Here is a 115,343-nt window from a genome sequence, read left to right as displayed (position 1 = left end):
CAGGCATGACATCTACAAATTTTTCATTTGCATAGAAGTTTTCATACAAAGCTTGTATATCTGTTTGTTTCCCCGCCTCTGTCAAGTCCACGTAAATTGTACTCAACATACCTCGAATCATCGGTACTAAGTGTGGAACAAATAAAAGACCTTCAAAAACATCTTTCTCGCCTGCAATATTTTCCAAAGCTTCTACAATCTCAGGATGATGGCGATGTCCCGCAACACCGTAAGCTTTAAAGTTATCGGCATTTTCGCTATAAATCATACCTAAACTTGCTTTACGGCCAGCACCTGAAACGCCTGATTTTGCATCAATAATAATATTTTTGGTTTCAATGAGTGCTTGCGCTGATTTTAAAAGTGGAGCCAAGCCCAGTTGGACAGTTGTTGGATAACAACCTGGGTTACCAATGACTTGAGCTTGCTTGATTTTTTCACGATTTAACTCAGTTAAACCATAAACAGAATCTTTTAGTACGTCTGGGCACGCATGTTCCATACCATACCATTTTTCAAACTGTTCAAGATTTTGTAAACGAAAGTCTGCTGCCAAATCAATAACTTTAGTTCCAGCTTCGATCAAATCTTTTGCGTGCTGCATTGCAACACCATGTGGAGTTGCAAAAAATACAACATCACATTCTTTTAATGCATCAATATTTAAATCTGAAAATTGAAGATCTGTATGTCCACGTAAGTTTGGGAACATATCAGCAACTGGTTTGCCTGCTTCTGTACGTGAAGTAAGAACTCGAACCTGCGCTTTTGGATGTCGTAATAAAATACGTAATAGTTCAACGCCTGTATAACCAGTTCCACCAACAATTCCGACAGAAATCACGTGCATTACCTCAAATATTGAATCTATACTTGCGGTAGTATGACAGGATGTCCAGGCTTACAAAACCATTTCATGCTTGGTAATTTTAATTTTTTTATTTTTTAGCGTTAATTACATAGCACTTGCTGGTCTGTCAGAACCAAACAAATATCAGTAAATAAATACCAGATTCATTTGTGGAGAGCTAGGATGCTTAATCAATCAAAACAAACAAAGTTGTGCACTTATCTCGGCCTTAGTACTTTAATTTTAAGCGCAGCCCTTGTTGGATGTGGTGGTGGCAGTAGTAGCGGAGGTTCATCTAGCACTCCGACACCGACTGTGCCAACTCCTGAAGTCACAACAGATTTTACACTTAAAACCCCCGTCGAAATGCGCAATGTGCAACTCAAAGTCTATGACAATACCGACAATAGTATTTTGATTGATACCCAAGTTGCCAGTTTAACAAGTTATAATATTAAACTTCCAAGTACCAAGTTGAATCGGCTTTATCGAGTAGAAGTCACAACTCAAGCCTCATCTCAGGTATTTGATCCAATTAATTCTAAATATGAGAACATTTCTGGCGTCTATCACGCTTTTATTACTCCAAGTTCAATAAGCAATAAAACGCAGCCGATTAGCCCAAGTTCAGAAGCAATTTATCAGCGTGCCGTAATTCGTTCAGGCCAACTTCCACAAGAAACGATAGACCCGACCCGTATTGAACAATCACATGTTGATTTGGCTTCTCAAGATGTTTATACCGCTCTTATTAGTGCGTTTAAAGATGCCGCCATACCAAGCTTAAGCCCTGCTAGCCCGCTGACTGTACTAAATTTATTACAGTATTCAACTAAACAGCCTAGTACTTATGTAGATAGCTATCTGAGTTTTGGATATTTACAATATTGGAATACGATTCATGGTAGTACCAATGCATATCAAGAACTTACAAATAGTGTTGCCACCGATTTAAAAGATGGATATTTAGACGGCAAAAAGCTTAATGGTGACAATACAACCATGACACCTATTTTTAGTCCATCGCCAGATAATATTGACCCTGTAAAAAATACGCTTTTGGACATAGCAGCCAATCAAAAAGCGACTCGCGATTATTTTGCTACCAATTTAAAAGCTGCCACATTGCAACTAGCAGATGCACAAAGTCAGTCCAGTTTAGATCAAACAGGATATGTTCTTTTGCAGAAAAAACTCTATTCTGGAGTTGTGCCTTCTGGAAATACAACTGACTTTTTCCGTATAGATGGTGCTGGTGACTACCGACGTGCCGTAGGATTTAGTGGTATTACCACAAGTTGTAATGGTTCGGCTTATCCATGTAAACAAGGCTTAACTAGCATCAATATATCTGACCCTAAACTGCCTTCTACGGACTATTTAGTTGGTCACTATGAAAACAGCGCATCGGGTTGCCAACTTAATTTCCGTGCTAATGGCCAAATTGAGTTAATTCAAGGTTCACTAAGTTATCGCTCAGCCTTAAGCGCAGATAGTACAGATAACTTACTGCAAACCGACGCTGCAAGTTATAGCTACTTACTTAACTCAAGTTCATCCGAACCCAACAATTCAACACAGCAATATAATTTTATACAGCTACATATTAAAGCGAATAAGATTGTTAGTGCTCAAGCAGGCCTTGATAGCCGCAAAGCACCAGATGTCTTACAAACAACACAATTAGAATGTAGCTTTAGCTAAGCTGTCACATACCACCACGCAGGCAATGGGTTACCTTTTAATTGTCTGCGATGCTGCATATAGTTTGGGTCGAACTTTGCAACTTCGGCCCAAAAAGCAGGACTATGGTCGAAGTGTTTGGTGTGAGCTAATTCATGAATGCAAACATAACGAGTAATTTGAGCAGGCATAAGAACCAGACCTGCATGCAGCATAATATTATGTTGACTACTGCAACTTCCCCAACGAGTTTTAGGACGTCGTATAGCACACTCTGCATAACTCAACCGAGTTTTTTGGCTAAGCTCTGACAAAAATGCTGGTAACTCTTGTTTGGCATAAGCAATAACAGCGCTTTGTAAGGCTTGATAGGTTTGCTGGTCTTTAATAAATAAACGATTATTTTCCCAATCAAATTGAAAAATGCGATGTTGCTTCTGTACAACAATTTGAAAAGGCTGCTTTCTATTAAAAAAAGAAATTTCTGAAGGAATCTCAAACGAGGTAGATTGAGCGTGGTGCTGTTTATTCCATGTCTCGATCAACCATTGTTCAGACTGAGCCAAAAACTGCTGAATTTGTTTCTTACTACAAAATAGCGGGACAGTGAGACGTATAGACGCAGGCTCAACACGTAAGCGCAATTTTCTTGCCCTTACGTGACGAACAATTTTAATTTCTGGCATTTCCACAGACATTACTGTGCAGTACGCTCTTCAATACCATTATTTGTTGCAACAATTGCAATCGTTGCTGGATTTAACGCAAAAATACCGTTAGTCACAACACCCGGAATATTGTTGATTGTCTTTTCCAAATCAATTGCATTTAAAATGTTCAAATTAAATACATCTAAAATAACGTTTCCGTTATCAGTTACCACACCTTCACGATAAACCGGATCACCACCTAAGCTAACCAATTTACGAGCTACAGCAGAGCGCGCCATTGGAATTACTTCTACTGGTAATGGGAAATCACGACCAAGTTGATCAACCCATTTTGAATCATCAACGATACATACAAACTTTTTAGCAATTGAAGCTACAATTTTTTCACGAGTTAATGCTGCGCCGCCGCCTTTGATCATATGCATGTGACGATCAATCTCATCTGCACCATCAACATAAGCATCAAGGCTGCCTACATGGTTCATATCAACCACTTCGATACCTAATTTTTTAAGACGGTCTGCTGTTGCTTGAGAACTTGCTACTGCTGCTTCTAATTGTAGTTCAGGCAATAAGTCAATTAGAAAATTTACAGTACTACCGGTTCCTACTCCCAAAATGCCACCTTTGGGTAAGTGTTTTAAAGCAGCTTTCGCAGCAGCTTGTTTCTTTTCATCTTGGGTTGCATATAGGCTCATTACATCACTCAACTATTTTTTGACATTTATGCGCCAATAAACGGCGCAAATGCACAAGGGTTTGCTACAATAATTTCCTATTTTAAACTGTTATAGGGAAGATGAACATGCTGTCTCGTGTGGTACGACAAATTTTACAAGCAACGGTTTATGATGTTGCAATTGAAACACCTCTCGAAGCAGCTCCACGAATTAGTCAAAAATTAAATAATACAATTCGTTTTAAGCGTGAAGATTTACAACCGGTTTTTTCTTTTAAATTACGCGGTGCTTATAACCGTATTAGCCAATTACCGAAAGAACAGCTTGAACGCGGTGTAATTTGCGCCTCTGCTGGCAACCATGCACAAGGCGTAGCATTGTCTGGTCAACGTTTAGGAATTCCTGCAATTATTGTTATGCCAAGCACTACTCCTGATATTAAGGTTCAGGCAGTTAAGCGTTTAGGTGGCCAAGTTGTATTACATGGTGATAGCTTTGATATTGCAAATAAATACGCTCAGCAGCGTGCCGAAGCAGAAGGATTAGTTTTTATTCCTCCTTATGACGATGAATTGGTTATTGCTGGTCAAGGTACCATTGCAAATGAAATATTGCGTCAATGGCGCGATGTGGAATACGTGTTCGTTGCTGTAGGTGGTGGCGGTTTAATTGCGGGTGTAGCAGCTTACTTAGGTGAAGTTGCACCACATGTAAAAGTCATTGGTGTTGAATATGAAGAGTCTGCATGTTTAAAAGCAGCACTTGAAGCCAATGAACGTGTAATCTTGCCACATGTAGGTTTATTTGCAGATGGTACTGCTGTTGCACAAATTGGTGCTTTACCGTTTGATATTGTTCGTCTTCGTAAATCAGATAACTCTGGTCCAATTGTTGATCCAGACATTGTTACTGTTAATACAGATGAAATCTGTGCCGCAATTAAAGATACTTTTGATGAAAACCGTAGCATTGTTGAACCATCAGGTGCAATGGCCCTAGCTGGTATCAAAAAATATGTAGCGGAGCATAAAATTAGCGGTAAAAACATGGTATCGATTGTTTGCGGTGCCAACATGAACTTTGACCGCTTACGTTACATTGCAGAGCGTACTGAGCTCGGTGAACAACGTGAAGCAATTTACGCGGTGACACTTTCTGAAGAAAAAGGCGCATTTTTAGGTTTCTGCCGTGCTCTACAGGGCCGTAATATTACCGAGTTTAACTACCGTGCAAATAACACAGAAGAAGCACAAGTTTTTGTGGGTATTAGCTTAAAAGGTGGTGACGCTGAACGTCATGAAATTTTAGAACAACTTAAACAGCAAAATTATGTTGTAGATGATTTATCTGATGATGAAGTTGCTAAATTGCATATTCGTTATTTAATTGGCGGTCATGCTAATCTAGATGATGAAAGATTGTTCCGTGTTGAATTCCCTGAACGTCCGGGTGCATTACTCACCTTCTTAACTCGTTTAGGTCCAACTCACAATATTACGCTGTTCCATTACCGTAACCATGGTGCTGCAGAAGGCCGTGTATTGGTTGGCTTACAAGCAACAGATGCCAAACAAAATCCAGATGGTTTAATTGAAACCCTAGAACAAATTAGCTATCCATACGCAGAAATTACTGACAATGTGGGCTATAAACGTTTCTTGAAATAATCTTTGTTTTATAAAAAAGCTGACAAATTTGTCGGCTTTTTTATTATTTGAGCCCAATATTTTCTATATTTACATTGCTTCTCTTTATCTCAAAGAAAATATCATTAAAAATAAAGCCCTAATTAAGTATAAAAGGTTATTTATGGCACAGTTCGCGGTCATCGGCTTGGGGAGTTTTGGAGCAACAGTTGCTCAAGAACTCACAAAATTAAATCATGATGTTATTGGCATTGATACAGTCAAAAAGAATGTTGAAAATCTTGCCGATGTTTTAACTCATGCTGTCATTGCTGATGCTACTGATGAACATGTACTGGATGAATTAAACATTCAAAATTGTGATGCAGTTGTTGTTGCAATTGGTGAAGATATTGAGGCTAGTATTTTATGTGTGCTGAATTTAAAAAATCTTGGTATTGATAAAATTTGGGTAAAAGCAAAGACAAAGGCTCATCACACAATTTTGTCTCACCTCAATATCAATAAAATCATTCATCCTGAAGAAGACATGGGTGTACGTGTTGCGCAAGCACTTAATTATCCAATGGTAAGTCGTTACATGTCTTTAGATGATGATCACTATATTGTGAAAATCGATATTCCCGAGAAATTAAATGGCATTAATTTGTATGGGATTATGCAACAAGCACCGCAAGTTAAAACTCTACTTGTAAAACGACAGCAGCAAATTTTATTTGAAAATGAAGAGACTTTTACCCTACAAACGCATGATATTCTTATTTTAGAAGGTCATTTACAGCAACTTAAAAAGCTCTCTAATTGTTTCCTATAAGAACGAACCCAAAAATATGTCTCTTAAGCCTAAACCACATAAGACATTAAACCTAAGCCCACCTTCTCTTTTAGCGCTGGGTTTTCTAGGCTTTATTGTCTTTGGCACATTATTACTCAAACTTCCAATTGCCAATAACGGACATGTCAGCTGGATGGATGCACTATTTACAGCAACTTCGGCAGTCACGATTACAGGTTTATCCGTTCTAAATATTCATGAATCTTTTACACTCTTTGGGCAAGTCATTATTTTATTGTTGATTCAGTCAGGTGGTTTAGGCTTCATGACTTTTGCTATTTTGGCCGCACTAAGCCTTTCGCCTAAAATTGGCCTTAAGCAGCAAATGATGGCTCAGGACAGCCTGGGTCAAACGAGCCTATCAAAAGTGACCTTCGTAGCGAAAGGAGTAGTGACTTATACTCTCCTATTTGAACTGATCGGCATAGTCATTCTCACCTGTGCATTTACACCCGCTTTTGGCTTCGCTCGTGGTTTGTATTATGCAATTTTTTATAGTATCTCTTCGTTTAATAATGCCGGTTTTTCATTATTTAACAATAGTTTAATGGGTTTTCAAAACAACTATGTGATCTGCCTTACGGTAAGTTTGCTTTATACAATAGGTGGACTTGGCTTTTTAGTTCTCATGGATATTAAACAAAATAAAAAATGGAAAAAACTTAGCCCAAATAGCAAACTGATCTTAACGACTATTGCCATTATTAATTTAGTCGCCTTTATTTTAATTTGGGCAATGGAAGCACAAAACCCTCATACGCTAGGAATGCTAAGCGTAGGTGATCAAGCTTTACATGCTTGGTTCCAAGCGACTGTTCCACGATCTTCAGGGTTTAACACCATTGACACAGGTGCAATGACTAATAGTAGTTCTTTGCTTATGATGCTACTTATGTTTATTGGCGGTGGTTCATTAAGTACTGCTGGCGGTATAAAAGTGGGTACTTTTGTTATATTAGTTTTAAGTGTCCTGTCCTTTTTAAGACGTACTGATGAAATCAGGGTTTTTAATCATTCTGTTTCTCACGAAACTACTTATAAGGCCTTGGCTGTTACTGCGATTACCAGCATACTCATATTTATTGGGTTCTTTATACTTTTGCTTTTAGAACCAAAAGCCGACTTTATGAACTTACTATTTGAAGTCGTTTCAGCCGCTTGTACGGTAGGCCTTTCCCGCGGTATCACGCCAGATTTACATAACGGTAGCCTGTTTATATTAAGTTTACTTATGTTTGCTGGGAGACTTGGACCTTTAACACTGGCATATTTAATTGCTACTCCTAAAAAGAGCCGTCTCAAGCATCCTCAGGCCAACATTCAAATTGGTTAATAAAAAAGCCGCTGTTAAAGCGGCATTTTTATGGGTTCGAACTTAGTACCAGTTCATGAGTGAAACACCCAAACCTGCATAAGTTGCACGGTGGTTATAGTCAATTAAGCTTTCACCATATCCATTAAATAGCTGGAAGTGACCACGTAACTTACCACTAATTGGGAATGCCCAGTCAAACTGAACAGCTCCATGAGAGTCATCTCCACCTTTTAAAGAGTGACGTAACATTAGGGAGAAGTCGTTATCTTTCCACTTATAAAAAGCGGTCAAATCGCCTCGTCCAATATAATCCTCAATATCGGGGTTGTTATCATCTTTGGCAGCTTCATTAATACGTATCCAAGGACGAAGCATTACAGCAAAATTGCCACGCTCTAAGCCGACATTAAAGATAACACGGTTCCAACTACGAGATAACGGATCTGAACGACCATTCGATTGGTGATTTAAAGTGACACCAAGCAAGCGACCATCTAAACCGAGTAACTCATAGTTTGTTCTAAACATTAAGCTAGCTTCAGGCTCATAGTTTGTTTCACGGAAAGGCCGAGATTCTTTAGAGTTAAAAGTCTGCCAACGTGAAGATTGAGTATAACCTACCCACAAATCACCATTGTTACCAAAAATATTTTCCCAAGCTTTAGTTTTTAAAGAAATTTGAAATTTAGTTTCGGTAGATTTCAAATCTTGAGCTTCTTTAACTGTGTTATTGGGATTTGGGCTAGTTGGAAATTCATTTTTATCGCTCGTCCAAAATACAGGTAGCAAATAGACAGGCTGATAAGCACGAATGTTCCAATCACCAAGTTTACTCTTTTCAGATAACTCCCAACGTTGGTCTAATAAAGAAGTAGTAGGTTCAATTTTCGGAGCCTTCCCTATTACTTTAATATTACTAACCGTATCTACAACCTTCTCTTTAAAAGTTTCAGGCTGAACAGCAGGATTATCAATTTTTTTAACAGGCTCTGGTACTGCGGCAGCTTGAACAGCGGGTAAAGCTGAGGGCTTAAATACAGAGTCATAACAAGCTAGGCGATCAGCATTTGAAGCTAGGGCAACACATGCATCTACGGTCGCAGGTTTTACAGGGGCTAAGGTGTCAGCATATACCACCGACGCACATAAACAGCTAAGCAGGGTCCCCATACTTAGCTGTAAAGATGTGCGTTCAAATTGTCTGAACGCCATGTTCATCTCCAATTTTTATTTTAATTAACTTGTTTAATCGTAAAGCCCAGTTGTTGCAATTCATCACGTTTTGCAAAAGGTGCAACCACAGCTTTTACAGGTGTTTGTTCAATTAAATATTGACGTGCAACACGTTGTAAATCATCTAAAGTTACATGCAATAATCTTTCACGTAAGGTACGACGGAAAGTTGGAGTTCTTGCATGTAACAGTGCATAACACGCTGTAATTGCCTCACCAGCTGGTGAACCAGGTTTATCCATACTCGCCACCAAACCAAGAATTGCTTCTTCAAGCTGATGAGGTTGTTGCTCTGTATTTAACAACCATTGCACACTCGCTTCAAAGTCTTTAAAAGTGTCAGCTAAACGAGGATCACGGTAACTAAAGAAACGGAATGAACATGCATTTCCATCATAGCTAGCACCACCACCATAAGCACCACCTTTTTCACGGATAGCGCTGTGCAAGAAACCATTACGCAAGTATGCTGCTAACACCATTAAAGGTGCCGCATCCGGATGAGACACTTCAACTGCTTGATATGCCGAAGCACAGAACTGAACATTGGTTTGAATTAACCAAGCTTCATGTTCATTATCATTTTCTTGCTCGACTTGGGTTAACTCAGCCGCTGCTGTATCAACGTTTAATTTATCCCAAACGTTTTGAATTTCTTCAACTAAACGCTCTGACTGATGCTCTTCACATACAAGCAAGAACTGTTTAGGCGCTTGCAATAGTTTGGTATGGATATGCTTCAATTCAGCAATCAGGGCATTATAAGCAGCATCGTCTTGAGTAATGTTAGTAACAAGCTCGCCTAACCAGTTCAACGCACCTAAACCTGTGTTTTGATAGTCACGTTGAGCCAATGCACTCATGTTACGAGAAGCGATCTGCATCGCGTAGCTATGACCAGCACCAGATAAACGAGACTGCCAGCGTGTCTTACGTTGTTGCAACAACTCAATAATTCGCTCTTTTTCATCAAAGCGGAGTTGTTCAAATGCTAATTTTAATAGATGAATTGCATCAAACTTCTGCGTTAGAGATTTAGTCGTTAATGTTAACCAAGCGCTAATTTTGTCTTTATCATCAACTTTACTGCGTAATGAAGCGCCCATTCCTAAACCACCACTTACAGCTGTTTGTAAGTTTTGTAATTCAAGATAGTCATACTCACCTGCACCAACTTCACCCATTAAGATAGAGAGCAAATTAAAGTATGGCGATTTAACAACATCATCAGGAATCTGAATGAGAACTTGTTGATAGTAAATACCATTCGTTCCTGCATGATACAAATTCAACGGCGTATCCATTCGATTACAGATAATTTCGCGCAATTGACCTTGTACAATATGCAAGTCAGCTGGAACGTCTTCTAGGCCTACTTTTGGTAATAGCTCAAGATTATCTGGCGTATCTTGACGCTCTTGTAACGCTTTGGTTTTAGCAACGATCTCTGCTTTATCTTCTTCAGTTAGCTTTTCACCAATCGCAGCTAAACGTGCTTTTTCAGCTTCTTGCTCTTTTACTGACTTGGTTGCATCAGGTACTAAAGTCATTTGTACGCGGTGCGGATTATCTAACAAATGTGTTTGAATTAAATTAGATAACCACATTGGGTCTTGAAGTTCTTCTTTGACCTGAGCAATAGCACTGTCAACATCCCAAATTTGAATCGGGTCGTTATGGTGAATAGCCCCACTTAAACCATTTAAGATCAGGCTTAAGCCATATGGTGTGCCGTCACCATTAATTTCACGTTGATGCAATTCGATTTGATGCAAAATTGCATCAACTAACGATGAGTCAATTGGTTTTGCAGCCACTTCACGTAAAACATTTAAGACACCATCTCTAAAGCTTTGTGCATGCTCTGGATTTGAACCTTGAACGCCGCAATAGAATGTCATTTCAAAATTACTGTCGTCTACTCCCATTAAAGGACCAGTCGACTGAGCATAACCACAAGTTTCTAAATAATGACGTAGTGGTGAAGCAGAGTTTTCTAGTAAAACACCTTCGACCAAACGCATACCTAGACGTAGTTTGATATCACTCGCTTGTGGTAACAACCAAGACAACACATGGTAAGTTTTGTCTTTTAACTCATCACCATCAACAGCATAGGTTTCAGTGACTTCAACAGGAGCTGTTAAACGTTTTTCTGGTTTTGAATATAAAGTTGTACCCGCAGTAAATTTATGTAGAGCTAGTTTTTCAAATTGCTCTTGTAACTCATACGCCGTTTGGTTACCGAAAGTCATAAATACCGCATTACTTGGATGATAATGGGTTTTATAAAATTCGACTAACTGTTCATAGGTTAAGTCAGGAATGTCTTTTGGATCACCACCTGAGTTGTAGTGATATGTAGTTTCAGGGAATAGATGATGAGCTAACTGATGATAAAGCTGGTCAGACGGCGCACTCATCGCACCTTTCATTTCATTGAACACTACGCCTTTATATACAGGCTGACCGTTTTCAAGTTCAATACGGATTCCTTCTTGAGCAAAATCAAGAGGATTCAAATTTGCCGAGAAAGCTGCATCAAGATAAACAGAGAGTAAGTTTTGGAAATCTTTCTTATTTTGAGTCGCAAATGGATAGGCTGTCCAATCTGCTGCTGTAAACGCGTTCATAAATGTATTTAATGAACGGCGAATCATTAAAAAGAATGGGTCACGAACAGGAAACTTTTCAGAACCACATAAAGCGGTATGCTCTAAAATATGTGCAGTTCCTTTAGAGTCCATAGGTTGTGTTCTGAACGCAACAAGAAATACATTTTCATCATAATCAGTTGCCAAGTGATAATGCACCGCACCTGTGACTTTATGCTTATATTCAGACACTAAAATATCTAATGCTTCAACATGGTGCTGACGTAGCAACTGAAACGCAGGGTGAACAGTTTGAGAAATGGTTTCAGTGACATCTACAGTCATGTGATCTCCTAACATATCGGATAAGTGAATAAGTCTCATTATAGCCTGAGTCGGCTTGAGATTGGCGAACAAAAGCCAAGTAAAATACTATGTTTTTGTTGAGTATTAGTTTTCATGGGCATAGCTTTGATATCAAGCACATAGCCAACTTAGTTGTATCCTACCAGAACAAAACCTTTTAATACTATCTATATGCTACACGACAAATAAAAAAGCTCACCAAAATGATGAGCTTTTTAGACTTTTTCAATTAAAAACGATAGCGAAGTGCAACTTGAGCATTTAAAGGATCACCCATCATATTTGAATCATTTGCTCCACTATGGCCTGAAACAAAATAATCGCGATCAAACAAGTTATTTAGGTTTAAGTTCACATCATAACGTTCACTTTGATAACCTAAAGCTGCATTTACAACCGCATATCCAGGTAAAACGTTTTTGTTATCTGGTGCACTAAAGCGCGATGATTCACCACGACCACCTACAGCTGCATACCAATGATCATTAATTTGATATTTTAACCACAGGTTAGCTGTGTTGTTTGGCGTAAGCGCTGAGTGATTACCCGTAAATCCAACAGTCGACTTTTCAATCTTACCATCCATATAAGAATAGCCAGCTAGCACTGACAACTGATCAGTCAACTGACCTGTTAATGAAAGTTCAACACCTTTTGTTTTTTGCTCGCCTGCCAATAGTGCTTGATTTGGATTAGCTGGATCTTGGTTTTGAATATTGGTTTGGCTCATTTCAAATAAAGCCAATGTCACGTTCAATTGATCATTCACATCCCATTTTGCACCGACTTCAACATTTTCAGATTTTGTAGGACTTAAATCAGCACTATTTGTATATAAAACAAATGAATCAGCTAAAGGCTGGAAAGAACGGTTATAGGAAGTGTAAAGTGAAAGATTGCTCAATGGCTGATAAACCAACCCGATTCGTGGAGAGTAAGTGTTATCCGTTCTATTTAATATTTGAGACTTCACTTTATTATTACGATCTTGTGATAGATTGTCGTAACGTAAACCAACTAAAACTTTCAGCTGATCTGTAACTGTCATTAAATCTTGTAAATAGATACCATAGGTTTCAAAGGTATTACTATTATTAGTTTCCGCAGCAATACTTGTATCTAATGGAGCCCAATTTTCAAGCTCTGGGTTAAATATATTGGTAATTTGGCGAGCTTTGCTCCACACAAGTTCATCTTTGTGCTGCTTACTATATTCAGCACCAATTAATGTATTGTGCTTTAAAAAACCTGTATTAAATAAAGTACTCAGTTCTTGCTGAATATACACGCCATCTTCATTACGTATCCGCTTACTTTGACTTAATTGAATTTGATCAGCTGGCAATTTATTTTTTTTAGAATCTTGATGAGAAACCACACTATATTGACGGTCTAACGAGTAGTTATAGTGGCGAACTGCACCATGATATTTGAGTTGATCATTGAACTCATGATCTAAGCTGATAGTCTGGCTTGAGATTTCAGTATCGACATCCCCAACTTCTTTACCGTTTAATGCACCATAAAAAGTTTTAGGATTTGTCTTAACTGGTTTACCTGTAATTGGATCTGTCGGGAAACCTTGATCAGCTAGACGATCATCGTGCAAGTAGTCGGCCTGAAGTAAAAGTTTGGTTTTATCAGTAATATCCCACTGTACAGATGGAGCCACCGCCTGTCGTTTTAAAAATGCCTGATCGCGATAACCATCTGAGTCTTCAACTGCACCAGTTAAACGAACTTTAACATTCTCGGCTACTTTTTCATTTACATCGACTTCTGCACGACGTTGCCCTGTAGTACTGCCAATCAGGCTCACTTCACGCAAGGATTGATCCATTGGCTTTTTATTAATTTTATTGACTAACCCTCCCGCCGAACCACGTCCATATAATACAGAAGCAGGTCCTTTTAGTACCTCAACTCGTTCAACATTCGACATATCACGAAAATACAAAGCATCATCGCGAATACCATCTACATAATTATCTGTGATTGCAGAGAAACCGCGAATCATGACCTGATCACGTTGCCCATCCCCCACACTAAAGCTCAAACCAGCAACGTTTTGCAAAGCACCTTGCATAGAAGTCACTGTCTGCTCTCTTAGAATTTGTTTCGGTACAACATTTACAATTTGAGGAACATCTTTTAATTGCATAAGTCCTTTAGTGGCACTTGATGCTTGTCCTACCTCTTGTTTTAAACTGTTTTCCTTGTCAGCTTTTACTGAAATCGTTGGAAGGTTGGTTACAGCCTGTGAGTCTGTCTCTGCGGCATATACATGGCCTGTTATAACCCCAACTGATGAAATAAATAAAATAGAACGTTTCATGTAAGTTCGCTATGAATAATTTCAGGCGAAGTTTCAATGAAATACTATACATTTGTAAATATTATCAAGAATCATTATTAATTGATAATATTTATTAAAAAGAATATTTCGATTGCTTAGGCAAACAATAAAACTCTACTAACTGCTGAATTACCTGAATTTTATTCAATAAACTACAGCAAATGTGAGCAATGGTGTAAAATTATCAGTCTGATTTTTTTATTCTGTGACAACACATATGGCAACTGTAGATCTTTTTGCAATTGGTAATGCATTAATCGACCAAGAATTTAAAGTGTCTGATGATTTTCTTAGTCAGCAAGGCTTACAAAAAGGCACCATGCAGTTGTCTGACGGTGAAACACAATCTGCCCTTTATGAAAAATTAAAGCAAACTCAAGACTACAAAGGCCAAGCAAGTGGTGGTTCTGCTGCAAATACAACTGTAGCTTTTAGTGCATTAGGTGGAACTGCTTTTTATGGTTGCCGCGTTGGCAACGATGATTTGGGTTCAATTTATCTGCAAGGTCTAAATGATGCAGGCATCCAGACTACGCCAAAGTCAATCAGTGAAGGTGTAACAGGCACCTGTATGGTACTTATTAGTCCAGATTCTGAGCGTACCATGCATACCTATTTAGGTATTACAGCTGAACTCTCTCAAGACCAAATCGATTTTGAGCCATTAAAAACAGCAAAATGGCTTTATATTGAAGGCTACCTTTCTACGAGTGAAACGGCACGTAAAGCGGTAAAACAAGCTCGAGAAATTGCCAAAGCTCACGGCGTTAAAATTGCGTTATCTTTATCAGACCCTGCAATGGTTCAATACGCACGTGAAGGCTTAGAAGAGCTTATGGATGATGGTGTAGATTTATTGTTCTGTAATGAACAAGAAGCTTTAATGTATACCAATACTTCTACTATTGAGGATGCACTCACTCAGTTGCGTTTTAAAAACCATACTGTTGTGATTACACAAAGTGCCAAAGGTGCTTTAGTTGCAAATTCAACCCAACATTTTCATGTACCTGGCCGTCACGTAGAAGCTGTAGATACCAATGGTGCTGGTGATGCTTTTGCTGGTGCCTTCCTCTATGCATTAAATCATCATGAAGATTTAACTGCTGCGGCGCAGTTAGCCATCTTAATTTCTAGTGAAGTTGTGTCTCAATTTGGTCCTCGTTTAGCCATTAATGACTATGCTAAACTTCTCGAAAATTTTCAGAAGGAATGTGCTTGAAATGGAAAGGATCTGTATGACGGAAGAAGTTCCTGAGCGTGAAGCTAGAGCTTTTGACACTTTACAAGGAACGACTATTTTCATTACACAGCGTGATGGCTCATTCTATGCCTATCAGAATTTATGCCCGCATTTGCAAACCGAACTTGAGTATTTAGAAAATCAATTTCTAGACCAAGACAAAGAATATATTCAATGCTCTACTCACGGTGCTTTATTTAACGTGGAAACTGGCGAATGTATTTCAGGTCCTTGTTTAGGTGATTTTTTAAATAAAGTTGAGATTAAAGTACATTCAGATGGCGGTATTTATATCGTAGACTGAGATCATCAACATTAGAGTTTCTACCATGGCTGATTTCTTTTTTAATTATTATCTTATGCCATTTCATTTAAGTGTTGTGGCTTTGATATTGCTCAGTGTGGTAGAAACTATTGGTATGTATATCGGGTTACGGCCGAGTCAACTCCTAAAAAAAATTGCACCAGACTGGCTTACTAACTCACCTATACTTAATGTTAAGTTTTCTAAAGCTCTAATTTTTGTTTTTTTACTCATTAATTTCAGTTTTGCTGGTTACTTCTTACAGCTGTCTTTCTTTGCTATACAGCATTACTTTATCACTCCATTTTACTTAATCATCCCTGCACTGGTCATTGCAATCTTTTTTACCGTATTTATGATTCATTGTCTTGATCAAGTGATTAAACCAAAGCATACACATACCAATTACAATCTTTTAGGGCGACTAGCAACTATCTCTAGTGGTAGTGCCAGACCCGGTTTTTCAGCTCAAGCACGTGTACGTGATGAGTTCGGCCAACTACACTACGTGCAAGTTGAACCAGAATATGGCGAGCTAGAATTATATTCACAAGTCATTCTTATTAAAGTGCATAAAAGCCATTATGTTGCCAAAAAAATCTCCTTATCAAACGATCTTTTTGCACCCGATTAATTTTCCATAATTTTTGTCTTTTATCAGTTTAATAACTTTATTATTCCCTTCTATCTTTTTATTTTTTAATTAAATTAATCCAACTATTTTAGTTAGAAATAAAAATAATGTTATTATATCCAACCATTTTAATCAGAATTAAATTTAACTATACCATTTTAATCAACTTAAAATATTTATTTACAAGTGTTTTAGTTGGATTTAATAATCAATCCAAACTATTTTAGTAAGATATTTTATTTAAAATTATTTAAATACATAAGATATTGTTTTATATAAAAAAGATAATTAAGTTTTTATTTAAAATATATTTATTGTTTATTTTTAATATATTTTGATTAATAATGAAATTAATATGTATCGAGGTTTATTTTATGAGCCTTAAAAATCTAGATATTAATGCCAAATTAGTTAGAGAAATTACGATTATTCTAATAATTAAAGTCGTGCTTCTCTTAACAATCAAACATATTTGGTTTGACGCTCCCACTATCCCCAAAAATTTCGACAATCAAGTCGCTGAGCATATTGCAGGCGATAACACTTCCCACATTAAGGAGACACGTTGATGATTTCTGAAAGCGTGGTTGATCTTTCGCGGTTCCAATTTGCCATGACCGCAATGTATCACTTTCTTTTCGTACCTTTGACCCTAGGCCTTGCATTTATTCTGGCTATTATGGAAACAACTTATGTGATATCTGGTAAAGAAATTTACAAAGATATGACTAAGTTTTGGGGAAAATTATTTGGTATTAACTTTGCCTTAGGTGTAACTACAGGCTTAACCATGGAGTTCCAATTCGGGACAAACTGGGCATATTACTCACATTATGTAGGTGATATTTTCGGTGCACCATTAGCAATTGAAGGCTTAATGGCATTCTTCCTTGAGTCAACATTTATTGGTTTATTCTTTTTCGGATGGGATCGCCTGAGCAAAGTACAACATTTAGGTGTAACTTGGTTAGTTGCTCTTGGCTCTAATATGTCAGCGCTCTGGATTTTAGTTGCGAATGGCTGGATGCAAAACCCGGTAGGTGCAGCATTTAACTTCGAAACCATGCGTATGGAGCTTTTCGATTTCAGTGCACTTATTTTCAACCCAGTTGCACAGGTTAAATTTGTACATACTGTTTCTGCCGGATATGTAACAGGTGCGATTTTCGTACTTGCCATTTCAAGCTACTATCTACTCAAAAAACGTGATCTTCCTTTCGCCCGCCGTTCATTTGCAATTGCCGCAATTTTCGGACTCGCTTCTACACTTTCAGTGATTTTGCTTGGTGATGAATCTGGTTATGAGCTAGGTGATGTGCAAAAAACTAAACTCGCTGCAATTGAAGCCGAATGGGATACTCACCCTGCTCCAGCCCCATTTACGTTATTTGGTGTACCCAACCATGAAGAAATGCGAACAGACTATGCAGTTAAAATTCCATATGCATTAGGTCTAATTGCAACTCGTTCAACAACTAAAGAAGTCACTGGTTTAAAAGACTTAATGCAACAGCATGAAGTACGTATTCGTAACGGTATGCTTGCTTATGCTGAACTTGAAAAACTACGTGCTGGTGATCGCTCACCTGAGTTGTTAGCTTCATTTGAAAAAAATCAAAAAGATTTAGGTTATGGCCTACTTCTTAAAAAATATGCACCAAATGTTGTAGATGCAAGCGAACAAAACATACAAGCAGCTGTGAAAGATACTGTTCCAAATGTTACAGCGTTATTCTTCTCGTTCCGTGCAATGGTTGCATCTGGTTTCTTAATGTTGCTTCTTTTCATTTTAGCGACTTGGGCTGTTGCGAAAAGAAATGCTGAGAATAAACCTTGGCTACTTAAATATGCATTATTTGCCTTACCACTTCCATGGATTGCTGCACAAACTGGTTGGTATGTAGCTGAGGGCGGCCGTCAGCCGTGGTCTATTGGTGAGATTTTACCAACACACTTATCAGCTTCAAGTTTAAGTACAGGCGATGTGTGGGGTTCCATCCTCGCGTTAGCAGCGTTCTATACCGTCCTTTTAATTATTGAAATGTACTTAATGATTAAATTTGCTCGCTTAGGACCAAGCTCACTTCACACTGGTAAATACCATTTTGAAAAACAAGAGCCAAAAGCAGCTGTTAATGGGGAGGCTTTATCATGATTGAATACGAACTCCTGAAAATCATATGGTGGGTGTTAGTTGGGGTGTTGCTTATTGGGTTTGCTTTAACCGATGGCTTCGATATGGGCTCAATGGCACTCATGCCTTTTGTTGGCAAGACTGATAACGAACGACGTGCTGCTATTAATACCATAGCACCACACTGGGATGGTAATCAGGTCTGGTTTATTACAGCAGGTGGCGCCTTATTTGCTGCGTGGCCAATGGTTTACGCGGTTGCATTCTCCGGAATGTATTGGGCCTTATTACTTGTGCTTTTTGCCCTGTTCTTACGCCCTGTAGGTTTTGACTATCGTTCTAAACTCGAAAATAAAAAATGGCGCAACTCTTGGGACTGGGGCCTTTGTATTGGTGGTGCCGTGCCTGCTCTAGTTTTCGGTGTAGCATTCGGTAATTTATTCTTAGGTATTCCTTTTAGTTTAGATAGCACATTGCGCTCTGAATATTCGGGTAGCTTCTTTGCTCTTCTTAACCCGTTTGCTTTAGTTTGCGGCATTGTCAGTTTATCTATGTTGTGTGCGCACGGCGGTGCTTGGCTTATGCTTCGCACAGACGGCGCTTTAAAACAGCGTTCTGCTAAGGCCACTCAAATTATGGCAGCAGTATTCTTGGTTTGCTTTCTTGTTATTGGAGCTTGGTTATACTTCGGTCAAGTTCCTGGTTATAGCTATGCTGCAGCAATTGATACAAATGCTGCACTTAACCCTTTAGCTAAACAGGTAGTCACAAATAACAACTCAGGTTGGATGAACAATTACACTAATTATCCAATTACCAAGATCGCTCCAGTTCTCGCAATTTTAGGGGCAATTATTGCATTCTTTACAGCATCAAAAGCAAAAGCAGGCTTAAGCTTTGCTGGCACAAGCTTAATGATTGTAGGTGCGATCTTAACTGCTGGTTTTGCACTCTTCCCATTTTTATTACCATCAAGTGTCAATCCAAACTCTAGCTTAACAATGTGGGATGCGGTATCAAGCCATCGTACTTTAGGGGTTATGACTGTTGCTGCATGCATATTCGTTCCGATCATTTTGCTCTACACCAGTTGGTCGTATTACAAAATGTGGGGCGTGATTACCAACAAACATATCGAGTCAAACTCGCACAGCTTGTACTAATAAGGAGAAGCATATGTGGTATTTCGCATGGATTCTTGGAATTTTGATGGCATGTTTTGCGGGTGTACTCAGTGCGCTTTATATCGAACATCATCAAAATTTAGATGAGGAATAAATCATGGCAAACGCAATGACAGCACCAAATCAACGAAAAGCTCAAGCATTCGCAATGGCCATTTCATTTCTGTTGGCATTGCCGCTTGCTGTAATTTTACTGGTGCATCCTTCCCTCATGTTAGATGCAAACGGACACTACAATCATAGCCAGCTTATGCTGGTGATGGTGGGTATTTCTGGAGGCTTCATTTACGGGGTTGGTTTTGTACCACACTTCTGGTTATGGAAATGGTTATTTAGCCCATGGGTAGCTTGGCCTCTCATGCTTTTAGGCTATTACATCTGGTTTTTAACCTAAAAAAAGGACCTCATTTGAGGTCCTTTTTCATTTCAATTAGTTTAATTGGTATAAGTGGTATTCCAACGTCTGCTTCAATCGGATATGGTTCTACATGACCTGTTTTTGCATAACCACGTCTCTCATAATAAGCAATTAGCTCCGAACGTACATTTAAAACATACATGAGTGCACTGTCCAATTCTGGTGTTTTTTGCAAAGCGAACTGTTCAGCATACTCCAAAACCGAACGACCTACTTTCATATTCTGTATTTGAGGATCTGTACAGAATGTTCCTATCTCAACAGTATTGTTCTGAAATGTAAGACCAATACATGCAACAATTTGTGAAGAATCTATTTCTGCAACTAATAATACCGAGTTAGACAATTTCAATTGCTGTGTCAATTGTTCTTGACTAATACGTTGGCCTTTCACGAATTCAACTTCAGTTGTCCAGCTTCTACCTTGTTGTGTTCTATAAGAATGATTAATCAAGTCTAAAAGTGATGGAATGTCACTTAGTTCAGCTAAACGGAAATTTAAATTCATCATAAATATGCTTAGGCTATTTTAAATATTTAAAGAATAAAGCCGATATTAAATCGGCTTTATCTTGAATAGCATTTGTTTATTTTGTTTGTTCAGCTAACAAAGCCATAAATTTTTGACGCTCAGCCTTAGAAGATTTTTGCCAAAGCTCGACTAGACGCTGATCATTTGTTTGTGCAACACCTGCCGAAGGTATTGTTGCGGCAATAGATGTTGTAACTTGAGAAGTAGATGGCTTAGCAGCAGCATAAACAGGTTCAGGCTGTGGTTTAGAAGGCTTTGTCGTAAAGTCAGCCACCTTACCCAACAAACCCGTTGCAAACCAAGGTTTTGCTTCGTTGTTTGCACCAGTTTGCTGAACAACCAGTTCGTTATTTGAGTTATATAAAGCGACTGTTGGTTGCTCAGCATATTTCTTTGCTTGCTCATATTTTTTTGGTACACCCACCATAGCAAGCTTATAAGTTTGACCATCTTTTAAAGTTGGAGTTTGAATTGTAACAACACCAGACTTAACAATATCGTGTTCACCATTTAGATGTTCAAAGTATTCTTGATAACGCACACTTAGGTTTGTTTCACCCGCATCAACTTTGTAGTTATTTTTAGAGGAACGGAATAATCCTGAATTGACTTCTTGACCGTTCACCGCAAGGATTACAATTTCCTCAGGTGCCGTAATTGTAACTGCTGAAAATACCGAACCGCTTAGTAATAAACCAATTGCAGCAACACTTAATCTTAAAGTCATCTGTTCACGTCTCTATAATATTTAATAGTTTGTAAAAACATGAGCAATATGCAATATGATTATGACGATTTTATGACACTATCTGTTTTAGCATAGCTACACTTAAAACTTTTAAAATATATTATTGAATTATAATAAATAACTATTTTTCATGTTAATTTTGAACACAAAAAAAAAGAGTACCATTGAGGTACTCTTTTGATTAACTAAAATTAGTTAAATGTTTTGAAACGATCTTCATCGTTAATGAATGCTTTTTCACCAGCTGGTGCTTCAACAGAACCAAATACTAATTGAGCACGTAATTTCCAAGTTGATGGGATATCAAATGCTTCAGCAGCGTCAGCATCAACAATTGGGTTATAGTGTTGTAAAGAAGCACCTAAACCAAGTTCTGAAAGCGCAGTCCAAGTTGCAAATTGTGCAATTGCGGTTGAATGTTCAGACCAAACTGGAAAGTTGTCTGCATATAGTTCAAATTGCTCTTGCAAGTTTTTAATAACAGCTTGATCTTCGTAAAATAGTACTGTACCAACACCGGCAACGAAACTATCAATTTTTGCATTAGTACCAGCAAAAGCATCTGCAGGAACAATTTTACGTAATGCCTCACGAACCAAATTCCAAAATTTAGTATGTGATTCACCATATAGAGTAACTACACGTGAAGATTGCGAATTAAACGATGAAGGACTATGTTTAACGGCTTCACGAATTGTTTCTTCAATTTTTGTGCGATCTAATGCAACATTTTTACCAATTGCATAAATAGTACGACGGTTTTTAATTTTATCTAAGAAAGTAGACATTTTTATTTCCTACCTATTTGTTTGACCATTGGCCGTTGTTTGGGAATGAATATAGTCTATGAAACTCATTTCTTATAATCAGCATTAAAAATATGACAGTTCGTTTTATTTTCGCAACAATAAAAAAAGATATGGATATAAAAAAACCTCACTATTTCATGAGGTTTTTTAGAGTTTAGCTGCAAATTACTTTTCTGTTTCAAATAATGCCGCTACAAATGATTTTGCCGAGAACGGTCTTAAATCATCAATTTTTTCACCCACACCAATAAAACGAATTGGTACATGAGTACGACTAGCAATATTAAACAGTACACCACCTTTTGCAGTGCCGTCCAACTTAGTAATAGTAATACCAGTTAAACCTACTGCTTGATCAAATTCTTGTACTTGGTTAATTGCATTTTGCCCCGTACCTGCATCTACTACTAACATAATTTCATGAGGTGCCGTAGCATCAATTTTTTGCATAACACGCTTAACTTTCTTAAGCTCTTCCATTAAGTTACTTTTGTTATGTAAACGACCTGCGGTATCTGCAATTAACACATCAATACCTTTAGCACGCGCACTTTCAAAAGCATCGAAGATAACCGAAGCACTATCTGCACCATGGCCTTGAGCGACAACAGCAATGTCGTTACGCTCACCCCAAATTTGCAATTGTTCAGTAGCAGCTGCACGGAATGTGTCACCTGCTGCTAACATAACTTTCTTGCCTTCGCCTTGTAAACGCTTAGCCAGTTTACCAATAGTGGTTGTTTTTCCAACACCATTCACGCCCACCATTAAAATCACATAAGGTGATTTATTAGGGTCAATATGCAAAGGCTTCACACGTGGAGCCAGTAAAGCAACCAACTCTTCTTGTAAGGCTTTATAAAGCGAATGTGAATAAATCAAATCGCCACGTGCAGTACGTTCAGTCAAATTGGTAATAATCGTTTTTGTTGCATCTACACCAATATCTGCAACTAATAATTGCTCTTCAACTTCTTCAAGCAGCTCATCATCAATTTCTTTACCACCAATTAAGATATTTACCATACCATCGGTGAAATTACGGCGAGTTTTGCTTAAACCTTCTTTCATTCGCCCAAAGAAACCAGATTTTGGTTGCTCTGGTTCAGTTGAAGGTGCTGTCTCGACAACTTCTGGTGCTTTTACTTCTTGCTTAACAGGTGACTCAACGATAGGAACATCGATAGCAGGTAAATTAGGCAATGTGACATCGTCATCCCCGATCTCAGCATCTATCAAGAATTTATTTTGCATATTCGATTGTTGTTGCATGCCGATTCCTTGAAAAGCAGCGTGTTAAAAAATAGAAAGTTTAGCATAAATTCAAGTTTTTGCCTGCTCCAATAGCGAGCAAAACCTTTCTAAAATAAAGACCATGTTTATTGAGTATCTTCTTGTGCTAACGCAGGATATTCCTTGATGTGATCATGTTCAAACTGATAAGCGTACATTAACTTTAGATACTCTGCCCTATGAATTTTTGATTGAGTCATTATCAACTCTGCCATATCTTGAGTTCTAGGATATGTAGCCTGTCGAGAAAGTTGTACAATTCGTTGATACTGTTCCGAGTTCACAGGACGAAGCAATGCTAAATAAGACAGCATAAAAATACAGCCAATTATAATAATCACAACCAGATTAAAACATTGGTCTGCCTTTAACTCAGACTTTAATTTAAGAAAATTTTCTTTGAATGTGAGCATGACCTACCTCTAATTGATGTAGTGTAGGGTTCAATGCACTTCAGCACAAGGTCAAAATCCAGTAAGGCTAATATTCTTTAGCCTTACTGGATGATAAACTTTAGCTTATTAAAGAACGTATTACAGAGAAGTATAAGATTGCTGCAATAATTACTAGCACAAGTAACATGGCAAAAATACTTAATCCTTCTTCAGCATCAGCTGGATGCAATTCATCTTCATCTGCAATTTTTCTAAGTTCACCATCATAAACCTGATAGAACCAAGCTTTTTGATTAGGATCCAATTGGCGAGCATAGTCAAAAACCCGTTTACGTTGCGCCAAACAATAATCACCTAAATGTATTTCTTGATGGAAAATTGCTTCGTCTAATAATTTACGATGGTAATGAGCAAGCTCTATGATTTGCTCCTCTTTAGGAGGAGTATCAAAAACAAAGCCATCGATAGTATTTGTCATAGCTATTCTCCTTGTCTTTTATTCTCATATTGATTTTACTCAAAATTATTTGTGAATAATGTTTAATCATGTATCCTAATAGTGAACCAACTAATGCTGAACAATAGTTGACAAATCCATTAATTTGTAATATTAGTTTAACAATTCTAAGTTACATTAGTTCAAAGGCAGTGGCCTTTAGAAAAAGTAATCATAATTAAAATAAGGAGTTTTATATGATTCAACGTATCTCTCATCATGATTTAGAACATGTATACGCAACTGCAGTTAACACAATTCACTCTCAAATGAATTTCCAAGATGCTGTTGCGCAGTTAGAAGAAGTTGCGCGTGCTGGTCACGGCAAAGCTGCCCTATTCTTAGCAGAGCTATATTATCAAGGTTTCCGTGTAGAACGTGATTCCATGAAAGCACAATATTGGCAGAAACTAGCCACCATGCAAGCATAAAGAGACGTCACTTAGGTGGCGTTTTTTTTATACCTGTAAAAAGTTCAATATAAATTAACCATAACTATGTTCATCTTGCGCTTCGCCAAAGCTTTAGTCGCTTTGTCTTGCTCAGGTGGCGTTTTTTTATACCTGTAAAAAGTTCAATATAAATTAACCATAACTATGTTCATCTTGCGCTTCGCCAAAGCTTTAGTCGCTTTGTCTTGCTCAGGTGGCGTTTTTTTATACCTGTAAAAAGTTCAATATAAATTAACCATAACTATGTTCATCTTGCGCTTCGCCAAAGCTTTAGTCGCTTTGTCTTGCTCAGGTGGCGTTTTTTTATACCTGTAAAAAGTTCAATATAAATTAACCATAACTATGTTCATCTTGCGCTTCGCCAAAGCTTTAGTCGCTTTGTCTTGCTCAGGTGGCGTTTTTTTATATCTGAAAAAACTAAAGTTATTATTTTTTTCTGCAACCCTACTTCACTATTCTTAGTCATAACACAGCATTATTTTTTAGTATTGATTTATATAGATATTTCAAGTCATCAATATTTGTTTACGATTTGACACCTGTTTAAACTGAAATGTCATGTGGTTTTCTTATAATAAGCAAGACAAGTTGAAAACCTTTAAATTTAAAATGAACAGTTTAAGTAATCTACAACCGGTTTCTAAAGACTTGATGATCAAGATTTATATTTTAAGAACCATGATGTATTGTGGAGTTCTTTGGGGACTATTTGATGAAGGCTGGGCCATTAAATCAGATCAGGAAGATTTTATTTTTCCTTTTTGGTTAAATGGAGTGCAAGCACATCGATATGCCAAAACTCATTGGCCTAATTACAAGCCAAGAAAAATTACCCCAAAAGACTTTCATGAATCTTTATTACCTACTTTAACACGGTTAAAAGTTACCCCTGCATTATTTAACTCATCTCATCGTAAGTTGAAGTTATCTACTCAACAAATGCATCATTTCTTTTTTAATCATCCAAAATGGCAGGTAGCTTAAAGTTTTTAAGCTACCAAATTTAGAGTGCTTAAGCGTAAAACTAATATTTGAATGACTCGTAAGTCTTTGCTTTTTTCAAAAATCGAGCTAATTTAAATCAAAATGATAAAACAACAGGACAGAAGAAATGACTATCGTTGCACAAGTAATAAAAAACAAATCTGAAAAAGCCATTTTTACAATTTCACCCGAAGCGACTGTCCTCGAAGCAATTACGATTATGGCGGAAAAAGGTATTGGTGCTTTAGTCGTAGCAGAAGGTGAAAAAGTTGTTGGAATATTATCTGAACGCGATTACACACGAAAAGTAACGCTTATGGAGCGTTCGTCTTATAGCACCACAGTTGCTGAAATTATGACGGCAAAAGTAATTACCGTAGGTTTAAACAATACAGTTGAAGAATGTTTACAACTCATGACTGATCGTCATTTACGACACTTACCTGTATTAGATAATGAAAAATTAGTTGGTTTTATTTCAATTGGTGACTTAGTTAAAGCAGCTATGGAAGATCAGAAAGTTTTAATTGAACAATTAAAGCAATATATTTCAGGCTAAATACAAAAATAAAAATGGGCGATTAACGCCCATTTTTATTGTCTTTAAAACTTAAAGATAATTCGTAATTAAAGCAACTAAACGCTCTAGCAAAATATCAGCTTGAGCTTGTGTCAAGTTAATTGGAGGTAATAAACGAACCACCGAACCTGCCGTAACGTTAATAATAAGTTTGTATTCATCACGAGCAATCGCAACAAGTTCAGCACAATCTTTAGGTAGTTGAATACCGATCATCATACCGAAACCACGTACTTGCACATTCTTATCCGACAATTGGGCACGTAATTGATCAACAATATAATTACCTACTACTGCTGCATTCTCTACCGCATTTTCCTTCTGGATTGTGTCAATTACCGTGTAAACCACACGAGAACCCAATACTGTACCGCCATAAGTAGAACCATGACTGCCTGGCCCTAACAAACCTACAGCCTTACCTTGAGTCATTACAGCACCTACAGGGAAACCATTACCCAATCCTTTTGCTGTAGTTAAAACATCCGGAATAATATTTGTATGTTGATACGCAAAGTATTTACCGGTACGGCCATTACCAGTTTGGATTTCATCTAGCATCATCAACCAGTTATGCTGATTACAAATTTGGCGAACTTCTTCTAAATAGCTAAATCCTTGAGGCGCAGTATTAATACCACCTTCACCTTGTATTGGTTCAATTAAAATAGCGACGATATCTGGATGCTGTAAGGCTGCCTCTTGAATGGCTTCAATGTCACCAAATGGGACTCGAATAAAGCCTTCCACCAAAGGTGCAAAACCGTCTTGTACTTTCTTGTTACCAGTTGCAGAAAGTGTCGCCAAAGTACGACCATGAAATGATTGTTCAGCCACAATAATCTTTGGCAAGCTTATACCTTGTTGAGTACCAAATTTACGAGCAATTTTAATCGCTCCTTCGTTTGACTCGGCACCACTGTTTGAAAAGAAAATTTCTTCCATACCTGAAACCTCAGCAAGCTTTTGCGCCGCAGCAGTTTGCCAAGGAATTTCAAATAAATTGCTCGTATGCACGAGAGTAGCTGCTTGTTCTGCAATTGCCTCGGCAATAGCTGGGTGAGCATGTCCTAGTCCACATACAGCAATACCAGTAAGCGCATCTAAATATTCTGTACCATCTTGTGTATAAAGATATGCCCCTCGACCTCGGACAAAACTGATCGCTTGGCGACCATAAGTAGCCATTAAGTGTGTTGGTTGATCAGGTTGTACTGGAGCTAGGGTAATATCAGTCATCACGAACTCTGTCTGTATGAGGTTTTAAGAAGGGTTTATATAAACAAAAACTTGCACTGATGAAAAGTCTCATCCTTCATTTATCTAAAATTTCGTCTGCTTTTTACTATCACTTCGGTTTATACAATAAAATATTGAATATTCTGTGCAACTTTAAGCAACAAGGCGGTTTGCAAAGCGATGTGAACACCCCCTATAATGCTGCAAGATTAGTTGAGGATCTATTTATGACTGAACAAGCACGTGATACTGAAGCGTTAATTCGCGATCAAATTGCGAAGCATCCCGTTTTACTTTACATGAAAGGCACTCCACAGTTTCCACAATGTGGTTTCTCTGCACGTGCAGTAGAGGCGCTCAGTCAAATTGGTCGTCCATTTGCATATGTGAACATCTTAGAAAACCCTGATATTCGTGCAACTTTACCAAAAATTGCAAACTGGCCTACTTTCCCACAATTATGGGTAAACGGCGAGCTTATTGGTGGTAGCGATATCATGCTTGAAATGTTCCAAAATGGCGAATTAAAACCATTAATCGAACAATACAGCGCAGCTCCAGAAGCTTAATAATAAAAAAGCCAATCGAAAGATTGGCTTTTTTATACTTATAAATTTAACAATCACTTATACCGATATAACGAAATAGTCCATCAACACCAAGATCTGCTTTTAAAATAGTTAAATTTTTATACGGTGTGGTAGTTATCGCTTCAAAAATATTCATGTTCGGATCTTCATGCAACTCATCTACATTTTGATTCATAACTTCTTCAAAACGATCAGCTACAAATTCAAAGCCTAAATCCATTGCAATAAACAATGTATGTTCACAAGGTTGGACGTACTGCTCTTGTGTCCAATCAATAACTGAAAGCTTACAGATTGGGCAAAGGATATTAGCCGATGCATTTTCTAATTCAACTAACTGGTAAGACATACTTTTAAAAAACCGAGAAAAATCTATTTTATGAAAAATAATATGTAAACGCTATATTTGTTTTAAGCTTCATCAAATAAATTACAAAAGCATTTCAATGTAATTACATTAAAATTTCAAATTATTTAATTCCCTTTGCTCACTCGTATTTATCGGCTTTTTACAAAAAATTAAAATCAAACTTTATCGTTGCAAAACTAATAATGTAAAATCTTTAGTGTTGCATAAATAGGATATTTTAATGCTCACAGATCTTGATGATTTTTATTGTTTTGCCCTTGTTGTTGAGCATGGTGGATTTAGTGCTGCCGAACGTGTTACGGACATTCCAAAATCAAAATTAAGTCGTCGTGTTTATAATTTAGAGGAAAATTTAGGGGTTCGCTTAATTCAGCGCAGTTCTCGTCATTTTGCTGTTACCGATATCGGGATGGATATCTATAGACACGCACAAGTTATGATGAATGCTGCTCAAGCAGCCCATGATTTAGTTGATCACTTAAGTATTCAACCAAGAGGCGTAGTCAAAGTAAGCGTTCCTGTAGACATTGCACAAAACCAGCTACCTAAAATTTTACCGGCATTCTTAAAAAAATATCCCGAAATTCGTTTACAACTTATTGTAAGCAACCGTCGCGTTGATGTGATTAATGAAGGTATTGATGTAGCTCTACGTGTCAGATCTAAATTAGATGATGACCCTAGCCTAGTACTTAGACAGTTTGCGCTCATAGAACAAAGTTTATTCGCAAGCCAAGCTTACTTAAATGAGTTTGGTAATATTAAGTCACCTGATGAGTTAAGCGATCATCGTATTTTAAGCTTGTCCGAAGAGCATTTAGATCAACAATTTATTTTACATGGTCCAGATAGCCAACTGAAAAAAGTGAAAGTTAGCCCCACTGTAATGGGAACAAATCTTTATATGCTTGCCCAACTTGCAAGTCAGAATTGTGGTATTGCCTTATTGCCAGAAACAGCAGCTGAAGATTTTGTAAAATCGGGTCAGCTTGTACAAATCTTACCGGACTGGAAAGCAGCTCACGGTATATTCCACGCTGTTTATCCATCTCGTAGAGGACTACTTCCAGCAGTGCGTGTATTTATTGATTATCTTGTGGAACATCTCTCAGAGCATTAATAAATTAAGCTCCATAAAAAAGTTCGATGATATATCGAACTTTTTATTTTATAACGATTAAATTTTTGGATAATTTCCTACCCCTTCTGGCCAAGGTGTAAGTAGCTCAAAACCTGTATCTGTAACTGCAACCATATGTTCCCATTGAGCAGATAAAGAAAGATCTTGAGTAATGACGGTCCAACCATCATTTAATTCTTTAACTTGAGGTTTACCTGCATTCACCATAGGTTCAATTGTAAAGACCATACCTTTCTTTAGAACCAAACCTTGTCCACGTTGTCCATAATGCAGAATATTAGGCTGCTCATGGTAAACTTTACCAATGCCATGCCCACAATACTCTCGAACAATGCTATAACCCTCGCGATGAGCAACTGATTGAATAGCGTAACCAATATCACCTAAAGTAGCGCCAGGTTTAACTGCATGAATACCAGCAACCATTGCCTCATAAGTTGTTTCAACCAACTTTTTCGCATGTGGATTTACGTTTCCAACGTAGTACATACGGCTCGTATCGCCAAAGTAGCCATCTTTGATAATCGCTACATCAATATTAATAATATCGCCATCTTTTAAAACTTTATTTGGAGATGGAATACCATGACACACTACTTCATTGACTGAAGTACATATTGTTTTTGTGAAACCGTGATAACCAACATTGGCTGGTATGACCTTTAAAGTATTTACGATGTAATCATTGCAAATATTGTCTAAATACTCAGTTGTTACGCCTGGCTTAACGTACTTCCCTATCATTTCTAAAACTTGTGCAGCCAAACGCCCAGAAATTCTTAATTTTTCCAGATCTTGTTCTGTTTTAATTGTAACAGTAGAAGCTCTCATTCAATTTTATCCTCGTAGGCACTGTTTTGATCACACCTACAAAAATGTTAGTTAATTTATAGTATTTTAGAATGGATATATGATAGGCGCAAAGCTTTAAATGCCCAAATATTCAACATTCATAATAGTATTTTATATTTTTATTTTTACATAATTTTTTTAAAAAATCAGAGTTAAAAACTATTTTCTCTATTTCTTTCAAAGGTTTTTCAAATAGATAACTTAACCAGTTGATATTTTTCATATCTCTGACTGATTAAGAAAACTTGAAAAATCTCTTTTTCACATAAAATAGCGCTTGATCATGCTCTCTTTTACTCTAAAATTCTTTCTTTTTTGTTAAATTTAATTTATGCAACAACTTCGTACTGGAGATATTATTGCCTTAGGTTTTATGACCTTTGCCCTCTTTATTGGGGCAGGTAATATTATCTTTCCTCCCATTGTCGCACAGCAAGCTGGTGATCATGTATGGTTAGCGGCCATAGGCTTTTTGATTACTGCTGTTGGCTTACCCGTAATTACGATTATGGCACTCTCTCGCATGCAGGGTTCCATTGAAATCATTAGTTCACCTTTAGGCCGTATCGCAAGTCTGATTTTAACAGTAGTCTGTTATTTATCAGTTGGTCCTTTATTTGCTACACCACGAACTGCAACAGTTTCTTATGAAATTGGTTTTTCCTCTTATTTTGGAACATCAAGCAGTAGTCTTTTAATTTATAGCGCAATCTATTTTACATTTGTTACTTTAGTTTCGTTATACCCAAACAAGCTTTTAGATACAGTTGGACATGTTCTAGCACCTCTAAAAATTATCGCTTTAGCAATTTTAGGTATTGCAGCGGTTATGATTCCTGCGGGCTACGTTCCTGCTCCAATTAATCATTACGTTAACTCTCCTGTTTCGGAAGGTTTCGTAAATGGTTATCTTACTATGGACACTTTAGGTGCCTTAGTATTTGGTATCGTTATTATTCAAGCAATTTATTCGCGTGGTGTTACAGATAAAAAGCTAGTCACCAAATATGCAATTATTGCTAGCCTTATTTCAGGTGTTGGTCTTACTTTAGTGTACTTAAGCTTATTTAAATTAGGTTTAGGTAGTCACGAAGTTGCTCCAAATGCCGCAAATGGTGCTGTAATTCTGCATGCCTATGTTCAACATGCTTTTGGAAATATGGGTTCATTATTCCTAACTGGACTTATTTTCTTAGCGTGTATGGTAACTGCAATTGGTTTAACTTGTGCGTGTGGTGAATATTTTGCTCAACTCACCAAGTTACCTTATAAGCTTTTAGTATTTATCTTAGTTGGTTTCTCTTTCATTATTTCTAATCTTGGATTGACCAAACTCATTGCTGTATCAGTACCGGTTTTAAGTGCAATTTATCCACCAGCTATTGTGGTTATTATGCTCAGTTTCTTCTGGAAATTTTGGCATAAACCATCTTTTATTGTTGGTTCAGTAACAAGTATTGCTTTAATTTTCGGAATTATCGATGGGCTTAAGGTTGCTGGTTTTGGAGATAATCTTCCTACGTTCCTTCAACATTTACCATTAAATGAACAAAATTTAGCATGGTTGATCCCATCTCTAGTTGTTCTTGCGGTAACTACCCTTATCGACAAAGTTAAACATAAAAGCATTTAATCTGGTGTTTTTTTGAAATCGAGTTTTACCCAAACATGATTTTATATATTGAATAAAATGCTGCGTTTACCCAACCAGCATTTTATTTCCAACACTAGTATTTAATGACAATTCAACTATAGATATAATTAATTTTTGCTGTAATATTACATTAAAATAATTTTTAGCTTACTCAGGAAAGAAGAGCATAAATGAAAAGTAAATATTATCTAACATTAGCTGATGCAGAGTTTTTAATGGAAGAAGCTCAAAAATATGCAATCGAACACAACTTCAAAGTCAGTATAGCTATTGTTGATGAAACAAGCTCTTTATTACTCATGAAACGCCTAGATGGCGCCTCTCCTCTCAGTACACATATATGCCTAGAAAAGGCTAAATGCTCATCAATGAGTGGCCGTCCTTCAAAATTTTACGAAGAGCTTCTTCAAAATGGCCGTCTTGGTTTCTTAAGTCTACCAAGTGCTAAAGGTATGCTAGAAGGCGGAAAAGCGATTATTTATGAAGGCCAGATTTTAGGCGCAATTGGTGTTTCTGGTGTCCAATCTTTTGAAGATGCTGAAATTGCACAACACGCAATTGATGTCTTCTTAAAGAAACAAAGCAACTAAAGTAAATTGAGAGAAAAGAGAAATTATTACACTTTTCACCTAAAAATTTCTCTTTTCTAAAATATTAATTATTTTATACAAAAATATTTAATATTTACCTTTTTTATACCTTAACTATTTATAAATATAGAAGTTTTCATAAAACTGTTCAAAAATTTTTCAATTGACTATTGAATTAAGCTAAAAATACAAGTACAACATTAAACTTATTCTTGACTAAAACATTCGGTTTTAGCGCAACCACAAGGAGGGATGGAGATGTTATCATTACATTTCAACAAACAAGTCTTCATTAACACTCTGAACAGTAAAGATTCAGTTGTTTATGGAGTAACAACACTTGCTCTTATGCTGACTCTACTGTTTCAAGGTATGATTAAAGGGAATCTGAAACCCGAATACTTTATGTATGCCATGGTTGTTTCTTTTGTATTTTGTGTATGGGCCTTTGTCGACCACAAAATGCGAAAATTAGCTAAAAGACGACTTAGTCAACAGAAATAAGAATTCAAAAATGGATGAGCAATCATCCATTTTTTATTTATTTAAAAATAGAAAAATCGTTCCCATTACCAAAATAGCAGTTGCCAGCAGCTCAGTAATAATTAAAGCAATCATCATAAATGTCATCAGCCATGTCGGCAAATTAACCTGCCCTAACCTATGCGGTTGTTTAAACTGATTGGTCGTATCCTGCAAAAACCCATGAATGATATAAACTAAAATTGAGAAACTAAAAAACAGTATATTTGCCAATACACACCATACAGCAATATCCTCATTTAAAACCGTGAAATAGCTCAATACAGCTAGAATGAGCGTAGCTGCTGCATAAAGCAAACTGCTTCTATGTGCAATATCTACATAATAATGTGCACGGCTTAATTCAGAACGGCGAATTTGCCAATATTTCCATACCCCGGTTAACATTCCTATCCATAAAAAGACACCACTAAAAACAATAGCCAACTGTACTGCTTTCGATAAATCCATCATTTCCTTTATTCGTTTTATTAAAATTTGATGAGTTATATAACATAAATCTTGACTTTGTAGTCACAATTTAATCAAGTACCTTTTCAGAACTCATGTACATTAAGATAAATGATTAGCCAATTAACTTTAAATCTATGGATAAGACTTTTGAATCTTTTTGGATTACCTGTAAAGATGGTTATCAGCTTGCAGCTCAATTTTATCCTGCTCAAAAAAAGAAAACTGAATATTCTATTCTCATTTGTCCAGCAACAGGTATAACTAAAAACTTTTATCACTCTTTCGCCGCATGGTTAAGCCAACAAGGCTACGATGTATTGAGTTTTGACTTTCGTGGTATTGGCGAGTCCCTACATGGCGCTTTAAAACAAAGTACCGCAAGTATTACCGACTGGGGAACACTTGATATTCCTGCTGCAATTGATGCTTTATTAATAAAAACGAAAGCAGATCAAGTTATTCTTATTGGACACAGTGCTGGCGGACAACTACTAGGAGTCGTACCTAACTATAATAAAGTCGCAAAAGTGATAACGGTTGCAGGTTCAACAGGACATATTAAAGGCCTTAAAGGAAAAACCAAGGTTTTAGCGCCAGTTATGTTTAATCTTATTTTCCCTATTTCTAGTCTTGTTAAAGGTTATGGAGCTACTCAATTCATTGGTATGGGAGAAAACCTACCTAAAAAAGTTGCTCAACAATGGCGAGAGTTTTGTAGCCGTCCCGGATATGTGAAAAATGCCATAGGCAAGACGATTTTTCATGATTTTCATTCAGATATTCAATGTCCCATTACGGCTATTTGGGCCGATGATGATGAAATTGCAACTAAACGTAATGTACAAGAATTATTAAGTTTATATCCAAATGCAAATAAAAAAATGATTGAACTTAGCCCAAAAGATTTAGGCTATAAAGCAATTGGCCATATGCTGCTATTTAAAAAATCACATCAAAAACTTTGGTCTATTTTAGAACAAGAAATTAATCATTAAACCCTGCTTTTATTTTCACCTCTAAGTCAGTAATCCGGCTTAGAGGTTTTTTTGTATTAAAAACGAGCAGCTTTTTACTTAAATGCGTCGATATACATTTAAAGTTCTGCTAAGGTAATTCATCTGAAGCTGTTGTCAAAAAACAGGTATTATTTACTTGTTTAATGCAAACAGCTTCTTTTTTTCTGTTTTAGCTAAAGCCAAAGAAATTGTTCAAGGATAATTATGCTAGCACTAGAGCCTCAACATATTCATATGAATCAACATGCTGTTGATAAAACACATGCATTAAAGTGTCTAGTAGATATATTAGAAAAAGATGGGTTAGTTACGCCTGAATATATAACAGGACTCATCAATCGTGAACAACAAAGCGCGACTTATTTAGGCCAAGGCATTGCTATTCCCCACGGTACTCCTCAATCACGCGAATATATTTTAAAAACAGGTATTCGCTTAGCCCATTTCCCCGAAGGTGTGATCTGGGATGGAGAAAATAAAATTTATTTAGCTGTCGTTATTGCAGCAAAATCTGATGAACATTTGCAAGTTTTGCAAATTCTTACTCGTGCATTAATGCATGACGTCAGCGAACAAGTAAAAAATGCTTCTAAACCTGAGCAGATTATTGAATTACTACAAGCTCAGCCATTATCTTTAGCACTTCATGAAAATCTTATTCAAACCGAAATCGATGCACAAGATATCGAAGATTTACTTTGGGCCGCCTCTCAAACACTAAAAAAACATAATTTTGTAAAATGTGGTTTTCTAAGTTCACTTGATCCAGAACAAGCCATTCAACTGCAAGATCAAATCTGGTCCATTTCTAGCAATCATTTTGTTCAGCAACCAGCTATTAGCATTACTAAACCATCACAGGCTTTAGAACTAAATGGTAAAAAGCTGAACACCCTCGTTTGTATAGCAGCCAATGACCAACTCGATAACGAAAGATTTAATCGTTTAATTGATATTTTATTTAACCCTGAGCAAGTTGCCGAGCTAGATAAAACTCAAACTCCAAATGAAATTGCAAAAATTATTGGGGCTGAAGTTGTTCCGGACTGGCCTCAACGCTCAGTTGTACTGGCAAATGCTCACGGCTTACATGCCCGACCAGCTACACACCTTGTTAATCTTACAAAAACTTTCCAAGGTGATATTCAAGTTGCTGTAGACGATGGTAGTTTTGTTTCTGCTAAAAGTTTAACTCGTCTTTTAGCCTTAGGTTGTAAACGTGGTCAAACTCTACGTTTTATCGCTGAGCCAGAAACCGATGCCGTAGAGGCTTTAGATCAAGTTATTTTGGCAGTGCAGCAAGGCTTAGGTGAAGAAGTTGAAGCGCTACCTGTAACCAGTGAAACACCTGACCAGCTCCCTGCTCAAACGGCAATATCCAATGCTACAACATTGGGTAACAATACGGGCATTGCAGCATCAAGTGGCTTAGCCTTTGGACCTGTCCATGTGATTAAACCAAAGATTTATCAATATGAACGTATGGGTTCAGGCGTAAAAGTCGAGAAAGAAAATTTAGATATTGCCCTACATGCAGTAAAAAACAATATTCACCAAGTTATAGCCAAAGCTGATGCTTCTGAAATTAAACAAATCTTTCGAGCTCACCTAGAAATGCTTGATGATCCTGATTTAATTAATGGTGTATATCAAAAAATTTATCAAAATTTATCAGCACCGGCTGCGTGGCATGAGCATATTGAAGCTGCTGCTAAAGCACAGGAAGCACTACCAGATCGTTTACTCGCTGAACGCGCAACAGACCTACGTGACATTGGTGATAGAGTTTTAACCCAATTATGTGGTGAAATGGTTATTGAAGAGCCTAAAGAGCCTTATATTCTAATCATGCATGATGTGGGGCCAAGTGATGTCGCTCGTCTCAACAAAGATCGAGTCGCAGGTATTCTCACTGCTATAGGTGGTGCAAGTGCGCATAGTGCAATTGTGGCACGTGCCTTAGGCATCCCCGCTATTGTTGGTGCTGGTGAACAAGTCCTAGAAATTGATCCGAAAAGTACTTTACTTATTAATGGTGATACGGGAACTTTTGTTTTAAATCCAGATGCTGCGCAAATCGAACAAGCCAAGCAAGAGCGTGAGCAACAGCGTCAAATTCGTGAAGAAGCTGAACGTCATAGCCACGAGCCAGCAATTACCTTAGATCAACACCAAATCGAAATTGCAGCCAATTTGGGTAAAGTTCAGGCGACAGCACAAGCAGTAGAATGTGGTGCAGAAGCGATTGGTCTGCTTAGAACCGAACTTGTTTTCATGTCTCATAGCAGTGCACCTAATGAAATTGTCCAAGAAGCTGACTACCGAGTGGTATTAGATGCACTTGCTGGCCGCCCACTTGTTGTACGAACATTAGACGTAGGTGGTGACAAACCCTTACCTTATCTACCAATTGCTGAGGAAGAAAATCCATTCCTAGGGTTAAGAGGAATTCGTTTAACCTTAAGACGTCCTGAGCTTTTAAGGCAGCAATTAACTGCTTTATTGAAAGCATCAGATAATCGCCCACTACGAATTATGTTCCCAATGATTGGACGTGTTGAAGAATGGCGCGCTGCAAAAGCGATTCTTGATGAAGTAAGAGCTCAACATCCATGTGATAATTTACAAGTTGGCATTATGATTGAAGTTCCGTCTGCTGCTCTACTTGCGCCAATTCTTGCACAAGAAGTCGACTTTTTCAGTATCGGAACAAATGACCTAACTCAATATACTTTAGCGATTGACCGAGGCCATCCAATACTCTCAGCTGAAGCAGATGGGTTACACCCAAGTATTCTGAACTTGATTGATCAAACTGTTAAAGCTGCCCACAAACACGGCAAATGGGTAGGAATCTGTGGTGAGCTTGCAGCAGACCCGAAAGCTGTACCTATTCTCATGGGATTAGGCGTAGATGAACTGAGTATGTCTCCAAATAGCATTCCTTTAGTAAAAGCTCAAATCCGTACGCTGAGCTATAGTCATGCTCAAAAACTTGCGCAACAAGCTTTACTATGCGATAGCGCCCCTGCTGTACGCCAGCTCTCTGAACAAGACTTATAAGATTGGGAATAGTAATGGCTAAAATTTTAACAGTTACTTTAAACCCTGCAATTGATGTAACCATCCAACTAAATGAGTTACTAGTAGGAGAAGTGAACCGACAAGAGTCGGTAGAAATTCATGCGGCTGGTAAAGGCCTTAATGTGGCTCAAGTATTGAAAGACTTAGGTCACGATGTAATCGTAAGTGGTTTTTTAGGCGAGCATAATCGACAAATTTTCGATACACATTTTACCCAAGCTCAATTTCAATCCGAATTTATTTATATTGATGGAGAAACACGCCAAAATATAAAAATTGCTGAGCACTCTGGGCGGATGACCGATTTAAACGGCAAAGGTTTCTTTGTTTCTGAAACAGACAAACAAAGCCTATTTAATAAGATTGAAGCTCTGTTACCACAAGTTGAAGTGGTTGCAATAGCTGGTAGCCTACCCCAAGGTTTTAGTATTGATGAGTTACAACAACTTATTCAACTAATCAAAAAGCAGAATAAAAAAGTTGCATTAGATACCAGCGGTAAAGCTTTGGTTGCCGCAATTGCATGTCAACCTTGGATGATCAAACCTAATACTGATGAGCTCTTAGAAAGTTATCAACGCCCTGCAACAAGCTACGCTGAACAAAGAAACCTTTTTGACAGCTTAACCGATATTGAGCATGTGGTTATCTCAATGGGTGAAGATGGCGTAAATTGGTTACACGCCACTCACCCCTTACATGCTCAAGCACCAAAAGTTATTGTAACAAGTACAGTAGGCGCTGGTGATTCACTCTTAGCCGGCATGATCCATGGACTTGTTAACCAACTGCCTCCTGAAGAAACCTTAAAAACTGCGACAGCCATTGCAAGCCATGCTGTAACACAAATTGGTTTTCGAATCCCTACTCCTGAGATTCTAGACCAACTAAAAGCACAAACTATTATCAATTCATTGAGTGAATCTGATGCAAACTGCTAAACATTTATTATTTGTCACTAATAGTCCGCAACAGCAAGTCAATGCTTTAATCTTGGCTCGTAAACTTGCTTTAGTCGCAACTCAACACGGCTATAAACACAGTGTCATTTCACTCGATGAGTTTGAATCAAGCGATCATTTTGATCATGTCATTATTATTGGACAACAACCTAAAAATCTAAATATTTTTGGGCAAAACGCTTTAACTTTAGTTTCTATTGAAGATATTAAAGATGATGCAGACAAAGCGCTTTTAACGGCACTTGAACACTCAAAACCAGCCAATGAGTGGGATCAAAAACCTAAGCAAGCTTCAAATACAGCAACTCATTTTGTTGCGATTACTGCTTGCCCAACTGGTGTTGCCCATACATTTATGGCAGCTGAAGCTTTACAGCAAGGCGCAGAGAGACTTGGATACCAAATTGATGTAGAAACTCAGGGTTCTGTGGGTGCAAAGAATATTTTATCTGCTGAATCGATTGCAGACGCCGATATTGTTATTCTTGCCACTGACATTGAAGTCAACACAGACCGTTTTGTAGGTAAACGTGTTTATCGATGCAGTACTGGCTTTGCCTTAAAACAAACTGATAAGGCCTTTGCCGAAGCAATTGCGAATGCACAAGTTTTAGAACAAGGTAAACAACAAGCTACAACGGAAAATAAAGATAAAACTGAAAAAGTTGGTGTGTATAAACACCTATTAACTGGTGTTTCTTATATGCTGCCTATGGTTGTTGCAGGTGGTTTATTAATTGCTCTTTCTTTATGTTTTGGCCTGAATGCAGCTGAACAAGCTGGCAGCCTACCAGCCATATTAAAACAGATTGGTGCAGCAGCATTTACACTGATGGTACCCATGCTATCGGGTTATATCGCATATTCCATTGCAGACCGCCCTGGACTGGCGCCCGGTTTAATCGGGGGTTTATTAGCAGCACAACTACAAGCGGGCTTTTTAGGCGGTATTGTTTCTGGTTTCCTTGCAGGTTATATCGCGTTATTTATTGCTAAAAAAGTTAAGCTTCCAACTAGCTTAGAGTCTCTTAAACCTATTTTAATTATTCCATTATTAGGAACGTTATTTGTTGGACTCATTATGTTCTATGTGGTTGGTCAACCTGTAGCGCATATTTTTGAGTTAATGAAAGATTTCCTCAACAACATGGGCACGACAAATGCCGTATTAATGGGAATTATTCTGGCAAGTATGATGTGTATTGATTTAGGGGGACCAATCAACAAAGCAGCTTATGCTTTTACAGTTGGTTTACTTACAACCAATACCTATATGCCAATGGCTGCAACGATGGCAGGTGGAATGGTACCTGCAATTGGGATGGCAATTGCGACCTTCCTTGCTAGAAATAAATTTAGTACAGGTGAGAAAGATGCTGGTAAAGCTGCTTTCGTGCTTGGTTTATGTTTTATTTCAGAAGGAGCAATTCCATTCGCGGCAAAAGATCCAATGCGTGTTATTCCAACCTGTATTCTAGGTGGTGCAGTAACTGGTGCATTAGTTGCCTTATTTCACTGCGAACTTGTTACTCCACACGGCGGCGTATTTGTACTCCTGATTCCAAATGCAATCAATCATGCGTGGCTATACCTAGCAGCAATTGCAGCAGGAAGCATCGTAACAGGTGTAAGCTATGCCATCCTTAAAAAGAATCAAGAAGAAAAGCTAATAACAAATACATAATCTTAAAAAAAGGGAGAATGCTGATTCTCCCTTTTTTTTATTAAATAATTTTATTGATTAATTTGAACCGCACGCGCCATAACTTGTTCAGGAAGATCTTGGGCTAATACCACTGCAAGAGTTGGTTTTTGGTTAGTCTCATCTTTTAAGTTTTGAGCTTCGAGAACTCTATTTACATATTTAAGTTATAATTTAAAAGAATCATTCTATTGAAGGTAAATATTTAAAAATCAATAACATAAAAACAAATATTTAATAAAATTTATAGATTATTCATCAATCATGTTAAATGTATGGTAAATTTTTATCATTTCAAACCAAATCAAGCTATTGATTAAATTAAACATTTCTTTATTAAATGGATTGATTTTTTATCGTTATGACTTTATAGACAAAAAATTTTTATAGAAATGTCACGTTCAAAACAAGTTTTTTTTTCTAGGATTCTCATGCAAACAGATATCGTTCATTTTACGAACAAGCGAGCAGCCAAGTTCAAATAAACGGTAAGAAAAAAGTTTTATCAGAATAGGAAAATTTATAGTTTGTCCTTGTTAATTCAAACAATATAAATTTTGCTCAAGACTTAAAGTCCTGATATAACTTGCTTAGTGAAACTATATTTTTCAACTATTAAGATTAGTTTCATAAAAATGCGATCCACCAAGGTATGGGGAAAAGTCAATGACAAAGAAGTATGCGCGTTTTTTACCTACAACAGAATCTTTCACTCTTGAAGATTTTCCATATTATTGGATTACTCAGGTCCATGCTCAATATGTTCAAAATATTGATAATGCCCTTAAAAAATATGGCCTCGATAATTCTCGTAGACGTATTATGCTTGCACTCAGTAGCAAACCTCATGCTAGCGTATCTGAGCTATCTGACATGGTTATTTCAAAGATGTCCACGACAACTAAAATTGTTTATCGCTTAAAAGATGAAGGTTTAGTTGAAACATATTCTTGCCAAACAGATGGTCGAATTACACGTGTATATCTTACTGAACGTGGTATTGAAATGATCAGTAAAATTAATGATCTTACGAGTGTGGTACTTGAACAATCATTTGAAGGTATTACCCCTCTACAGTTAGAAAAAATGATGGAAAGCTTAAAAATGCTTTTAAAAAATCTATCGCGTTAGTTATTTTTTCATAATTTGCAAAATTTATTAGATTTAAAGCTCTCTCAGGAGGGCTTTTTTTAAACGTGATAATTATGATAAAGAACATGGATTTCATAAAGTAATCAATTAAACATTCTGCTTGTTGACTTGTTCTTTCAACTCCAGTAGAAACTCTTTTTTATTCTCTACATTGTAATGATAGGAAAAATGGCTAAAAGAAAATATAAAAGTGATAAGTTTCAGGTACGTCGTATTAATCGCCAATGGTGGGTACTTGAAAAGGACTTGGAAACTAACTGCTATGCTAAGCATGAACAAGTAGCTACAAAAACATTAGCTAATAATTATGCTGATGATTATATAGAGCAATACTATATGAATCTCTATATTCAACAACAGTTGAAAAAACCAGAAGCCGTATAAATAAAAAAGCCATTATGGCTTTTTTTATTTATAATTTAACAAGTTAATAACGAGTGAGATAATAAAATTTTGGCATAAAAAAAACCTACATCTTGGGGAAAATGTAGGCTATAAAATGCACAAAAAGGAATTATATATCCTTTTTGACAAAAAGAATTCTACGATATCATAAGACCTTATTTTATATTACTTTTGTAAAGTTAATAGTGCTTATTGTATTAATACTTAATAACTTAAGCTGATTCTTTATATAAATTTTTTAAAAGAAAATATTCAAAGTAATTCATTTTTTTCTTATTTAAATATTTTATTTGATATAAATTTCTCAGTTAAGCCTTCTATTACAGCCATATAAACACCTGTTTTAACAAGTTTTTTACAAAAATAAGCATAATTTTTTAAAGTTAAAACTCTATTTTTTATAATTTTCATAAAATTAAAAGTTAATAAATAACATATGCATACATGAGTAATAACAGTTCAAATTTAGAAAAACATTTATTCAAGTCTAAAAAAACATCAAATATTCAGTTTTTATAGCTTTTGTGGGGACGACACAACTATTACAATACAGTTTATAAATAGTTTAACTCTTCAGCAGTTTTAGGCATGTTATGACTTCAATGTCGAACACTACCCAAAAGCACTTTATTGTTGAGCAGTTTCCTCTACCGACTTGGGTCAGTGATGAAAAGGGCTTAATTTTATACTGCAATACGGAGTGTACAAAGTACTGGCGCGATACTTCTCCTCCATTGTTTCAGCAATGGTTAGATTTCGTGTACCCTGCCGATTTAGAAGAAGTTAAAAATAAATGGTTAGATGCTATACGGCTCCAATCAAGAGTTGAGTTTAAATGCCGTCTTTTGCATAAGAGTCACCACTATCGATGGTGTAAACTTTCTATTCAATTGTCGAAATACCATGAATCTTCTCAGGAAAATGAATGGTTTGTTAGTTTCCTAGATATTGACCAAGATATTCAAGAACAACAAAGCTTACGCAAAGATATCGATATACAGAACCAAATGCTCGATATTAGTGTGGATTGTATTAAAGTTTTAAATACTGATGGTACAGTATCTCATATGAATAAATCAGGATGCCTTGCTCTAGGTGTACCTGTAAATGAAAAAAAATTTGGCATGCGATGGTTAGACCTTTTACCATCTCATATTCGTAAGCGTGGAAGAGTTGCTTTAAAAAAAGCCTTAGAAGGTAAAGTAGCTCGATTCGCTGGCATGAGTTGTTTACCTCATCAAGATCCTGAATATTGGGATAACATGCTTACCCCAATCCAGCATACAAATGGCGAAATTATTCAAATATTGTGTGTTTCCCGGAATGTCACTCAACAATATCTTACTGAAAACCGATTAAGAGATATTAGTGAAAGAGATGAACTTACTGGATTATTTAATAGACGCTCGTTTAAGCTTCAACTAAAACGTACTCTAGCCTACTCAAGGGAAACGCAAACAAGTGTAGGACTACTTTTAATTGATTTAGATCATTTCAAACACATTAATGACACCATAGGCCATAGTGCTGGTGATCACTTATTAAAAATACTATCCAAACGTTTTAATCAATGTGTAGACCATGAACGATGTTCTGTCGCTAGATTAGGTGGCGATGAGTTTGCAGTTATTGTCAGCCATCTAAAAAATGAAAATGATGTGCGCGAGCTTGCTGAAGTATTGCTTCAGCAACTTAATCAACCTATTACGTATGCCGGGAATGTACTCAACGGCGGGATGAGTATTGGCTGTGCCATTTATCCTCAAGATGCTGTTGATCAATCAAGTTTATTAAGCTGTGCAGACATGGCACTGCATGACTTAAAAGCTCGAGGTCGTGGCGGTATACGTATGTATAACCCAAGTATGATGCAATTAACCGAGGCAATCGCATCTCAACTTAACATTGCCCGGCAGCTTATTCGTCACCATACTATCCAACCTTATTATCAACCTAAAGTTGATTTAAAAACACATACTGTCGTGGGCTTTGAAGCATTACTCCGTTGGCACACGACGTCGGCTCAGACAGGTTTACCTTCTCAGATTGCTGAAGCTTTCAAAGATTACGATTTAGCAAGTAAAATTGGTGAAATCATGCAGCATCAAGTTTTGCATGATATGGCTAAATGGATAAAATTAGGTTTTCAGCCCCTTCCAGTATCTCTAAATGCTGCACCAGTTGAGTTTTTAAGAGATAATTATGCAGAACGGCTATTAAAAAAAATTAATCATCTTGAAATTCCTACACATTTAATTGAAGTAGAAGTTACTGAGCATATGCTTGGGGACCGTGGTTCGGAATATGTTATTCGCGCACTCAATAAACTAAAACAACATGGTGTACGCATTGCTTTAGATGATTTCGGAACAGGATTCTCTTCTCTAACACATATAAGAGATTACCCAATTGACTGTCTAAAAGTCGACTGTAGCTTTATACAAAAGATGCAAAATGACCCATCAATTTATGCAATTGTTCAAGCCATTGGCTTACTTGCTCCAAATCTCTCACTTGGTCTAATTGCAGAAGGCATTGAAACACCAGAACAAGAAGAATTACTTCTTCAATTTGGCTATAACATTGGACAAGGCTTTTTATTCGAACAAGCTATCGATGCCAATCAGGTTGTATCTATTCTCAAACAAGGTCAGGCTTACTTAGAAAGCCATTATTCAATGAGTTAATCTCTACCTTTAAAAAGTAGTCGCTCACTTTGCACACTAAAAACACACAATAGAAATCATAAAATTGGCGATAATATAAACATAACGATAACAAGCTTAGGTTCTTCAACAATAAATATTGTCATAAGACAATAAGGAGCAATATATGAGTTATCACCATATTTTAGTTCCAGTCGATGGTTCTCCTACTTCACTTATTGCGGTTAACCATGCTGCAAGCCTTGCTAAAGCGTTTAACAGTAAAGTCACTTTAGTATATGCGCTTACTATTGATCCTTTTATTTCAGTTGAAATCATCGATAGTACAGAAATTGCGCAAGATTACTTTAATAAAGCGAGAGCTTCGATTCAGGGCATCTTAGATCAAGCTAAAGAACAATTTAATCAACACGGAATTTCTGTTGAAACAAAGATTGTTGAGGGTCAAACAATTCACACAGAAATTATTAAAGCAGCAACTGAACTAAAAGCTGATTTATTAGTAATCGGTTCTCATGGGCGAAAAGGTTTTAAAAAGTTTTTCTTAGGAAGTGTAACGCAAGCACTCTTAGGAGAAATTCATGTGCCAGTATTGGTCGTAACTGAATAAATACATCTAAAGTTGTGTAAAAACCCAGCGATAGCGCTGGGTTTTTTGCGTAGATTACTTTCCGTTATACGTAAATTTAATGAGAGAACCTGGATTCTCTAAATTATTTGTTACCGAACCATCATCTTTTTGCACATTCCCAGCCGTATCTGTCAGTACATATAGAACATTACCCTCCGGACTTGCAATCACATCACGATAACGGTTATTGCTTTTAAACATCGGGACAGCATCATCTAAAGTCACACTATACGTCGGGTCTAGCTTAATACGGAAAATTACCCCACGTTTTAAAGATGGTACCAATAATGTATTTTCCCATCCTGGAATCGCTTTTTTGCCTCCCGTATATACATATGCCGATGACGGCGCAACTGTTGGCCAACAAACATAAGTCATATCACCACAAGTTGGATCATTGTAGTTATAGGTATCTTGAACGGTATACAACGTTTTCAAAGGGGCTACAAAGTTTTTACCAATCCATTCGGATTCTTTAGTCACCGGAACCCCTTCAGCTACTTTTATTCCGTTTTGTCCCAAATCCTTAACTTGTGATTTATTGGTTGCAGCCGAATAGTTAGCATAAGCATAACCACTATCATCTTTATAACCCGCTACATTTGGCCAACCATAGTTCCCACCTTTTAAAATGAGATTAATTTCATCATCAGAATTTGGTCCTTGCTCAGATTGTAAAAGCTTTCCGTTTGGAGCAAACGCTAAACCTTGTGGGTTACGGTGCCCTAAAGTGTAGATATGACTCACTACTCCGTTAAAGCTTGGGTTGTCTTTAGGGATACTTCCATCCAGATTTAAGCGTAATACTTTACCCATATATGTATGGTAGTCTTTACTATTGAGCTCTTGCTGAGTTGGAGTGTGCTGTGCCTGATTCGGTAAGAACAAATAAGCTAGCTGATTACGGCCTTGGTCACCAATTGTATAATAGATTTTTTGGTCTGGACCAATGACGAGACGACCAGACTGATGGTCTTTCGATGATGGCAAGCCAGCAATCAAATCAACAGGTTTTTCAAATGTATCTGTTGTTTTGTTATAGGTATATCTACGGATAATCGTTTGGTTAGGTAGTTCTTTATCTGTAGATTTTGGATTTTTAAAAGTGCCCGAAACATAGATATAAGGGTTATGTTTAAAGTCAGGATGAAAAGCAAAACCTAATAAACCATTTTGACCATCAGCATCATTCACAATTTCAGGAACCTGAAAAACGGTTTTTGCGCTACCAGACTCAGGATTTAATCTCAAAATTTTACCAGTCGCACGCTCGGTTAACCAAATCTGATTGTCTGGTCCCCATAACAAAGCATGAGGTTTATTCAAGTTAGACAGAATAACTTTTTTATCAAAATTTTGTGTTTTTGCTTTAGCAAATTGTGCTGGGGTAAGAGGAATATCCGCAAATGCCGTATTAAAGGTAAATAGTTGTGCAGCACCTAAAAGAGTGATCTTCGCTAATAAATGTTTATTCATAATTCCACCTTATAAATTTTTTAAAGAGTTAACTCACACTAAAAACGTTTGATTTGTATGCGTTCTCTATATCTTTTGTATTATGATGAATAGCATATTTATTAAAATCCAAATTTCTGAAAGGCTCTGTTGCATAAAAGTAGCTATTCAAAACGAATAAATATCTTAGAAATACCCTATGGTTCCCCCCTACCAATAATTCATTTATTTTTTAAAACGATTAATCCGAAGAAAATCTTTGTTAAAGTAATTGAAAAGTAAAAATTAATACTGAAACAAACAATTCAAACTATAAAAATATACATAACACAAAGCCAAAAGTTCCAAGCTAGGACTAAAGCATTAAAGCAGAAATCAGGTTTAGTTATGTGTGCAAATTTTAAACCCCTTAAAAAAGCTCATGCTCATCAATTAGGCTTATTTGAACCTACTTTTGACTATAACTCGGATGTCTATCCAAGCGATGACTGTCCAATGATCTTATCTCAACAAAATGAATGGGAATGGAGAAAAGTTAAATTTGGTATGCTACCTCCATATGCAAAAGAAATAACTTTTAAATACGCAACTTATAATGCGAGGACTGAAACGGTTGAACAAAAACGTTCCTTTAAGCATGCGTGGTCACACGATCAATTCGCACTTATACCTGTTGAAGCTATTTATGAACCTAAATATATCAATGGAAAAGCTCATTGGTATGGTATATTCCGTCAAGATGGAAAGCCATTTACACTTGCAGCAATTTATGAAGAAACCATAATTGATGAGCAGAAAGTTAGAACAATGTCATTATTAACAATCAATGCAGATCGACATTCTTTTATGAAACAGTTCCATAAACCAGATGATGAAAAACGTTCAATTATTGTGATACCTGAAGATCTTAGAAATGATTGGTTAAATTGCAAGCATGATGAAGCCTCTGACTTTTTCCTAGATATGCCATTAAATGAATTTACGTCTTTGCCTAAAGCTGAGATGAACAAATCATAAAATAGTTAGATGCCTGATAAGTGAAAGTAGCAAGCTTGAATGGCTCCGCCTAATAACTTATGTTATCCTTCGCACCTCTTTAAAACTTCAAATTTTCATTATCCATGACACTTACGCCACCTTAAGTTTATTTACCCTTCTCTTTTGTAAATAACTCATCACTGTCTAGTGATGTGGTGTAGTCGCTTGTGTGTTGGTATATCACATCACTAGCCTTTCTAAAATTTAAAATTCTAGGCTATTTCCATGTTAACGAATCTTCGAGAACAATGGTTCTCTAATGTCCGTGCAGATATTCTTTCTGGGCTTGTTGTTGGTCTGGCTTTAATTCCAGAGGCGATTGCCTTTTCAATTATTGCAGGTGTAGATCCCCAAATTGGTTTATATGCATCTTTTTGTATTGCGGTTATTATTTCTTTTGTAGGTGGCCGCCCTGCCATGATTTCGGCAGCAACAGGTGCTATGGCCTTAGTCATGACGACCCTAGTGAAAGAACATGGTCTTCAGTATTTATTCGCAGCTACTATTTTGACGGGTGTTATACAAATTATAGCGGGATATCTTAAGCTTGCTAAACTCATGCGTTTTGTCTCTAAATCGGTTGTAATTGGTTTTGTAAATGCTCTCGCCATACTCATTTTTATGGCTCAACTACCAGAGTTAATCAATGTAAGTTGGTACGTCTATCTATTAGTCGCTATTGGTTTAGCAATTATTTATCTATTTCCCTATGTACCAAAGCTTGGAAAATTTTTTCCATCTCCCCTTATATGTATTGTTATAGTCACATTACTTACCCTCTTTTTAGGCATTGATGTGCGAACAGTTGGCGATATGGGAGCACTACCAAATACACTACCTATTTTTTTAATTCCAAATATTCCTCTTAATCTAGATACCCTTCTTATCATTCTTCCTTATTCATTAGCGTTAGCTGCAGTTGGCTTACTTGAGTCGATGATGACAGCCACAATTGTTGATGAAATGACGGATAGCCCGAGTAATAAATTTAAGGAATGTAAAGGTCAAGGTATTGCCAATATTGCCTCGGGTTTTATGGGTGGGATGGCTGGATGTGCAATGATTGGACAATCAATGATTAATGTTAAATCAGGTGGCCGTACACGCTTATCTACTTTATGTGCAGGTATATTCTTGCTGATTTTAGTCGTATTTTTAAGTGATTGGTTGAAAGTTATTCCTATGGCTGCACTTGTTGCTGTCATGATTATGGTATCAATCAGTACTTTTGAGTGGAGTTCACTTACGCAATTTAAAACTCATCCTAAAAGTAGCAATATCGTCATGATTGCAACCGTTGTAGTAGTTGTAGCTACTCATAACCTAGCACTAGGCGTATTGACGGGTGTATTACTTTCCGCGCTTTTCTTAGCGAATAAACTTGAAAATGATGTACACGTGATAACCTCATTAGAAGGCAACTATCGTTTATATGATTTAAGAGGACAAATCTTTTTTAGTTCTTCAGATAAATTCATGCAAAGCTTTAACTTTAAAGAAGAAGTAAAAGAAGTCATTATTGATCTGACTCATTCACGTATTTGGGATATCACTTCGGTTGCAATGCTTGATTCAGCAGTGGAAAGGTTTCAAAAGAATGGCATACAAGTTACTGTACGTGGTTTAAACGAAGCCAATTCAGTCATGATTGACAAGTATGGTACACATGCAAAAATTTAAAAAAGGTCCTGCGGGACCTTTTCAATCATAGAGAATTATATTTTTAAGGAGATTTATATAATAAACGGTTTGGGCTACCAGATGGATTTTTCACCACATCACTAGTCGCTTGATTTAGCAGATTGGATGTTATCGTTTGAGGTGTAGCTGTAGGTGTACTTTGAAGAAGTTCAGCAACTACTCCAGCAACATGTGGAGTTGCCATGGAAGTGCCATTTAATACTTTAGTGGCCGTATTACTCCCAATCCAAGAAGAGTTAATTTGACTTCCGGGCGCAAAAATATCAACACAGCTTCCGTAGTTAGAATAGCTTGCTCGAGTATCAGTATTGTCAGTTGCAGCAACTGTAATTGCATTACTTGTTCTCGCCGGAGAAGAAGTACATGCATCTGTATTTGAGTTACCAGCAGCTACGACCATTACATAGCCATTATTATATAAGTTTTCTACTGCACTATCTAAAGAAGAGCTTGCCGCCCCACCTAAGGACATGTTTACAACAGCTGGTTTACTTCCATTTTTCAAAATCCAATCTAAACCAGCAATAACATTACTCGAAGCACCGGAACCATCACATCCTAAAATCCGAACAAGGACAAGTTTTACATTCTTGGCAACACCATAAGTGGTACCGCCTACCGTTCCAGCAACATGTGTGCCGTGCCCATTACAATCAGTCGTACCATTACCATCAGATATTGCTGTATATCCACTTAATACGCGACCTGAAAATTCTTGATGAGTAGATAATATACCAGTATCAACAATATAAGCTGTTGTCCCGTTACCAGTTTGCGAATAAGAATATGTTGAATTTAATGGTAAAGCTTTCTGATCAATACGATCTAGTCCCCAATCAGGATTAGTTTGTGTCGTTGCATCAATATTCACTACAGTATCATTTTCTACAGAAAGAACTTGAGGGTTCTTTTTCATCGCTTCAATGAACGCTGTTCCTGCGGTATCAGGTAAATAAATTGCAAAACCTTTAAGAGCACTGTCGTAGCTTTGTAAAATTCTGCCACCATGCTGTTTTGCAATATTCTGTGCAAAATCTTTTGCAGGCCCAATATCCTTATTCAAAATGACAATATATTGATTTTTAATAATTCCTTTTGCTTGAGAAGAATCTATTGCAGAATTTAAAAGATTAGGTGCCGCATAAGCTAAATGAGTCGCAGCCATTGAAAGAAAAACAGCAGAAACCTTGCGAATCTTCATGTGTATCTCCATATATTATATTTCAGGTATTTTTATGATAAATAATAAATTTTTTATTTCAGGATTAAATTCAAGATGGAAATCTTAAAGATTTTTATCTGTTTTTAAACCTAAATCATATTTTCATAATTTTTTATTCCACACAATATGCTTCAACTTTTTCAATAAAAATTGTGATAGAAATCTAATTTAAATTTATATATTTATTTTTTTTATAGTGAGATGTATTTTATTATTTTGGAGAAATAAAATAAAAAAATATAATCATAATGAGCAATACTATAGTTGCTAGTGATAAGTAAGTTCCAACAGTATTAAAACTTTTCAAAAACTTCAAAACATCCATAACAATATGATAATTAATAAATTAGTAAAATTATTTCAAAATTTATCAATTTATGCAACTCCAAGTAATTTACAATTTTTTTAACTATAAGTCATACGTATAATAAATGTATAGATATTTTATTTACTCCAATTACCATTTAAACTATCTAACTTTAATAATTTTATTTAAATAAATTAATTTTATGAAAAAATCTTTTAATAAAAAATACCCTCATATCTAAAATATGAGGGTATTAAAATAAACAACTTTACAGACGCAGTATATGCATAAGTAAATATACACCTTTAAAGATATATTTACAATGCTTCTTTAAAATTTTCATTTAATTCGATCTGATCCTTCCTACTAACTGCTGCTTTAGTAGGCTAAATATTTTTTAGCAAAGGATGATGCAAAATAAAAAAGTCCGTATCTTGGGAAGCTACGGACTATAAAACTCATCTAAGCAACAGCTAAACAGTTTGTCGATTAGAGAGAAAACACTATCCTTTTAATCTAATTGAGTTATTAATTTAGGTCAACTTGAAATCAAACATAGTGATAAAAAGCCACTTAAATGTGATCTATTCTACATTTTCACTTAAACATAACCAAAAATGAATATATTTATTTCAAATTTAATAAAACATATTATTTGATGCAGCATCACTTAGCAAAAACAATCTACTGATTTAAATAACAAAATATAATTAACCTGTTCTTATAAAGTTCAGCGCCTACATCCATGTCTATTTAAATATATATTTAAAATAGTAGTCTAAAATTGAATAATGATTAACTTCAGAAATAGTCTCGAAAGAAACTAACTCATGACCAGTACTACATCTGTGCTCAAAATAATTTTGGCTTTGCCACTGCAATTCACTTAGCTCCAAATCTCCACACAAAATCCTACAAGGTATATCAGTCTGCTGTTTCTGATAAATAGGGCTATATTTCAAAATATCCTCTTCTGATAAGTTTAATGCATGATTTAAATGAGTCTCCTTTATAGGAGATAAATCATAAATACCACTTAATAAAGCCAATTCTGATAATAAAGGATGGTTTAAACATACAGCTCCAAGATGTGCACCTGCTGAATGCCCCACTAATAGAACTTCATTCGTTTTCCAATTTTGTTTAGCAATAAAATCTAGAGCTTTCTGAATTTGCATAACCATTTCTGAAATATGACTTTGAGGAGCCAAGTCATATTCTAAAAGTACACACTGAGCTCCTTTTGCTAATATATATGGCGCTATAAAAGCAAAATCCGATTTATCACACCACTGCCAATAGCCTCCATGAATAAAAATCACGGTTTTATTGGTGTGTTCACAAGGAAAAAGATCCATCGTTGATCGGTTCTGTGAACCGTACTTTATATCTTTTATATGGTGATAGGTCTGATAACTCAGCAAGCTTCTATACTGAAAGCTTGCTAGTATTTTCCCCTCATTTGCTACCGTTGTAGCATTATCGTATTTTCTCATATAGCGATCACTTCAACGTTTCTTCACCAGAATTGAGATTTAGCTTTACAGTTGAACGTTTTAAGTAGAAGCAAAATATCAGAACAAGAACTAAAGGCACGCCAAACTGTAAAGTGGATTTAAACTCATTGGTAAACCAGGTAGTTACTGTAATACTTAAAATCGCAATAAACCCAAACAACGAGATAAATCGACTAGCGGGAATTTTAAATTTTAGCTCGATGTTTTGCTGTGTCATGTGTTTTCTAAAAAACATATGTGTCACAAAGATACTGCCCCAAGTGAACAATGCACCAAACATCGATAGCGCAATCATAATTGGAAACGCAGAAGCCGGATTAATCGTATAAACAATACTAGCAATACCAATCCCTACCGCAGATAGCAACAGCGCATTTACCGGCACACCATTACTACTGATTCGGCCAAAAACTTTTGGAGCATCACCTGCACGTGACAAACTAAACAACATACGGGTTGAAATATAAAGCATGCTATTCATCGCAGATAAGGCAGCTACAATTACAATAAAATTTAAAATACTATCTGCATATGGGATACCAACAATCTTCATGACCATAACAAAAGGACTAGTTGCATCTGCTCCAATCAAAACAGTCCACGGCACCAAAGTAACGATTAGAAATAAGGATAATAAGTAAAATAAAATGAGTCGTAGCGCTGTGCTTTTAAATGCCTTTTTTACTGCTTTTTCAGGGTCTTTAGCTTCACCAGCTGCGACAGCAATCATTTCTATACTTAAGTAACTAAATATAGAAATAATGACTCCGATCCATACTCCACTAAAGCCATTTGGAAAAAAGCCCCCATGACCTCTCAAATTAGTAACTACTTGATTCATTCCCTGATTACTTTGCGTCAATATACCAATAGATAAAAGAATAAATACGATAATGGCAAAAACTTTAATTGTGGAAAACCAGTACTCGACTAACCCGAAGGCTTTTACACTATAGGCATTTACAACAAGTAAGGTCAGTGAAAAAAATCCAATCCAGACCCAAGAGCCTACATTCGGAAACCAGAGCTTCATATAATCAGCAACGGCGGTAATTTCGGTACCTACAGCCAACACAATACAAGCCCAGTAACAATAGCGGACTAAGAAGCCAGCTAGTGGAGACATATAATGTTCTGCATATGCACCAAATGAGCCCGAAGTAGGATGCTGCACTGTCATTACAGCAAAAAAAGCCATAAGTGCAAATGCAATTAAACCACCAATGGCATAGCTAACTATCACGGCGGGACCTGCAAAACTAATTGCAAATTTGCTTCCCATAAATAAACCGGTTCCAATTGCTCCACCAATCGCAATCATCCCCATCTGTTTTGCAGATAACTTTTTATGCAGTCCAGCTTCTCTATTTTGTATTTCATCAAAACTACTCATAGGCCCTCCTAGCCATTTGTTTTATTTTGATTCCTTAAATCAGGTCACTTCACCGCGAACTAAATAACGCTTGTTTTTCCACTCACTATTCAGCATGGTTTCTTTTAAATGCTGTACTGCATTCCAGATATCTTCAAAGCCCAGATACAAAGGTGTAATACCGAATCTTAAGACAGCAGGTTCACGATAATCACCAATCACGCCACGTGCGATAAGCGCCTGAATGATTTCATAACCAAACTCATGGCGATAACTGACATGACTACCACGATATTTATGATCTAAAGGAGTAATTAACTCAAATCCAAATTCAGAACATTCTTGCTGTACCAGCTGAATGAATAAATCAGTTAATTTCAGCGATTTTTCCCGGATTTTTTGCATATCAGCATGCAGGAAAATATCTACTCCGCACTCAATCAGACTCATAGAAATAATTGGCTGAGTCCCACATAGATAGCGACGAATACTATTCGCTGGTTCATAATGCTGGGCCATATCAAACGGCTTTTTATGACTCCACCAACCAGATAATGGTTGCCAAAACTGATCACGGTGTTTTTCATTGACCCATAACAATGCTGGAGAACCAGGTCCACCATTTAAATATTTATACGTACAACCAATCGCGAAATCACTATCAGCTTGATTAAGATGCATAGGCACAGCACCAACTGAGTGACATAAATCCCAAATAACTAGAGCATCTTGAGAGTGAATCTGTTTATTAATAGATGCCATATCGTAGAAATACCCAGTACGATAATTCACATGAGAAAGAACTACTACAGCAACATCTTTTTCTAGAACTCGAGCTAAGTCTTCTACTCCATCAATCAATTCAACTTGATAGCCCTTTTGAATTAAATCAATAAAACCTTCAATAATATAAATATCTGTTGGGAAAGCATCCTTTTCCGCCACAATTATTTTATGTTCTGGTAATTTTTCAGCCTGAATTTTTACCGCTGCTGATAAAACTTTAAATAAGTTCAATGTAGTTGAATCTGAAATAACAACTTCACCCTGTTCTGCACCAATCAATGTGGCTACCTTATCGCCCAGTCTAGTAGGTAGCCCCCACCAATCAGCCTTATTCCAACTATTGATCAGGTCTTCTCCCCATTCTTGGGAAATAATATGCTGAGCGACAGACAAAGATTTCTTTGGTCTAGCGCCTAAAGAGTTACCATCTAAATAAATGACACCTTCTGGCAATGCAAATTCATCTTTAAATTTTTTGAGTTCGTCTTCCTGATCCCAATACAAACACTGTTCACGAGTAATCATTTGGTATTGCACCTATTTCAACATTTCCTTTGTATTTGAATTTTATCATGGTGATTCTTTCGATTTATTCGATAATATTTGATCAAAAACAGATAATTTCGTATAAAATTCTAATTAAAATTAAAAAATATGGATGGAATTCGAAAATGAATGTAGATGCAATTGATTTAAAAATTTTGAAGTATTTACAAGATAATGCCCGCTTAAGCAATCAAGAACTTGCTGATCTCGTTAATCTTTCAGCCTCTGCTTGTCACAGACGTGTCAAGATTTTAGAAACCAACGGAATTATTGAAAAATATCAAGCGAAAGTTAATTATGAAAAATTAGGAATAAAAATTGAGGCGATAGTTGAAATAAAACTTGCTCAACTCACCGAAAATGACCACAACTTTTTCTTAAGCCAGATCAAGAATTTTGATGAAGTCATTAATGCTTATATCATTACAGGCGAATCTAATTATGTTCTGCATGTCGCCACTAAAGATCTAAATTCTTTTTCTCACTTTGTTATTAATACACTCAATAAAATTAAAGGAGTGGTAAGCATTAATTCTAAGATTATCTTACAGAAAATTATACAAAAGCCACTGTAGACTATATGGTTAAATTAAAAATTATATTTAAAGAGCTTTTACTATGATCGAAACCGAACGTTTAATCTTAAGACAATGGAAGGAAACCGATGCTGCCCCCTTTATCGAAATGGGATTGGATAAAGATGTTATGCGTTTTTTTCCAAAGCTTTTATCTGCTACTGAAAGTATAAATTTAATTCAAAGAGCATCGGCCCTTATTGATGAAAAAGGTTGGGGATTTTGGGCTGTAGAATTAAAAGAAAGCCATGACTTTATTGGTTTTATTGGCCTACATGACCAACCAGAACAATTTGATTTTTCTCCATGCATTGAAATTGGCTGGAGGATTGCTACAAAACACTGGAAAAAAGGTTATGCCACAGAAGGAGCAAAAGCAGCATTGGACTATGCCTTCAATGTGCTTAATAAAGATAAAGTGGTTTCTTTTACAGCAACAGTGAATAAACCTTCTCAAGCTGTAATGGAAAGACTAGGAATGCGTAAAGTTAAACACTTCAATCATCCCAAGCTTCCAGATGGACACGCCCTTCAAGAACATGTTCTTTATGAAATAAATAATCCTAATTTTGAGTTATAAAGGAATAAAATATGGATATATTTCAACTGCTCCAATGAATATAAAATAAAGGTTATTCATCGAAGTCATAACCTACTGAAGTGGAATGCTCCCAATATTCATTAATTTTATCTGCAATAGCTTCCTTATCCATTGTAGTTAAAACATAGAAAAGTTTTGCCTCTTTGTTTTTTCTCAAAATTAATAAATTGTAATAGTCATATTCGGGGCCATTTAGCCCCAATGATGGCTGTTCTTCACAATGCTTCTCAGCCTTGTAATGCCATTCAAGCTTATAAGTATCAATACCATTAGCAGCATTGATCACTATGCCATCATTGGCTCCGCCAATAAATCCAATTTTCATTGCCTACTCTAAATTGTTATTCGGATAATTTTTAATATAACTTTAAACAAGTACGGTTCAATTTATAAAATGTTTGCCAATACGTATCCTATGTAAATCAAAATAACGAATTCATTATTTCATGGCACGTAAATATTCATAAGCCTCTTTTTCATTACTCTCCAGATGAACTCTTGCTTCTGTCTCATCATTTAAAGTTTCATTTATTATTTTGGTACCTTCATAAGAAATTTGATGACCTATTTGGAAATCTGCTCCTAATGCATCAATCACAATGAATTGTCCAGCAGCATTTGAAGCTATAAAAAAACTATTATTACGATAGCCATATCTAATTGTATATAAGCCCACTTTTATTCCAACTTTTAATAATATTTAAATAATGATAATTCCATAGAGTTCATAGAAAAGCAAAAATGCTTATCAAAAAATCACCCCCTAATAAATACAACTCTATATTTTTTAATATATTTTTATTAATCCTCCACCCTATTCCTTTTATATGAATATTTTTCAAAAAAATTTGTTTCAGCGATCTTATTGAGTAGTCTAAGTCTAAGAACTCTCTTGTTATCTCTCTGTTTATCTAGTACAGACTATTTAAATTATAAAATGATGAAATAACCATAAATCAGTCCGTTTTTATCGTCTTTAATGATTATAATCTTAAATTACTTTTCTTCCGTGTCTGTTTCAATTGGAGCTCTCAAAACATGCATAAAATAGTGCTTTTCGATATGGACGGAACTTTATTAGATTTGGCTTTTGATGATTTTATCTGGAACGAATGCTTACCTGAACGACATTCTCAGACGCATCAAATCTCTTTAACACAAAGCCATGAAATATTAAACCAGTTTTATCGTAGCAATAAACATACTCTTTCCTGGTATTCTTCACAGTATTGGACAAAAAGGACAGGAGTAGATGTTTTAAATCTTCAAAAAGAATTTCAACACAAAATTAAAATACGATCAGGATGTATGAAGTTACTTAATACTCTGAAAGAACAAGGCTATCAATGCTGGTTAGTGACCAACGCAGACTGTGCAAGCTTACAGTTAAAACTTGATAACATCCCTATTCAAGATTTTTTTGATGTGATTGTATCTAGTGAACAAATTGGTTATGCGAAGGAAGACCTTAAGTTTTGGCAAGAATTACAAGGCTTGCATTATTTTGAACCCCAAAACACTATTTTTTTAGACGATACTATTCAAGTTTTAAAAACTGCAGAAAAATTTGGTATAAGACACTTGTTTACTATCTTACAGCCCTCAACTCTTAAGAGTAAAAGACAGCTACAAGATTTAGAGTATAAAGCACTAGATCAGCTTACAGAGCTACTGTCTATTTTGAATCAAACTGATAGAAAGGATAATGATGTCAAAATTGCGTGAAAACGATGCTGTAGAAACCATGCGTGTCGACAAATGGTTATGGGCAGCACGTTTTTTTAAAACCCGTTCTATTGCTAAAGCTGCAATTGAAGGGGGAAAAGTGCATCACAATAATGAACGTGTAAAAGTTTCTAAAGAAATTCGTGTTGGAATGGAACTTGTTGTTCAACAAGGTTTTGATAAAAAGACAGTTGTTGTTAAAGCACTTTCCAATACCAGAGGACCGGCTCCTATTGCACAACAGCTTTATGAAGAAACCGAAGTAAGTATTGCAAGACGGGAGTTGATTGCTTCGCAACGAAAATTGCATAATCTAGCTCGACCTGACCATAGACCAAGCAAGAAAGATCGGCGACAAATCAATCGGTTTAAACAGGATAACGATCAACATTATGAAGACCACTGGTCATATAATGATGAATAAAAACGTCGAGTTGTGTCGCACTCACATATACAATATATAGAAGCTAGAGAAAAAATCTGTCACTATTAGCCCTGTGAAACAAGTTGAGATTCAATGCATCCACTTGGGTTAAACGTGATGAACATAGAGTATTGAGGTTTTTGAGATGGATGAGAATAAAAGCAAAGCATTACAAGCCGCTTTGAGCCAAATTGAGAAACAATTTGGTAAAAATACGGTTATGCGTCTCGGCGACAACACTGTTCAAGCAGTTGAAGCCGTATCTACAGGTTCTTTAACTTTAGACATCGCCTTGGGGATTGGTGGTTTACCAAAAGGCCGTATTATTGAAATTTATGGTCCTGAATCTTCTGGTAAAACCACAATGACATTACAAGCAATTGCTCAATGTCAAAAGTCTGGTGGTACATGTGCCTTCATCGATGCAGAGCATGCCCTAGATCCTCAATATGCACGTAAGCTTGGTGTAGATATTGATAACCTACTCGTTTCACAACCTGATAATGGTGAGCAAGCACTTGAAATCGCTGATATGCTTGTTCGCTCAGGTGCAATTGATTTGATCGTTGTGGACTCAGTAGCTGCTCTTACACCTAAAGCAGAGATTGAAGGCGAAATGGGTGACTCTCATATGGGTCTACAAGCACGTCTTATGAGCCAAGCACTTCGTAAAATTACTGGTAACGCTAAACGTTCAAACTGTATGGTTATCTTTATTAACCAAATCCGTATGAAGATTGGTGTTATGTTTGGTAGCCCAGAAACCACGACTGGTGGTAACGCTCTTAAGTTCTATGCTTCAGTTCGTCTAGATATCCGTCGTATTGGTCAGGTAAAAGAAGGCGATGAAATTGTTGGTTCAGAAACTAAAGTTAAAGTCGTTAAGAATAAAATGGCTCCTCCTTTTAGAGAAGCTATTTTCCAAATTCTATACGGTAAAGGTACTAACCAATTAGGTGAACTTGTAGATTTGGCAGTACAGCAAGATATCGTTCAGAAAGCTGGTGCATGGTATTCATATCAAGGCAATAAAATTGGCCAAGGTAAGAATAATGTGATCCGCTATTTTGAAGAAAATAAACATATTGCTGAAGAGATTGAACGCAATATCCGTGAGCAATTGTTGACTACAGGTACAAATGGCGCAGTGCAAATTGAAGATGATGAAGAAGAACCAGATCTTTTATTAGAATCTTAATTACACCTAAGTCATAAAAACGCCCTTCGGGGCGTTTTTTACAAGGAAATATATATGTTCAAAAGAAACAATGAACAATCTCAACAGCGTCCACCACTCACTGGCCAGCGTTTACGCTCATATGCTTTTGCTTTACTTACTCGACGAGACTACTCTAAAGCAGAACTCATTGAGAAATTAGCCCGTTATGCACAAAATATAGAAGAAGTGAACCAACTCGTTGAAGAGTTATCTGAACAAAATTACCAAAGTGATCAGCGTGTTGCTGAGCAAATGCTTGCAAGTCAGATTCGTAAAGGTAAAGGACCGAAACGCATTCAACAAGCTTTAAAAACTAAACAGATCGAAAATGATTTAATTGCCGACGAAATTCACGAAATTGATTGGGTAGAACAAGCTTATCAACTTAAAGTTAAGAAGTTTGGAGAAGAGATAGAGAAAGACCCAAAACTTAAAGCAAAGCAGATTAGATTTCTACAATATAGAGGATTTGATTTAGATGTAATTTTAAAAGCGATCCAAAGAAAATTGGATTAAAGGAATGGTGGCAACCCCACTAGCAAAACTTCGGCACATCATAGATCTGCTACCGTTGCTACCTTCCGGTCCTGGCGGGGTTCACAGAGTACAATTGCGAAGCCACCAGCGGGGCTACCATTGCAAAACAAAGTATAGAGATTTTTAAAAGAGTTGCAACCCTTCTCTGGCTTTTTCAGCAAGTTTTTGTTTCGATTGATTAATTCATCAGCAAAAATAGCTTAAAACCCCAAAAATGTAGTTTTCTGAACTTATGCTCTTTTCTTATTTTGCATAAAATATGCTTGAAGATTGTAAACTATCCTTGCATTTAAACTGTTAACTGCTTTAATTGCATTGATCAATGAAAAACCTTAGATATTTAGAGAATTGTTTTTTATATTCCTGTGTCAAGGTGGCTTTTATATAAAATTATGGATTTATACACATGCAAATGAAGAAGCATTCTTTATTATTTATTGCCTTAATGAGTACCACTTCTCTATACGCGAACATTCCTATTGAATCTCGTGGTTTAAGTCAAAATGATGGCAGTGCATCTAATACTTCTTCAAGCAATATTTCAGTTCCTACAAACTTAAACTGGGAACTTATGCAAAAAAATCAACAACTAGAAAATGATATCCGCACTTTAAGAGGTCAGTTAGAAGAACAAGCGAATGATATTGATCAATTAAAAAAAGACCTTGCGAATAGATATACCGATTTAGATCAACGTTTAGAATTATTACATCAAAAAGTTGACCCTGATAGTGCTACACAAGAAGACGGTACAAATACCAATACTAATAGCGCCACACCTGCTAGTCCATCAGTATCTCAATCTCAGCCTGCAGATGGCAATAAAGTAGTTGCCGCCCCATCTCAAACGTCTGAACAACAATCTAATACACCAGTAACCAACACTCAACCAGCGACTACTGCTCAAAACCAATCTAATCCACTTGAATTAGAAAAAGCCGCTTATACAGTAGCTTTAGATGCTTATAAACAAGGTGGAGCAAAAAAAGCAATTGCTCCGATGCAAAACTTTATTAAAAACCATCCTAACAGTATTTATACAGGCAATGCTTATTTCTGGTTAGCCGAGTTTCATTTAGCTACAGACCCAGTGAACTACAATGAAGCAAAGAAAAACTACAATATTGTCGCTAGCCAATATCCAAACTCTAGCAAGGCACCTCGAGCACTCTATCAACTATATAGTATTGCCAAAGATGTCGATAAGAATACTGTATCAGCTAATCAATACAAAAATAAGTTACTTACTCAATATCCTAAATCTGAAGAAGCTAAATTCTTTAAAAAATAATTTAGGCATAAAAAAAGACACTGTTAAAACAGTGTCTTTTTTTATGCCTTATTGATTAGCGTACAATTCCACGCTCGGATTGCTCAAGAGAGTCAATTAATAATTGAGCTTCTGGAACAGAAGGCAAAATTTCACTTTTAATTTGCTCAACAGCTTGAACAGAGGTTAGACCAGATTTAAATATCAATTTATAAGCTTCTCTTAAGCCCTGAATTGTATTTTTAGACCAACCTTTTCTTCGCATACCTTCAATATTTATACCAAAGGCATGCGCAGGATTACCAGAAGCCATAACATAGGCTGGTACATCTTTAAGAATCAGTGAGGCCCCACCAATCATGCTATAAGAGTCAATCTTACAGAATTGATGAATTCCAGAATTACCACCGACAATAACATGATCACCAATATGTACGTGTCCAGCAACACCAACATTATTAGCAAAGATATTGTGATCACCTACAATACAGTCATGTGCAATATGAGTATTTACCATCAATAGGTTATGACTACCTATCTTAGTCAATGAATTATCTTGCACAGTGCCTCTATGTAAGCTGCAATGTTCGCGAATTAAATTATTGTTACCAATTTCAAGCCAAGTTTCTTCACCTTTATATTTGAGGTCTTGACAAACTTCGCCAACACTTGCAAATTGAAAGATCTCATTATTTTGACCAATTCTGGTAAAACCACCTACTACCACATGAGAATGTAATTTAGTACCAGCACCAATAGTCACTTGAGGACCAATAACACAATAAGGTCCGATTTGAACATCTGAAGCAATCACTGCAGATGGATCAATAATGGCGGTAGAATGGATTAAATCGTGATTGCTCATGCCTGCTCTGTTTTTTGGTGTGAAATCATAATCTCAGCGGTTGCTGCTACAATGCCATCAACGCTAGCTGTACAATTGTATTTGTAAATACCGCGCTTCTGCATTACCAACTCGGATTTTAATACAAGTTGGTCGCCTGCAACTACTTGTTTTTTAAATCTAACTCTTTCTGCACCAGCAAACAGGAACAAAGAACCTGGTTTTGGCGTTTCATTGTTCATAATAAAACCTAGAACGCCTGAAACTTGAGCTAGTGCTTCAACAATTAGAACACCAGGCATAATTGGATATTCTGGGAAATGTCCTTGTAGAAACTCTTCATTGATAGAAACATTTTTATAACCAACAATACTATTGTCAGTAACTTCAATCACACGATCAACCAATAAGAATGGGTAACGATGCGGCAAATATTGACGAATCGTTTGAATCTGCATTGGTAATTCAGGGATGGCAAATTTAGGTGTAGTTGACTCGGTCATAATATTCTATTTACGCAAATTAAAAGTTGATTCAAGAGACTCTATTTGAGCTTGTATATGATCAAGTCGTTTAGTGATTTGGGTCAATGGCACATCTGCTAATTGTCTCAAGCGCACAATCGTCTTTTTCCACTGACTATTTTCGAACAATCCAATTCCTGAAGAATAAGTTCCAGCCTCAGAAATATTTTTTGTGACCATTGACATTCCAGTTAAAGTCACATTATCAGCAATTGAAAGGTGACCTGCTACTCCACATGCGCCTGCAAGAATACAGTTTTTGCCAATTTTTGTACTACCCGCAATGCCACAGGTAGCTGCAATAGCAGTATTTGAACCAATATGAACGTTATGTGCAATTTGCACAAGGTTATCAATAATTACACCATCTTCTAAAATTGTATTATCAAGAGCACCCCGATCAATACTACAATTTGATCCAATTCGAACGTCATTTCCAATTAGAACTGATCCTAACTGAGCAATACGGTGCCATTTACCTTGATAGGGAGCAAAACCAAAACCTTCGCTACCAATTACAGTATTTGAATGAACACGCACCCGATCACCCAATTTAGAACTACCGGTAATGGTGACATGAGAGTCAATAAAACAGTCTTTCCCAACTTCTACATCATCATCAAGTTTGGTATGTGATTGAATGATTGTGTTATCACCTACTACACAATTCTCACCAATGACTACATAGTGACCAATATAAGCAGCTTCTGAAATAACAGCAGAAGGATGGATTTGAGCAGTACTTTCTATACCTTTTGAAGTAAGCTTTTTATCAAATACATGAGTAAGGAGTGCAAAAGCAAGATAAGGATTATCAACAATAATAAAATTATCTTTTTCAGGAAGATGTTCTTTTAAAGCAGCAGTAACAATGAAAGCCCCTGCACGACTTGCTTTAGCTTGTTCGAGATATTTATCACCATTTACGAAAGTAAGATGATTAACCTCTGCATTTTCTAAACTTGCTAGGTTCGAAAATTGAAGACTACCTTCACCAATTAGCTCACCTTTAACAAGGTGAGCTAATTCATCTAAACGAAATTGTTGCACTTTCATTAATTTATTTCATTGAATTAACCTTTTGTATCATTTTATCAGTTAAATCATACTTAGCGTCATAGGCAACAGTTGAATTTTTATTCAAAATAAAGTCAAGATTATTTTCTTTTCGTAATTGCTCAGCAGCTTGCTTAACTCTAGACTCAAAAGTTGTGTTCATACTTTGCAAGCTAGTTTGAACTCTAGACTGTAAGCCCTGTTGTGTTGAATTAAATTCATTTAACTTTGATTGATACTGAGATTGTAATTTTTTAATCTCATCTTCTTTCATTTTTTGACCTTGGGTCTGCGCTTGACGTTGAAGCCCTTCTAACTCTTTACCTAATTGCTCAAGTTTAGTTGTTGTTGGTTTCACAGACTGATTCAAGCTTGCGTTTTGTTGTTTCAAATAAGTACTGCTCTCAACAACTTTAGCAAGATCAATCACCCCATAACCCGCTGCATTAGCTGCTACCGAAGCCACCGTCAAGCCTAACCCTAACATTAATGTATTTAATTTTTTCATGTAAATTTCTTTCCTTATTTCGTTGTTCAATAAGATCGTACTTAGAAAGTACGACCAATTTCAAACTGGATTTCTTTAGTTTCATCACCCGGTTTATCATTTAACGGGAATGCATAGCTAAGTGACAATGGTCCAATCATAGTAATCCAGGTTACACCCACACCCACGCTATAACGTAAGTTACCTAAATCGAAGCCATAGTTATCTTCACAATATTTCTTAACATCTGTAATAGTTTGGCCATTAATCATCATGCCTTTATCACCGTATACAGAGTTATTAATATTACATTTGGTATCGAAGACCTGACCACCTTCTGCAAATAGTACAGGACGTACTTGACGAGTCCAATCACCTTTAAATGGCATAGGTAATGCTAATTCAGTACCAAATTGAACTAATGCATTACCACCCACATTTTCAGGTGAAGGATCATTCTGTTTTGTTTCTTGTAAATTTACACTGGCATATTTAGGTCCCAAAGTACTATTGTCATAGCCTCGAACAGAACCGTAACCACCCGCATAGAAGTTTTTATAGAATGGTAAATCGTTACCATAACCCAGCTTACCATAACCACGAAGCACAAAGCCTGATTTACCAATTGGTAAGAATGCTTGTGTATCATAAGTTAATTTTTGATAGTCAACATCACTACCTGGCAAACCAATTTCAAGACCTACTCGGTGAGACATACCAGATGTTGGGAAAATCGGTCTATTTAAAGTGTTATATGACCAACCCAAGTTTAAGTTATAAGTAAAGAACTCGCCATCAAAAGCACTATCATATTCTTTAAAACCACCTTCACATGTATCAGGTATTGGTTGATTTGTTTTAGGGTCAGTCTCGGTCTTACCAGTTGGACACCAATTCGACTTACCAGTTGGTTTACCACCATTTGCCAATAAATAGTCACGCACATAGGTAGAAACATAAGGACCAGTCGTTACTTTAGTATTATCAATACCTAGAGATGCACTTAAGCTTTGGTTTTCATCAATTGGATAACCAAAGCTTAAACTACCACCAAAACTATCCGTTACGTAGTTGTTAACGTTATAGTTATCATTTAACTTAGTTTTACGATAATAAACGTTATAACCACGACTTACCCCATCAATAGTAAAGTATGGGTCAGTAACACTTAGGTTGTAATAGTCTTGAGTTTCTGAACGAGACAAATCAATTGCAACTCGGTTACCAGTACCCATAAAGTTAGTTTGACTAAGTCCAGCTTGGAACGTAATACCAGCATTTTGTGAATAACCTACAGCTAATGTGGTAGTACCTGAATGTTGTTCTTCAACATTTACGTTCAAATCGACTTGGTCAGGAGAGTTTGGAATACGAGCAGGCTTAATATCAACTGTTTTAAAGAAACCTGTACGCTCTAAACGAACTTTAGACAAATCAATTTTTTCATTACTTGCTAAAGCACCTTCCATTTGACGCATTTCACGACGTAATACTTCATCAGAAGTTTTACTATTACCAGTAAAGTTAATACGACGCACTGTCACTTGCTGACCTGGGTTTACATAATAATTTAGGTCAACAACACCAGTTTCATTATTAATTTGCGGAACAATATTCACATCAGCAAAGTAATAACCTGCGTTACCATACTTTCGTAGAAGTAATTGCTTAACTGCATTTACCTTTTCTTGTGAATAGGTATCGCCATCTTTATAAATTTTTAGTGCTTGTAACTCTTCAGGCTTATAAAGCGCATCACCTAAGAATTTAGTTTGACCAAATTTAAATTGGTTACCTTCCTCAACAGCAACTTCAATAAAGATATGTTTTTTATCTTCACTAATATTAAGCTGGGAATTATTAATATTAAAATTAATATAACCCTTATTAAGGTACATAGCACGCAATGCTTCAAGGCTTGCAGCCATTTTCTCACGGGCATAACGGTCATTACGTGTAACAATTGAAGCCCAACCACTTTCTTTAACAGCAAATGCCTGTTTGATTTCACTGTCTTTAAAAACAGTATTACCAATTACATTGATATCAAAAACTTTTGCTGGCGTTCCTTCGTTAAAATTAAGTTTTAATTCAACGCGGTTATTTGGTCGCGCAACGGTATCAACAGTAACACTAGCATCATAACGACCTTGTTGGGTGTATTGCTGCTCTAATTCTGTTTGAATGGTTTGCAAAGCAGATTTCTTAAAAACCTCACCTTCTGCAACACCCATTTTTTTAAGGCCTTGTTCTAATGCCTCTTTAGGAATAAGTTTATTACCCTTAAATTCAAGTTTTGAAATAATAGGGCGTTCAATAACATTAAAGACCAAAGTATCGTTATCTTTTGATGCTTTAATATCATCAAAAAGACCCGTGGCATACAATGTTCGAATTGCTTCGGCGATCATCGGTTCATTAACGCGATCGCCACTGTTGATTGGCAACATGGTATAAACATTTGCAGGAGTAAGACGGACTAAGCCGTTTACACGAATATCTCTAACAACGAAATCATCAGCTGCATATGCTTGTTGTACCGCTGCCATAGCGCTAACAAGTGCCAAAGGCATTAAAAAATGTGTGTGCCGCATGCCAGTTTTTTCCAGTAAGTTATAAATCCATATACGTTTACAAACGCATAAAGTCATTAAATAAAGCTAAAAGCATCATACTACCGAGCAGTACCATACCAATTTTTAGACCAAACATTTGTATTTGTTCAGAAACAGGTTTCCCTCGAATAGCTTCAATAATGTAATACACTAGATGACCACCATCTAACATTGGAATTGGTAATAAGTTTAAAATTCCAAGACTTACACTCATTAAAGCCATAAAAGAGATAAAAGTTTCCCATCCCATTTCTGCACTTTGTCCAGCAACTTTTGCAATGGTAATTGGGCCAGAAAGATTTTCTAATCCAATTAATCCTTTAACCATTTTCACTATTGAATTCAAAATCATGCTAGAGATTTGGCCAGTTTTATCTAGTGCCATTTCAAAAGCTTGTATTGGAGTATATTGAATTGTTTGCTTATATTCGTCAGGAATTGTAATTTTTCCAGCATCACTTTTTACACCAAGTACACCATTGACCTGTCCCATATTATCCCGCTTTCCTTGCGGCATAACTTGTAAATGTACTAATTGCGCATGACGTAAAACATCAATATTAAGCAATTTTTCTGGAGAACGCTGTACGACTTCAACAACATCAAACCAATCTTTCATAGGCTGGCCATCAATCGCAACAATACGATCACCTACTTTCATTCCTTGACGAATAGCCGCACCATCTTCTGTTAAATCTGTTACCACAGCAGGAATTACAGGACGATAAGGCAAGAAGCCTAATATATCCAATGCCGATTCATTCTGGTTTTTTAAAAAATCTTTAATGGGTAAGACAAAATTTTTCTCTGTACCTGCACGATCAACATCGATATTTACAGTACCTGTCTCGCCTACCCGATCAATTAAAGCAAAATTTAATTTTTCCCAAGTTGTAGTCTCTTTTCCATCAACAGCAATAATTTTGTCACCCACATGCAATTGGGCCTCTGCAGCTGGAGAGTTTGGAATAATTTTACCAATTTTGGTATTTAATTGTTGTTGTGCTGGTAAAAATAAAACCCAAAAGAGAAGTACAGCAAAAATTAAGTTAATTAATGGCCCTGCAGCAACAATAGCTATACGTTTCCATGGTTTTTGTCTATTAAAAGCATACGGTAGATCTTGTTCTGCGACATTACCTTCACGCTCGTCCAACATTTTGACGTAGCCACCCAAAGGTAAAGCAGAAAGCTGATACTTGATACCCGATTTTTTAGAGGTCCATTTCAATAAAGTTGGACCAAAACCAATTGAGTAAACTAAAACTTTAACCCCAAGTTTGCGTGCAACCCAGTAATGACCAAACTCATGAATTGCAATTAAAGGACCAAGTAAAAGAGCTGCTGCTGCAATCATAAAAAGCGCATTCATTTCAGCCTCCAATACTTGATATATATTTCTGAGCTATAGATCGAGCCACTTTATCTTTATCTAAAATGCACTCAATACTTTCAGCTGCGGCATTCTCTAACTCTTGCAAAGTATGCTCTACCACTTGTGGAATATGTGTAAATCCAATCCTTTCCTTTAAGAATGCTTCAACAGCAATTTCATTTGCCGCATTCAAAATGGTAGGTGCCAAACCTCCTGCACGCATTGCTTGTCTTGCTAAATTTAATGCAGGAAATTTTTGGGTATCGGGCGCCTGAAAATTAAGTTGAGAATACTCAAATAAATCTAAAGCAGGAACACTTGTTTGTAAACGCTCAGGCCATGCTAATGCATGTGCAATTGGCGTACACATATCAGGATTACCCATTTGTGCTAATGTTGAACCATCAACATACTGCACCATAGAGTGAATAATACTTTGTGGATGAACAACAACTGTAACAAAATGTTCAGATATTGAAAATAAATGACACGCTTCAATTAACTCCAACCCTTTATTCATGAGAGTAGCCGAGTCAACTGAAATTTTTTGCCCCATTGACCAATTTGGATGTTTACATGCTTGTTGGGGTGTTACATGTTCCAACTGTTCCAAGGAATGATTTAAGAATGGGCCACCAGATGCGGTTAGCAATATTTGAGATACGCCTAGTTGAGGTTGTCCAGTTCTCTCAACTTGTAAATAGTTATGAGGTAATGACTGAAAAATGGCATTATGCTCTGAATCCACTGGTAATAATAATGCCTGATGATCACGAGCAGCTTGCATCATGATTTCACCAGACATAACCAATGCTTCTTTATTTGCAAGCAATACTCGTTTACCAGCTTTAACAGCTGCCAAAGTAGGCAACAGTCCCGCTGCCCCGACAATTGCTGCCATAACAATATCAACATCTGTATGTGATGCGATCTCAACTAGACCATCTTGCCCAATTAAAATATCAATACCTTGTATATTTTGTTGAGCAAATAAGGTGGTTAGTTCAACTATTTTCTGTTCAGGAACAACGACCACTTTAGGGCGGAACTGTTTGCAGATTTCAACAAGTTCAGAAATTCGACTATGTGCCGAAACTGCAAAGACTGAATACTTATCTGGATGTTGGCTTAAAATTTTTAATGTACTTTGCCCAATAGAACCAGTTACACCCAATATGCAAACAGATTGTGTCATCTATAAATCTACACCAATAAGCTTTAATATATACATTCCCGTTGCAAAAATCGGGGCTGCCGCGAGTAAAGAATCAATACGATCCAACACACCACCATGACCTGGCAAAACACGGCCAGAATCTTTAATACCAGCACGGCGTTTAATCATCGACTCAAATAGATCACCTAATACTGAACCGAATACTGTGACTAAAGATAAGATCAGGAATAAAAGTTGTTGAACCCAAGTTAAGTTTAAATATTGATATTGCACTACAAGCATTACAATAATTGTAGTGAGAATACCACCATATAAACCTTCTACTGATTTATTAGGGCTTACCGTAGGTGCCAATTTTCTCTTACCGAATTTACGACCTACGAAGTAAGCTCCACTATCTGCACCCCATACAAGCAAGAACAAATACATCAACCACCATGGTGAGCTTTGCCATACTACAAAAATTGCAGTCACTGCTGCACAGATAAGAATTAAACCAATGACATAAAGGGTCGCGTTATACCACCCATCAAATTCAGGAAAGGACTTAACCCAATATACACTAACGAGCCAAGTTAAAATTGAAGCAGACCATAGCAGTAATGCAATGTCGTGAAAGAACAAGGCAACGCCCGAAACAAAAGCAACAAGTAGACCATAACCCCATGCTTTAGGTTTTACTACGGCGCCAGCTTCATGAGGCATCAACTTATACCATTCATACCCCGCAACCGCTGCTGCTACAATCATAAGTACCAACATTGGATATTGTGATTGCGTAGCAAACATACAGCTTAAAACAACTGCAACAAGTACCAATGCGGTAACAATCCGCTCTAACATTATAATTTCTCGATTTTCTCTTGCTGAATTTGTTCAGATGTTTTACCGAAACGACGTTCACGCCCTGAAAAAACATTCAGTGCATGATCGAATTCCTCGACTGTAAATTCCGGCCACAAAGTATCCGTAAAATACAGTTCCGCATAAGCTGCTTGCCATAACAAGAAGTTAGATATACGGAAATCTCCACCTGTACGGATCAACAAGTCCACAGCTGGCAGATCGTTTAGACTGACATATTTTTCGAACAAATCAACATTTATTTGATCAGCGTCAATTTCACCACGTGAAACTGCTTGGGCAACTTGTTTAGCTGCATTTGCAATATCCCACATACCCCCATAGCTAATCGCAATGGTTAATGTCATGGTGTCATGATGTACTGTTTGTTGCTCTGCATCTTCCATTAAGGCAACTAAATGTGAAGGTAATCTAGAACGATCCCCTATAAAACGCAAAGCAATATTGAATTTCTTCATGCGAGGTATTTGCTCATGAATGGTTTCTTCAAGAAGCTTCATAAGCAGATCGACTTCATATTGTGGTCGATTCCAATTTTCACTCGAAAATGCAAAAACAGTTAAAGCACGGACACTAGTTTTTATACAATGTTCAACAATAGGATCAAGAATATTTTTACCTTCTCGATGCCCATCACCTTTTTGCATTTGATTTTTCTTTGCAAAGCGGTTGTTGCCATCCATAATGATGGCAACATGCTTAGGAAGATGATACTCTTCTGATTCGGTCATAAAATTAGACCTTCATCAATTCTGCTTCTTTCGCTGCAAGACGCTTATCTACTTCTGCAACATATTTATCAGTGATTTTTTGGATATCATCACCTGCACGACGCTCATCATCTTCAGAGATTTCTTTCTCTTTCAATAATGCTTTGATATCACCTAAAACATCACGACGAATGTTACGAATAGCAACTTTTGCATTTTCAGCTTCACTGCGTGCAACTTTCTGCATATCACGGCGTGTTTCTTCAGTTAAAGCTGGTAAAGGTACACGGATTGAATCAGCAGTAATTGGATTCAAACCTAAATCACTTTCACGAATTGCTTTATCAATAGCAGATACCATTGTACGTTCAAACGGTTGAACGATAAGCGTACGAGAATCTTCAACACCAACGTTCGCTACTTGGTTTAAAGGCACATCAGAACCATAGTAAGGAACCATTACCCCATTTAAAATTGATGGGTGTGCACGGCCGGTACGAACTTTAGCAAACCCTTGTTCCAAAGACTCAAGAGTTTTCATCATACGCTGTTCGCTGTCTTTTTTCAGATCGTTAATCATATGATCTTCCTTACTTATTTATTCAAGGATGTATATAACAAATTTAATTTAGCGCTAGTATAAAGAGCTTTGCGGCACACGTACATTATTTAGTAACGCGTGTACCCTCTTTTTCACCCATTACAACTGATAAAAGCGCACCAGATTTATTCATATCAAATACTTGCAATGGCACATTGTGGTCACGGCATAAGCAAATTGCTGTTAAATCCATAACACCTAACTTCTCATCTAACACCTGATCAAATGTTAAATGATCGTATTTCACTGCATCTTCATATTTGCTTGGATCTTTATTATAAACACCGTCTACTTTGGTTGCTTTCAAAATTAAATTTGCTTCAATTTCAATACCACGTAGACATGCTGCTGTATCAGTTGTGAAGAATGGATTTCCTGTTCCCGCAACGAAAACACAGACCTCGCCTTGGCTTAAATGACGGATTGCATCACGACTTGAGTATGACTCTACAACAGTACCAATTGGTAGTGCAGACATAAGACGAGTTCTAATGTTACGACGCACCAATGCATCACGCATTGCCAAACCATTCATCACAGTCGCAAGCATACCCATTTGGTCACCTGTTACACGGCCAACCAAACCATCTTTTTGCAACTGGCTTCCACGATATAAGTTACCGCCACCAACAACGATACCTACTTGCACGCCCAAGCCTACCAAATGCGCAATAGAAAGTGACATCTGATCTAAAACTTGAGCATCAATACCCATATCTTTATTACCTGATAAAGCTTCACCAGATAATTTTAATAAAATTCGTGAATAACGGGGGCTGATTGTTTCCGCCATGATTTTGCTCCAAGACCTCTTAAACTGAATGCTTTTTGAATCGCGATTCGATTAGACCGATTTAATTTTAATTAACTTTGCAAATAAGTCGTATTCATCCGCATCGGTAATTTCGACTTCCAACATATCGCCTGGTTGAATCGTGCTCTTATCGATATCTTCTACAAAGACATTACCGTCAATTTCCGGAGCATCGGCATAAGAACGTGCAACAGCAACAGGATATTCATCTTCCAAACTATCGACTAATACAGTCATCGTTTGACCAATACGTTTTTGTAATTTGGCAGCAGATATTTGCTGCTGCACTTGCATAAAGCGCTCGTAACGCTCTTGCTTAATTTCTTCTGGCACATGATCTGGTAAATCATTTGCCGTAGCGCCTTCTACTGGTGAATAGGTAAAGCACCCTACACGATCAAGTTGAGCTTCAACCAACCAATCGAGCAAAATCTGGAAGTCTTCTTCAGTTTCGCCTGGAAAACCAACCACAAAAGTAGAACGGATTACAAGATCAGGGCATTTTTCACGCCATAATTTAATTTTTTCTAAAGTATTTTCACTATGCGCCGGACGTTTCATTAATTTAAGAACACGTGGGCTTGCATGTTGGAAAGGAATATCGAGGTATGGCAAGATTTTACCTTGAGCCATCAAATCGATTACTGCATCAACATGTGGATATGGATATACATAATGTAGACGAACCCAGATTCCAAGCTGACCAAGTGCTTCACACATGTCAAAGAATTTGGTTTTTACAGGTTGGCCATTCCAGAAGTCCAGCTTATATTTAGTATCTACACCATAAGCTGAAGTATCTTGTGAAATAACCAAAATTTCTTTCACACCTGCGCGTTTTAATGCGGCAGCTTCTTCTAATACGCTACCAACCGGACGTGATACTAAATCACCGCGCATACTTGGGATGATACAGAAGGTACAACGATGGTTACAGCCTTCAGATATTTTCAAATAAGCATAATGTTTAGGTGTTAAACGGATACCTTGCTCAGGAACAAGATCAATAAACGGATTATGTTTAGGCGGTGCTGGCACATATTCATGTACAGCTTCCATAACGTCCTGGGAAGCTGCTGCACCAGTGACTTTTAAAACATTAGGGTGCATTTGACGAATTTTATCTTCGTCTTTACCCAAACAACCTGTAACAATAACTCGGCCATTTTCACTCATGGCTTCGCCAATTGCATCTAACGATTCTTGTACTGCAGATTCAATAAAACCACAGGTATTAACAACAACTAAATCAGCACCATCATAATCTGATGCAACTTGATAACCTTCAGTCTTTAACTGAGTTAAAATTCGTTCAGAATCTACCAATGCCTTAGGACAACCTAAAGAAACAAAACCGACTTTGGGGGTCTTCATGAATCTGCGCTCCACTTGAATGCGCGTATTGTATGTCTTTTCTCGTCTCAAGCATAGGTGGAAACCCCACTCTTTGTGTAATGCACCAAAATACAACCAATATTTGCACCAAAACTCAATATTGCACCAAGTTGGATCATGATATTATTGGTATATACCTCCATATTTTTGACCAAAAGATATTAAGAACGATTTTAGAGCGCTTTAACTACGCTTGAAACCTTAAAATAATCCATAAACAAAGTTGGCGTACATTTTGCATCATGCATGTTCTATAACGGTGAAAACCGATAACTAATGAAGATGCCATTGCGCCATTTTAAGACAGGAACGATTCGCTAATGGATCAACACACACCTATCGACTATCGCCTTTTGGTAGACAACTTAACTACTGCGATTTTACTAATCGATAGTAACTTTAATATTTTTTATTTAAATTCTGCTTGTGAAGCACTTTTTGACATTAGTTTGCTTCGCGCTTCTGGACAACCGGTTTTAAATTTACTTCATGCCCCTGATGATACTTTTAATACACATGAAGCGTTACTCAATACTCTAAAAACAGGACAGCCTTATACACGTCGTGAAGCTGTAATTAATGTCAACTTTAAAGACTTACATGTTGATTATACGGTTTCCCAGTTAAATGCAGGCAAAAGCTACCACCCGCTCTTACTTATTGAGCTAAATCCAATTGATCGGATGTTGAAAATTTCTAAAGAAGAAAACCTAATTCAACAACATCAGGTGGCTAGACAACTGGTTAGAGGTGTGGCTCATGAGATTAAAAATCCTCTGGCTGGTATCAGGGGTGCAACTCAGTTACTTGCTCGTAGTTTAAATGACGAGAGTTATGCTGAATTTACAGATGTCATTATTAATGAGGTAGACCGTCTCACCAATTTAGCAGACACTATGCTAGGTTCAAGACAACTGCCGAGTTATGAAAACGTAAATGTGCATGAACCTTTGGAACGCGTACGCTCTTTAATCGCAAATCAAACCAAGAAAAAAATCAAAATTACGCGTGACTATGATTTATCTTTACCGGATGTAAAAGCCGATCGAGATCAACTTATCCAAGTCATGCTCAATATTAGCGTTAATGCAATTCAAGCTATCACAGAAAATAAATCTTTTTTTATAGATCAAGAGCCTGAATTAATTTTACGTACCCGAATTCAACGTCTAGTCACTATTAATGGTGTACTCAATCGCTCTGCGGTACGAGTCGATATTGAGGACAATGGACCGGGTATTCCCGAAAGCATTTTAGAGTCTGTGTTTTATCCTTTGGTTACAGGACGAGCAAAAGGCACAGGCCTTGGCCTGAGTATTGCACAGAACATCATGCATCAACATAACGGAATGATTGAATGCCAATCAGTTCCTGGAAAAACAATGTTTAGCTTATATTTACCTTGGGAGTCAGACCGTGTCGCGAAATAAAATATGGGTTATTGATGACGATCGCGCCATGCGATGGGTACTTGAAAAGACCTTTAAAGAAGAAGGATTTGACGTCACCAATTTTGAAGAAGCTCAAACAGCACTCGAACGTTTACATCATGATGCGCCGGATGTCATCTTAACTGACATCCGTATGCCAGGCATTGATGGATTAACTTTCTTATCTAAAGTAAAAAACTCTCATCCTGATTTGCCTGTGATCATTATGACAGCGCATTCGGACTTAGAGTCTGCTGTATCTAGCTATCAAACTGGTGCATTTGAGTATTTACCAAAACCGTTTGATATTGATGAAGCTTTAGCTTTAGTCAATCGAGCAATTTTACATATCAATAAATTGCAGCAGCAAGAGGCTACAAAAACTGCTTCTCCGCTACAATCGACAGAAATTATTGGTGAATCTCCGGCTATGCAAGAGGTTTTCCGGGCAATTGGTCGCTTATCTCAGTCGCATATTACCGTTTTAATTAATGGTGAGTCAGGAACAGGTAAAGAATTAGTTGCACATGCTTTACATAAGCATTCACCACGCAGAGCCAAACCATTTATTGCTCTAAACATGGCAGCAATTCCGAAAGACTTGATCGAAACAGAATTATTTGGCCATGAAAAAGGTGCTTTTACTGGCGCGAATACTCAACATCAAGGTCGCTTTGAACAAGCCAATGGTGGCACTCTCTTCCTTGATGAAATTGGTGACATGCCATTTGAAACACAGACGCGATTACTACGTGTACTCGCAGATGGTGAGTTTTACCGCGTTGGCGGGCATATCCCTGTTAAAGTTGATGTTCGGATCGTAGCGGCAACACACCAAGATTTAGAAAAATTGGTAAATGAAGGTCGCTTCCGTGAAGACTTATACCACCGTCTAAATGTAATTCGTATTCATATTCCTAAGCTTGCACATCGAAGTGAAGATATTCCGATGTTAGCTCAACATTTCTTGGCTCGTGCTGGTAAAGAGTTAGGCGTAAGTCCAAAGATTTTACGTACCGAGACAACTGACTATATGCAGCAATTACCATGGCCCGGTAATGTTCGTCAGCTTGAAAATACCTGCCGCTGGTTAACCGTCATGATTACTGGCCGTGAGGTTTACCCAGAAGATTTACCTTCAGAACTTAAACAAGTTCCACTTCAAAAAAATAGTGAAGCTAGCCAACCTGCTCCATCTTTTGAGCGTATTTCTTTACATCATTGGGATGAGCTACTAAGTCAATGGGCAATTCAAAAACTCAAAAATGGCGAAATGAAGATTTTGGATATTGCTACACCAATGTTTGAGCGCACTTTAATTAATGCTGCACTACAGCAAACTCGTGGGCGCAAACGTCATGCAGCCGAGCTATTAGGTTGGGGCCGTAACACTCTAACCCGAAAGTTAAAAGAACTAGGTATGGATTCTGCTGATGACGATGATGAGGATGAACACAAAGTAACTTTGTCTGAAGCTTAATAATCATTCGTAAAAGAAAAAGCGACTAAATCCATTAGTCGCTTTTTCTTTATCTTGATTTACATTGAAAAGACATGGTTAAACTAAAATGTGAACATACAGTTACATCATTAAAAACCTTCAAAATATTTCATAAATATTTGTATTTTAAAATATTTATTCAAACTAAATTTTATATTACTGTTTATCAAGCAACCTAAAAATATAGCGATGACCATCCTTAAAGATAGTTTTGTTATACTAGTTAAGCAGTATTAATTGTCGTTATTAAATTTTATGCATGATCCAGTCCTTGAGTCATATCATCCTATATGTGACAAACCTCAAACACGTCGCGGTGTAGAACGTCGTTTAGCACTATTGCTAAGCGCAACCGAACTGTTTTTGGAAAAAGGATATGATGCTGTCTCTTTAGATGACATCGTCAATCATGCTGGTGGTTCAAAAGCTTCTATTTATAAATACTTTGGTAATAAAGAAGGTTTATTTACTGCAATTTGCGATTACCGCCGTGAGATGTTCTTTAAAGATATTTGTATTGCATTTCAACCAGATCAGGCTTCTTTAAAAGAATACTTAATTCAAACTCTTATCCGTTTTTATAACCACATTATTCAACCTGAGCATATTGCTTTTTTACGTTTGGTTATTGAACAAACCCAGTGGAATGCAACTTTGAGCAAATATTTATACGAAAAATGCGCTCAAGACGTACAAAATACCATTGCTCAAGCACTACTTATTTCTCATCAGGCTGGTGAAATTACTTGTACCTCTCCCGATCACTCATCTCTCATGTATTTTGGGATTTTACGTGATATTGAGTGGCGTATGATTATGGGCATGCCACTGCCAACCAATGAATATGAAGTATTTGATTATATTCATTATTGTGTAGAAATTTTCTTAAAAGGCCACCATAAAGTCTAATTCTTTTGCATTTTGAAATGCTTATAGTATAGTAGACTTCTTTTTTCCCACATCCACCCAGCCAACAACAGATAATTGTTGTATTTCAAAGACAATTATTATGGAGTAGCTACATGGCTTTAAGACATTTCCTGACTTTACGTGATCTATCTACATTAGAACTCAATCGCGTTTTACAGCGCGCAAGCGAACTAAAAAAAATGCAACAAAGCAATAAGGTGTATCAACCTTTTGTTGGTAAAGTATTGGGAATGATTTTTGAAAAATCGAGTACACGTACGCGTATTTCTTTTGAAGCCGGTATTAATCAATTTGGTGGTAGTGCTATCTTTTTATCACCTCGCGATACACAGCTAGGTCGCGGTGAACCTATCGAAGATTCAGCACGCGTTATTTCAAGTATGCTTGATATTGTGATGATTCGTACGTTTGGTCATGACATTGTTGAACGTTTTGCATCTTATTCAAAAGTTCCTGTGATTAATGGCCTAACTGATGACCACCACCCTTGTCAGCTACTCGCAGATTTACAAACTTACATTGAACATCGCGGTAGTATCGAAGGTAAAACCGTAGCGTGGATTGGTGATGGTAATAATATGTGTAACTCATATATTGAAGCTGCACATTTAATGGGTTTTAAATTAAAAATTGCTTCACCCAAAGGTTTTGAACCTAAACCTGAATTTTTAGCAGAATTTGGTCATTGCGTTGAGCTTTTTGATAATGCTGAAGATGCGGCTGTAAATGCTGACCTTATCGTTACAGATGTTTGGGCAAGCATGGGGCAAGAAGAAGAACAAAAATTACGTAAGAACGCATTTGCGGCTTTTCAGGTAAATGAAAAACTGATGAGTCTTGCACACCCAGATTGTTTATTTATGCATTGTTTACCAGCCCATCGCGGTGAAGAAATTTCAGAAACAATGCTTGATCATAAAAACTCTGTTGTATGGGATGAAGCTGAAAATCGTCTACATGCACAAAAAGCTTTAATGGAATTTTTATTGAATGAAAATTTGAAAAAAGCTTAATCTTGATATAAAAACAGCACCTTTAAGGTGCTGTTTTTTTTATTTCTATAAAATACTTATTTTTCTAGTTTATTTTTTTAAAATTTTTCATGATGTTGCTGAATATATAAACAGACTATATTTCAACTACACTCTAGAATCGTGTATAACATTCTACACAATAAGCCAAGCCTACTCTTGTAGAGTGCGATTATGACAACCCTTGAAGAATCACTATCTCAAATCCCTGCATTTTCAATTATTCATGAACATTTGTTTAGTTCAGCACAACCTTCTATTGAACAGCTTAAACTTATTAAAGAGTATGGTTGTAGTACCGTTATCAATTTAGCTTTGACAAACTCACCAGATTGTATAGAAAACGAAGATCGGGTTTGTCTTGAGCATGGTTTAAATTACATTCATATTCCAATTGACTGGGAAACACCATCTTCTGACCAATGCTTATTGGTTTTAGATTTAATTGATCATTTGGTTCAAAATGAAATTGTTTGGTTACATTGTGCCAAAAATAAACGCGTAAGTTGTCTTATGTATGTCTACAGACAATTTTATATGAATATGGACATGCCTACTTCCCAAGATTTACTGCACAAAATTTGGGAGCCAAATGAAACTTGGACAGGTCTTATCCATAGTATTACCTTACAGCTACAAGGCCGTAAGGCTACTTTAGAACTCCAGCAGTCTTTGCAACAAGCTGATAATTTAGTCTAATTAGAGATTAATACCGTCGCTGTTGCTAAAATTCCTTCTTGGCGACCAGTAAACCCGAGTTTTTCGGTAGTGGTCGCTTTGATGCTAATTTGATTTAAATCCACATTCAAAACATCCGCAATGCTTTGTCGCATCTCTAAATTATGTTTCGCTAATTTAGGACGTTCGCAGGCTACAGTAATATCAGCATTATTTAAACGATAACCACGGTCTAAGATTAGTTGATAAACGTGTTTTAGTAGTACACGACTATCTGCACCCTTAAACTCTGGATCGGTATCTGGAAAATGCTGACCAATATCTCCAAGCGCTAGTGCACCTAATAAAGCGTCACATAGTGCATGTAACACGACATCACCATCAGAATGTGCTTTCAGGCCATGCGTATGCGGAATCTGAATGCCAGCTAAAGTTACGAAGTTACCCTCTTCAAAGGCATGCACATCCATTCCTTGACCAATACGAATTTGAGCAACCATATAAACTCTTTCCTTCTATTATAAAAGCTTAAGAAATCTTGTATTCAACCGTTGTGTTTCGCTATAGTACACTTAGCAAAGTAGACTGAAAGTATAAGCGATCATGCCGTCGAATACTGATATGAATCAATTGAAAAGATTAAGTTTTGTCGTGACATTGAGTTGTTTATGCTCATCGCTTGTTTTTGCAGAATCCATTGACTGCTCCAACGCAAAATCAGAGCTCAAAATCTGTTCAAAAAACTTTAGCGAAGCACGAAAGCAACTCAACAACAAATATCTTTCTGCATACTTAGTTACAGATGCCCCATTACAGCTTCTACAAGATACTCAAACATTGTGGTTTAAACATACGCAACAATGTAAAACCAATTCATGTATTCAACAACAGTTTGACGTACGTGGTGATGATTTAAATTTTTATGCTTCACTTAAGCAAACCCTAACACAGCATTACCTTAAATTTGAAAATGGGCACATTGCAGCCCAACCTGTTCATTTACAAATCCATCAACTTGCTAAAGATAAAATCAAAATAGAAGGGTTAGCTTACCGTAATCCGAATAACCGAAAAGAAGCCCAAACTATTTCATTAATGGCTTATAGCTCTCCAGAGCAGAAAAGTGAAATTTTAGATAACGAGCATAACTGCAAATACAAATTTGATTTTCAAAAGGCCTTACTTGTTGTAAAGACTCAACAAAAAGGCTGTGAGCGATTTACTGGTGTTTATCGACTATATGATTAATTGATATAAAATAAAAAAGCCAGTGCATCTACACTGGCTTTTCTTTTTAAGCTGGATATTTTTGCAGGATATCCTGACTCACCAAAACAGCTGTTGCTGCTGACAAAGTCCAACCTAAATGGCCATGCCCTGTATTATAAAAAACCCGTGATTGCTTAGACTGTTTCACTACAGGCAACATATTAGGCATCATTGGTCTTAAACCCGCCCAAGGCACAACATGCTCAGTTGAAATGTCAAAATTGCGGTTCACCCAATTAACTAATGGCTGAATACGATCTGCACGAATGTCTCGATTGTAACCATTAAACTCAGCTGTACCTGCTATACGTAAACGGTCTTGTCCTAAACGAGAGGTTACAATTTTGGCACTCTCATCAAGCAAACTTACCCACGGCGCATTTTTAATGCTTTTCTCATCTTTCAATTGGACAGTAATCGAATAGCCTTTCACAGGATAAACATTTACACGCTCACCAATCATGTCAGCCAATTGATAACTCCCTACACCACCACAAACCACCAGAACATCACCTTCTAATTGAAAGCTATCTGATTGAGAAAGATGCGGATGCTCAGCACTTGGCTGACAATTCAGTACCACTTTATCTGTATGACACTTAATATCAGTAACTTCTAAACCAAACTTATACTGCACCCCATATTGTTTAGTCTTTTCAGCTAAAGTGGTTGAATATTTATGAATATCTCCAGTTGCATCGCTTGGTGTGTAATAACCACCAAAGTACTCACCCGTTAAAGAAGGTTCGATTGACTTCATTTCTTCAGGTGAAACTGAGTAGCGCTCCAAAGTCCCTTTATTCAAGACATCATTAACTCGCTTGGCAATATCATAGTCACCCTTAGTATGATACATATGAAGAATACCGCGTTTCTCCAAATCAAATTGAAGCTGCTCTTTTTCAGCGACTTCAAATAAGCGCTTACGAGCAAGCAATGCTAAACGAACAGTTTCTATCGTATTAGCCTCATAATTTTTAATATGAGATAAAAACTCAACTAACCAGCTATATTTGTGCAAACTAAAAGAAGGATTAAGTAATAGAGGAGCATCTTTTTGCCTCATCCATTTAAAACCTTTTATAACGGTCGCTTTCTGGTTCCAGACTTCTGCATTACAAGCAGATAATTGCCCTCCATTTGCAAATGATGTTTCCATAGCTGGATAAAGGTGGCGATCAATCACTGTGACTTGGTAACCTAATTGAGATAATTCATAGGCTGAAGTAACCCCTGTGATTCCTGCACCAATCACAATAACATGTGGCATAACAGACTCCTCTGAAATGCAAAAACATTTCATCAGTACAGCCCATCTGTCATTTGTACCTGAGAGTTTCGACCTAAATACTACCTTTTAGCATTTCGATCTTCCCCTTCGGTGAGTTTATGACTTATAAGTTTTTATTCTTCATGCTTATAAATCTTAAGCTGCTCTCCAGATTTTTTAATTATTACAGTCCTTTTGCCTGAGAGTTTCCGGGCCTGTTGCTCCTTCGGCGGGTTCTTAAGAACCTCTCTCCCGCAATAATTTTGTATTTATATAAGCAATGTATCTGCCACTTTTAAAAAAACGCATTCTTTTCTTGTAAACTTTTGTACAGCAATTCAATTAAATATGAAAGTATTTGATTTAATTACAAAAAAAGGTGAATTATTTAAATTCACCTTTTGCCATTTATTAAAGCTTTCCTTCAAGCACTTGGTCTGAAACATGACCTTTCCACTGCTCTCTCAAGGTTGGTAAATAAAACTTCTCACCAATTGTGACCAACTCAGCATCAATGAGTGCATGAATTTCGTGCATAAAAATGTAATCTAACGCAACTAAAGAGAGTTGATAATTTTTTTGCGCTACTTTTTTTCGCTTCACTTGAGCTTGTTTAATTAACTCATTTGCAAAATTTTTATCTTTATATGTGGTGATTGCATTTAAACGAAGCTCAATAACACCCCAACCGGCCAACAATTTTTTGAAAATTTCAAAGTCTTTCGTCGTTGATTCCCAAGTTACATTTTCCAGATTATTATCTTCAGGCAAAACAGGTAACAGCAAATCACCAGTACTTGGAAAAATCTTTTTAAGATTTAACAGAAATTTAACAGGCTGATCACTCGGGTAATCATTAAACTGCACATGTTGTTCGGTATCTGTTAAATAAATCGAGAGCATTCAAAAATCCTTAGCTAAACAACTGTTTATTATGTGTTTAATTTCCATATCGCAAAATAAATAAAAATTAAAAACAATAGAAAAACAGGATAAGGTGGGCATTTTAACAATTATGGCAGCTTATTCAACTCTAAGTTGGTTTGATAAAGCTTAATCAAGAAATAATTACAACCTAGAAACTTGCAAATAAATCTCATACAACTTCAAAAATTTAAAAATGCATATATTTTAAATATATTATTTTTTAGTATACTGTTAAATTTAATGTTATAATACATTGATTTACTCAATTTCATCTGGGCTTCCAAAGAAATGAATAGATCAAAATTAATTTTATTATTTTTAAGTATTAGTACTTTTTCTTCTTCGGTATTTTCTGAAACGATTACTTCCCCAATTAAACAAGAATTTTATGACCAAGAATCGAATCGCCATAGAAGTATGCTTGAGCTAAGTAACACTTCAAGTCATAAGTTTAATGAATCACAACACAATTCTTTTCACTGCGATTCCAATAAGCAAAGAGTAGATTTTTTTGAAATTGCCAAACAATATCAAGATGAGAAACCAAAAAATACCTACTCGCATTTTGCTGACCCGACAGTGAACATGAGCGATCATGATCGAAGTCTCTATTACATTAAAAATCATGATGATATAAGCCTTAAAAGGGATATTCGTATTCAACAATATAGATCATTAAAACAGCAATACGATAAAGGAGTCATTTCCAATGATGAATACAAAGAGAAAGTTTATAAAATTTTAAAATAAGCTTTTATATTTCCTGAAGCCTTCTTTCTGATGGAAGGCTTCTATAATAGTTTTGATATAGATTGTTAAAAAAACTTTAAATAACAAAGATCCATAGTAAATAAGCAATAAAAATTAAACAGTTTTAACTGCTAAAAGACGCCAGACTATACAAATCTTCTCTACAAATAAAGGAGAGATCAATGAAGATCCGCGCTTCACGTACCTATTCAACTTATTCAAACCATTACTTTATTTCGAAAGAATATGAATGTAGCGTTATACCAGTAAAAGGAATGTGCTTTACTGATCTTGGTTTAACCGAAAATGGTGTGATTGAACCTGTAGAAATTAGTGAGGTCACTATAGACCCAGCCTCTAATTCTTATCATATTCTTTTAGCTAAAGACTCACATGAATATACAAAAGAAGAACTAAAAAGAAAGTTTGAAGAAATGAAAGTAAATGGCTGGGAATATATAGAAGATCTTCTGATGTAGCTTTTATTTTCAATCTATAAGTTAAAGTTCTAGATTTAAGGTGTAAACATAATAGCCATCAGTAGTTTAACTGTACATTCTGTGCATAATTATACGGCTGATGGCTATATAGATCGCTTATTTACTATTTGGCGAAACCATTTTTTCAGGTTTAACGACCTCATCAAATTGTTCTGCTGTAACTAAACCAAGCTCAACAGCCACTTGTTTTAAAGTTTTATTCTCTTTATAAGCAGTTTTCGCTACTTTTGCAGAGTTTTCATAACCAATAACCGGATTCAATGCAGTAACTAACATGAGAGAGTTATGCAAGAAGTGATCAATTTTGTCATGATTAGGCTCAATTCCTACTGCACAGTGGTCATTAAAGCTATTACATGCATCACCAAGCAATTGAATAGATTGCAGTAAGTTATAAGCGATTACTGGCATAAATACATTAAGCTCGAAGTTACCCGAAGCACCAGCGACATTAATAGTCGTATCATTACCAAGCACTTGTGCAACCACCATAGTCATTGCTTCACTCTGGGTCGGGTTCACTTTACCCGGCATAATGCTTGAGCCTGGCTCATTTTCAGGAATGCGAATTTCACCAAAACCACAACGTGGTCCGCTTGCTAACCAACGAATATCGTTAGCAATTTTATTTAAACTTACTGCTAAAGTTTTTAATGCACCTGATGCAAAAACAGCTGCATCACGTCCTGCAAGTGCTTCAAATTTATTAGGAGCAGTAACAAATGGCAAACCCGTTAAAGCTGCAAGCTGAGCTGCGGCTTTAACAGCATAGTCAGGATGAGCATTTAAACCAGTTCCTACTGCTGTACCACCCAATGGCAACTCATACAAACCACTTAAAGCTTGTTGTAAGCGTACTAAACCGTGCTCAAGCTGAGAAACATAACCGCTAAATTCTTGGCCAAGTGTTAGTGGCGTCGCATCTTGTAAGTGGGTACGGCCAATTTTGACAATCTCTTGAAATTCATCTGACTTCTTCTGCAAAGTCGCTTTAAGCTGCTCTACAGCTGGAATCAGTAATTCATTAATTTGCAAACTTGCCGCAACATGAATAGCCGTTGGAAATGAGTCATTAGTAGATTGTGCACGGTTAACATGATCATTTGGATGTACTGGCTTTTGTGCTCCGAGCGCTTGGCCTAGCTTTTGATTTGCAATATTTGCAATCACCTCATTACAGTTCATGTTACTTTGCGTACCAGAACCTGTTTGCCAAACTACGAGTGGAAACTGTGAGTCCCATTTCCCTGCAATCACTTCTTCGGCAGCACCTACAATGTACTGACTCAAATCTTGTGGTAACTGGCCCAATTCTGCATTGGTTATTGCCGCAGCTTTTTTTACCAAGCCCATCGCTCGAATCATGGCACGGGGTAAACGCTCCTGCCCGATTTTGAAGTTCTGTAAGCTACGTTGGGTTTGTGCTCCCCATAGCGCTTCATTTGGAACTTCAATCTCACCCATAGTGTCATGTTCAATTCGTGTTTGCATAGAAACCTCGGTTATGTGGCTAAAGAACTCACGGGCTGAAGCAATTTTTGCTTTGGCTAGTTAATTTTAATATCGTACTCAAGCATTTCATTATTGTAAATAAGAATCATTATCTTATCTTCCATTTAATGTATTTTGATAGAATCTCCACTCATCTTCAATCATTTGCTTTAAAGTTCGTTTCGGATTCCATTGTAATAAAGTTTTTGCTTTTCCTATATTTGCACCCAATTGGGCCAACTCTTCATGCTTATAAATTGCCGATTGCGTCGGAATTTCGGCTTGGGTAACCTGTGAAATTTCATCTAATAATTGACGAATCGATTGCACTTGCTCATGAGCAATATTAAAAGCTTCACAGCAATGGGTTTGATCGCGTAACCAATGTAAAGTTAAGCTTACTGCTTCACATACATCTAATACATGTAAAAAGCTACGTTCTACTGTATGGTCTTCGGTCGAAACCTGATCTTGTAATTCAATTAAATCACGCTGCATCGCTGCAACTTGTAATGCAAGCGGTACAATATTTTTAGGGAGCTGTGCAACATATTCACCTAATACACCATGCTCAAAAGCACCTACAATATTTGATAGGCGTAGGATTGCAATTTTCCATTCATGATCAATTTTATGAGTATCTCTAATGATTTCTTCAATCATCTGTTGAGATTTAATATATGGATTAGGATAAGCATAGTTGAAGTCTTCTGTTTCGCTTAACTGCAAACCAGATTTTCCATAGACTGCCAAGCTAGATAAATGGATAAAATGACGAACACCAGTACGTTGCATTGCACGTAACAGGCTCATAATGCAACTGACATTGTCATTGTAATATTCGAGCGGTTTTAAATTAGACTCTTCAATAGATTTAAAACCAGCTGTGTGAATAACTGCATCGATTGAGTACTGTTCAAATACTTTGTTCAATGCAGGTGTATTACGTACATCAAGTTTAACAAACGGAACGTACATACCAGAGATGTATTCTAACCGCTCAAGCGTTTGCAAGGTCGAGTTAGCCAAATTATCGACAATAACCACTTCTTGGCCTTGAGCCAGCAGACTCAATGCAATGTGTGAACCGATAAAGCCTAAACCACCTGTCACTAAAATCATTGTATACTTACCTTTCTCTTAATGTATCTACGCCCATTTAGACGTATGACCATAGTGAATTCTCAATGAGTACATTACTACTAATAACCTCTGCTCCTACTTCGATCCATGCTTGGCATGCGCTAGGCCTTGCTCAGGCACTCAAAAGTAAAAATGAAGACTTTCGTGTATTCTTTTACCAAGATGGCGTTCAAGTTGCGAATGATTTTCAATGGGTTCCTGACGACCAGCGTAATTTAACGCATGAATGGCAAAAGCTCGCGATCCGACTTCCTGTCTGTGTCAGCGCAGCTCTTGCACGTGGGATTACCGATGCAGAAAATGCGAGTCGTCATCAACTTAGTCATCACAACCTAGCGAACAACTTTGAGTTGGTTGGACTAGGTGAACTTGCTGATGCAGTACAGTCAGCCTCTCGTCTTCTTCAATTCTAAGTTACTTTATTAACTTAGATTGTTGCTTTTAAAAGGTATATTGTGTGAAAACTGTACTCGTTATTTTGACCCAAGCCAATTTAACCAGCCTACAAGTCAATGAAAGCCTCGCCGCTACTATGGTTTTAGCAACCTTTGGCTCACCAGTCAAAGTATTATTAAAAGATGCGGCTCTTAGTCTTTTACAAAATGAACGTAACTTTGACCAATTGCAGCATGCATTTAAAATTGCTTCAAATATGGTAGATAGCTTTGAGTTTTATGACTTAAGCCCAATTCTTATTGAAGACAAAAATAAACAGCATCCTTTTGTTCAAAAGAGTGAGCAGAAACTAGAATTTGTTCAGCTAGATACTGAACTCATCCAATCTTTCGATCATGTCTTATATTGGTAGATAAAGGTGTAATTTTAATGACGCAATCAACTCTTTATCTTGTGCAAGCTTCTTATCACCATACTCCTCGCATTATTGAAGAACTTGCAAAGCTATTTCATAAAGATGATCAAATTGTTTTTATGGGTGACTCAACTGCTCAACTTTCGGTAAATATTTGTCAGCAGTTTGGCTCAGTTTCTTGTTTGTCTCATGAAAAAGATTTAATTGATGCAGAAACCTTAGCTCACGTTAAGGTATTGAACTATGACCAGTTTGCGGATCTGGTTTTACAATTTAATCGATGCATTTCTTTGAAATAATATAGTTAGGCTCATTTTTATGAATTTAGAATTAGATCAAGATGGTCATTTAGTCGACTATACGATTTGGAATCCCGAAGTAGCACAGGAACTCGCCAAATCTCTCGATCTTGAATTAACAGATTGGCATTTTGAAGTTTTAGCTGCGGTTCGCCAATTTTATCAGCAATTTGGGCATTCTCCTGCAACACGTCCTTTGATTAAGTTTTTAATGAAAACCGTAAGTCCAGATATTAATAATGCTGTTTTACAGCAAAAATTTAATACCGGTTTAGTTGCTCGCCATCTCAGTCGCTTAGCAGGTATTCCTAAACCGGCAAATTGTTTATAAATTTTTATGCGAATTTTTTAGCGGCAGCGACACATAAAATTGTTACTGCCGTTACCATTAACATCGACCAACTTACATGTTCATGTAATAAAAGTGCAGCAATCGCGAGTCCCATTAATGGTTGTAAAAGTTGTAGCTGGCTAATTGCAGCTATACCGCCTTGAGCAAGACCTTTGTACCAGAAAAAGAACCCGATGAGCATACTAAATAAAGATACATAAATCAGTCCTGCAACCGCTGATGTAGATACATCTTGAAAGGAAACGGGCATATAAAAAAGAGTAGCAAGCAACATAATCGGCAAAGCTAAAATAAGCGCCCAACAAATCACCTGCCATCCACCTATTTTTTTCGAAAGTACTCCGCCTTCGGCATAGCCAAATCCACACAAAATAATTGCAATAAGCATGTATAAATCGCCAATGCCAAAAGATGCTTCACCCGACAAAAAGAACATATAGGTAAAAACTACCAGACTGCCTAAAATTGCAAATATCCAAAAAAATAAATTTGGTTTTTCTCCACCTCTCACTACTGCAAATATGGCAGTAGCGAGCGGTAGAAGGCTAACAAAGACAATCGCGTGGGCTGCGTTCATATACTGTAGAGCAAGCGCAGTAAATAAGGGAAACCCAACTACAACGCCTAAAGCCACAATAGCCAGTGGCCACCAATCTTGTTTAGCAGGCTTTTTTTCCTTAAGTAAAAAAATAAGAATTAAACCCAAAACTCCTGCAATGACAGCTCTTGCTGCTGTTAGAAAACCAGGCTCAAAACCTGTTACCGCAACACGGGTAGCCGGTAATGAACCGGCAAAAATTGCAACCCCAATAAAACCATTCACCCAACCGTTCATAAACTTTTGCATATTATTCTCCGCAACTATACGAAGAATTTAAGCTGTGATATGGTGTCAAAACCAGATACAAAGCAGTACAATTTTAAAAAACTGTTATGTATAAATAAGCAGTACAGTAGAGATGATTAACGTGAACCAGACAAAAACAAAAATCGAACTTGTTATTTCACAGATTGAACAACAAATTAAGAATCGCTCTTTGACTCCGGGAACTCGACTCCCCTCTGTGCGCAAGCTGGCCAAAGATTTAGGTTTTTCAGTTTCTACGATTGTCGAAGCTTATGAACGATTAATTGCCCTAGGGAAAATTGAATCACGTAGTGGTTCCGGCTTTTATGTCGTGGCACCACTTGCTCCTTTAGACTTAAGTGAATTAGGACCCAAACTAGATCGCTCAATAGATCCGTTATGGATTTCACGTCAGTCTTTAGAGGCAGAACCTGATGCGTTTAAACCCGGTTGTGGTTGGTTACCTAATGACTGGATGCCGCTTGAAAGTATCCGCAAGGCATTAAGATCTGTTACACGAAGTGAAGATGATGGTTTAATGGGTTATTCTTCACCGTTAGGGCTGCCGGCATTAAGAGATCTGCTGGCTAGGCGAGCACAAAATAAAGGTATAGAGGCAAATCTCAATCAAGTTGTTTTAACCGATTCAGGCACTCAAACTATTGATCTGGTTTGTCGTTTTTTACTTAAACCAGATGATGTAGTTCTAATTGATGACCCTTGCTACTTTAACTTTCATGCTCTACTTAGAGTTCATCAAGTTAAAGTTATTGGTATTCCCTACACTCCTAATGGCCCAGACTTAGAGGCATTTAAAGAAGCGATTGTGAGCTATAATCCTCGGCTTTATATTACAAATTCAGGAATACATAACCCCACTGGCGCAACACTTTCACTCTCTACAGCTCATCAATTATTGAAGTTGATTGATCAGTCGAATTTAATTGTGATTGAAGACGATATATTTTCGGATTTTGAATATATTCCAGCTCCACGACTTGCAGCCCTAGACAACCTTTCACGTGTGATTTTTATTGGAAGTTTCTCTAAAACGCTCTCTGCCTCTATTCGCTGCGGCTACATTATTGCGAAACCAGAATGGATTGATCAGATTACCGATTTAAAAATAGCCACCAGTTTTTCTCACAATGGTCTCTCAGCCAAGATTTTACACACAGCTTTAACCGATGGTTCATACCGTAAGCATTTAGATTTATTAAAAGTTCGTTTAGCTCAAGCCATGCAAGAAACCATCGCGAAACTTAAATCAATTGGGATAGAACCGTGGATTGAACCCAAGGCTGGAATTTTTGTGTGGTGTCGTCTACCAGAAGGTGTAGATGCAGCGAAGATTGCTCAGTTTTGCCTGAATCGGCAAGTGATTCTCGCTCCGGGAAATGCTTTTAGCCAGGCCCAATCGGCAGGCCAATTTATCCGTTTTAATATTACTCAATCAAATCATGATTATATTTATAAGACCCTTGCAGAAGCACTTCTACAAGAGTCGTTATAGAACCGAGTTTAAGCCTGTTTTTGCTTTTGTTGCATATAAGCAAAATAGCCCGGCCCAGCCGAAACCTGAACTTGCTTTGCATGTAATGGCTCACGGCATACTGAACACACCATAACAGGTTCAAACTTATGTCCACATGTTTTGTGACGATATTCCAAAGGTTTACCTAAACCTTGATCCATCCATTTATCTGCCCAGTTCGCCATAGATAAGATAATTGGATAAAGTTCAAATCCTTTATCAGTGAGACGATATTCAAAACGCTCCTGACGGTCAAAATAAGGAGCTTTGACTAAAATTTCGTATTCAACCAACCGTTTTAAGCGATCAGAAAGGACATGACGAGTGACACCTAATGATTTTTGAAAATCATCAAAACGGCGAATTCCCATAAAAGCATTACGTAATATTAGCATCGTCCATCGATCACCAATCACTGATAGCATGCGGGCAACAGAACAAGGCTGATCACCGATGTCATCCCATTTCATCTTTATGCTTTCCTCAATATAGAACTGGCCTATTTGCCTTATTATTTATACCCTAAACCACTTAATATGTTATATGCAATATAGAGCTTAGAAATAAGTTTTTAGTATATTTATAAAGCTTATTTTTTTAAAATAACAGTCACTAAAAATAGATATAAAATATAATTAATCCATCCGTATGGATTAATTATATTCAGCTTATTTATAAGTTAATTTGAAATAAAGATTCCCTTTAGCACAGTTCCTGATGCTAGTTTTGTATTCGCAGGAATACGGACTAGACAATTGGCTTGCATAAGATTACTCAGCATATGGGACTGTTGCTTGGCCAAACTTTTTACCCTCAGTTGTCCTGCATCAAAATAAGCATACATTCGTAAAAAACGCTCACGTGCATCTTCTTTTAAATCATGCTCTAAAATTGCGGTAAACCATTCTGGTCCCTGTCTATTGCCCTGCAATGCATCAAGCAAAGATTTTCCGTAAATTTGCATTGCGACATATACCGCAGCTGGATTGCCCGGTAAACCTAATAAATAGCAAGAATGGCGGGTTTGTGAATTATGGTATTCGGCAAAGAATAAAGGTTTACCCGGTTTTTGTTTAACTTTCCAAAAGATTTGTTCAAACCCAACTTCGAAAGCACAGGGCCGAACAAAGTCGTAGTCTCCTACCGACACTCCGCCAGTCGTTATAACAACATCATGGCTGTCTTTTAGTTGATTAAAGTAATGGCTGACCTGCTCTGCTTCATCTGCTACGTGAATCAGCTCGATATCTAAACCATAATCTTCAAACCAAGCTTTTAGTAATGGGCCATTTGCATCAAAGACTTTACCTTCAGCTAGATCTTCTGCTGTTTCGGCAACTTCATCACCCGTGATCAAAACAGCGACTTTCGGTGCACGATAGACTTCAACGGTTTGCACACCCGCCATACTTAAAGCAGCCAAACTTCCAATATTCAAAAGTTGTCCTACTTGAGCAAGCAACTGCCCTTGCTGGATTTCCTCTCCGGTAAAGCGGATATCGGCTTGAGGGCGTATATGTTCCGTTAAACAAATTTCTTGGGCCGAAATAACCGATACGATTTCTTGTCGAGCTACATGCGTTGTTCCTTCAGGAATTTTGCCGCCCGTAAATATACGAATTGCCTGACCTTCACCGAGTATGTCGTGACTCTCACTTCCGGCACGAATCTCACCTGTGACTTGGAACTTTTGATTATTCAAATCTTCTGCATGGCTACAAAGTGCATATCCGTCTACCGCACTTTGAGAGAAACTTGGTAAATTAATTTCAGAGTAAATATCTTTGGCAAGATAGCTACTTAGGCTATTTGTTAGAGTCTTTTGAATAGAGCTTAAGTTTTTAGGCTTATTAATAACTAAATCTAGCGCTTCATCTATACTGATTAATCCACGCTCAGCACCACAACCTGACATTATTCATAGCCTCCCGGATGTGGTAAATCACGGCAAACATCAAAAATATGGACTAATGCGGGTAAAATAGCGGCCATTGATTCGCTTGCGCCACCACGGCTTCCCGGTAATGTCACCACTAAAGAACGGTCAATAAACCCTGCTACTCCGCGTGACATAGCAGCGTATGGCGTGCGTTTTTGTCCAAATGAGCGAGCAGCTTCCATTAAGCCATCTAATTTACGCTCTAAAAGAGGCTCTAGCGTATCAACCGTAATATCACGCTTACCAATTCCTGTTCCACCCACCGTCATAATACAAGCATACGATTTGGTGAGTTCTAGGACCAATTCTTTGAGATCATCTGCTTCATCAGGCAAAATTTGGTAATGAATTGGATCAAAGCCAGCTTCAGTTAAAGTTTCAACCACAGATTTTCCGGCAGTATCCGGCTTTCTACCCGCTGCTACGGTGTCTGACAAGACAATAACAGCAGCCGAAACAGGTTGACGCAATACCCGTTTAAAATGGGATTTTCCGCCTTTTTTCTTAAGTAGTTTACATTGATCCATCCAGAGTTCTTCTGGTTCACAATGAGGCTTTAACATGTCATAGATAGTTAAGCCTGCAAGGCTTGCCGCCGTTAAAGCTTCCATCTCTACGCCAGTTGGACCAATAGTTTCAACAACAGCAATAATTTTTACAAAGTCGTGTTCCAATTCATATTCAACATCTGCCCGATAAATCGGTAGCGGATGACATAGTGGAATCAGCTCATCAGTTCGTTTGGCTGCCAAAATTCCTGCAACACGTGCTGTTTTTAGGGCATCACCTTTTTCCGTGTTTCCTTGTCTTAATAGTTCAATACAGTGCGGTGGTGCATATAAAATCGCTTGTGCTTCGGCAACACGATAACTTTCCGGCTTCATTCCTACGTTTTTCATTATTTATCCTAGTGTTACATATTTCAGTGTGAGTGCTCATGGCCGGCATGATGATGGTGATGTTTGTGGTCGTGCGGCGCATCCTTACGAATACAACAGCCCTCTACATAATGACTTGTGCCATCTGTAAAGAACTCTTCTTTAAAGACAGGCACTTCATGTTTTACCCGTTCGACTGCTTCCTCACATGCTTGAAAAGCTTCACGGCGATGGGCTGCATACGCAATCGCAATAATGGCTGTTTCACCAACATCTAGATATCCAATTCGATGAACCACTCGCACATAAGATACCTGATACTTTTTCTCAATTTCTAGTTCAATTTCACGTATCATTTTTTCTGCAAGCGGTTTATAAGATGTATATTTCAGCGCCTTTACCGCTTTACCTTCGTGGTGATTACGAACCGTACCCATAAAAATATCGATACCGCCACACTCAGGAAAAGATTGAATCGGATCAAAAGTATCTAGGCTTAAAGCCTGCTCTTGTATTCTTGCGAACTGTTTCATGATTCATCCTCCAGCAACGGGTGATAATAAAACCAAAGTGCATGGCTCACTTAAGACAGTTTGTCTAGTTATGACATTATCACCAATTGCACATGCACATTTTTCCATGGCTTTTGTCGATTCAGGATGTAATAAAACAATTTCATCCAATACATCTTTAACCAAACTATGATTCGGACAAACTAACAAAAGATTTTCAGGAAGCAATTTTTCAATTGCACCAAATGCTTCGACTTTAATTTGGATAGATTGTTGCATTTATCCCCCAAGCATATGCATGCTGATTTTACGGGTTTGTTGATGTTGTAAGGCATGGAAACCTTTTGCTTTATGCCAGATATAAGGATGAACCAAATTCTTTAAATTTTGGATATATATACCGTATTCTGGGCTATGTTGTTTGCTTACCAGTGCTTGAAGCTGAGGCTTAATATTTAAACCTTGTGGTGCAAATAAACAGTTATATAGTTCGCCTTTTGCGGTAAGTCGTATACGGTCACATTGATGACAAAATGAGTGCGTAATTGTAGAAATTATTCCTAAATGGTAGCTACCGTTAATTAGATATTGACGCGCTGGCTCATGTTGCTGCTCGATCACTTGTACCGAATAATACGGTCGTAAAGTCTGTAAAATTTCAGCCTCGCTTACCACATCTTTATTTGACCAAAGTGCATCACCATCAAGCGGCATAAACTCGATAAAACGTAAAGGAATATGATTAGCAATTGACCACTTCACCATAGGTAAGATTTGATCATCATTTTTATCTTTCATTAATACGCAGTTAATTTTAAAAGGCAGTCCTGCATCTTTAGCAGCTTGAATACCCTCAAGAACCGGTTCTAACTTTTTCTTAGTGAGCTCTTTAAATTGAATTGAATCAAGACTATCTAAACTAATGTTTAAATCATCTAATCCAGCGTCTTTTAGTTGTTTAGCGTATTTAGCAAGGTAATGACCATTTGTAGTCATCGATATACGTTTTAAACCTAATGCTTTTAAGGCCTGCAAATCACGAACAAAATGAACAATGCCTTGACGCATTAATGGTTCACCACCCGTAATGCGAATACTCTCGATACCTTGCTGCACCATAAAATGACAAAATTGAAAGAGCGCTTCAAAACTAAGCAAGTCTTGTTTATTTAACCATTCTGGATGCTCAGGCATGCAATATACACACTTAAAATTACAGCGATCAGTTACAGAAATTCGTAACTTACGCTTGATACGCCCATATTGATCTTGCAGAAGGCTTGGCGCATTTTCAGAGTGATATTGTTTCATCATTTGCACTCATATCGAGAACATTTCAAATCTTGCGAGCACCGATTATGAACAATCAAATACAAAAAATTGCATCTTAATAGTGCTTTGTTCTTTAATAGCAAAATTTGTTCCAGCTCTACTTATTTTCCATAATATTTAAATTTTTTATAGACTTTTCATCGCACTACCTTAAGAACAATTAAAAAAATAAATCTCAAGTTAGCACGGTAAAATCTATGTTTTACTTGATTCTATTTCTAACACTTTTCTAAACGGATGGGTACATATTTATGGTACGGCGTTTTCGACAATGGATCACAATGTTCAGCAGAAATAAGTAAGTTTAATTGTGGCCCAATCGGTTCTCCATTTTGAAAGCGCATACCGTAGCCATGTGGAAGTGATACAACACCTCTTCTCATCCCATCATCCAACTCAATAGTTACCTGAATTTCTCCATGTTGTGAGATACATTTAAGCTGCCCTCCTGCATCTACATTTAAGTGCCTTGCATCTTCGGGATGAATACGTAATGCACCTTCTGCATCTACTTTTCGCCAGGCAGGGTCACGGTAAATTTGGTTGGCGTTGTAGCTACGGCGTTCACCTGACAAAAGGATGAAAGGAAACTCTTCAACATTAACGTTATGGCTTTTCAAGCTTGCAAGTTCACTTAACATCTCGGGAATTGCAAGACGTATTTTCTTATCTTTATAAGCTACCAGTTTCCAGACTTCGTCATATTCATGTTGCGATAAAACCATACCTGAACGTTGCTTTAATATCTGCTCAAATAGTTTGACACCTTGAGTTAACGGATTACCTTTATAACCTGCACGGCGTACTGCTTTGGTATGTAAAACAGCATATTGAATAGATAGCGGCAATAAAAAAGCAACTGAATCTGCAGAATTGCCAAGTCGTTTGCCAAGAGTTCGATAAATAATAGAAGCAGCAAAAGGGATATATTTTTTATGTCGTGCCAAGGTAAGTCCTAACGCCGACAAGTATGGTAAGTAGGCAGTTTTTTTCGAGTCGACCGCAGCTATTTTTTCTAAAACAGGGAAACTCTTCGGAATAGTATTCATAGCTTCCAGTAATCGAGTATAAATTTCGGCTTCCGGTAAAGTATTTGCTTGAGCAGCCAATACAGGATGTCGCAGGTGAAAACCATTCTTAGGAAATTCCAAGTTAAAACCGGTAAATTCCCATTTTTCAAACTGAGTATGAGCTGGCAAAATATAGTCGGCGAGTCTAGCGGTTTCTGTCATCGCAACATCCACCACAACCAATAAATCTAATGCTTTAAAGGCTTCCTCAAAAGCAGGTGTATCAGGATAGGTTAATAATGGATTACAACTATCTACAAACACAGCACGAATTCGCTTTTCCCCTGCTTTTAAGATTTCATCGGGTAAAATATTAGGTGGAAAAAAACCGGAAATCGGGAACATTTTATGGTAAACGCTACGTCGATATTTTGGTTTTCTTTCATCCGTATCGGTCAAAATTGGAATAAACATGGTATGCAAATTATTGGTACCCTGTTTTCCAAAGTTCCCTGTTAGCAAGTATAAAAGCTTTTCTAAATAACCATTTAATGTTGTATTCAAAGTATGTTGAATACCTAAATCGATACGTACACAGCCTCTTTTTGCTTTGGCAAACTCTCGAACAACCTGATAAATCAAATCGACAGGTACATCAGCTTTAGCAATATAGTCTTCAATCGGGACATGGTTAAATGCAACTTTTACGTCTTCAAACCCATGTGTGTGCTGCTCAATAAACGCTGCATCATAAAGCTTTTCTTTAATAATGATCGCAATCATGGCCGACATTAAAAAAGCATCTGTTCCCGGTTTTAGCTGTACGTGAATGTCTGCTTGTTTTGCCGTTTCGGTAACACGCGGGTCGAACACCACCATGGTTCGGTTCGGATCTTTCTTAATATGTTTTAGCGTGTCTCGTGCGTTAGGAATACCATGTGCCTGAAACGGGTTCGTCCCAATAAAAAGTACGTAGTCTGCATGCTCAACATCTTCTGTCGTATGGCAAGCCTGACTACCGAACAGGCGGCCATTGAGCCAGAAATCACCTGTTTTTTCTTGGGCAAGTGAGTTATATGCATAATAACTTTTCATAGCCAGTAAAAGTTGTCGACCATAAGCTGCACCGAGGTGGTTACCCTGTCCACCACCGCCAACCGAAGCAAAAGCAGTACCGCCAAATTTATCTCTAATCTGCACTAATCGATCAGCAATTTCTTGTATCGCCACATCCCAACTAATTTCTTTAAATGAACCATCTGGTTGGCGTTTTAAAGGTGCGGTCAAACGGTCTGCATGTTTCTGGTAATGCTGTAATCTTGCGGCTTTTTGGCAAATGTAACCTTGAGAAAATGGATGCTCAGGATTACCTTTAATTTTGACAAATTGGTTATCTTTAATTTCTACGCTCAAACCGCAGTTTCTTGAACATAAAATACATGCGGTCACATCTGTTTTACTTTGCTGAGCTGCGTCCATCATTTTTCTGGCTCCGTTTATTTTTATACATCTGGCTAGAATGAAAATAACAAGTTCCAAAATAGAACTTAAATTCTAAACAGTCAATAACTCAAAATTTAAAAAATGATTTCAGATTATCAATGTAAATTTTAAATCGATATGATTGAGGTTCTAATTTGTCGAAAAAATCTCTTTAAATGCTTTAATTTGTTTGTATTGTTGAAGTTCATCTAAAGAATTAATGCTATGGAAAAATAAGTTTTGCTTTTGAAAAATGGCTACTTGTGCGTGTAAAAGTTTGAAGCAACTTTTTAAACTCAATTGTTGCTTGCCAATTTGCTGCTCTAAAACCTCTAGACTGTCACGTTTTAACAAACAAAATGGGTATAAAGCATCTCCGTTAATTGAAACGTAAGCTGCCTGAGCCTGTTTATTTTTGCGAAGAGCGCTATGTAATTTCGCAACGACTTGCGTAGGTATGTAGGTCACATCACAAGGGATAAACAAAACATAATCTGCTTTTACATGTGACCATGCACTTTTCATTCCCATAAGTGGGCCGAAAAAACCGGAAGCATCATCTTGAAAACATTTAATATCAGGCACAATACTTTGATAGATTGAATAATCACGATGACTATTTACCCAAATTTCAGATACAGATGACTTTAATTTTTGATGAATTTTGAGTAGTTGCGTATCTCCATCAAATTGTTGCAACAGCTTATTTAAACCATTCATACGGCGGGCTTGTCCACCCGCGAGAATGACCAAATCAGTTACGGGATATCCCTTATTCACACTTCCACCTCTTGCTGGCAAGCTTTAATCAAGCCTCGGATTTCAGGTAAACATGAACCACAGTTTCCACCTGCTTTTAAACATGCAGTAACCTGTTTTTCATGGGTAATGTTTTGTGCTTTTATTGCTTCGATAATTTTATTCTTACCTACTTTAAAACAACTACACACCAAAGGCCCATCATTATTGGTAGCCGACATCGGCATACCTGCTAGTAAAGCTTTACGGTGCAAGGCGCTCAAACGTTCTCGTTTAAACAGACTTGCTACCCAGTCACGGTCTGGCAATAAATCTGGCGGTGCAATATATAGACTTGCAATTACAATGCCATCTTTCAAAATAACACTATGGCTCAGTTGTGAAGAAATATCTTCTATGCTTAACCATTCAAAGGTTTCATCGGCAAATGGCAAAAAGCTTTTCAGATTCTTTTGAGTATCATGAAAAGTTTGGCGGTCTGCAAGTTCATAGCGGCTGGTTTTCACCATTTTGACTTTGGTCCACCATGCACAGTGATGTAGCGATTCTTGAATATGAGAATCGTATCCTTCACGAATATAGAGCACACCTTGCCAAGTGGTATAGAACGGTTGAATAGTTACAGGCGTATGTTTGAACTCGGGCTCACCTGAAATTGCATCAACTTCTGGATTAACGACTTTACCAATACGGGCGTCGGATGCGACCTGTTCAGTCCAGTGAATCGGTGCAAAAATTTGCCCACGACGGACACCTGATGAGAAGGTTACACGTAGTACACAACTGCCCCATTTCGAACGAACTTCTACTAAACCTTGATCACGTACACCAAACTTCAATGCATCACTTGGATGAATCTCACAGAATGGTTCAGCACGGTGACTGGTTAAATTTGGCGACAAACCAGTACGGGTCATGGTGTGCCATTGGTCACGAATACGCCCCGTGTTCAAAATGAGCGGATAATCTTCTGAAATTGCATGTACCGGATTAATTGCAACAGTCGGAATTAGTTTTGCCTTGGTGTTTTTGTGACTAAACTGGCCCTTACCAAACAGTTGTTGAACAGCTTTAGCGTCTTGTTTTTTATCCCATACTGGCCATTGCACTGGTTGCAGAGCATCGTACTCAGCAGCACTTAGGCTCATTAAACCTTTTAAGTTGAAATAACGGAACGTATCAGTTTGCTCACGTGTTTCAATGTCCACATTATCTTGTGCTGACAAAGCTGCATGTTCATTGAAAATATCAACAGCACTCGTAAAGTCAAAACCTTTAAAGCCTAATTTTTTCGCAACTTGACTCACTGACCACCAATCCGCTTTTGCTTCACCCGGCGCAGGTAAAAAAGCACGTTGACGTGAAATACGACGCTCAGAGTTAGTAACGGTTCCATCTTTTTCACCCCAACCTAAAGCTGGAAGTAACACATCGGCGTAAGCCGTAGTATCGGTATCAGCACAGATATCTGACACAACGACCAATTCGCATTTCTCTAAAGCACGCTTCACCTGATCAGCATCTGGTAAACTTACTACCGGATTGGTTGCCATAATCCAGATGGCTTTAATTTTTCCAGCTTCAACAGCACGGAATAAATCAACTGCTTTTAAACCAGCTTGAGTTGCAATAAATGGGCTGTCCCAAAAGGTTTGCACTACTTTTTGGTGCAGGGGATTATCCAAATCCATATGGGCAGCCAGCATATTAGCTAAGCCACCCACTTCTCGGCCACCCATAGCATTCGGCTGGCCTGTCATTGAAAATGGTGCAGCACCGAGCTTTCCAATTTTGCCTGTCAGCAAGTGGCAATTAATAATGCTGTTGGCTTTATTCACACCCTGACTTGATTGATTCACACCCATTGAAAATAGCGTGATTACCTTTTCAGTCTGCGCAAATTTCTCAAAGAACTGTTGCATCTTATCGAGTGCAATTCCTGTACGCTTTGCCACATATTCCACATTAGTTTCTGGCTCGCTGCTTGCCAAAACCTCTTGCAAACCTTCAGTATAAGCATCTACAAAAGCCTGATCGGCATGACCATTTTGATATAAATATTGGAATAGACCGTTAAACAATGCGACATCTTGGCCCGGTAAAATCGGTAAATGTAAATCCGCTTGTTCACAAGTACTGGTAAAACGTGGGTCAATCACCACAACAAACATATCGGGATTGTGGCTTTTAGCCTGCATAATCCGTTGATACAGTACAGGATGGCACCATGCGGTATTGGAACCAACCAAAACCACCATGTCGGCATGTTCAAAATCTTCATAACTTGCTGGCACAAGGTCTTCACCAAAGCTACGTTTATGACCTGCCACCGCAGATGACATACAAAGCCGTGAGTTGGTGTCGATATTTGCAGTACCCAAATAGCCTTTTACAAACTTGTTCACCACATAATAATCTTCAGTCAAAAGCTGACCTGAAACATAAAATGCAATGCTGTCACGACCATATTTGTCGATACAAGACTGGAATTTATCGGCAATTTTATTGATTGCTGCATCCCATGTGGTTACAGTCCGATTTGGCTTACGACCAAACATGGGTTGAAGTAGGCGTGTTTCTAACCCCAAAGTATCCGCAAGTCGGCTACCTTTAATACATAAGCGCCCAAAGTTGGAAGGATGCTCAGCATCCCCCTCAACTTGCACCACAGGTCCTTTAGGTTTTTGTTGAACGTTTACACTAACACCACAACCTACACCGCAATATGGACATGTTGTTTTAGTTGTTTTTGCAACATGGTCGGAGCTATCGATTTCAACGCTTGGAATACTATTCATAACTGCTCCTTTCCCTATTTAGCCTGCATTTTTTAATGCAAAATCTCGACCAAATAGCAGCTTATTTCTAAATGAAGAAACAGGAGTTTGATCTGCAATTAACTCTGCATACCACATGCCATCTTCAGTATCTCCAAACAATACTGCACCGATTACCCGATCGCTTTGAATGATAATACGCTTATAAATCTGGCGTTTTTCATCGTTCAGGATAATGTCTTCATAATCATCTTTCGGTTCAAAATTGCCTGCCGAGAATACATCGACACCACTGACTTTTAACTGAGTCGGTACAGTCGGTGCCTTAAAAGTTAAGCTGCCGTGCTCTGCTAAATGGGTCGCGCAAATAAAAGCTTGGCCCCATAGTGGTTCAACCAAACCGAAAGTTTGACCACGGTGTTCGATACACTCACCCACGGCATAAATACTTGGGTCAAATGTTTGCATGGTGTCATTCACCAATACACCACGATTACAACGTAATCCTGCACTTTGCGCCAAAGCAATATTCGGACGGATACCTACAGCAAACACCACAAGGTCAGCATCTAACACTGTGCCATCTTTTAAACGGATTTGTTTGACATGACCGTTTTCATCACCAATTAACGCTTCGGTATTGGCTTCGGTAATGATTTGAATACCTTTTTGCTCAATACTATGACGAAGTAACTGACTTGCACGCCCATCAAGTTGGCGTTCCATAATACGGTCCATCAAATGCAATACCGTGACATTCATACCGCGTTGTTTTAACCCATACGCCGCTTCTAAACCCAGCAAACCGCCACCAATCACGACTGCATTAGTTTTTGAACCACAGTATTCAATCATGGTGTTAACGTCATAGATGTCACGGAAAGTTAACACGCCTTTTAGGTCAACACCTTGAACTGGCGGAATAAACGGTGTTGAACCTGTCGCCAAGATCAAACGGTCATAATCAACTGTCTGGCCTTTTTCGGTATAAACCACTTTACGCGGACGATCAATTTTTACGGCTTTATCACCAGCAATAAATTTAATGCCTTTATCGTCATACCACTTCGGTGGATGCAACATAATGTCTTCAATGTTTTTTTCACCCGATAAAACCGGAGATAGCATAATACGGTTATAGTTACCCCATGGCTCTTCACCAATCACCGTAACTTCATAACGGTCTGGTGCCATATCAAGTAAATCTTCCAGACAACGCATTCCTGCCAAACCATTTCCGATCAGCACCAGTCTAAGTTTGTCTTGTGATACACCTGTATTGGTAATATAAGTTTTTTGCGGCACCGCGTTGACCCAAACACGACTATCAACAATTTTGCTCGGATAAACCGACAATTTTTGGTCTTTATCTTCTAAACAACGGCCCGTAGCTAAACTGAAATGTTGTTTATAGATTGGAGATGCAACGACGCGTTCGCCTTGTAAATCACCAATAATTCCGCGGCTCATCACATTCGCTTGGCTAAACGGATCTTTATTGCTCAGTACATAAACACGTTTTTCATGCCCCACACGAAAGATTGCAACCGCTTGACCGCTCACTAGCGCTCCTGCACCAGTGTTTGGGGTTAAATCATCGAGTGCACAAACGTCAATCCACTGATCATCAGGAAGCATATTTTTGTCTTGTACAATATTCATAGAAACTCTCCTTTATGCTTCAACCATTGGAATACGGTCTTCTAAACGTTCAGCTTCGGTTAATGGACGAATTTGACCACGTTCAGTTGTAAATTGAATGTGTGGATCAGCTTGTTCATTCGCTCCTGCATTGATATAGGTTTGGAAGCGTTTACGAACTTCAGGATTTTCAACCGCAGTACGCCATTCATCTTGATATGTACCAATAATGTGTTCCATACGGCGCTCAAGCTCGGCAGCCAAACCAAGAGAGTCCTCAACGATCACAGATTTAAGATAGTCTAGACCGCCTTCCATGTTGTCACGCCATACACTGGTACGTTGTAAACGGTCTGCCGTTTGAATGTAGAACATAAAGAAACGGTCGATATAACGAATCAGTGTTTCTTTATCGAGGTCAGATGCAAGTAATTCTGCATGACGCGGTTTCATACCACCGTTACCACATACATAAAGGTTCCAACCCTTTTCAGTAGCAATCACGCCTACATCTTTACCTTGCGCTTCCGCACACTCACGTGTACAACCAGACACTGCCATTTTCAATTTATGCGGTGAACGCAAACCTTTGTAGCGGTTTTCAAGTTCAATCGCTAAACCAACCGAGTTATCTACCCCGTAACGGCACCAAGTGCTACCCACACAAGATTTCACTGTACGTAACGACTTACCGTAGGCATGACCAGACTCGAAGCCCGCAGCATTTAACTCTTCCCAAATAAATGGAAGTTCATGAACTTGGGCACCAAACATATCAACACGTTGACCACCAGTAATTTTGGTGTATAAGTTATATTTCTTTGCAATTTGACCAATCGCAATTAAGCCATCCGGAGTGACTTCCCCGCCTGCCATACGCGGTACAATTGAGTAAGAGCCATCTTTTTGAATGTTACCAAGGTAGTAGTCGTTACTGTCTTGCAGACCTGCATGACTTGGCTTAAGTACGAAATCATTCCAGCAAGATGCCAAAATATTTGCTGCCGCCGGTTTACAAATATCACAACCTAAACCGTGCCCATGTTGATGAATTAAATCATCAAATGTCTTGATTTCATTGACACGAACCAAGTGATACAACTCTTGACGCGAGTACGGAAAGTGTTCACAAATGTGATTGTTAACAGTCACGCCTTGACGCTGTAACTCTGACTTCAATACTTGAGTTACTAATGGTGCACAGCCACCACATGCAGTTGCTGCTTTGGTGCATTTCTTTAATGCACCTAAAGAGGTCGAACCATCGCTAATTGCTTGGCAGATGTCTGCTTTTGATACGTTGTTACATGAACAAATGGTCGCGCTGTCTGGCAGTAAATCGACTCCGCTACCACCAGATTTTGCTGCTGATTGCTCAAAGCCCGGCATGATTAAACTTTCCGGCACTTCAGGTAAAGCCAAACCATTCAACATCATTTGTAAAAGGTCGTTGTATTCTTTGGCATCACCCACTAAAACCGCGCCAAGCAATTTGGTTTTGTCGGCATTTACAACAATCTTTTTATAAACCAGTGCATGTTCATCTGCATAGAAATAGCTTAATGCACCTGGGGTCATGGCATGTGCATCACCGACAGAAGCAACATCAACACCCATCAGTTTCAACTTGGTGCTCATGTCTGCGCCAGCAAAGCAATGACACTCTTCATCTAAAATGTGTTTTGCTGCAATGCGTGCCATGTCATAGCCCGGCGCAACCAAGCCATAAATTTTATTTTGCCAGAGCGCACATTCACCAATGGCATAAATGTTTTGATCAGATGTTTGGCAATAATCATTAATTACAATACCGCCACGCTCACCAATCGCAAGCCCGCTATTTCGCGCTAACTCATCACGTGGGCGGATCCCCGCAGAGAATAAAATCACATCAGTTTCGAGTTCACTACCATCGGCAAACTTCATCACATGAGTGGTATTTACACCAGACTCAATAGACTGAGTCGCTTTTTGTGTATGAACTTTTACACCTAAATCTTCAATTTTACGGCGTAAAACCTTGCCCCCTAAGTCATCAATTTGAACTGCCATCAAACGTGGTGCAAACTCAACAACGTGCGTTTCTAAATCTAAATCACGTAAAGCTTTGGCTGCCTCAAGTCCAAGTAAACCACCGCCAATTACTACACCTGTTTTTGCATTGAGACTCGCTGCACGAATCGCGTCTAAGTCTTCAATAGTACGGTAAACAAAACAGTTTTCACGGTCATTACCCGGAATTGGCGGAACAAATGCATATGAACCAGTCGCCAGCACCAACTTGTCATAACTAATCACATCACCATGATTGGTTGTTACGGTTTGTGCAGTTGTATCAATCGCCACTGCTTTAGTATTTAAACGTAGGTCGATGCCATACGCATCGGCAAAATCAAAACGTGCCAAAGATAAATCTTTTGCCGATTTCCCTGAGAAGTATTCAGTCAAATGTACGCGGTCATATGCAATACGAGGTTCTTCTGCAAGAATCGTGATTTCCAGTTCATCATCTGCTTTTTCTAAAATGGCTTCGATGAATTTGTGGCCCACCATACCATGACCAATCATTACCAATTTCATAGTGTTTCTCCTCAAATCACGTTGCTTTTAAGCTGCGTTCTTGCGTTCTCAAATAGACATTGTTGTTTTGCCTTGTGCTCTACCGAGAAACGTATCAACATCACAAAGCGGATAGCTGCTTGGAACCCATTTTTTCCACTCGTTGACGACACCCAATGCATAGCAAAGTCATAAAAACAAATAAAAAAAGCGAGCCCCCTCATAGAGAAGGCTCGCATCGCTGGAACTGAAAAATTAGTTAATTCAGATGTAACTTTTTTATGCAATAAAAATAAAGACATAACCTTCACTCCGACTGAACGTAAATTCTTTATGTGTGCAGTTGCACTCACAAATTCGATCAGAACGGACATCGTTGGCCGTCTTTAAAACTTATGGTCGTCTTCGACCTGTAATTAACTAAGCATTTTGCGTGCCAATTCTTTTTAAGATTAATATTAATAATTTTTTATTATTATTTTCAACTATTTAAACTAAAACACTTTTTCATCCATAAAGAAGATTTAATTTTTCCTGCACTATTGCTGCTCCTCTATATGGTTTAAACAAAAATAAGTTTTGCCACAAAATGAATCGTATTTCTGCACCAATATCGATCAAAACAATGCTTTAACATAGTAAAGGACCACTCATGCTTGATTTTTTGTTTAAATTTGGATGGCACTAATCTTGCTTAAAATTTAATAACAAAAAACGCGTCGAATTGGCGCATTTTCTTAGCCTGATTTTCTGAACTTATGCCAAAACTCAAAATAGCTCTTATCGATGATGATCATGCGCGAGCCGACTATATAAAAAACAGTCTGCTTGAAAATGACTTTGAAGTGGTGGCCTGCCTTACTTTGGACCACTTAAATATTTTTCGTCTTGAAGATTTACAAGCCGATGTCATCTTGCTCGATATGGATCATCCTCATCGTGACATTATTGAAAGTTGTGTGAGTAGCTATGACCTACCAACTGTTCTATTCACTAAAAATTCAGATAAAGACACCATCAAACAAGCGATAGATGCAGGCGTAACGGCTTATATTGTAGATGGCATAGACCCTGCCCGCCTACATACCATTTTAGAGATTTCAATTGAGCAATATAAAAAACATAAAAAGCTCGAAGGTGACTTAAAAGAAGCTCAAACCAAACTGGCAGATCGTAAGGATGTTGAAAAGGCTAAAGTGCTACTCATGCAATTGCATGGCTTACCTGAAGATACGGCTTTTCAATTACTCAGAAAAAATGCCATGAGCCACCGTATAACGATTGGAGAAATGGCACGGCGTTTACTTGACGCTCAAAAACTATTAAATGATCAACTAAAGGATGAATAAATGAGCAAATTAGAAAAGACTCAATTGCAACTCGGCTACATTCCTTTACTTGATTGCATCGCTTTACTTTGGGCAAAGCAACAAGGTTTCTTCGAAGAAGTCGATTTAGATGTTACCCTAGTCAAAGAAGCATCATGGGCAAGTCTACGCGACCGTTTAGCTTTTGGTTTATTAGATGCTGCACATTGTTTATCTGCCATGCTACCCGCTGCAACTGTGGGTGCAGACCAAATTGGTATTGCACTGCAAACCCCTCTTATTTTAAGTAAAAACCGTGCCTTTATTAGCTTAAGCCAAAAATTAATTCATCAATTGGCTATTCAAGAGAATGATAATGCACAAACTACCGCCCAAAAAGTGACGAGCTACATTAAAGAAGATAATGCTCTATCCTTAGCCCATGTATTTAAACATTCAATCCATCATTATTGTTTAAGAGAATGGCTCGCTTTAGCAGACCCTAAAATAGCTCAAACGCTCAAACTCAAAGCACTTCCGCCACCGTATATGGTCGAAGCTTTAGATAACCATGTGATTGATGGTTTTTGTGTGGGCGAGCCGTGGAATACACAAGGAGAACTTTTAGGCTTAAGTAAAATGGTTTGCTCAAGTCAGGACATTATTCCCAATGTGGCAGATAAAGTTCTCGCAGTAACTCAAGAATGGGCTGAACAACACCCTCAAACCTTAGTTGCACTTACAGGGGCAATTATGAAAGCTCAAAAAGAGTTGAGTAATTTAAAAGATTTTACACCTGTCTTAAAGTTATTAGTCGAGTTCGGGATTGTCCGATTTCACTGTTCTGAAGAAGTACATGTCGATAAATATTATATGATTCAAAATATTGTAAAGCACTTGGTTAAAGAAAATGCGGCCCCACAACCTGAAGATTTTCATTGGTTATTTCAGCAAATGCAAAAATGGGAAAAACTTCAATTAGCTCCTGCTCAAATCATAGAACTGAGTACACAATGCATTAATCTCCATTGCTACAATCAAGCCAAACTCTAAAAAAACTTAAGCACATTATAAAAAAAAGCTGTCTTTATTAACAAAGACAGCTTGAAAGACCGATAAGACAAATGCGTTATACGCATTACTACATTTAAAAGACTCAACTCATCCATTAAATATAGCTCTTATGTTTCCGATCATAACCAGTTAAAACTTATCATTTTCAGACATTTCCATATCAATAACTGACAATTCAGCAGTCTTGCATCCTTTTTATAATTTCGACGAACAACCTGAACTCCCCTAGATATTAGTCTATAATTTTGTTAACTTGATTATGTTACAAATTCAAAATATGTATTTGGGATTAATAAATTGGGGGGCAAAGAAATGATGAGAGAAATCTCACACCGCGAAGTTTATGCACTGGTTGATATTAACAATTGTTATGTCAGCTGTGAGCGACTTTTCAACCCTAAACTCAATGATAAACCTGTAGTTGTTTTATCTAACAACGATGGCTGTGTTGTTTCACGTAGCGAAGAAGCAAAACTTTTAGGTATCAAGATGGGAGTACCTTGGTTTCAAATTGAAAAAGATGCTTTAAAAGCTGGTGTTCAAGTTTATTCAAGCAACTACACTTTATATGCCGAGATGTCTCGTCGCTTTTTTGCTGTCCTCGGTGACTTTTTCTCTCCAGATGACTTAGAAGCTTACTCTATAGATGAATGCTTTATTCATCTCACCCCTTACCTTCAGTCTATTGATATATCAGATTACTGCAGTGAGGTGAGAAACACCCTGCTAAAATGGTTAGGCTTACCTTGTTGTATTGGTATTGGATATTCAAAGACACAAGCAAAACTTGCCAATCACTATGCTAAGAAAATTAAAAGTTTTAGGGGAATTTGTAATTTTATCACCTTAGATCCATTAATTATGGAAGATCTCATGCAGCACACATCAGTCAAAGAAGTGTGGGGAATTGGCTATCAATTGGTCAAACAACTACAAAGTTATGAAGTGTACTCCTGCCTAGACTTAACTTTTGCCAATGAACACCATATGGCAAAAGCATTTTCTGTGGTCATGGCACGTACCATTCGTGAGCTAAAAGGCCAATCCTGTATTCAACTTGACGATCCCGCCATTCCGACTAAACGGATTTTAGCATCACGAAGTTTTGCTCAAGCTTTATCCAGTATTGAGATTATTAAACAAGCACTTATTTTTCATCTTAACCGGGCACATCGCCGTTTAATGAAACAGGAACAACTTTGTTCCTGCATTCAGGTCATGCTTTATGAAAAAATCGATAAGCCACCTTATAAAAAAGCCATTTCTCAGGCTATCGGTCTTCACTATGCAACAGATGATTTATGTATACTAACAAAAGCCGCAATGCAGCAAATAGATGTTTTATATAAAGAAAATAAAAGCTACATAAAAATTGGCGTGTTATTTTGTGGTCTACATGCACGTCAGCAACATATTGATGATTTATGGCAGCCTTTAGAACTTATTCATCAAAGACAACAATTGATGGAAACTTTAGGTACAGTCCGTAAGCGTTTTGGTAGTCATTACTTACAAGTGGGCTATCACTCACGTAACCCATCTTGGCAAATGAAACAATGCCATCGCTCAAAAAATTACCTAACTCGCTGGAATGAAATGTTAACGATTGAAGATGCTCACGACCTCGTTACACAAAATACATGAACTGTTTTTGTCAATTCGGTTTAAAATAAGCTCCGTTAAATTACTTGAAATTTTGTCATTTTTTAACATTGCTAATTCGTCGCAAAATTTACAATATATAAGCCGAATTTGGTGTACCCTTTCTGCGACAATTAAAAGAAATTATAAAAAACTTGTAGAAACATATGCCATAATAAGCAAACTTTGCAGACATCTTGCAAAGATTATTTGCAACTTTAGAGCTGGAGCAATCTGAATGAGTTCGACCATTTTGGTAATTCATGGACCGAATTTGAATTTGCTGGGAAAACGCGAACCAGAAGTATATGGTCATCTTACCCTAGACAATATCAACCAACAACTTATTGCTCAAGCTGAACAAGCCTCAATTACACTAGATACTTTTCAAAGCAACTGGGAAGGTGCCATTGTTGACCGTATTCATCAGGCACAAACAGAAGGCGTAAAACTAATTATTATTAACCCTGCTGCCCTCACTCATACTTCAGTTGCTTTACGCGATGCCTTACTGGGCGTTGCTATTCCCTTTATAGAAGTACATTTATCAAATGTTCACGCACGTGAAGCTTTCAGACATCATTCTTATTTATCAGACAAAGCAATTGGCGTGATTTGTGGTCTAGGCGCAAAAGGTTATAGCTTTGCTCTCGATTACGCTATTGAAAAAATTCAACCATCTAACCCAAACTAGTTCAGGAATAGTCGCCCATGGATATCCGCAAAATTAAGAAACTCATCGATTTAATGATTGAGTCTGACTTGCAAGCGATTGAAGTTAAAGAAGGTGATCAATCGATCGCTTTAACTCGTCGCAATCCTGTCGTTGCTGCGGCTGGTGTAGCACTTTCGGCAGCTCCTGTTGCTGAAGCACCTGTTGCAAAAACACCACGTGGAGCAGTTGAAACTTCTCCTATGGTTGGTGTGTTCTATGCTGCTCCAAGCCCAGGCGAAGCACCATTTGTTAAAGTAGGTCAAACAGTATCTGCTGGTGAGACTTTGGGTATTATCGAAGCAATGAAAATCATGAACCCGATTGAAGCAACTCAAAGCGGCGTGATTGAAGAAATTTTAGTGAAAAATGGTGAAGTGATCCAATTCGGTCAACCTTTATTCCGTTATCGCGCGTAATACCTCGGGGACAACTATGTTGCAAAAAGTTTTAATTGCAAACCGTGGTGAAATCGCTTTACGAATTACCCGGGCTTGCAAAACATTAGGAATCAAAACTGTCGGTATCTATTCAGATGCTGATAAAGATTTGATGCATTTACGTTTCGTTGATGAAGCAGTATGTATTGGTCCGGGTGCAAGTAGTGACAGCTATTTAAATATCCCGGCAATTATTACTGCTGCAGAAATTACTGGTGCTGATGCAATTCACCCAGGCTATGGCTTTCTTTCAGAAAATGCCGAGTTTGCTGAAATTGTAGAAAGCTCAGGTTTCACATTCATTGGCCCTCGCCCAGAACATATTCGTTTAATGGGTAATAAGGTTTCTGCAATTGTTGCAATGAAAAAAGCTGGTGTACCGACAGTACCTGGTTGTGACCACGCAGTAACTATCCACAATGCTTTAGCTGAAGCGAAAGAAATCGGTTTCCCGCTTATTGTTAAAGCGGCAGCTGGTGGTGGTGGTCGTGGTATGCGTATTGTTGAACGCGTAGATACATTACTTGAGTCAGTTCAAGCAGCTCAACGTGATGCAGAAATGTGGTTCGGCGATGATACCGTGTACATGGAACGCTTCTTACAAAAACCTCGCCATGTCGAAGTTCAAGTTTTAGGTGATGGTAACGGCCATGCGATTCATTTATATGATCGCGACTGCTCATTACAACGTCGTCACCAAAAGGTGTTAGAAGAAGCTCCTGCTCCAAATCTCCCAGAACAAGCACGCGCTGATATTTTACAAGCTTGTGTTAATGCATGTCAGTTAATGCAATATCGTGGTGCTGGTACATTTGAATTCTTGTTCGAAGACGGTGAGTTCTTCTTTATTGAAATGAACACTCGTGTTCAGGTTGAGCACCCTGTAACTGAAATGGTGACTGGTGTTGACATTATTGAACAGCAATTACGTATTGCAGCTGGTTTAGGTTTAGAGCTTCAACAAGAAGATATTGAAGTTCGTGGTCATGCCATTGAATGTCGTATCAATGCCGAAGATCCAACCACTTTCTTACCTTCACCAGGCAAAATTGAAAGTTTTTATGCGCCAGGCGGTGCAGGTATTCGTTTAGATTCTCATATCTATCCTGGATATAGCATTCCCCCTTATTACGATTCAATGATTGCAAAATTGATCTCTCATGGTAAAAATCGTGAAACTTCGCTTGCCCGTATGCGTCAAGCGTTAGACGAAATGATTCTTACAGGAATTAAAACCAATATTCCTTTACATAAAGATCTTATCTTGCAAGATAAAAACTTCTGCGAACAAGCAATGGACATCCATTACCTTGAAAAACACTTGTTGAAAAAAGTGGAAGAAGAAAAGAAAGCTGAAACTGCATAATATGCATAATAAAAAAAGCCTCTTACATAAGAGGCTTTTTTTATTAATTCAAATTTATGGCAACATGCGACGTAGTGTTGCAAAACATTGCTCGCCTTTAGCAGTTGAGCAGAAATTGATGGTATGATCATTTTTCCATTGCACAAAATACTGAGAAACATCACCAGTCTGATCTTGCTGCTGACCAGAACAATCAACTTTATTATTATCAAACTTAATCTGCATCACTAGAGCTGATAACTGCTCTTTAGGGTCATCAGATGGTTGATATTCATAAATACCATATGACCATTCTTCACCGCTTTTAATCACCACATCATTACTACTACGGAAATTATAGTACTCTACACATTTTTTATTATTTGGAATCTCCATTCCCCACAATCCCATAATTTCAGGACGCGTAACAATACGTATAGCGTTAGGATTACTAGCAGTGCGTACGGGCTGTTCAGTTGGCTGTTGAGTCACTGTCTCAGCCATAGCAAAACCAGAACAAGCCAATAATAATCCCATAATATAAATATTTTTCATAGATTTATTAATCATTAAACGCATGGGTTTAAGTTAGCACATTTTTTTAGAAAAACATTGTTTCATAACCATATAAAAACAATATTTTTCAACCGTAACGAACCGATACTTCTCATCAAACAATTTTTATCTTTAACTACTCATCCCTAACAATTTTTAGCAACATTTGACTTAAGAAGCTAGCTTTTCAATCTGTTTTGGTAGCCAAAATACAAAGCACAAACCTAGAAGCACTACTAATGCAGCAATCATAAAAATATGCTCACCAGTAAGAATTTTCCAATAATGACCAGCCAGAATACTTCCAAAGGCAACCCCAAGTCCCCACATGGTGCTATAAAAAGCCTGACCTCGACCTTGCTGCCCTATTGAAAAGTTCTGAAAAATGAGACGCATTGCAATAAGATGAAACAAGCCAAAACTAAAAGCATGTAAGCACTGTGCAAATAACTGACCTATAAAATAATGAGAGAAGAGAGCCACCAACAACCAGCGTATGCTTGTTAAAACTAAGCACATGGCAACAAGACTACGCCACGAAAAATATTTAAAAAACGTAGCGGCATATGCAAACATCACAATTTCAGCAATCACTCCCATTGCCCATAAAAAGCCAATTTCAGTGGTACTGTAATTTAAAGATTTTAGAAAATTGCTATAAAAACTATAAAAAGGGGCATGTGAAAAAAGAAGAATAAATTCAATAGTAAAAAAAGCAGCAACTTCTGGACGCTTTAACACAGGCAATAAAGGTTCTAAATGCTTTTGTGAAGTAGGAGCCCCTTCTGGTTCACGAATCGTAAAAGCCCAAATAAATGCAAGGGATGCTATTATGAGTAATAAAATAGGCAACATAGAGATTGGAATAATTTCTAAAATTGCACCTATGGTAAACACACCTACAATAAAACCGACCGATCCCCATTTTCGAATTTTTCCATAAAGTTTTGCCCTTTGGTCGCCCAACCAAAATAAGGTTACCCCTTCAAACTGAGCCAAAATTGCATTTTGGAAAAAGCTAAAAATAAGCATAAGTAAAGCGACAGATTGAAATGTATTGGGAACTATAAAGATAGCCAACCATATACAAGCTTCCATCCAAGTTGCGAGCCTCACCAAAAGCATTCTTTTACCAGATTTATCTGCGATCCAACCCCAAACTAAAGGCGCAAAGAATCGCGTTACAATAGCAATAGATGATAAGATACCTATCTGCTGATAATTAAACCCTTGATCTTGAAGATATAAATTCCAGTACGGCATGAATGTGCCAACGATGGAATAGTAAAAAAAGTAGAATCCACCGAGTCTGGTTTGAATTGTAAGTGATGGGAGCAACTGATAAACCTTATATCTTCAATAAGTTAGAATTTCAGATAATTGTATGTATATCTACATTAGCCTTACTCGCAACTCAACAATCTACACACAACCTCATATTTGAGCAGTACTCCCAACATTCGTACACCGAATAGTTCCAGTATAAGTAATGGTAGCGTCACTATTAATCGTTGCTGCTGTATAATTATAAGTACTATTTGTGGTTCCAGTTACCGTACAGCCAGCATGTGCTGAACTAAAAAAAGCATAAAGCACAAATAACAGTAAACTAGCTAAAACATACTTTAAAGTAGATGAAAACTTTTTGGCTAGCATGTAGGAACTATGACTTACAATACTTATTGACATACATAAGGCCCCAATTTTTTAGCACTGTATTGCTGACTTTCGTAAGTGAAATTAACTTGACATGAACCATGATCAAGAAGGTCTATTTCAAGTTTATTTTGCTTTAATAGGTTTGGAACGAAGACCTCACCATCATAGCCCACTACGGCATCTTGTTGTCCATTAATTCGGACGCTATAACCCGGTAATAATGGCGTGTTGTTTTTATCAACTATTCTCACCAAGCCTGAAATAACCCGATGTGCACCAAAGTCAACCAAGGTTCCTTGACGGTAGCCCACAAGTGCGGTCTGATTGGTACTCGTCACATCCCATTCCAGTGGTAAATAAGATGGGTCTAGATAGATATGATGAGATTGATACGGTCTTAAATTCGCAATTAAGAATCTTCCCGACTTATCAGTTTCTCCTAAATTTACTCCACCATTTATAATCTGGCTTTTCGGTCCGGCATTGGTGACAACAGCATAACCATCCCCTATTTCATTGGCCGCAAATATACGTCCTGCCGCCGCAACCAACGATCCTGTCGCTGAAAGTGCAACCTGGTCATTATCTCCAATTCGGTTATAACGACCTGTCAGATACGCAGCCCTTGCTCGGTAAGAACCATAGATCGATGCATTGTTAGTATGCGCATCCTGATCTCGCTCTACATATCCACCCCATCCAAATGAGCCAATGTG

Annotated in this window: 113 protein-coding genes, 1 other RNA gene, 1 pseudogene and 1 riboswitch (2 of these 116 only partly in view); of the genes and pseudogenes, 56 read left to right on the top strand and 59 right to left on the bottom strand. The window is 37.4% G+C overall.

Going from position 1 to position 115,343, the window contains the following annotated elements:
• Positions 1 to 850, bottom strand: partial view of an N-acetyl-gamma-glutamyl-phosphate reductase gene (gene argC, locus J678_RS06625; protein ID WP_016805333.1) — the 5' portion only. The gene continues 206 nt to the left of window position 1, outside the view; only the first 850 of its 1,056 coding nucleotides appear in the window; the start codon lies at positions 848 to 850; the stop codon falls past the left edge of the window.
• A 183-nt stretch (positions 851 to 1,033) separates the two neighbouring features.
• Between argC and J678_RS06620 the strand changes: the two genes are divergently transcribed.
• Positions 1,034 to 2,554, top strand: coding sequence for a hypothetical protein (locus J678_RS06620; RefSeq protein ID WP_017394069.1), 1,521 nt, complete (start codon positions 1,034 to 1,036; stop codon positions 2,552 to 2,554).
• On the opposite strand, the gene J678_RS06615 is transcribed toward J678_RS06620, so the two are convergent.
• The gene (locus tag J678_RS06615; protein ID WP_017394070.1) at positions 2,551 to 3,231 is read right to left on the bottom strand and encodes a SprT family zinc-dependent metalloprotease; all 681 of its coding nucleotides are present in this window, start codon (positions 3,229 to 3,231) and stop codon (positions 2,551 to 2,553) included. The two genes, J678_RS06620 and J678_RS06615, sit on opposite strands and share 4 nt — an antisense overlap.
• Positions 3,231 to 3,902 carry a ribose-5-phosphate isomerase RpiA gene (rpiA, locus tag J678_RS06610; RefSeq protein ID WP_000061060.1) on the bottom strand — a complete coding sequence of 224 codons (672 nt, stop codon included), beginning with the start codon at positions 3,900 to 3,902 and terminating at the stop codon, positions 3,231 to 3,233. The genes J678_RS06615 and rpiA overlap by 1 nt, the downstream gene beginning before the upstream one ends.
• 101 nt (positions 3,903 to 4,003) lie before the next feature.
• Here rpiA and ilvA point away from each other — a divergent pair, with 101 nt between their 5' ends.
• From ilvA to J678_RS06595, 3 genes are all read left to right on the top strand, one after another.
• The gene (gene ilvA, locus J678_RS06605) at positions 4,004 to 5,551 is read left to right on the top strand and encodes a threonine ammonia-lyase, biosynthetic (protein ID WP_170318178.1); all 1,548 of its coding nucleotides are present in this window, start codon (positions 4,004 to 4,006) and stop codon (positions 5,549 to 5,551) included.
• Between the two features lie 142 nt (positions 5,552 to 5,693).
• On the top strand, positions 5,694 to 6,344 hold the full coding sequence (locus J678_RS06600; RefSeq protein ID WP_025466178.1) for a potassium channel family protein: 651 nt from the start codon (positions 5,694 to 5,696) through the stop codon (positions 6,342 to 6,344).
• A 16-nt stretch (positions 6,345 to 6,360) separates the two neighbouring features.
• Positions 6,361 to 7,698 (top strand): TrkH family potassium uptake protein, encoded by a 1,338-nt coding sequence (locus tag J678_RS06595; protein WP_016804867.1) that lies wholly within the window; start codon positions 6,361 to 6,363, stop codon positions 7,696 to 7,698.
• Positions 7,699 to 7,740: 42 nt separating this feature from the next.
• Here J678_RS06595 and J678_RS06590 read toward each other — a convergent pair whose 3' ends face one another.
• The 3 genes from J678_RS06590 to J678_RS06580 all read right to left on the bottom strand — a co-directional run bounded on the left by J678_RS06590 (position 7,741) and on the right by J678_RS06580 (position 14,208).
• Positions 7,741 to 8,892, bottom strand: a complete 1,152-nt coding sequence (locus J678_RS06590; protein WP_017394072.1) for a phospholipase A — start codon at positions 8,890 to 8,892, stop codon at positions 7,741 to 7,743.
• A gap of 20 nt (positions 8,893 to 8,912) precedes the next feature.
• On the bottom strand, positions 8,913 to 11,852 hold the full coding sequence (locus J678_RS06585) for an insulinase family protein (protein WP_017394073.1): 2,940 nt from the start codon (positions 11,850 to 11,852) through the stop codon (positions 8,913 to 8,915).
• Positions 11,853 to 12,102: 250 nt separating this feature from the next.
• Positions 12,103 to 14,208, bottom strand: coding sequence for a TonB-dependent receptor (locus J678_RS06580; protein ID WP_017394074.1), 2,106 nt, complete (start codon positions 14,206 to 14,208; stop codon positions 12,103 to 12,105).
• Between the two features lie 238 nt (positions 14,209 to 14,446).
• Between J678_RS06580 and J678_RS06575 the strand changes: the two genes are divergently transcribed.
• The 8 genes from J678_RS06575 (at position 14,447) to J678_RS06550 (ending at position 20,122) form a co-directional block, all read left to right on the top strand.
• Positions 14,447 to 15,451 carry an adenosine kinase gene (locus J678_RS06575; protein WP_004708489.1) on the top strand — a complete coding sequence of 335 codons (1,005 nt, stop codon included), beginning with the start codon at positions 14,447 to 14,449 and terminating at the stop codon, positions 15,449 to 15,451.
• A gap of 16 nt (positions 15,452 to 15,467) precedes the next feature.
• The gene (locus tag J678_RS06570; RefSeq protein ID WP_002050689.1) at positions 15,468 to 15,776 is read left to right on the top strand and encodes a Rieske (2Fe-2S) protein; all 309 of its coding nucleotides are present in this window, start codon (positions 15,468 to 15,470) and stop codon (positions 15,774 to 15,776) included.
• 25 nt (positions 15,777 to 15,801) lie between these two features.
• Positions 15,802 to 16,410: an OB-fold-containig protein gene (locus tag J678_RS06565; protein WP_002050666.1), complete on the top strand. Its 609-nt coding sequence runs from the start codon at positions 15,802 to 15,804 to the stop codon at positions 16,408 to 16,410.
• A 374-nt stretch (positions 16,411 to 16,784) separates the two neighbouring features.
• Positions 16,785 to 16,979, top strand: a complete 195-nt coding sequence (gene cydP, locus J678_RS0103880) for a cytochrome oxidase putative small subunit CydP (protein ID WP_004701293.1) — start codon at positions 16,785 to 16,787, stop codon at positions 16,977 to 16,979.
• Entirely contained in the window at positions 16,979 to 18,565 is a 1,587-nt protein-coding gene (locus tag J678_RS06560; RefSeq protein WP_017394075.1) for a cytochrome ubiquinol oxidase subunit I, read from the top strand. The genes cydP and J678_RS06560 overlap by 1 nt, the downstream gene beginning before the upstream one ends.
• A complete protein-coding gene (cydB, locus tag J678_RS06555) occupies positions 18,562 to 19,707 on the top strand; it encodes a cytochrome d ubiquinol oxidase subunit II (protein ID WP_017394076.1) in 1,146 nt (381 codons plus the stop codon). Before J678_RS06560 ends, cydB begins: the two co-directional genes overlap by 4 nt.
• A gap of 13 nt (positions 19,708 to 19,720) precedes the next feature.
• Positions 19,721 to 19,822, top strand: a complete 102-nt coding sequence (gene cydX / locus J678_RS0103875; protein WP_000270276.1) for a cytochrome bd-I oxidase subunit CydX — start codon at positions 19,721 to 19,723, stop codon at positions 19,820 to 19,822.
• Complete coding sequence (locus J678_RS06550) at positions 19,823 to 20,122, top strand: cyd operon YbgE family protein (protein ID WP_079377014.1); 300 nt, start codon at positions 19,823 to 19,825, stop codon at positions 20,120 to 20,122.
• 10 nt (positions 20,123 to 20,132) lie between these two features.
• Here the strand turns inward: J678_RS06550 and J678_RS06545 are convergent, their stop codons facing one another.
• The 6 genes from J678_RS06545 to J678_RS06520 all read right to left on the bottom strand — a co-directional run bounded on the left by J678_RS06545 (position 20,133) and on the right by J678_RS06520 (position 24,401).
• Complete coding sequence (locus J678_RS06545) at positions 20,133 to 20,657, bottom strand: GNAT family N-acetyltransferase (protein WP_017394077.1); 525 nt, start codon at positions 20,655 to 20,657, stop codon at positions 20,133 to 20,135.
• Between the two features lie 76 nt (positions 20,658 to 20,733).
• Complete coding sequence (locus J678_RS06540; protein ID WP_032027202.1) at positions 20,734 to 21,405, bottom strand: DUF2057 family protein; 672 nt, start codon at positions 21,403 to 21,405, stop codon at positions 20,734 to 20,736.
• A gap of 212 nt (positions 21,406 to 21,617) precedes the next feature.
• Entirely contained in the window at positions 21,618 to 22,214 is a 597-nt protein-coding gene (locus J678_RS06535; protein ID WP_002050635.1) for a nitroreductase family protein, read from the bottom strand.
• A 186-nt stretch (positions 22,215 to 22,400) separates the two neighbouring features.
• Entirely contained in the window at positions 22,401 to 23,507 is a 1,107-nt protein-coding gene (ftsY, locus tag J678_RS06530) for a signal recognition particle-docking protein FtsY (RefSeq protein ID WP_002050665.1), read from the bottom strand.
• Between the two features lie 107 nt (positions 23,508 to 23,614).
• Positions 23,615 to 23,941 carry a hypothetical protein gene (locus J678_RS06525; RefSeq protein ID WP_004708472.1) on the bottom strand — a complete coding sequence of 109 codons (327 nt, stop codon included), beginning with the start codon at positions 23,939 to 23,941 and terminating at the stop codon, positions 23,615 to 23,617.
• Between the two features lie 100 nt (positions 23,942 to 24,041).
• Complete coding sequence (locus J678_RS06520) at positions 24,042 to 24,401, bottom strand: hypothetical protein (protein ID WP_002050680.1); 360 nt, start codon at positions 24,399 to 24,401, stop codon at positions 24,042 to 24,044.
• 215 nt (positions 24,402 to 24,616) lie between these two features.
• Here J678_RS06520 and J678_RS06515 point away from each other — a divergent pair, with 215 nt between their 5' ends.
• The 3 genes from J678_RS06515 to J678_RS06505 all read left to right on the top strand — a co-directional run bounded on the left by J678_RS06515 (position 24,617) and on the right by J678_RS06505 (position 26,414).
• Positions 24,617 to 24,850, top strand: a complete 234-nt coding sequence (locus tag J678_RS06515; RefSeq protein ID WP_002050673.1) for a hypothetical protein — start codon at positions 24,617 to 24,619, stop codon at positions 24,848 to 24,850.
• A gap of 630 nt (positions 24,851 to 25,480) precedes the next feature.
• Positions 25,481 to 25,855: a DUF2750 domain-containing protein gene (locus J678_RS06510; RefSeq protein WP_001087274.1), complete on the top strand. Its 375-nt coding sequence runs from the start codon at positions 25,481 to 25,483 to the stop codon at positions 25,853 to 25,855.
• Between the two features lie 127 nt (positions 25,856 to 25,982).
• Complete coding sequence (locus J678_RS06505) at positions 25,983 to 26,414, top strand: CBS domain-containing protein (RefSeq protein ID WP_031982732.1); 432 nt, start codon at positions 25,983 to 25,985, stop codon at positions 26,412 to 26,414.
• A 51-nt stretch (positions 26,415 to 26,465) separates the two neighbouring features.
• Here the strand turns inward: J678_RS06505 and J678_RS06500 are convergent, their stop codons facing one another.
• The gene (locus tag J678_RS06500; protein WP_017394079.1) at positions 26,466 to 27,674 is read right to left on the bottom strand and encodes an aspartate aminotransferase family protein; all 1,209 of its coding nucleotides are present in this window, start codon (positions 27,672 to 27,674) and stop codon (positions 26,466 to 26,468) included.
• Between the two features lie 227 nt (positions 27,675 to 27,901).
• Here J678_RS06500 and grxD point away from each other — a divergent pair, with 227 nt between their 5' ends.
• On the top strand, positions 27,902 to 28,243 hold the full coding sequence (grxD, locus tag J678_RS06495) for a Grx4 family monothiol glutaredoxin (RefSeq protein WP_000138830.1): 342 nt from the start codon (positions 27,902 to 27,904) through the stop codon (positions 28,241 to 28,243).
• A gap of 46 nt (positions 28,244 to 28,289) precedes the next feature.
• Here grxD and J678_RS06490 read toward each other — a convergent pair whose 3' ends face one another.
• Complete coding sequence (locus J678_RS06490; protein ID WP_002050660.1) at positions 28,290 to 28,613, bottom strand: hypothetical protein; 324 nt, start codon at positions 28,611 to 28,613, stop codon at positions 28,290 to 28,292.
• 241 nt (positions 28,614 to 28,854) lie between these two features.
• On the opposite strand from J678_RS06490, the gene J678_RS06485 reads away from it, so the two are divergent.
• Complete coding sequence (locus J678_RS06485; protein WP_002050716.1) at positions 28,855 to 29,754, top strand: LysR family transcriptional regulator; 900 nt, start codon at positions 28,855 to 28,857, stop codon at positions 29,752 to 29,754.
• A gap of 57 nt (positions 29,755 to 29,811) precedes the next feature.
• Here J678_RS06485 and map read toward each other — a convergent pair whose 3' ends face one another.
• Positions 29,812 to 30,606: a type I methionyl aminopeptidase gene (gene map / locus J678_RS06480; protein WP_002050620.1), complete on the bottom strand. Its 795-nt coding sequence runs from the start codon at positions 30,604 to 30,606 to the stop codon at positions 29,812 to 29,814.
• Between the two features lie 352 nt (positions 30,607 to 30,958).
• On the opposite strand from map, the gene brnQ reads away from it, so the two are divergent.
• The 3 genes from brnQ (at position 30,959) to J678_RS0103870 (ending at position 33,375) form a co-directional block, all read left to right on the top strand.
• A complete protein-coding gene (gene brnQ, locus J678_RS06475; protein WP_004708465.1) occupies positions 30,959 to 32,260 on the top strand; it encodes a branched-chain amino acid transport system II carrier protein in 1,302 nt (433 codons plus the stop codon).
• Between the two features lie 191 nt (positions 32,261 to 32,451).
• The gene (locus tag J678_RS06470) at positions 32,452 to 32,871 is read left to right on the top strand and encodes a GlcG/HbpS family heme-binding protein (RefSeq protein WP_002050687.1); all 420 of its coding nucleotides are present in this window, start codon (positions 32,452 to 32,454) and stop codon (positions 32,869 to 32,871) included.
• A 258-nt stretch (positions 32,872 to 33,129) separates the two neighbouring features.
• Complete coding sequence (locus J678_RS0103870; RefSeq protein WP_000949688.1) at positions 33,130 to 33,375, top strand: hypothetical protein; 246 nt, start codon at positions 33,130 to 33,132, stop codon at positions 33,373 to 33,375.
• Between the two features lie 33 nt (positions 33,376 to 33,408).
• On the opposite strand, the gene J678_RS06465 is transcribed toward J678_RS0103870, so the two are convergent.
• Positions 33,409 to 33,864, bottom strand: a complete 456-nt coding sequence (locus J678_RS06465; RefSeq protein ID WP_004708460.1) for a hypothetical protein — start codon at positions 33,862 to 33,864, stop codon at positions 33,409 to 33,411.
• Positions 33,865 to 34,001: 137 nt separating this feature from the next.
• Between J678_RS06465 and J678_RS06460 the strand changes: the two genes are divergently transcribed.
• The 8 genes from J678_RS06460 (at position 34,002) to J678_RS06425 (ending at position 45,464) form a co-directional block, all read left to right on the top strand.
• Positions 34,002 to 34,862 carry an alpha/beta fold hydrolase gene (locus tag J678_RS06460; protein ID WP_017394080.1) on the top strand — a complete coding sequence of 287 codons (861 nt, stop codon included), beginning with the start codon at positions 34,002 to 34,004 and terminating at the stop codon, positions 34,860 to 34,862.
• Positions 34,863 to 35,087: 225 nt separating this feature from the next.
• Positions 35,088 to 37,946, top strand: coding sequence for a phosphoenolpyruvate--protein phosphotransferase (gene ptsP / locus J678_RS06455; protein ID WP_017394081.1), 2,859 nt, complete (start codon positions 35,088 to 35,090; stop codon positions 37,944 to 37,946).
• Positions 37,947 to 37,960: 14 nt separating this feature from the next.
• Positions 37,961 to 38,908 carry a 1-phosphofructokinase gene (gene pfkB, locus J678_RS06450; protein ID WP_017394082.1) on the top strand — a complete coding sequence of 316 codons (948 nt, stop codon included), beginning with the start codon at positions 37,961 to 37,963 and terminating at the stop codon, positions 38,906 to 38,908.
• Positions 38,895 to 40,613: a fructose-specific PTS transporter subunit EIIC gene (locus J678_RS06445; RefSeq protein ID WP_017394083.1), complete on the top strand. Its 1,719-nt coding sequence runs from the start codon at positions 38,895 to 38,897 to the stop codon at positions 40,611 to 40,613. Before pfkB ends, J678_RS06445 begins: the two co-directional genes overlap by 14 nt.
• Positions 40,614 to 41,297: 684 nt before the next feature.
• Positions 41,298 to 41,762: a MarR family winged helix-turn-helix transcriptional regulator gene (locus J678_RS06440; RefSeq protein WP_017394084.1), complete on the top strand. Its 465-nt coding sequence runs from the start codon at positions 41,298 to 41,300 to the stop codon at positions 41,760 to 41,762.
• Positions 41,763 to 41,951: 189 nt separating this feature from the next.
• Positions 41,952 to 42,167: a hypothetical protein gene (locus tag J678_RS06435; protein ID WP_006580896.1), complete on the top strand. Its 216-nt coding sequence runs from the start codon at positions 41,952 to 41,954 to the stop codon at positions 42,165 to 42,167.
• Positions 42,168 to 42,781: 614 nt separating this feature from the next.
• A complete protein-coding gene (locus J678_RS06430) occupies positions 42,782 to 44,875 on the top strand; it encodes a GGDEF domain-containing protein (RefSeq protein WP_004708446.1) in 2,094 nt (697 codons plus the stop codon).
• Positions 44,876 to 45,020: 145 nt separating this feature from the next.
• A complete protein-coding gene (locus J678_RS06425) occupies positions 45,021 to 45,464 on the top strand; it encodes a universal stress protein (protein ID WP_004708443.1) in 444 nt (147 codons plus the stop codon).
• 54 nt (positions 45,465 to 45,518) lie between these two features.
• Here the strand turns inward: J678_RS06425 and J678_RS06420 are convergent, their stop codons facing one another.
• Positions 45,519 to 46,961, bottom strand: coding sequence for a glucose/sorbosone family PQQ-dependent dehydrogenase (locus J678_RS06420; protein WP_017394085.1), 1,443 nt, complete (start codon positions 46,959 to 46,961; stop codon positions 45,519 to 45,521).
• 366 nt (positions 46,962 to 47,327) lie between these two features.
• Here J678_RS06420 and J678_RS06415 point away from each other — a divergent pair, with 366 nt between their 5' ends.
• A complete protein-coding gene (locus J678_RS06415; protein WP_016805545.1) occupies positions 47,328 to 47,957 on the top strand; it encodes an SOS response-associated peptidase family protein in 630 nt (209 codons plus the stop codon).
• A gap of 246 nt (positions 47,958 to 48,203) precedes the next feature.
• On the top strand, positions 48,204 to 49,658 hold the full coding sequence (locus J678_RS06410) for a SulP family inorganic anion transporter (protein WP_017394086.1): 1,455 nt from the start codon (positions 48,204 to 48,206) through the stop codon (positions 49,656 to 49,658).
• A gap of 43 nt (positions 49,659 to 49,701) precedes the next feature.
• On the opposite strand, the gene J678_RS06405 is transcribed toward J678_RS06410, so the two are convergent.
• From J678_RS06405 to kynU, 5 genes are all read right to left on the bottom strand, one after another.
• Positions 49,702 to 50,880 (bottom strand): S8 family peptidase, encoded by a 1,179-nt coding sequence (locus J678_RS06405; RefSeq protein WP_031955703.1) that lies wholly within the window; start codon positions 50,878 to 50,880, stop codon positions 49,702 to 49,704.
• Between the two features lie 232 nt (positions 50,881 to 51,112).
• A complete protein-coding gene (locus J678_RS24010) occupies positions 51,113 to 51,226 on the bottom strand; it encodes a hypothetical protein (RefSeq protein ID WP_079377412.1) in 114 nt (37 codons plus the stop codon).
• A gap of 731 nt (positions 51,227 to 51,957) precedes the next feature.
• The gene (locus J678_RS06400) at positions 51,958 to 52,704 is read right to left on the bottom strand and encodes an alpha/beta hydrolase (protein WP_025466179.1); all 747 of its coding nucleotides are present in this window, start codon (positions 52,702 to 52,704) and stop codon (positions 51,958 to 51,960) included.
• A gap of 7 nt (positions 52,705 to 52,711) precedes the next feature.
• Positions 52,712 to 54,118: an amino acid permease gene (locus J678_RS06395; RefSeq protein ID WP_032027201.1), complete on the bottom strand. Its 1,407-nt coding sequence runs from the start codon at positions 54,116 to 54,118 to the stop codon at positions 52,712 to 52,714.
• A 39-nt stretch (positions 54,119 to 54,157) separates the two neighbouring features.
• Positions 54,158 to 55,408, bottom strand: coding sequence for a kynureninase (kynU, locus tag J678_RS06390; RefSeq protein WP_017394089.1), 1,251 nt, complete (start codon positions 55,406 to 55,408; stop codon positions 54,158 to 54,160).
• A gap of 146 nt (positions 55,409 to 55,554) precedes the next feature.
• Between kynU and gigD the strand changes: the two genes are divergently transcribed.
• Positions 55,555 to 56,004 carry an Lrp/AsnC family transcriptional regulator GigD gene (gigD, locus tag J678_RS06385; RefSeq protein WP_001099948.1) on the top strand — a complete coding sequence of 150 codons (450 nt, stop codon included), beginning with the start codon at positions 55,555 to 55,557 and terminating at the stop codon, positions 56,002 to 56,004.
• Between the two features lie 43 nt (positions 56,005 to 56,047).
• The gene (locus J678_RS06380) at positions 56,048 to 56,584 is read left to right on the top strand and encodes a GNAT family N-acetyltransferase (RefSeq protein WP_017394091.1); all 537 of its coding nucleotides are present in this window, start codon (positions 56,048 to 56,050) and stop codon (positions 56,582 to 56,584) included.
• A 52-nt stretch (positions 56,585 to 56,636) separates the two neighbouring features.
• Here J678_RS06380 and J678_RS06375 read toward each other — a convergent pair whose 3' ends face one another.
• Positions 56,637 to 56,930, bottom strand: coding sequence for a hypothetical protein (locus J678_RS06375; RefSeq protein WP_004708422.1), 294 nt, complete (start codon positions 56,928 to 56,930; stop codon positions 56,637 to 56,639).
• Positions 56,931 to 57,044: 114 nt separating this feature from the next.
• The gene (locus J678_RS06370) at positions 57,045 to 57,281 is read right to left on the bottom strand and encodes a hypothetical protein (protein ID WP_017394092.1); all 237 of its coding nucleotides are present in this window, start codon (positions 57,279 to 57,281) and stop codon (positions 57,045 to 57,047) included.
• 362 nt (positions 57,282 to 57,643) lie between these two features.
• Between J678_RS06370 and J678_RS06365 the strand changes: the two genes are divergently transcribed.
• From J678_RS06365 to J678_RS06350, 4 genes are all read left to right on the top strand, one after another.
• A complete protein-coding gene (locus J678_RS06365) occupies positions 57,644 to 58,330 on the top strand; it encodes an HAD-IA family hydrolase (RefSeq protein WP_017394093.1) in 687 nt (228 codons plus the stop codon).
• Positions 58,314 to 58,754: an RNA-binding S4 domain-containing protein gene (locus J678_RS06360; RefSeq protein WP_002049587.1), complete on the top strand. Its 441-nt coding sequence runs from the start codon at positions 58,314 to 58,316 to the stop codon at positions 58,752 to 58,754. The genes J678_RS06365 and J678_RS06360 overlap by 17 nt, the downstream gene beginning before the upstream one ends.
• 145 nt (positions 58,755 to 58,899) lie before the next feature.
• Positions 58,900 to 59,952: a recombinase RecA gene (gene recA, locus J678_RS06355; protein WP_002049645.1), complete on the top strand. Its 1,053-nt coding sequence runs from the start codon at positions 58,900 to 58,902 to the stop codon at positions 59,950 to 59,952.
• A 54-nt stretch (positions 59,953 to 60,006) separates the two neighbouring features.
• Complete coding sequence (locus tag J678_RS06350; RefSeq protein ID WP_004886889.1) at positions 60,007 to 60,489, top strand: regulatory protein RecX; 483 nt, start codon at positions 60,007 to 60,009, stop codon at positions 60,487 to 60,489.
• A 14-nt stretch (positions 60,490 to 60,503) separates the two neighbouring features.
• On the opposite strand, the gene ffs is transcribed toward J678_RS06350, so the two are convergent.
• Positions 60,504 to 60,600: signal recognition particle sRNA small type (gene ffs, locus J678_RS22805), an RNA gene on the bottom strand.
• A gap of 316 nt (positions 60,601 to 60,916) precedes the next feature.
• On the opposite strand from ffs, the gene J678_RS06345 reads away from it, so the two are divergent.
• The gene (locus J678_RS06345) at positions 60,917 to 61,801 is read left to right on the top strand and encodes a YbgF trimerization domain-containing protein (protein ID WP_004708412.1); all 885 of its coding nucleotides are present in this window, start codon (positions 60,917 to 60,919) and stop codon (positions 61,799 to 61,801) included.
• A 55-nt stretch (positions 61,802 to 61,856) separates the two neighbouring features.
• Here the strand turns inward: J678_RS06345 and lpxA are convergent, their stop codons facing one another.
• The 12 genes from lpxA to rimO all read right to left on the bottom strand — a co-directional run bounded on the left by lpxA (position 61,857) and on the right by rimO (position 74,221).
• Positions 61,857 to 62,645, bottom strand: a complete 789-nt coding sequence (lpxA, locus tag J678_RS06340; RefSeq protein WP_002049604.1) for an acyl-ACP--UDP-N-acetylglucosamine O-acyltransferase — start codon at positions 62,643 to 62,645, stop codon at positions 61,857 to 61,859.
• Complete coding sequence (fabZ, locus tag J678_RS06335) at positions 62,642 to 63,127, bottom strand: 3-hydroxyacyl-ACP dehydratase FabZ (protein ID WP_002049600.1); 486 nt, start codon at positions 63,125 to 63,127, stop codon at positions 62,642 to 62,644. The genes lpxA and fabZ overlap by 4 nt, the downstream gene beginning before the upstream one ends.
• 6 nt (positions 63,128 to 63,133) lie before the next feature.
• Complete coding sequence (gene lpxD / locus J678_RS06330) at positions 63,134 to 64,204, bottom strand: UDP-3-O-(3-hydroxymyristoyl)glucosamine N-acyltransferase (RefSeq protein WP_017394094.1); 1,071 nt, start codon at positions 64,202 to 64,204, stop codon at positions 63,134 to 63,136.
• A 4-nt stretch (positions 64,205 to 64,208) separates the two neighbouring features.
• A complete protein-coding gene (locus J678_RS06325; protein WP_002049593.1) occupies positions 64,209 to 64,712 on the bottom strand; it encodes an OmpH family outer membrane protein in 504 nt (167 codons plus the stop codon).
• Between the two features lie 41 nt (positions 64,713 to 64,753).
• Entirely contained in the window at positions 64,754 to 67,285 is a 2,532-nt protein-coding gene (gene bamA / locus J678_RS06320) for an outer membrane protein assembly factor BamA (RefSeq protein ID WP_025466180.1), read from the bottom strand.
• Between the two features lie 37 nt (positions 67,286 to 67,322).
• Positions 67,323 to 68,678, bottom strand: coding sequence for an RIP metalloprotease RseP (gene rseP, locus J678_RS06315; RefSeq protein WP_002049590.1), 1,356 nt, complete (start codon positions 68,676 to 68,678; stop codon positions 67,323 to 67,325).
• 1 nt (position 68,679) lies between these two features.
• The gene (gene ispC / locus J678_RS06310) at positions 68,680 to 69,876 is read right to left on the bottom strand and encodes a 1-deoxy-D-xylulose-5-phosphate reductoisomerase (RefSeq protein ID WP_004708403.1); all 1,197 of its coding nucleotides are present in this window, start codon (positions 69,874 to 69,876) and stop codon (positions 68,680 to 68,682) included.
• On the bottom strand, positions 69,877 to 70,701 hold the full coding sequence (locus J678_RS06305) for a phosphatidate cytidylyltransferase (protein WP_017394096.1): 825 nt from the start codon (positions 70,699 to 70,701) through the stop codon (positions 69,877 to 69,879).
• Positions 70,701 to 71,453, bottom strand: a complete 753-nt coding sequence (uppS, locus tag J678_RS06300) for a polyprenyl diphosphate synthase (RefSeq protein ID WP_004708401.1) — start codon at positions 71,451 to 71,453, stop codon at positions 70,701 to 70,703. The genes J678_RS06305 and uppS overlap by 1 nt, the downstream gene beginning before the upstream one ends.
• A gap of 4 nt (positions 71,454 to 71,457) precedes the next feature.
• A complete protein-coding gene (gene frr / locus J678_RS06295; protein ID WP_002049637.1) occupies positions 71,458 to 72,012 on the bottom strand; it encodes a ribosome recycling factor in 555 nt (184 codons plus the stop codon).
• 85 nt (positions 72,013 to 72,097) lie between these two features.
• A complete protein-coding gene (gene pyrH, locus J678_RS06290) occupies positions 72,098 to 72,826 on the bottom strand; it encodes a UMP kinase (RefSeq protein ID WP_000852257.1) in 729 nt (242 codons plus the stop codon).
• Between the two features lie 51 nt (positions 72,827 to 72,877).
• Positions 72,878 to 74,221 (bottom strand): 30S ribosomal protein S12 methylthiotransferase RimO, encoded by a 1,344-nt coding sequence (gene rimO, locus J678_RS06285; RefSeq protein ID WP_032027199.1) that lies wholly within the window; start codon positions 74,219 to 74,221, stop codon positions 72,878 to 72,880.
• Between the two features lie 341 nt (positions 74,222 to 74,562).
• Between rimO and glnL the strand changes: the two genes are divergently transcribed.
• From glnL to J678_RS06260, 5 genes are all read left to right on the top strand, one after another.
• Positions 74,563 to 75,672 carry a nitrogen regulation protein NR(II) gene (gene glnL / locus J678_RS06280; RefSeq protein WP_002049598.1) on the top strand — a complete coding sequence of 370 codons (1,110 nt, stop codon included), beginning with the start codon at positions 74,563 to 74,565 and terminating at the stop codon, positions 75,670 to 75,672.
• The gene (gene glnG, locus J678_RS06275; RefSeq protein ID WP_004708399.1) at positions 75,659 to 77,152 is read left to right on the top strand and encodes a nitrogen regulation protein NR(I); all 1,494 of its coding nucleotides are present in this window, start codon (positions 75,659 to 75,661) and stop codon (positions 77,150 to 77,152) included. The genes glnL and glnG overlap by 14 nt, the downstream gene beginning before the upstream one ends.
• Positions 77,153 to 77,428: 276 nt before the next feature.
• Positions 77,429 to 78,082, top strand: a complete 654-nt coding sequence (gene adeN, locus J678_RS06270) for a multidrug efflux transcriptional repressor AdeN (RefSeq protein WP_031956313.1) — start codon at positions 77,429 to 77,431, stop codon at positions 78,080 to 78,082.
• A 113-nt stretch (positions 78,083 to 78,195) separates the two neighbouring features.
• Positions 78,196 to 79,116 carry an ornithine carbamoyltransferase gene (argF, locus tag J678_RS06265; protein ID WP_002049620.1) on the top strand — a complete coding sequence of 307 codons (921 nt, stop codon included), beginning with the start codon at positions 78,196 to 78,198 and terminating at the stop codon, positions 79,114 to 79,116.
• A gap of 192 nt (positions 79,117 to 79,308) precedes the next feature.
• A complete protein-coding gene (locus J678_RS06260) occupies positions 79,309 to 79,833 on the top strand; it encodes a protein tyrosine phosphatase family protein (RefSeq protein ID WP_025466181.1) in 525 nt (174 codons plus the stop codon).
• Here J678_RS06260 and ispF read toward each other — a convergent pair.
• Positions 79,830 to 80,312: a 2-C-methyl-D-erythritol 2,4-cyclodiphosphate synthase gene (gene ispF, locus J678_RS06255; RefSeq protein ID WP_002049661.1), complete on the bottom strand. Its 483-nt coding sequence runs from the start codon at positions 80,310 to 80,312 to the stop codon at positions 79,830 to 79,832. The two genes, J678_RS06260 and ispF, sit on opposite strands and share 4 nt — an antisense overlap.
• Positions 80,313 to 80,415: 103 nt before the next feature.
• Here ispF and J678_RS0103865 point away from each other — a divergent pair, with 103 nt between their 5' ends.
• Positions 80,416 to 81,060, top strand: a complete 645-nt coding sequence (locus tag J678_RS0103865; RefSeq protein WP_016804874.1) for a hypothetical protein — start codon at positions 80,416 to 80,418, stop codon at positions 81,058 to 81,060.
• A 46-nt stretch (positions 81,061 to 81,106) separates the two neighbouring features.
• Here the strand turns inward: J678_RS0103865 and J678_RS06250 are convergent, their stop codons facing one another.
• Complete coding sequence (locus J678_RS06250; protein ID WP_017394098.1) at positions 81,107 to 82,351, bottom strand: D-amino acid dehydrogenase; 1,245 nt, start codon at positions 82,349 to 82,351, stop codon at positions 81,107 to 81,109.
• 177 nt (positions 82,352 to 82,528) lie between these two features.
• A riboswitch (glycine riboswitch) is annotated at positions 82,529 to 82,616 on the bottom strand.
• A gap of 146 nt (positions 82,617 to 82,762) precedes the next feature.
• Positions 82,763 to 83,254, bottom strand: coding sequence for a hypothetical protein (locus J678_RS06245; RefSeq protein ID WP_017394099.1), 492 nt, complete (start codon positions 83,252 to 83,254; stop codon positions 82,763 to 82,765).
• A gap of 312 nt (positions 83,255 to 83,566) precedes the next feature.
• Here J678_RS06245 and J678_RS06240 point away from each other — a divergent pair, with 312 nt between their 5' ends.
• Both J678_RS06240 and J678_RS06235 read left to right on the top strand, forming a co-directional pair.
• Complete coding sequence (locus J678_RS06240) at positions 83,567 to 84,028, top strand: hypothetical protein (RefSeq protein WP_017394100.1); 462 nt, start codon at positions 83,567 to 83,569, stop codon at positions 84,026 to 84,028.
• 182 nt (positions 84,029 to 84,210) lie between these two features.
• Positions 84,211 to 84,507 (top strand): hypothetical protein, encoded by a 297-nt coding sequence (locus tag J678_RS06235; protein WP_004708384.1) that lies wholly within the window; start codon positions 84,211 to 84,213, stop codon positions 84,505 to 84,507.
• A 117-nt stretch (positions 84,508 to 84,624) separates the two neighbouring features.
• Here J678_RS06235 and fumC read toward each other — a convergent pair whose 3' ends face one another.
• Positions 84,625 to 86,019 (bottom strand): class II fumarate hydratase, encoded by a 1,395-nt coding sequence (gene fumC / locus J678_RS06230; protein WP_017394101.1) that lies wholly within the window; start codon positions 86,017 to 86,019, stop codon positions 84,625 to 84,627.
• Between the two features lie 114 nt (positions 86,020 to 86,133).
• Positions 86,134 to 87,141 carry a UDP-glucose 4-epimerase GalE gene (gene galE, locus J678_RS06225; RefSeq protein WP_004886857.1) on the bottom strand — a complete coding sequence of 336 codons (1,008 nt, stop codon included), beginning with the start codon at positions 87,139 to 87,141 and terminating at the stop codon, positions 86,134 to 86,136.
• Between the two features lie 65 nt (positions 87,142 to 87,206).
• Between galE and tusD the strand changes: the two genes are divergently transcribed.
• Genes tusD through J678_RS06205 form a run of 4 tightly spaced genes read left to right on the top strand, consistent with a single transcriptional unit; the run spans position 87,207 to position 88,603 of the window.
• Positions 87,207 to 87,575: a sulfurtransferase complex subunit TusD gene (tusD, locus tag J678_RS06220; RefSeq protein WP_000105718.1), complete on the top strand. Its 369-nt coding sequence runs from the start codon at positions 87,207 to 87,209 to the stop codon at positions 87,573 to 87,575.
• A gap of 44 nt (positions 87,576 to 87,619) precedes the next feature.
• Positions 87,620 to 87,970: a hypothetical protein gene (locus tag J678_RS06215; protein ID WP_017394102.1), complete on the top strand. Its 351-nt coding sequence runs from the start codon at positions 87,620 to 87,622 to the stop codon at positions 87,968 to 87,970.
• Between the two features lie 17 nt (positions 87,971 to 87,987).
• Positions 87,988 to 88,272, top strand: a complete 285-nt coding sequence (locus J678_RS06210; RefSeq protein WP_000194628.1) for a hypothetical protein — start codon at positions 87,988 to 87,990, stop codon at positions 88,270 to 88,272.
• A 19-nt stretch (positions 88,273 to 88,291) separates the two neighbouring features.
• Positions 88,292 to 88,603 (top strand): TusE/DsrC/DsvC family sulfur relay protein, encoded by a 312-nt coding sequence (locus J678_RS06205; protein ID WP_001047539.1) that lies wholly within the window; start codon positions 88,292 to 88,294, stop codon positions 88,601 to 88,603.
• Positions 88,604 to 88,607: 4 nt separating this feature from the next.
• Here J678_RS06205 and J678_RS06200 read toward each other — a convergent pair whose 3' ends face one another.
• Positions 88,608 to 89,471, bottom strand: a complete 864-nt coding sequence (locus J678_RS06200; RefSeq protein WP_017394103.1) for a DMT family transporter — start codon at positions 89,469 to 89,471, stop codon at positions 88,608 to 88,610.
• 121 nt (positions 89,472 to 89,592) lie between these two features.
• Between J678_RS06200 and J678_RS06195 the strand changes: the two genes are divergently transcribed.
• Positions 89,593 to 90,984, top strand: coding sequence for a PLP-dependent aminotransferase family protein (locus J678_RS06195; protein ID WP_031944686.1), 1,392 nt, complete (start codon positions 89,593 to 89,595; stop codon positions 90,982 to 90,984).
• 8 nt (positions 90,985 to 90,992) lie between these two features.
• Here J678_RS06195 and J678_RS06190 read toward each other — a convergent pair whose 3' ends face one another.
• From J678_RS06190 to J678_RS0103860, 12 genes are all read right to left on the bottom strand, one after another.
• Complete coding sequence (locus J678_RS06190; RefSeq protein WP_004886841.1) at positions 90,993 to 91,475, bottom strand: winged helix-turn-helix transcriptional regulator; 483 nt, start codon at positions 91,473 to 91,475, stop codon at positions 90,993 to 90,995.
• 209 nt (positions 91,476 to 91,684) lie between these two features.
• Positions 91,685 to 92,920, bottom strand: coding sequence for a molybdopterin molybdotransferase MoeA (locus J678_RS06185; RefSeq protein WP_017394104.1), 1,236 nt, complete (start codon positions 92,918 to 92,920; stop codon positions 91,685 to 91,687).
• Positions 92,920 to 93,843 (bottom strand): bifunctional molybdenum cofactor biosynthesis protein MoaC/MoaB, encoded by a 924-nt coding sequence (gene moaCB / locus J678_RS06180; RefSeq protein WP_000799981.1) that lies wholly within the window; start codon positions 93,841 to 93,843, stop codon positions 92,920 to 92,922. The genes J678_RS06185 and moaCB overlap by 1 nt, the downstream gene beginning before the upstream one ends.
• A gap of 23 nt (positions 93,844 to 93,866) precedes the next feature.
• Positions 93,867 to 94,355, bottom strand: a complete 489-nt coding sequence (locus J678_RS06175; RefSeq protein WP_017394105.1) for a molybdenum cofactor biosynthesis protein MoaE — start codon at positions 94,353 to 94,355, stop codon at positions 93,867 to 93,869.
• Between the two features lie 3 nt (positions 94,356 to 94,358).
• Entirely contained in the window at positions 94,359 to 94,613 is a 255-nt protein-coding gene (locus J678_RS06170; protein ID WP_001187656.1) for a MoaD/ThiS family protein, read from the bottom strand.
• Positions 94,614 to 95,654, bottom strand: a complete 1,041-nt coding sequence (gene moaA / locus J678_RS06165; protein ID WP_079377415.1) for a GTP 3',8-cyclase MoaA — start codon at positions 95,652 to 95,654, stop codon at positions 94,614 to 94,616. It abuts the gene before it with no gap.
• Positions 95,655 to 95,884: 230 nt separating this feature from the next.
• Positions 95,885 to 98,158 (bottom strand): molybdopterin-dependent oxidoreductase, encoded by a 2,274-nt coding sequence (locus tag J678_RS06160; protein WP_017394107.1) that lies wholly within the window; start codon positions 98,156 to 98,158, stop codon positions 95,885 to 95,887.
• Between the two features lie 150 nt (positions 98,159 to 98,308).
• Entirely contained in the window at positions 98,309 to 98,938 is a 630-nt protein-coding gene (gene mobA, locus J678_RS06155) for a molybdenum cofactor guanylyltransferase (RefSeq protein WP_017394108.1), read from the bottom strand.
• The gene (locus J678_RS06150) at positions 98,935 to 101,715 is read right to left on the bottom strand and encodes a nitrate reductase (protein WP_017394109.1); all 2,781 of its coding nucleotides are present in this window, start codon (positions 101,713 to 101,715) and stop codon (positions 98,935 to 98,937) included. The genes mobA and J678_RS06150 overlap by 4 nt, the downstream gene beginning before the upstream one ends.
• An 18-nt stretch (positions 101,716 to 101,733) precedes the next feature.
• Positions 101,734 to 103,356, bottom strand: coding sequence for a nitrite reductase small subunit NirD (gene nirD / locus J678_RS06145; RefSeq protein ID WP_017394110.1), 1,623 nt, complete (start codon positions 103,354 to 103,356; stop codon positions 101,734 to 101,736).
• A gap of 12 nt (positions 103,357 to 103,368) precedes the next feature.
• Positions 103,369 to 105,915, bottom strand: a complete 2,547-nt coding sequence (gene nirB / locus J678_RS06140) for a nitrite reductase large subunit NirB (RefSeq protein ID WP_017394111.1) — start codon at positions 105,913 to 105,915, stop codon at positions 103,369 to 103,371.
• A gap of 11 nt (positions 105,916 to 105,926) precedes the next feature.
• Positions 105,927 to 106,196, bottom strand: a complete 270-nt coding sequence (locus J678_RS0103860; RefSeq protein ID WP_306217888.1) for a hypothetical protein — start codon at positions 106,194 to 106,196, stop codon at positions 105,927 to 105,929.
• A 456-nt stretch (positions 106,197 to 106,652) separates the two neighbouring features.
• Here J678_RS0103860 and J678_RS06135 point away from each other — a divergent pair, with 456 nt between their 5' ends.
• The 6 genes from J678_RS06135 (at position 106,653) to accC (ending at position 112,434) form a co-directional block, all read left to right on the top strand.
• On the top strand, positions 106,653 to 107,243 hold the full coding sequence (locus tag J678_RS06135) for an ANTAR domain-containing response regulator (RefSeq protein WP_001125253.1): 591 nt from the start codon (positions 106,653 to 106,655) through the stop codon (positions 107,241 to 107,243).
• A complete protein-coding gene (locus J678_RS06130) occupies positions 107,244 to 108,254 on the top strand; it encodes an ABC transporter substrate-binding protein (protein WP_017394113.1) in 1,011 nt (336 codons plus the stop codon). It abuts the gene before it with no gap.
• Between the two features lie 336 nt (positions 108,255 to 108,590).
• Positions 108,591 to 109,919: a Y-family DNA polymerase gene (locus J678_RS06125; RefSeq protein WP_025467782.1), complete on the top strand. Its 1,329-nt coding sequence runs from the start codon at positions 108,591 to 108,593 to the stop codon at positions 109,917 to 109,919.
• Positions 109,920 to 110,154: 235 nt separating this feature from the next.
• Complete coding sequence (aroQ, locus tag J678_RS06120) at positions 110,155 to 110,610, top strand: type II 3-dehydroquinate dehydratase (protein ID WP_000099412.1); 456 nt, start codon at positions 110,155 to 110,157, stop codon at positions 110,608 to 110,610.
• Positions 110,611 to 110,627: 17 nt separating this feature from the next.
• Positions 110,628 to 111,047 (top strand): acetyl-CoA carboxylase biotin carboxyl carrier protein, encoded by a 420-nt coding sequence (gene accB / locus J678_RS06115; protein WP_017394115.1) that lies wholly within the window; start codon positions 110,628 to 110,630, stop codon positions 111,045 to 111,047.
• Between the two features lie 16 nt (positions 111,048 to 111,063).
• A complete protein-coding gene (gene accC, locus J678_RS06110) occupies positions 111,064 to 112,434 on the top strand; it encodes an acetyl-CoA carboxylase biotin carboxylase subunit (RefSeq protein ID WP_002049609.1) in 1,371 nt (456 codons plus the stop codon).
• Between the two features lie 54 nt (positions 112,435 to 112,488).
• On the opposite strand, the gene J678_RS06105 is transcribed toward accC, so the two are convergent.
• The 4 genes and pseudogenes from J678_RS06105 to J678_RS06090 all read right to left on the bottom strand — a co-directional run.
• Entirely contained in the window at positions 112,489 to 112,992 is a 504-nt protein-coding gene (locus J678_RS06105; RefSeq protein WP_002049607.1) for a hypothetical protein, read from the bottom strand.
• Between the two features lie 147 nt (positions 112,993 to 113,139).
• Positions 113,140 to 114,306: an MFS transporter gene (locus J678_RS06100; protein WP_153569356.1), complete on the bottom strand. Its 1,167-nt coding sequence runs from the start codon at positions 114,304 to 114,306 to the stop codon at positions 113,140 to 113,142.
• A 99-nt stretch (positions 114,307 to 114,405) separates the two neighbouring features.
• Positions 114,406 to 114,657 (bottom strand): annotated as a pseudogene (locus tag J678_RS23965) (SCPU domain-containing protein); the annotation flags it as partial.
• Positions 114,648 to 115,343: the 3' end of a fimbria/pilus outer membrane usher protein gene (locus tag J678_RS06090; RefSeq protein ID WP_031997921.1), read on the bottom strand. The gene runs 1,764 nt beyond the window's last position; only the last 696 of its 2,460 coding nucleotides appear in the window; the start codon falls outside the window, past its right edge; it ends in the stop codon at positions 114,648 to 114,650. The pseudogene J678_RS23965 and the gene J678_RS06090, both read right to left, overlap by 10 nt.

It is taken from the genome of Acinetobacter sp. 1424608 (genome assembly GCF_000588255.1).
Taxonomy (GTDB): Bacteria; Pseudomonadota; Gammaproteobacteria; order Pseudomonadales; family Moraxellaceae; genus Acinetobacter; species Acinetobacter nosocomialis.
This window is presented reverse-complemented; position numbering and strand designations above follow the sequence as displayed.

Bases quoted from the DNA above. Each gene is read 5' to 3' on its own strand.
- J678_RS06620 (WP_017394069.1), top strand. From the start codon at position 1,034: ATGCTTAATCAATCAAAACAAACAAAGTTGTGCACTTATCTCGGCCTT.
- J678_RS06615 (WP_017394070.1), bottom strand. From the start codon at position 3,231: ATGTCTGTGGAAATGCCAGAAATTAAAATTGTTCGTCACGTAAGGGCA.
- rpiA (WP_000061060.1), bottom strand. From the start codon at position 3,902: ATGAGCCTATATGCAACCCAAGATGAAAAGAAACAAGCTGCTGCGAAA.
- ilvA (WP_170318178.1), top strand. From the start codon at position 4,004: ATGAACATGCTGTCTCGTGTGGTACGACAAATTTTACAAGCAACGGTT.
- J678_RS06600 (WP_025466178.1), top strand. From the start codon at position 5,694: ATGGCACAGTTCGCGGTCATCGGCTTGGGGAGTTTTGGAGCAACAGTT.
- J678_RS06595 (WP_016804867.1), top strand. From the start codon at position 6,361: ATGTCTCTTAAGCCTAAACCACATAAGACATTAAACCTAAGCCCACCT.
- J678_RS06590 (WP_017394072.1), bottom strand. From the start codon at position 8,892: ATGGCGTTCAGACAATTTGAACGCACATCTTTACAGCTAAGTATGGGG.
- J678_RS06585 (WP_017394073.1), bottom strand. From the start codon at position 11,852: ATGACTGTAGATGTCACTGAAACCATTTCTCAAACTGTTCACCCTGCG.
- J678_RS06580 (WP_017394074.1), bottom strand. From the start codon at position 14,208: ATGAAACGTTCTATTTTATTTATTTCATCAGTTGGGGTTATAACAGGC.
- J678_RS06575 (WP_004708489.1), top strand. From the start codon at position 14,447: ATGGCAACTGTAGATCTTTTTGCAATTGGTAATGCATTAATCGACCAA.
- J678_RS06570 (WP_002050689.1), top strand. From the start codon at position 15,468: ATGACGGAAGAAGTTCCTGAGCGTGAAGCTAGAGCTTTTGACACTTTA.
- J678_RS06565 (WP_002050666.1), top strand. From the start codon at position 15,802: ATGGCTGATTTCTTTTTTAATTATTATCTTATGCCATTTCATTTAAGT.
- cydP (WP_004701293.1), top strand. From the start codon at position 16,785: ATGAGCCTTAAAAATCTAGATATTAATGCCAAATTAGTTAGAGAAATT.
- J678_RS06560 (WP_017394075.1), top strand. From the start codon at position 16,979: ATGATTTCTGAAAGCGTGGTTGATCTTTCGCGGTTCCAATTTGCCATG.
- cydB (WP_017394076.1), top strand. From the start codon at position 18,562: ATGATTGAATACGAACTCCTGAAAATCATATGGTGGGTGTTAGTTGGG.
- cydX (WP_000270276.1), top strand. From the start codon at position 19,721: ATGTGGTATTTCGCATGGATTCTTGGAATTTTGATGGCATGTTTTGCG.
- J678_RS06545 (WP_017394077.1), bottom strand. From the start codon at position 20,657: ATGATGAATTTAAATTTCCGTTTAGCTGAACTAAGTGACATTCCATCA.
- J678_RS06540 (WP_032027202.1), bottom strand. From the start codon at position 21,405: ATGACTTTAAGATTAAGTGTTGCTGCAATTGGTTTATTACTAAGCGGT.
- J678_RS06535 (WP_002050635.1), bottom strand. From the start codon at position 22,214: ATGTCTACTTTCTTAGATAAAATTAAAAACCGTCGTACTATTTATGCA.
- ftsY (WP_002050665.1), bottom strand. From the start codon at position 23,507: ATGCAACAACAATCGAATATGCAAAATAAATTCTTGATAGATGCTGAG.
- J678_RS06525 (WP_004708472.1), bottom strand. From the start codon at position 23,941: ATGCTCACATTCAAAGAAAATTTTCTTAAATTAAAGTCTGAGTTAAAG.
- J678_RS06520 (WP_002050680.1), bottom strand. From the start codon at position 24,401: ATGACAAATACTATCGATGGCTTTGTTTTTGATACTCCTCCTAAAGAG.
- J678_RS06515 (WP_002050673.1), top strand. From the start codon at position 24,617: ATGATTCAACGTATCTCTCATCATGATTTAGAACATGTATACGCAACT.
- J678_RS06510 (WP_001087274.1), top strand. From the start codon at position 25,481: ATGAACAGTTTAAGTAATCTACAACCGGTTTCTAAAGACTTGATGATC.
- J678_RS06505 (WP_031982732.1), top strand. From the start codon at position 25,983: ATGACTATCGTTGCACAAGTAATAAAAAACAAATCTGAAAAAGCCATT.
- J678_RS06500 (WP_017394079.1), bottom strand. From the start codon at position 27,674: ATGACTGATATTACCCTAGCTCCAGTACAACCTGATCAACCAACACAC.
- grxD (WP_000138830.1), top strand. From the start codon at position 27,902: ATGACTGAACAAGCACGTGATACTGAAGCGTTAATTCGCGATCAAATT.
- J678_RS06490 (WP_002050660.1), bottom strand. From the start codon at position 28,613: ATGTCTTACCAGTTAGTTGAATTAGAAAATGCATCGGCTAATATCCTT.
- J678_RS06485 (WP_002050716.1), top strand. From the start codon at position 28,855: ATGCTCACAGATCTTGATGATTTTTATTGTTTTGCCCTTGTTGTTGAG.
- map (WP_002050620.1), bottom strand. From the start codon at position 30,606: ATGAGAGCTTCTACTGTTACAATTAAAACAGAACAAGATCTGGAAAAA.
- brnQ (WP_004708465.1), top strand. From the start codon at position 30,959: ATGCAACAACTTCGTACTGGAGATATTATTGCCTTAGGTTTTATGACC.
- J678_RS06470 (WP_002050687.1), top strand. From the start codon at position 32,452: ATGAAAAGTAAATATTATCTAACATTAGCTGATGCAGAGTTTTTAATG.
- J678_RS0103870 (WP_000949688.1), top strand. From the start codon at position 33,130: ATGTTATCATTACATTTCAACAAACAAGTCTTCATTAACACTCTGAAC.
- J678_RS06465 (WP_004708460.1), bottom strand. From the start codon at position 33,864: ATGGATTTATCGAAAGCAGTACAGTTGGCTATTGTTTTTAGTGGTGTC.
- J678_RS06460 (WP_017394080.1), top strand. From the start codon at position 34,002: ATGGATAAGACTTTTGAATCTTTTTGGATTACCTGTAAAGATGGTTAT.
- ptsP (WP_017394081.1), top strand. From the start codon at position 35,088: ATGCTAGCACTAGAGCCTCAACATATTCATATGAATCAACATGCTGTT.
- pfkB (WP_017394082.1), top strand. From the start codon at position 37,961: ATGGCTAAAATTTTAACAGTTACTTTAAACCCTGCAATTGATGTAACC.
- J678_RS06445 (WP_017394083.1), top strand. From the start codon at position 38,895: ATGCAAACTGCTAAACATTTATTATTTGTCACTAATAGTCCGCAACAG.
- J678_RS06440 (WP_017394084.1), top strand. From the start codon at position 41,298: ATGACAAAGAAGTATGCGCGTTTTTTACCTACAACAGAATCTTTCACT.
- J678_RS06435 (WP_006580896.1), top strand. From the start codon at position 41,952: ATGGCTAAAAGAAAATATAAAAGTGATAAGTTTCAGGTACGTCGTATT.
- J678_RS06430 (WP_004708446.1), top strand. From the start codon at position 42,782: ATGACTTCAATGTCGAACACTACCCAAAAGCACTTTATTGTTGAGCAG.
- J678_RS06425 (WP_004708443.1), top strand. From the start codon at position 45,021: ATGAGTTATCACCATATTTTAGTTCCAGTCGATGGTTCTCCTACTTCA.
- J678_RS06420 (WP_017394085.1), bottom strand. From the start codon at position 46,961: ATGAATAAACATTTATTAGCGAAGATCACTCTTTTAGGTGCTGCACAA.
- J678_RS06415 (WP_016805545.1), top strand. From the start codon at position 47,328: ATGTGTGCAAATTTTAAACCCCTTAAAAAAGCTCATGCTCATCAATTA.
- J678_RS06410 (WP_017394086.1), top strand. From the start codon at position 48,204: ATGTTAACGAATCTTCGAGAACAATGGTTCTCTAATGTCCGTGCAGAT.
- J678_RS06405 (WP_031955703.1), bottom strand. From the start codon at position 50,880: ATGAAGATTCGCAAGGTTTCTGCTGTTTTTCTTTCAATGGCTGCGACT.
- J678_RS24010 (WP_079377412.1), bottom strand. From the start codon at position 51,226: ATGGATGTTTTGAAGTTTTTGAAAAGTTTTAATACTGTTGGAACTTAC.
- J678_RS06400 (WP_025466179.1), bottom strand. From the start codon at position 52,704: ATGAGAAAATACGATAATGCTACAACGGTAGCAAATGAGGGGAAAATA.
- J678_RS06395 (WP_032027201.1), bottom strand. From the start codon at position 54,118: ATGAGTAGTTTTGATGAAATACAAAATAGAGAAGCTGGACTGCATAAA.
- kynU (WP_017394089.1), bottom strand. From the start codon at position 55,408: ATGATTACTCGTGAACAGTGTTTGTATTGGGATCAGGAAGACGAACTC.
- gigD (WP_001099948.1), top strand. From the start codon at position 55,555: ATGAATGTAGATGCAATTGATTTAAAAATTTTGAAGTATTTACAAGAT.
- J678_RS06380 (WP_017394091.1), top strand. From the start codon at position 56,048: ATGATCGAAACCGAACGTTTAATCTTAAGACAATGGAAGGAAACCGAT.
- J678_RS06375 (WP_004708422.1), bottom strand. From the start codon at position 56,930: ATGAAAATTGGATTTATTGGCGGAGCCAATGATGGCATAGTGATCAAT.
- J678_RS06365 (WP_017394093.1), top strand. From the start codon at position 57,644: ATGCATAAAATAGTGCTTTTCGATATGGACGGAACTTTATTAGATTTG.
- J678_RS06360 (WP_002049587.1), top strand. From the start codon at position 58,314: ATGTCAAAATTGCGTGAAAACGATGCTGTAGAAACCATGCGTGTCGAC.
- recA (WP_002049645.1), top strand. From the start codon at position 58,900: ATGGATGAGAATAAAAGCAAAGCATTACAAGCCGCTTTGAGCCAAATT.
- J678_RS06350 (WP_004886889.1), top strand. From the start codon at position 60,007: ATGTTCAAAAGAAACAATGAACAATCTCAACAGCGTCCACCACTCACT.
- J678_RS06345 (WP_004708412.1), top strand. From the start codon at position 60,917: ATGCAAATGAAGAAGCATTCTTTATTATTTATTGCCTTAATGAGTACC.
- lpxA (WP_002049604.1), bottom strand. From the start codon at position 62,645: ATGAGCAATCACGATTTAATCCATTCTACCGCCATTATTGATCCATCT.
- fabZ (WP_002049600.1), bottom strand. From the start codon at position 63,127: ATGACCGAGTCAACTACACCTAAATTTGCCATCCCTGAATTACCAATG.
- lpxD (WP_017394094.1), bottom strand. From the start codon at position 64,204: ATGAAAGTGCAACAATTTCGTTTAGATGAATTAGCTCACCTTGTTAAA.
- J678_RS06325 (WP_002049593.1), bottom strand. From the start codon at position 64,712: ATGAAAAAATTAAATACATTAATGTTAGGGTTAGGCTTGACGGTGGCT.
- bamA (WP_025466180.1), bottom strand. From the start codon at position 67,285: ATGCGGCACACACATTTTTTAATGCCTTTGGCACTTGTTAGCGCTATG.
- rseP (WP_002049590.1), bottom strand. From the start codon at position 68,678: ATGAATGCGCTTTTTATGATTGCAGCAGCAGCTCTTTTACTTGGTCCT.
- ispC (WP_004708403.1), bottom strand. From the start codon at position 69,876: ATGACACAATCTGTTTGCATATTGGGTGTAACTGGTTCTATTGGGCAA.
- J678_RS06305 (WP_017394096.1), bottom strand. From the start codon at position 70,701: ATGTTAGAGCGGATTGTTACCGCATTGGTACTTGTTGCAGTTGTTTTA.
- uppS (WP_004708401.1), bottom strand. From the start codon at position 71,453: ATGACCGAATCAGAAGAGTATCATCTTCCTAAGCATGTTGCCATCATT.
- frr (WP_002049637.1), bottom strand. From the start codon at position 72,012: ATGATTAACGATCTGAAAAAAGACAGCGAACAGCGTATGATGAAAACT.
- pyrH (WP_000852257.1), bottom strand. From the start codon at position 72,826: ATGGCGGAAACAATCAGCCCCCGTTATTCACGAATTTTATTAAAATTA.
- rimO (WP_032027199.1), bottom strand. From the start codon at position 74,221: ATGAAGACCCCCAAAGTCGGTTTTGTTTCTTTAGGTTGTCCTAAGGCA.
- glnL (WP_002049598.1), top strand. From the start codon at position 74,563: ATGGATCAACACACACCTATCGACTATCGCCTTTTGGTAGACAACTTA.
- adeN (WP_031956313.1), top strand. From the start codon at position 77,429: ATGCATGATCCAGTCCTTGAGTCATATCATCCTATATGTGACAAACCT.
- argF (WP_002049620.1), top strand. From the start codon at position 78,196: ATGGCTTTAAGACATTTCCTGACTTTACGTGATCTATCTACATTAGAA.
- J678_RS06260 (WP_025466181.1), top strand. From the start codon at position 79,309: ATGACAACCCTTGAAGAATCACTATCTCAAATCCCTGCATTTTCAATT.
- ispF (WP_002049661.1), bottom strand. From the start codon at position 80,312: ATGGTTGCTCAAATTCGTATTGGTCAAGGAATGGATGTGCATGCCTTT.
- J678_RS0103865 (WP_016804874.1), top strand. From the start codon at position 80,416: ATGCCGTCGAATACTGATATGAATCAATTGAAAAGATTAAGTTTTGTC.
- J678_RS06250 (WP_017394098.1), bottom strand. From the start codon at position 82,351: ATGCCACATGTTATTGTGATTGGTGCAGGAATCACAGGGGTTACTTCA.
- J678_RS06245 (WP_017394099.1), bottom strand. From the start codon at position 83,254: ATGCTCTCGATTTATTTAACAGATACCGAACAACATGTGCAGTTTAAT.
- J678_RS06240 (WP_017394100.1), top strand. From the start codon at position 83,567: ATGAATAGATCAAAATTAATTTTATTATTTTTAAGTATTAGTACTTTT.
- J678_RS06235 (WP_004708384.1), top strand. From the start codon at position 84,211: ATGAAGATCCGCGCTTCACGTACCTATTCAACTTATTCAAACCATTAC.
- fumC (WP_017394101.1), bottom strand. From the start codon at position 86,019: ATGCAAACACGAATTGAACATGACACTATGGGTGAGATTGAAGTTCCA.
- galE (WP_004886857.1), bottom strand. From the start codon at position 87,141: ATGATTTTAGTGACAGGTGGTTTAGGCTTTATCGGTTCACACATTGCA.
- tusD (WP_000105718.1), top strand. From the start codon at position 87,207: ATGAGTACATTACTACTAATAACCTCTGCTCCTACTTCGATCCATGCT.
- J678_RS06210 (WP_000194628.1), top strand. From the start codon at position 87,988: ATGACGCAATCAACTCTTTATCTTGTGCAAGCTTCTTATCACCATACT.
- J678_RS06205 (WP_001047539.1), top strand. From the start codon at position 88,292: ATGAATTTAGAATTAGATCAAGATGGTCATTTAGTCGACTATACGATT.
- J678_RS06200 (WP_017394103.1), bottom strand. From the start codon at position 89,471: ATGCAAAAGTTTATGAACGGTTGGGTGAATGGTTTTATTGGGGTTGCA.
- J678_RS06190 (WP_004886841.1), bottom strand. From the start codon at position 91,475: ATGAAATGGGATGACATCGGTGATCAGCCTTGTTCTGTTGCCCGCATG.
- J678_RS06185 (WP_017394104.1), bottom strand. From the start codon at position 92,920: ATGTCAGGTTGTGGTGCTGAGCGTGGATTAATCAGTATAGATGAAGCG.
- moaCB (WP_000799981.1), bottom strand. From the start codon at position 93,843: ATGAAAAACGTAGGAATGAAGCCGGAAAGTTATCGTGTTGCCGAAGCA.
- J678_RS06175 (WP_017394105.1), bottom strand. From the start codon at position 94,355: ATGAAACAGTTCGCAAGAATACAAGAGCAGGCTTTAAGCCTAGATACT.
- J678_RS06170 (WP_001187656.1), bottom strand. From the start codon at position 94,613: ATGCAACAATCTATCCAAATTAAAGTCGAAGCATTTGGTGCAATTGAA.
- J678_RS06160 (WP_017394107.1), bottom strand. From the start codon at position 98,158: ATGATGGACGCAGCTCAGCAAAGTAAAACAGATGTGACCGCATGTATT.
- J678_RS06150 (WP_017394109.1), bottom strand. From the start codon at position 101,715: ATGAATAGTATTCCAAGCGTTGAAATCGATAGCTCCGACCATGTTGCA.
- nirD (WP_017394110.1), bottom strand. From the start codon at position 103,356: ATGAATATTGTACAAGACAAAAATATGCTTCCTGATGATCAGTGGATT.
- nirB (WP_017394111.1), bottom strand. From the start codon at position 105,915: ATGAAATTGGTAATGATTGGTCATGGTATGGTGGGCCACAAATTCATC.
- J678_RS0103860 (WP_306217888.1), bottom strand. From the start codon at position 106,196: ATGTCTTTATTTTTATTGCATAAAAAAGTTACATCTGAATTAACTAAT.
- J678_RS06135 (WP_001125253.1), top strand. From the start codon at position 106,653: ATGCCAAAACTCAAAATAGCTCTTATCGATGATGATCATGCGCGAGCC.
- J678_RS06130 (WP_017394113.1), top strand. From the start codon at position 107,244: ATGAGCAAATTAGAAAAGACTCAATTGCAACTCGGCTACATTCCTTTA.
- J678_RS06125 (WP_025467782.1), top strand. From the start codon at position 108,591: ATGAGAGAAATCTCACACCGCGAAGTTTATGCACTGGTTGATATTAAC.
- aroQ (WP_000099412.1), top strand. From the start codon at position 110,155: ATGAGTTCGACCATTTTGGTAATTCATGGACCGAATTTGAATTTGCTG.
- accB (WP_017394115.1), top strand. From the start codon at position 110,628: ATGGATATCCGCAAAATTAAGAAACTCATCGATTTAATGATTGAGTCT.
- accC (WP_002049609.1), top strand. From the start codon at position 111,064: ATGTTGCAAAAAGTTTTAATTGCAAACCGTGGTGAAATCGCTTTACGA.
- J678_RS06105 (WP_002049607.1), bottom strand. From the start codon at position 112,992: ATGCGTTTAATGATTAATAAATCTATGAAAAATATTTATATTATGGGA.